Origin of the sequence: Curtobacterium sp. PhB142, from assembly GCF_004341255.1 — a bacterium.
GTDB lineage: Bacteria > Actinomycetota > Actinomycetes > Actinomycetales > Microbacteriaceae > Curtobacterium.
On sequence record NZ_SLUT01000003.1, the window covers coordinates 372605 to 486715 of the forward strand.

General features: G+C 70.7%; 112 protein-coding genes (2 of these 112 only partly in view). 58 read left to right on the forward strand and 54 right to left on the reverse strand.

The window, feature by feature from the left end; genetic code table 11:
* Together EDF31_RS08060 and EDF31_RS08065 are read right to left on the reverse strand one after the other, a co-directional pair.
* A protein-coding gene (locus EDF31_RS08060) for an aspartate/glutamate racemase family protein (RefSeq protein ID WP_131845767.1) crosses the window boundary here: on the reverse strand, positions 1–36 show its 5' portion. It extends 729 nt beyond the left edge of the window; the window shows 36 of its 765 coding nt (coding positions 1–36); its start codon is at positions 34–36; its stop codon lies beyond the left edge, outside the window.
* Between the two features lie 82 nt (positions 37–118).
* Entirely contained in the window at positions 119–1678 is a 1560-nt protein-coding gene (locus EDF31_RS08065) for an NCS1 family nucleobase:cation symporter-1 (RefSeq protein WP_131845768.1), read from the reverse strand.
* Positions 1679–1851: 173 nt separating this feature from the next.
* On the opposite strand from EDF31_RS08065, the gene EDF31_RS08070 reads away from it, so the two are divergent.
* Entirely contained in the window at positions 1852–2607 is a 756-nt protein-coding gene (locus EDF31_RS08070) for an SGNH/GDSL hydrolase family protein (RefSeq protein WP_207896135.1), read from the forward strand.
* Positions 2608–2724: 117 nt separating this feature from the next.
* Positions 2725–3312 carry a VOC family protein gene (locus tag EDF31_RS08075; RefSeq protein ID WP_131845769.1) on the forward strand — a complete coding sequence of 196 codons (588 nt, stop codon included), beginning with the start codon at positions 2725–2727 and terminating at the stop codon, positions 3310–3312.
* Between the two features lie 4 nt (positions 3313–3316).
* Here EDF31_RS08075 and EDF31_RS08080 read toward each other — a convergent pair whose 3' ends face one another.
* The 3 genes from EDF31_RS08080 to EDF31_RS08090 form a co-directional block, all read right to left on the reverse strand.
* Positions 3317–3820, reverse strand: a complete 504-nt coding sequence (locus tag EDF31_RS08080) for a GNAT family N-acetyltransferase (protein WP_131845770.1) — start codon at positions 3818–3820, stop codon at positions 3317–3319.
* 4 nt (positions 3821–3824) lie between these two features.
* A complete protein-coding gene (locus tag EDF31_RS08085) occupies positions 3825–5228 on the reverse strand; it encodes an LLM class flavin-dependent oxidoreductase (RefSeq protein ID WP_207896133.1) in 1404 nt (467 codons plus the stop codon).
* Positions 5229–5294: 66 nt separating this feature from the next.
* Positions 5295–5663, reverse strand: coding sequence for a VOC family protein (locus EDF31_RS08090; RefSeq protein ID WP_123292001.1), 369 nt, complete (start codon positions 5661–5663; stop codon positions 5295–5297).
* A gap of 61 nt (positions 5664–5724) precedes the next feature.
* On the opposite strand from EDF31_RS08090, the gene EDF31_RS08095 reads away from it, so the two are divergent.
* The 3 genes from EDF31_RS08095 to EDF31_RS08105 are packed head-to-tail and all read left to right on the forward strand — an operon-like array spanning position 5725 to position 7129.
* Positions 5725–6207, forward strand: a complete 483-nt coding sequence (locus tag EDF31_RS08095) for a MarR family transcriptional regulator (RefSeq protein ID WP_123938545.1) — start codon at positions 5725–5727, stop codon at positions 6205–6207.
* A 27-nt stretch (positions 6208–6234) separates the two neighbouring features.
* Entirely contained in the window at positions 6235–6501 is a 267-nt protein-coding gene (locus EDF31_RS08100; RefSeq protein ID WP_243649933.1) for a hypothetical protein, read from the forward strand.
* A gap of 52 nt (positions 6502–6553) precedes the next feature.
* Positions 6554–7129, forward strand: a complete 576-nt coding sequence (locus EDF31_RS08105; protein ID WP_165901366.1) for a DUF308 domain-containing protein — start codon at positions 6554–6556, stop codon at positions 7127–7129.
* A gap of 24 nt (positions 7130–7153) precedes the next feature.
* Here EDF31_RS08105 and EDF31_RS08110 read toward each other — a convergent pair whose 3' ends face one another.
* Entirely contained in the window at positions 7154–7723 is a 570-nt protein-coding gene (locus EDF31_RS08110) for a phosphoglycerate transporter (RefSeq protein WP_131845772.1), read from the reverse strand.
* 63 nt (positions 7724–7786) lie between these two features.
* Here EDF31_RS08110 and EDF31_RS08115 point away from each other — a divergent pair, with 63 nt between their 5' ends.
* Together EDF31_RS08115 and EDF31_RS19925 are read left to right on the forward strand one after the other, a co-directional pair.
* Positions 7787–8218: a GNAT family N-acetyltransferase gene (locus EDF31_RS08115; protein WP_207896132.1), complete on the forward strand. Its 432-nt coding sequence runs from the start codon at positions 7787–7789 to the stop codon at positions 8216–8218.
* A gap of 16 nt (positions 8219–8234) precedes the next feature.
* Complete coding sequence (locus EDF31_RS19925) at positions 8235–8387, forward strand: hypothetical protein (protein WP_165901367.1); 153 nt, start codon at positions 8235–8237, stop codon at positions 8385–8387.
* A 7-nt stretch (positions 8388–8394) separates the two neighbouring features.
* Here the strand turns inward: EDF31_RS19925 and EDF31_RS08120 are convergent, their stop codons facing one another.
* From EDF31_RS08120 to EDF31_RS08150, 7 genes are all read right to left on the reverse strand, one after another.
* Positions 8395–8862, reverse strand: coding sequence for a GNAT family N-acetyltransferase (locus EDF31_RS08120; protein ID WP_131845773.1), 468 nt, complete (start codon positions 8860–8862; stop codon positions 8395–8397).
* A 123-nt stretch (positions 8863–8985) separates the two neighbouring features.
* Positions 8986–9435, reverse strand: a complete 450-nt coding sequence (gene sufU / locus EDF31_RS08125) for a Fe-S cluster assembly sulfur transfer protein SufU (RefSeq protein WP_123338759.1) — start codon at positions 9433–9435, stop codon at positions 8986–8988.
* Positions 9432–10724, reverse strand: a complete 1293-nt coding sequence (locus tag EDF31_RS08130; RefSeq protein ID WP_131845865.1) for a SufS family cysteine desulfurase — start codon at positions 10722–10724, stop codon at positions 9432–9434. The genes sufU and EDF31_RS08130 overlap by 4 nt, the downstream gene beginning before the upstream one ends.
* Before the next feature lie 134 nt (positions 10725–10858).
* Complete coding sequence (locus EDF31_RS08135) at positions 10859–11071, reverse strand: antitoxin (RefSeq protein ID WP_123292323.1); 213 nt, start codon at positions 11069–11071, stop codon at positions 10859–10861.
* Between the two features lie 96 nt (positions 11072–11167).
* On the reverse strand, positions 11168–12451 hold the full coding sequence (locus tag EDF31_RS08140) for a chloride channel protein (RefSeq protein ID WP_123291995.1): 1284 nt from the start codon (positions 12449–12451) through the stop codon (positions 11168–11170).
* Between the two features lie 60 nt (positions 12452–12511).
* On the reverse strand, positions 12512–14626 hold the full coding sequence (locus EDF31_RS08145; protein ID WP_131845774.1) for an alpha-galactosidase: 2115 nt from the start codon (positions 14624–14626) through the stop codon (positions 12512–12514).
* Between the two features lie 14 nt (positions 14627–14640).
* On the reverse strand, positions 14641–15624 hold the full coding sequence (locus EDF31_RS08150; protein WP_243649934.1) for a magnesium and cobalt transport protein CorA: 984 nt from the start codon (positions 15622–15624) through the stop codon (positions 14641–14643).
* A 164-nt stretch (positions 15625–15788) separates the two neighbouring features.
* On the opposite strand from EDF31_RS08150, the gene EDF31_RS08155 reads away from it, so the two are divergent.
* Positions 15789–16589 (forward strand): tryptophan-rich sensory protein, encoded by an 801-nt coding sequence (locus tag EDF31_RS08155; RefSeq protein WP_123292320.1) that lies wholly within the window; start codon positions 15789–15791, stop codon positions 16587–16589.
* 193 nt (positions 16590–16782) lie between these two features.
* Here the strand turns inward: EDF31_RS08155 and ald are convergent, their stop codons facing one another.
* The 4 genes from ald to EDF31_RS08175 form a co-directional block, all read right to left on the reverse strand.
* Positions 16783–17883, reverse strand: coding sequence for an alanine dehydrogenase (gene ald, locus EDF31_RS08160; protein WP_131845775.1), 1101 nt, complete (start codon positions 17881–17883; stop codon positions 16783–16785).
* A 128-nt stretch (positions 17884–18011) separates the two neighbouring features.
* Positions 18012–19400 (reverse strand): FAD-linked oxidase C-terminal domain-containing protein, encoded by a 1389-nt coding sequence (locus EDF31_RS08165; protein WP_131845776.1) that lies wholly within the window; start codon positions 19398–19400, stop codon positions 18012–18014.
* Between the two features lie 54 nt (positions 19401–19454).
* The gene (locus EDF31_RS08170) at positions 19455–20414 is read right to left on the reverse strand and encodes an AraC family transcriptional regulator (protein ID WP_131845777.1); all 960 of its coding nucleotides are present in this window, start codon (positions 20412–20414) and stop codon (positions 19455–19457) included.
* Positions 20415–20463: 49 nt separating this feature from the next.
* Entirely contained in the window at positions 20464–21426 is a 963-nt protein-coding gene (locus tag EDF31_RS08175; RefSeq protein WP_165901120.1) for a sugar-binding domain-containing protein, read from the reverse strand.
* Positions 21427–21617: 191 nt separating this feature from the next.
* On the opposite strand from EDF31_RS08175, the gene EDF31_RS08180 reads away from it, so the two are divergent.
* The gene (locus EDF31_RS08180) at positions 21618–23378 is read left to right on the forward strand and encodes a glycerol-3-phosphate dehydrogenase/oxidase (protein WP_131845778.1); all 1761 of its coding nucleotides are present in this window, start codon (positions 21618–21620) and stop codon (positions 23376–23378) included.
* A gap of 83 nt (positions 23379–23461) precedes the next feature.
* Here the strand turns inward: EDF31_RS08180 and EDF31_RS08185 are convergent, their stop codons facing one another.
* Positions 23462–24118, reverse strand: coding sequence for a histidine phosphatase family protein (locus EDF31_RS08185; RefSeq protein ID WP_131845779.1), 657 nt, complete (start codon positions 24116–24118; stop codon positions 23462–23464).
* A gap of 28 nt (positions 24119–24146) precedes the next feature.
* Positions 24147–24269, reverse strand: a complete 123-nt coding sequence (gene ykgO, locus EDF31_RS08190) for a type B 50S ribosomal protein L36 (RefSeq protein WP_022905672.1) — start codon at positions 24267–24269, stop codon at positions 24147–24149.
* A 57-nt stretch (positions 24270–24326) separates the two neighbouring features.
* On the opposite strand from ykgO, the gene EDF31_RS08195 reads away from it, so the two are divergent.
* A complete protein-coding gene (locus EDF31_RS08195; protein ID WP_131845780.1) occupies positions 24327–25355 on the forward strand; it encodes a GTP-binding protein in 1029 nt (342 codons plus the stop codon).
* Between the two features lie 178 nt (positions 25356–25533).
* Here EDF31_RS08195 and EDF31_RS08200 read toward each other — a convergent pair whose 3' ends face one another.
* Positions 25534–27066: an MFS transporter gene (locus EDF31_RS08200; RefSeq protein WP_123338750.1), complete on the reverse strand. Its 1533-nt coding sequence runs from the start codon at positions 27064–27066 to the stop codon at positions 25534–25536.
* 210 nt (positions 27067–27276) lie between these two features.
* Between EDF31_RS08200 and EDF31_RS08205 the strand changes: the two genes are divergently transcribed.
* The gene (locus EDF31_RS08205; RefSeq protein ID WP_131845781.1) at positions 27277–27801 is read left to right on the forward strand and encodes a DinB family protein; all 525 of its coding nucleotides are present in this window, start codon (positions 27277–27279) and stop codon (positions 27799–27801) included.
* A 144-nt stretch (positions 27802–27945) separates the two neighbouring features.
* Here EDF31_RS08205 and EDF31_RS08210 read toward each other — a convergent pair whose 3' ends face one another.
* Entirely contained in the window at positions 27946–28908 is a 963-nt protein-coding gene (locus EDF31_RS08210; RefSeq protein ID WP_111084401.1) for a sugar-binding domain-containing protein, read from the reverse strand.
* A 25-nt stretch (positions 28909–28933) separates the two neighbouring features.
* A complete protein-coding gene (locus EDF31_RS08215; RefSeq protein ID WP_131845782.1) occupies positions 28934–29761 on the reverse strand; it encodes a GolD/DthD family dehydrogenase in 828 nt (275 codons plus the stop codon).
* 105 nt (positions 29762–29866) lie between these two features.
* Here EDF31_RS08215 and EDF31_RS08220 point away from each other — a divergent pair, with 105 nt between their 5' ends.
* Genes EDF31_RS08220 through EDF31_RS08235 form a run of 4 tightly spaced genes read left to right on the forward strand, consistent with a single transcriptional unit; the run spans position 29867 to position 34574 of the window.
* Complete coding sequence (locus tag EDF31_RS08220; protein ID WP_123672438.1) at positions 29867–30997, forward strand: zinc-binding dehydrogenase; 1131 nt, start codon at positions 29867–29869, stop codon at positions 30995–30997.
* Between the two features lie 27 nt (positions 30998–31024).
* Complete coding sequence (locus EDF31_RS08225; RefSeq protein WP_207896131.1) at positions 31025–32341, forward strand: MFS transporter; 1317 nt, start codon at positions 31025–31027, stop codon at positions 32339–32341.
* Positions 32342–32352: 11 nt separating this feature from the next.
* Positions 32353–34095 carry a dihydroxyacetone kinase family protein gene (locus EDF31_RS08230; protein WP_131845783.1) on the forward strand — a complete coding sequence of 581 codons (1743 nt, stop codon included), beginning with the start codon at positions 32353–32355 and terminating at the stop codon, positions 34093–34095.
* Positions 34092–34574, forward strand: a complete 483-nt coding sequence (locus EDF31_RS08235; RefSeq protein ID WP_131845784.1) for a ribose-5-phosphate isomerase — start codon at positions 34092–34094, stop codon at positions 34572–34574. The genes EDF31_RS08230 and EDF31_RS08235 overlap by 4 nt, the downstream gene beginning before the upstream one ends.
* A gap of 86 nt (positions 34575–34660) precedes the next feature.
* On the opposite strand, the gene EDF31_RS08240 is transcribed toward EDF31_RS08235, so the two are convergent.
* Positions 34661–36130, reverse strand: coding sequence for an FGGY family carbohydrate kinase (locus tag EDF31_RS08240; protein WP_131845785.1), 1470 nt, complete (start codon positions 36128–36130; stop codon positions 34661–34663).
* Positions 36131–36269: 139 nt separating this feature from the next.
* Between EDF31_RS08240 and EDF31_RS08245 the strand changes: the two genes are divergently transcribed.
* From EDF31_RS08245 to EDF31_RS08255, 3 genes are read left to right on the forward strand one after another with little or no spacing between them, the layout of a single operon-like run.
* Positions 36270–37346 carry a sigma-E factor regulatory protein RseB domain-containing protein gene (locus tag EDF31_RS08245; protein WP_165901368.1) on the forward strand — a complete coding sequence of 359 codons (1077 nt, stop codon included), beginning with the start codon at positions 36270–36272 and terminating at the stop codon, positions 37344–37346.
* Between the two features lie 38 nt (positions 37347–37384).
* On the forward strand, positions 37385–38347 hold the full coding sequence (locus EDF31_RS08250; RefSeq protein WP_131845787.1) for an ATP-binding cassette domain-containing protein: 963 nt from the start codon (positions 37385–37387) through the stop codon (positions 38345–38347).
* Complete coding sequence (locus EDF31_RS08255) at positions 38334–39206, forward strand: ABC transporter permease (RefSeq protein WP_185094234.1); 873 nt, start codon at positions 38334–38336, stop codon at positions 39204–39206. The genes EDF31_RS08250 and EDF31_RS08255 overlap by 14 nt, the downstream gene beginning before the upstream one ends.
* A gap of 38 nt (positions 39207–39244) precedes the next feature.
* Here EDF31_RS08255 and EDF31_RS08260 read toward each other — a convergent pair whose 3' ends face one another.
* From EDF31_RS08260 to EDF31_RS08280, 5 genes are all read right to left on the reverse strand, one after another.
* The gene (locus EDF31_RS08260) at positions 39245–40306 is read right to left on the reverse strand and encodes an NADP-dependent oxidoreductase (protein WP_131845788.1); all 1062 of its coding nucleotides are present in this window, start codon (positions 40304–40306) and stop codon (positions 39245–39247) included.
* A gap of 228 nt (positions 40307–40534) precedes the next feature.
* Positions 40535–41449: a metallophosphoesterase gene (locus tag EDF31_RS08265; protein WP_131845789.1), complete on the reverse strand. Its 915-nt coding sequence runs from the start codon at positions 41447–41449 to the stop codon at positions 40535–40537.
* A 171-nt stretch (positions 41450–41620) separates the two neighbouring features.
* Positions 41621–42052, reverse strand: a complete 432-nt coding sequence (locus tag EDF31_RS08270) for a DNA methylase (RefSeq protein ID WP_131845790.1) — start codon at positions 42050–42052, stop codon at positions 41621–41623.
* A gap of 29 nt (positions 42053–42081) precedes the next feature.
* Positions 42082–42420 (reverse strand): L-rhamnose mutarotase, encoded by a 339-nt coding sequence (locus EDF31_RS08275; RefSeq protein ID WP_131845791.1) that lies wholly within the window; start codon positions 42418–42420, stop codon positions 42082–42084.
* Positions 42417–43772 (reverse strand): MFS transporter, encoded by a 1356-nt coding sequence (locus EDF31_RS08280; RefSeq protein WP_207896129.1) that lies wholly within the window; start codon positions 43770–43772, stop codon positions 42417–42419. The genes EDF31_RS08275 and EDF31_RS08280 overlap by 4 nt, the downstream gene beginning before the upstream one ends.
* Before the next feature lie 411 nt (positions 43773–44183).
* Between EDF31_RS08280 and EDF31_RS08285 the strand changes: the two genes are divergently transcribed.
* The 11 genes from EDF31_RS08285 to EDF31_RS08335 all read left to right on the forward strand — a co-directional run bounded on the left by EDF31_RS08285 (position 44184) and on the right by EDF31_RS08335 (position 59902).
* The gene (locus EDF31_RS08285) at positions 44184–45194 is read left to right on the forward strand and encodes a LacI family DNA-binding transcriptional regulator (RefSeq protein WP_131845792.1); all 1011 of its coding nucleotides are present in this window, start codon (positions 44184–44186) and stop codon (positions 45192–45194) included.
* A gap of 47 nt (positions 45195–45241) precedes the next feature.
* Positions 45242–46327 carry a LacI family DNA-binding transcriptional regulator gene (locus EDF31_RS08290; protein ID WP_131845793.1) on the forward strand — a complete coding sequence of 362 codons (1086 nt, stop codon included), beginning with the start codon at positions 45242–45244 and terminating at the stop codon, positions 46325–46327.
* Between the two features lie 311 nt (positions 46328–46638).
* A complete protein-coding gene (locus EDF31_RS08295) occupies positions 46639–47988 on the forward strand; it encodes an ABC transporter substrate-binding protein (RefSeq protein WP_131845794.1) in 1350 nt (449 codons plus the stop codon).
* A gap of 4 nt (positions 47989–47992) precedes the next feature.
* Positions 47993–48928, forward strand: a complete 936-nt coding sequence (locus EDF31_RS08300; RefSeq protein WP_243649937.1) for a sugar ABC transporter permease — start codon at positions 47993–47995, stop codon at positions 48926–48928.
* Positions 48929–49017: 89 nt separating this feature from the next.
* On the forward strand, positions 49018–49821 hold the full coding sequence (locus EDF31_RS08305) for a carbohydrate ABC transporter permease (RefSeq protein WP_243648916.1): 804 nt from the start codon (positions 49018–49020) through the stop codon (positions 49819–49821).
* Positions 49822–49941: 120 nt separating this feature from the next.
* A complete protein-coding gene (locus tag EDF31_RS08310; RefSeq protein WP_131845795.1) occupies positions 49942–52248 on the forward strand; it encodes an alpha-L-rhamnosidase in 2307 nt (768 codons plus the stop codon).
* Positions 52249–52588: 340 nt separating this feature from the next.
* The gene (gene rhaI / locus EDF31_RS08315) at positions 52589–53761 is read left to right on the forward strand and encodes an L-rhamnose isomerase (protein ID WP_123938519.1); all 1173 of its coding nucleotides are present in this window, start codon (positions 52589–52591) and stop codon (positions 53759–53761) included.
* 4 nt (positions 53762–53765) lie between these two features.
* Complete coding sequence (locus EDF31_RS08320) at positions 53766–55850, forward strand: bifunctional aldolase/short-chain dehydrogenase (RefSeq protein WP_131845796.1); 2085 nt, start codon at positions 53766–53768, stop codon at positions 55848–55850.
* Positions 55851–55854: 4 nt separating this feature from the next.
* Positions 55855–57330, forward strand: coding sequence for a rhamnulokinase family protein (locus EDF31_RS08325; RefSeq protein WP_131845797.1), 1476 nt, complete (start codon positions 55855–55857; stop codon positions 57328–57330).
* Positions 57331–57458: 128 nt separating this feature from the next.
* Positions 57459–58652, forward strand: coding sequence for an alpha-hydroxy acid oxidase (locus tag EDF31_RS08330; protein ID WP_131845869.1), 1194 nt, complete (start codon positions 57459–57461; stop codon positions 58650–58652).
* 266 nt (positions 58653–58918) lie between these two features.
* Positions 58919–59902 (forward strand): glycoside hydrolase family 16 protein, encoded by a 984-nt coding sequence (locus EDF31_RS08335; protein WP_207896125.1) that lies wholly within the window; start codon positions 58919–58921, stop codon positions 59900–59902.
* A gap of 113 nt (positions 59903–60015) precedes the next feature.
* Here the strand turns inward: EDF31_RS08335 and EDF31_RS08340 are convergent, their stop codons facing one another.
* From EDF31_RS08340 to EDF31_RS08355, 4 genes are all read right to left on the reverse strand, one after another.
* The gene (locus tag EDF31_RS08340) at positions 60016–60264 is read right to left on the reverse strand and encodes a hypothetical protein (protein WP_243649938.1); all 249 of its coding nucleotides are present in this window, start codon (positions 60262–60264) and stop codon (positions 60016–60018) included.
* A gap of 62 nt (positions 60265–60326) precedes the next feature.
* On the reverse strand, positions 60327–60545 hold the full coding sequence (locus EDF31_RS08345) for a hypothetical protein (protein WP_131845798.1): 219 nt from the start codon (positions 60543–60545) through the stop codon (positions 60327–60329).
* Positions 60546–60718: 173 nt separating this feature from the next.
* The gene (locus tag EDF31_RS08350) at positions 60719–61333 is read right to left on the reverse strand and encodes a class I SAM-dependent methyltransferase (protein ID WP_131845799.1); all 615 of its coding nucleotides are present in this window, start codon (positions 61331–61333) and stop codon (positions 60719–60721) included.
* Entirely contained in the window at positions 61330–61866 is a 537-nt protein-coding gene (locus EDF31_RS08355; RefSeq protein WP_131845800.1) for a hypothetical protein, read from the reverse strand. The genes EDF31_RS08350 and EDF31_RS08355 overlap by 4 nt, the downstream gene beginning before the upstream one ends.
* Before the next feature lie 206 nt (positions 61867–62072).
* Here EDF31_RS08355 and EDF31_RS08360 point away from each other — a divergent pair, with 206 nt between their 5' ends.
* Positions 62073–62786, forward strand: coding sequence for a CoA pyrophosphatase (locus EDF31_RS08360; protein WP_131845801.1), 714 nt, complete (start codon positions 62073–62075; stop codon positions 62784–62786).
* On the opposite strand, the gene EDF31_RS08365 is transcribed toward EDF31_RS08360, so the two are convergent.
* On the reverse strand, positions 62692–63948 hold the full coding sequence (locus EDF31_RS08365; RefSeq protein ID WP_131845802.1) for an ROK family protein: 1257 nt from the start codon (positions 63946–63948) through the stop codon (positions 62692–62694). The genes EDF31_RS08360 and EDF31_RS08365 overlap by 95 nt on opposite strands.
* A gap of 132 nt (positions 63949–64080) precedes the next feature.
* On the opposite strand from EDF31_RS08365, the gene EDF31_RS08370 reads away from it, so the two are divergent.
* From EDF31_RS08370 to EDF31_RS08395, 6 genes are all read left to right on the forward strand, one after another.
* Complete coding sequence (locus EDF31_RS08370; protein WP_131845803.1) at positions 64081–65379, forward strand: extracellular solute-binding protein; 1299 nt, start codon at positions 64081–64083, stop codon at positions 65377–65379.
* Positions 65380–65390: 11 nt separating this feature from the next.
* Entirely contained in the window at positions 65391–66338 is a 948-nt protein-coding gene (locus EDF31_RS08375; RefSeq protein WP_131845804.1) for a sugar ABC transporter permease, read from the forward strand.
* The gene (locus tag EDF31_RS08380; protein ID WP_123291961.1) at positions 66338–67243 is read left to right on the forward strand and encodes a carbohydrate ABC transporter permease; all 906 of its coding nucleotides are present in this window, start codon (positions 66338–66340) and stop codon (positions 67241–67243) included. Before EDF31_RS08375 ends, EDF31_RS08380 begins: the two co-directional genes overlap by 1 nt.
* Before the next feature lie 68 nt (positions 67244–67311).
* A complete protein-coding gene (locus EDF31_RS08385; RefSeq protein ID WP_131845872.1) occupies positions 67312–68973 on the forward strand; it encodes a glycoside hydrolase family 13 protein in 1662 nt (553 codons plus the stop codon).
* Positions 68974–69179: 206 nt separating this feature from the next.
* On the forward strand, positions 69180–70106 hold the full coding sequence (locus EDF31_RS08390; protein WP_123338726.1) for an ATP-binding cassette domain-containing protein: 927 nt from the start codon (positions 69180–69182) through the stop codon (positions 70104–70106).
* Positions 70103–71326: an ABC transporter permease gene (locus EDF31_RS08395; protein ID WP_131845805.1), complete on the forward strand. Its 1224-nt coding sequence runs from the start codon at positions 70103–70105 to the stop codon at positions 71324–71326. Before EDF31_RS08390 ends, EDF31_RS08395 begins: the two co-directional genes overlap by 4 nt.
* Positions 71327–71380: 54 nt before the next feature.
* Here the strand turns inward: EDF31_RS08395 and EDF31_RS08400 are convergent, their stop codons facing one another.
* The 4 genes from EDF31_RS08400 to pnuC form a co-directional block, all read right to left on the reverse strand.
* The gene (locus tag EDF31_RS08400) at positions 71381–71701 is read right to left on the reverse strand and encodes a transcriptional regulator (protein ID WP_131845806.1); all 321 of its coding nucleotides are present in this window, start codon (positions 71699–71701) and stop codon (positions 71381–71383) included.
* Positions 71698–72003 (reverse strand): chemotaxis protein CheY, encoded by a 306-nt coding sequence (locus EDF31_RS08405; protein ID WP_243649940.1) that lies wholly within the window; start codon positions 72001–72003, stop codon positions 71698–71700. The genes EDF31_RS08400 and EDF31_RS08405 overlap by 4 nt, the downstream gene beginning before the upstream one ends.
* A gap of 193 nt (positions 72004–72196) precedes the next feature.
* Positions 72197–72919, reverse strand: a complete 723-nt coding sequence (locus EDF31_RS08410; RefSeq protein WP_131845807.1) for a hypothetical protein — start codon at positions 72917–72919, stop codon at positions 72197–72199.
* A 115-nt stretch (positions 72920–73034) separates the two neighbouring features.
* On the reverse strand, positions 73035–73700 hold the full coding sequence (gene pnuC, locus EDF31_RS08415) for a nicotinamide riboside transporter PnuC (protein ID WP_131845808.1): 666 nt from the start codon (positions 73698–73700) through the stop codon (positions 73035–73037).
* Between the two features lie 356 nt (positions 73701–74056).
* Between pnuC and EDF31_RS08420 the strand changes: the two genes are divergently transcribed.
* The 6 genes from EDF31_RS08420 (at position 74057) to EDF31_RS19930 (ending at position 77600) form a co-directional block, all read left to right on the forward strand.
* Entirely contained in the window at positions 74057–74611 is a 555-nt protein-coding gene (locus tag EDF31_RS08420; protein ID WP_123291956.1) for an alternate-type signal peptide domain-containing protein, read from the forward strand.
* Positions 74612–74763: 152 nt separating this feature from the next.
* The gene (locus tag EDF31_RS08425) at positions 74764–75360 is read left to right on the forward strand and encodes a TasA family protein (protein ID WP_131845809.1); all 597 of its coding nucleotides are present in this window, start codon (positions 74764–74766) and stop codon (positions 75358–75360) included.
* Positions 75357–76253 (forward strand): hypothetical protein, encoded by an 897-nt coding sequence (locus EDF31_RS08430; RefSeq protein WP_131845810.1) that lies wholly within the window; start codon positions 75357–75359, stop codon positions 76251–76253. The genes EDF31_RS08425 and EDF31_RS08430 overlap by 4 nt, the downstream gene beginning before the upstream one ends.
* Positions 76250–76903 (forward strand): signal peptidase I, encoded by a 654-nt coding sequence (locus EDF31_RS08435; protein WP_131845811.1) that lies wholly within the window; start codon positions 76250–76252, stop codon positions 76901–76903. Before EDF31_RS08430 ends, EDF31_RS08435 begins: the two co-directional genes overlap by 4 nt.
* 11 nt (positions 76904–76914) lie before the next feature.
* The gene (locus tag EDF31_RS08440) at positions 76915–77442 is read left to right on the forward strand and encodes a hypothetical protein (protein WP_131845812.1); all 528 of its coding nucleotides are present in this window, start codon (positions 76915–76917) and stop codon (positions 77440–77442) included.
* 17 nt (positions 77443–77459) lie between these two features.
* Positions 77460–77600, forward strand: coding sequence for a hypothetical protein (locus EDF31_RS19930; RefSeq protein ID WP_165901085.1), 141 nt, complete (start codon positions 77460–77462; stop codon positions 77598–77600).
* Here the strand turns inward: EDF31_RS19930 and EDF31_RS08445 are convergent.
* Positions 77594–78442: an ornithine carbamoyltransferase gene (locus EDF31_RS08445; RefSeq protein ID WP_131845813.1), complete on the reverse strand. Its 849-nt coding sequence runs from the start codon at positions 78440–78442 to the stop codon at positions 77594–77596. The genes EDF31_RS19930 and EDF31_RS08445 overlap by 7 nt on opposite strands.
* Positions 78443–78494: 52 nt before the next feature.
* Entirely contained in the window at positions 78495–79106 is a 612-nt protein-coding gene (locus EDF31_RS08450) for a hypothetical protein (protein ID WP_131845814.1), read from the reverse strand.
* Positions 79107–79177: 71 nt separating this feature from the next.
* On the opposite strand from EDF31_RS08450, the gene EDF31_RS08455 reads away from it, so the two are divergent.
* On the forward strand, positions 79178–79684 hold the full coding sequence (locus EDF31_RS08455; RefSeq protein ID WP_131845815.1) for a hypothetical protein: 507 nt from the start codon (positions 79178–79180) through the stop codon (positions 79682–79684).
* 6 nt (positions 79685–79690) lie between these two features.
* Here EDF31_RS08455 and EDF31_RS08460 read toward each other — a convergent pair whose 3' ends face one another.
* A complete protein-coding gene (locus tag EDF31_RS08460; RefSeq protein WP_131845816.1) occupies positions 79691–80368 on the reverse strand; it encodes a DUF402 domain-containing protein in 678 nt (225 codons plus the stop codon).
* A gap of 76 nt (positions 80369–80444) precedes the next feature.
* Here EDF31_RS08460 and EDF31_RS08465 point away from each other — a divergent pair, with 76 nt between their 5' ends.
* Genes EDF31_RS08465 through EDF31_RS08475 form a run of 3 tightly spaced genes read left to right on the forward strand, consistent with a single transcriptional unit; the run spans position 80445 to position 83119 of the window.
* Positions 80445–81455: an ATP-binding cassette domain-containing protein gene (locus EDF31_RS08465; protein ID WP_123938499.1), complete on the forward strand. Its 1011-nt coding sequence runs from the start codon at positions 80445–80447 to the stop codon at positions 81453–81455.
* A complete protein-coding gene (locus EDF31_RS08470; RefSeq protein WP_123938498.1) occupies positions 81445–82278 on the forward strand; it encodes an ABC-2 family transporter protein in 834 nt (277 codons plus the stop codon). Before EDF31_RS08465 ends, EDF31_RS08470 begins: the two co-directional genes overlap by 11 nt.
* A complete protein-coding gene (locus EDF31_RS08475) occupies positions 82271–83119 on the forward strand; it encodes an ABC-2 family transporter protein (RefSeq protein ID WP_123938497.1) in 849 nt (282 codons plus the stop codon). Before EDF31_RS08470 ends, EDF31_RS08475 begins: the two co-directional genes overlap by 8 nt.
* A gap of 56 nt (positions 83120–83175) precedes the next feature.
* Here the strand turns inward: EDF31_RS08475 and EDF31_RS08480 are convergent, their stop codons facing one another.
* Positions 83176–83355 carry a hypothetical protein gene (locus EDF31_RS08480; RefSeq protein ID WP_131845817.1) on the reverse strand — a complete coding sequence of 60 codons (180 nt, stop codon included), beginning with the start codon at positions 83353–83355 and terminating at the stop codon, positions 83176–83178.
* Between the two features lie 110 nt (positions 83356–83465).
* Positions 83466–85598, reverse strand: coding sequence for an acyltransferase family protein (locus EDF31_RS08485; protein ID WP_123291945.1), 2133 nt, complete (start codon positions 85596–85598; stop codon positions 83466–83468).
* A 135-nt stretch (positions 85599–85733) separates the two neighbouring features.
* Here EDF31_RS08485 and EDF31_RS08490 point away from each other — a divergent pair, with 135 nt between their 5' ends.
* From EDF31_RS08490 to EDF31_RS08515, 6 genes are all read left to right on the forward strand, one after another.
* Complete coding sequence (locus tag EDF31_RS08490) at positions 85734–86096, forward strand: hypothetical protein (RefSeq protein WP_123291944.1); 363 nt, start codon at positions 85734–85736, stop codon at positions 86094–86096.
* 38 nt (positions 86097–86134) lie between these two features.
* Entirely contained in the window at positions 86135–87610 is a 1476-nt protein-coding gene (locus EDF31_RS08495) for a cryptochrome/photolyase family protein (RefSeq protein WP_131845818.1), read from the forward strand.
* Between the two features lie 29 nt (positions 87611–87639).
* On the forward strand, positions 87640–88959 hold the full coding sequence (locus EDF31_RS08500; protein ID WP_131845819.1) for a GNAT family N-acetyltransferase: 1320 nt from the start codon (positions 87640–87642) through the stop codon (positions 88957–88959).
* The gene (locus EDF31_RS08505) at positions 88959–89285 is read left to right on the forward strand and encodes a MazG nucleotide pyrophosphohydrolase domain-containing protein (RefSeq protein ID WP_131845820.1); all 327 of its coding nucleotides are present in this window, start codon (positions 88959–88961) and stop codon (positions 89283–89285) included. The genes EDF31_RS08500 and EDF31_RS08505 overlap by 1 nt, the downstream gene beginning before the upstream one ends.
* A 107-nt stretch (positions 89286–89392) precedes the next feature.
* Positions 89393–89758 (forward strand): DUF2087 domain-containing protein, encoded by a 366-nt coding sequence (locus EDF31_RS08510; protein ID WP_131845821.1) that lies wholly within the window; start codon positions 89393–89395, stop codon positions 89756–89758.
* Between the two features lie 10 nt (positions 89759–89768).
* Complete coding sequence (locus tag EDF31_RS08515) at positions 89769–90746, forward strand: squalene cyclase (protein ID WP_131845822.1); 978 nt, start codon at positions 89769–89771, stop codon at positions 90744–90746.
* Position 90747: 1 nt separating this feature from the next.
* On the opposite strand, the gene EDF31_RS08520 is transcribed toward EDF31_RS08515, so the two are convergent.
* The 11 genes from EDF31_RS08520 to EDF31_RS08570 form a co-directional block, all read right to left on the reverse strand.
* On the reverse strand, positions 90748–91746 hold the full coding sequence (locus EDF31_RS08520; RefSeq protein WP_131845823.1) for an ABC transporter permease: 999 nt from the start codon (positions 91744–91746) through the stop codon (positions 90748–90750).
* The gene (locus EDF31_RS08525; protein WP_123291939.1) at positions 91743–92678 is read right to left on the reverse strand and encodes an ABC transporter permease; all 936 of its coding nucleotides are present in this window, start codon (positions 92676–92678) and stop codon (positions 91743–91745) included. Before EDF31_RS08525 ends, EDF31_RS08520 begins: the two co-directional genes overlap by 4 nt.
* Positions 92675–94417: an ABC transporter ATP-binding protein gene (locus EDF31_RS08530; protein WP_131845824.1), complete on the reverse strand. Its 1743-nt coding sequence runs from the start codon at positions 94415–94417 to the stop codon at positions 92675–92677. Before EDF31_RS08530 ends, EDF31_RS08525 begins: the two co-directional genes overlap by 4 nt.
* The gene (locus EDF31_RS08535) at positions 94414–96078 is read right to left on the reverse strand and encodes an ABC transporter substrate-binding protein (protein WP_165901369.1); all 1665 of its coding nucleotides are present in this window, start codon (positions 96076–96078) and stop codon (positions 94414–94416) included. The genes EDF31_RS08530 and EDF31_RS08535 overlap by 4 nt, the downstream gene beginning before the upstream one ends.
* A 217-nt stretch (positions 96079–96295) precedes the next feature.
* Entirely contained in the window at positions 96296–97237 is a 942-nt protein-coding gene (locus EDF31_RS19935; RefSeq protein ID WP_165901350.1) for a cation-transporting ATPase, read from the reverse strand.
* A 505-nt stretch (positions 97238–97742) separates the two neighbouring features.
* On the reverse strand, positions 97743–98207 hold the full coding sequence (locus tag EDF31_RS08545; RefSeq protein ID WP_123938488.1) for a DUF2510 domain-containing protein: 465 nt from the start codon (positions 98205–98207) through the stop codon (positions 97743–97745).
* 88 nt (positions 98208–98295) lie between these two features.
* Positions 98296–99561 carry a D-arabinono-1,4-lactone oxidase gene (locus EDF31_RS08550; RefSeq protein ID WP_279387363.1) on the reverse strand — a complete coding sequence of 422 codons (1266 nt, stop codon included), beginning with the start codon at positions 99559–99561 and terminating at the stop codon, positions 98296–98298.
* Between the two features lie 26 nt (positions 99562–99587).
* Positions 99588–101117 carry an L-arabinose isomerase gene (araA, locus tag EDF31_RS08555; protein WP_131845827.1) on the reverse strand — a complete coding sequence of 510 codons (1530 nt, stop codon included), beginning with the start codon at positions 101115–101117 and terminating at the stop codon, positions 99588–99590.
* Entirely contained in the window at positions 101114–101824 is a 711-nt protein-coding gene (locus EDF31_RS08560; protein WP_131845828.1) for an L-ribulose-5-phosphate 4-epimerase, read from the reverse strand. The genes araA and EDF31_RS08560 overlap by 4 nt, the downstream gene beginning before the upstream one ends.
* Entirely contained in the window at positions 101821–103551 is a 1731-nt protein-coding gene (locus EDF31_RS08565) for an FGGY-family carbohydrate kinase (protein WP_131845829.1), read from the reverse strand. Before EDF31_RS08565 ends, EDF31_RS08560 begins: the two co-directional genes overlap by 4 nt.
* 637 nt (positions 103552–104188) lie before the next feature.
* A complete protein-coding gene (locus EDF31_RS08570; RefSeq protein ID WP_131845830.1) occupies positions 104189–105202 on the reverse strand; it encodes a LacI family DNA-binding transcriptional regulator in 1014 nt (337 codons plus the stop codon).
* 173 nt (positions 105203–105375) lie between these two features.
* Here EDF31_RS08570 and EDF31_RS08575 point away from each other — a divergent pair, with 173 nt between their 5' ends.
* Genes EDF31_RS08575 through EDF31_RS08590 form a run of 4 tightly spaced genes read left to right on the forward strand, consistent with a single transcriptional unit; the run spans position 105376 to position 110678 of the window.
* On the forward strand, positions 105376–107373 hold the full coding sequence (locus EDF31_RS08575; protein WP_131845831.1) for a beta-L-arabinofuranosidase domain-containing protein: 1998 nt from the start codon (positions 105376–105378) through the stop codon (positions 107371–107373).
* Positions 107374–107377: 4 nt separating this feature from the next.
* Complete coding sequence (locus tag EDF31_RS08580) at positions 107378–108685, forward strand: sugar ABC transporter substrate-binding protein (protein WP_131845832.1); 1308 nt, start codon at positions 107378–107380, stop codon at positions 108683–108685.
* 58 nt (positions 108686–108743) lie between these two features.
* Positions 108744–109721 carry a sugar ABC transporter permease gene (locus EDF31_RS08585; RefSeq protein ID WP_131845833.1) on the forward strand — a complete coding sequence of 326 codons (978 nt, stop codon included), beginning with the start codon at positions 108744–108746 and terminating at the stop codon, positions 109719–109721.
* Between the two features lie 3 nt (positions 109722–109724).
* A complete protein-coding gene (locus tag EDF31_RS08590) occupies positions 109725–110678 on the forward strand; it encodes a carbohydrate ABC transporter permease (protein ID WP_123291928.1) in 954 nt (317 codons plus the stop codon).
* A gap of 309 nt (positions 110679–110987) precedes the next feature.
* Here the strand turns inward: EDF31_RS08590 and EDF31_RS08595 are convergent, their stop codons facing one another.
* Positions 110988–112037, reverse strand: coding sequence for a substrate-binding domain-containing protein (locus EDF31_RS08595; RefSeq protein ID WP_123291927.1), 1050 nt, complete (start codon positions 112035–112037; stop codon positions 110988–110990).
* Between the two features lie 181 nt (positions 112038–112218).
* Here EDF31_RS08595 and chvE point away from each other — a divergent pair, with 181 nt between their 5' ends.
* Together chvE and mmsA are read left to right on the forward strand one after the other, a co-directional pair.
* Complete coding sequence (gene chvE / locus EDF31_RS08600; protein WP_111086261.1) at positions 112219–113349, forward strand: multiple monosaccharide ABC transporter substrate-binding protein; 1131 nt, start codon at positions 112219–112221, stop codon at positions 113347–113349.
* A gap of 102 nt (positions 113350–113451) precedes the next feature.
* Positions 113452–114111 carry the beginning of a multiple monosaccharide ABC transporter ATP-binding protein gene (gene mmsA / locus EDF31_RS08605; protein ID WP_131845834.1) on the forward strand. It continues 891 nt past the right edge of the window, so the window shows 660 of its 1551 coding nt (coding positions 1–660); its start codon is at positions 113452–113454; its stop codon lies off the right edge, out of view.

The window sequence follows — 114111 nt, forward strand, 5'->3', positions numbered from 1 at the left end:
GGCGGTGGTGTTCGGGTTGACGACGCGGATGCGCATCGGGGTCCTTCCGGTGGTGCGGGCGGTGCGGGTGTCGCTGGTGGTACGGGTGTCGCTGGTGGTGCGGTGTCGCTGCGGCGTCTCAGGCTCGTCCGACGGCGGCGCCGTCGTCGACCGTCGGGTCGTCCGAGGCGAGCTCCGGCATGCTCGGCCGGACCCGCTCGAGGCCCCAGAAGACCACGAGTCCCAGGCCGCAGCCGATGAACCAGCTGTAGTTGTTCAGCCCGGGCAGGATCCCGAGCGCGGGCGGCAGGACCGCACTGGCGACCGAGACCACCCCGGTGACGACGAGGGTACCGATGGCGTTCGGGTTGAAGCCGCCGCGGTACCAGTACCGGGCCGAGGTGTCCTTCGTGTACATGTCGTCGACGGCGATGCGCTGCTTCCCGACGATGTAGTACCCGGCGATCAGGATGCCGAACAGCGGGCCGATCAGGGCGCCGAGCACCCCGAGCGTGTACAGGATGGCCTGGTCGTTGCCGTACCAGTTCCACGGGGTCAGCAGCACGGAGCCGACCGCGGCGATCATGCCGCCGGCTCGCCACGAGATCTTGCGCGGAGCGACGTTCGAGAAGTCGAACGCGGGGCTGATGAAGTTCGCGACGATGTTGATGCCGACCGTCGCCGTGACGAAGGTCAGGCCGCCGAGCAGGATCGCGAACGGGGCGCCGATCGCCTGCACGGTCTCGATCGGGTCGGTGATGAGCTTGCCGAACACCGGCACGGTCGCACTCGCGCACAGCACGGTGAGCACCGAGAAGAACAGGAAGTTGATCGGCAGGCCCCAGAAGTTGCCCCGCTTGACCGCCGCGAAGGACCTGCCGTAGCGCGAGAAGTCACCGAAGTTGAGCATCGGGCCGGAGAAGTAGCTGACCACCAGGGCGACCGCGGAGAGCATGACCGGGATCGACGCACCGAACGAGAGCGGCTCCCCCACCGACAGCGTGAACGAGATGTTGCCGATGCCGGCCTGGCTGACGAGGTAGATCGCCAGCCCGATCATCACGACGTACACCGCCGGGCCCGCCCAGTCGATGAACTTCTTGATGGCCTCCATGCCCATCCAGAACAGGGCCCCCTGCGCGACCCACAGGATCGCGTACGAGATCCACCCGAGCGCCGACAGCCCCAGGAACGAGTGGTCGAGCAGCCCGGCCGAGGCGGGGATGAACTTCAGGAAGATGATGTTGAGCGACTGCGCGGCGAGGAACGTCTGCACGCCGTACCAGGCCATCGCGATCAGCCCGCGGATGATCGCGGGCACGTTCGCCCCGAGCACCCCGAACACCGCACGGTTGATGACCGGGTAGGGCACGCCAGTGCGCTGCGACGGCTTGGCGACGAGGTTGGCGAAGACCTGCACGATCAGGATGCCGACCACCAGGGCGATGAGCACCTGCCAGCTCGCGATGCCCAGTGCGAAGAGCGACCCGGCGGTGACGTAGCCGCCGACCGAGTGCACGTCGGACATCCAGAAGGCGAAGAAGTTGTAGCTCGTCCAGCTCTGCTTGCGCAGCGGGGCGAGGTCCTCGTTCGTGAGCGCCGGGTCGTACCCGGGCTTGACGACGCCGGCACCAGCGGGTGCGGCGGTCGTGGTGGGGGCGTGGGGCGCTGCGACGGGTGTCACGAGATCGGTAGCCATGGCGTCCTCCGAGGGAGTGGGGTGGGGAGGCGGTGATCGCCTCCACCACAGAAGCTAGGGAGCCTCTTCGCGCCCGCCGTTTCCCTCGTGTAACGGTCGTGTGTCGTGGTCGCTGTCCTGAAACGCTCGTTCCACACCAGAACGTGCACAGACATGTGCAGGATGATGGCCGCATGCCCGACACCATCCGTTACGTCGCGATCGGCGACAGCTTCTCGGAGGGCATCGGCGACGCCGGCGCCGTACCGTTCCCCGGCTGGACCGGTCGACTCGCGAGCGGCATGGCCCGAGTGCACGACGCAGACGTCCGGTACGCCAACCTCGCGGTCCGCGGGCGCCTGCTCGCCGGGGTCCTCGGAGAGCAACTCGACGCGGCTCTCGCGCTCGACCCCACCCCGACGCTCATCACCTTCTGCGCCGGCGGCAACGACCTGCTGCGGCCACGGTTCGACGCCCACGCCCTCATCGCACCGCTCGAAGCGGCGGTCGACACGGTCCTGGGCCGCGGGGTCCGGCTGGCGCTGCTGAGCCCCGCCGACCCGAGCGCACGGCTCCCCCTCGGACGCCTCATCAACGCGCGCGGCGACGCCTGGGCGGACGCCCTCGCCGACCTCGCCGACCGGTACGACCTGCCCTTCGTCGACGTGTCCCGTGATCCGCACCTGCGCCGTGCCGAGTTCTGGTCCGACGACCGACTGCACATGAACGCGACCGGCCACCAGCGCGTCGCCGACCTCGCCCTGCACGCGATCGAGGACGGACCGGCACCGATCGCGCCGGCGTCCGAACAGACCGGCCGCACCCGACTCTCCGAGGAACTCCGCTACTACCGCGAGCACGTCCTGCCCTGGGTGCAGCGCCGCGTCACCCGGCGGTCCTCGGGCGACGGACGCTCGGCAACCTACCCGGCGTGGACCCCCGTCGACTGATCACGCACGATCGCGGCGGTTCTCCGCACGCGTCCCGCGCTCCGCTTGTCCTCCCCCGCGCGCAGCCGTTCTACTCGGGTGATCCACGTCCGAGCCGAACTCAGGGGAGACGGCACCATGCACACTGCGCCACGCCCATCCGGCACCACCGCGACACGTCCTGCGACCGTCACCACCCCGACGGGCACCCCCAGCACCGCACACGGCATCGACCACGTCGGCCTCACCGTGCCCGACATCGACCAGGCCACCGACTTCTTCGTCCTGGGACTCGACGCCGTCCCCCTGTACGACCGGTTCCTCCGGAGCGAACCGCTCCGCGGTGAACCCGACGTCCAGCGGCGCCTCGGCATCCCGACGACCATGGCCCAGGGCGCGCTGCGGATGCTCGCGCTGCCGAACGGTCCGGGGCTCGAGCTCTTCGAGTACCACGGCCCCGACCAGCGCCCGGCCGTCCGCGCGAGCGACCTCGGCTGGCAGCACGTGGCGTTCTACGTCGACGACATCGACCACGCGCTGTCGCACATCGAGACGGCGGGCGGCCAGCGGTACGCCGACCCGCGTGGCCTGGGCGGCAACGAGGGCGGGTTCGGCAACCGGTTCGTGTACGTCGGAACGCCGTGGGGATCGACGATCGAGCTGATCACCTACCCGACCCGGCAGTCGTACGAGGACCACGCCCCGCGACCGAAGTGGCGCGTCTGACGGTTCAGCGCGCCGGGGCCGTCGCGATGTACGTCCGCGTCGGCCCGCCCGTCAGGGCGTGCGGGAACTCGACCCCGTCCGCCCGGAACCCGCCGGCTTCGTAGAGCCGCAGCGCTCGCTCGTTGCCGGCGAGTGCGTGCAGGACCACCGCGGGGTGTCCCGCCGCCGACGCCGCGTCGACCGACGCGGCCAGGAGCGCACGCCCGACACCCCGCGCCTGCACGTCCGGGCGGACGGCGAGCAGCGACAGGTAGGCGGCGTCGGACGGGTCGGTCGACCGTCCGGACCCCGGCGCCGTCACGAGCGCGAAGCCGTCGACCGCACCGGCCGCTCCGGCAGCGACGAGCAGGGCGACCCGCGGCACGGCGAACTTCGACGCCGCGCGGGCTCGCACCGCGTCGGACTCCGGCACGCCGTCCCGTGCCGCGACCGCTGCGACCCACAGGTCGACACAGGCCGACACCTCGTCCCGGGCCGCTGGACGCACGGACACGGACGGTTCGATCACCCGGTCAGCCTACGACCGCGCTGCTGCCGATCCTGAACGACGCCCCACGGTGCTCGTCGGGCAGCCGGTCACCGCGGCCGTGCAGCTTGTGCCGCAGCGAACCGGGCTCGTAGCCGGTCGGGTACGCCCCGCGCGCCCGGAGTTCGGGGATGACGAACTCGATGACGTCCTCCCACGTGCCCGGCGTCACCGCGTACGCCAAGTTGAAGCCGTCGACGTCGGTGAGCTCCTGGATCTCCTGCAGGCGGTCGGCGATGGTCGCTCCCCCGCCGACGGCGACCGGCCCGAGTCCGCCGATCGCGGTGTGCCGGGCGAGGTCGCGGATCGTCCACGAGCTGCCGTCCTCGCCGGTCGCCGCCGCGATGTTGGCCGCAGCCGACTGGATCGCGTTCGACTCGACATCGCCGAGGGGCTCGTCGAGGTCCCACTGCGACAGGTCGACGCCCATCCAGCCGGAGTTGAGCACCAGCGCACCGAGCTCCGACGCGTACGACAGGTAGTCCTCGTACTTCGCCTGGGCCAGCTCGTCGGTGGCGTCAGTGATCACGGTGAGCAGTGTGTAGACGCGAGCGGCGTACCGGTCGCGACCAGCTGCCTCCAGGGCGTCACGGACCTTCGCGACGGTCGACGCGAGCTGCTCGACGGTCGGTGCGCCCACGAAGACGGCTTCGGCGTTCTCCGCTGCGAAGCGGATGCCGCGCGGCGACGCGCCCGCCTGGTAGATGACGGGCGATCGCTGCACCGACGGCTCGGACAGGTGGATGCCCGGCACGTCGAAGTGCTTGCCGTGGTGCTCGATCGCGTGCACCTTCGCCGGGTCGGTGAAGACGCCGGACGCGCGGTCGGCGACGACCGCGTCGTCCTCCCACGAGCCCTCCCACAGCTTGTAGAGGACCTCGAGGTACTCGTCGGCCACGTCGTAGCGGTCGTCGTGCGACAGCTGGTCGGTGTGGCCCATGTTCCGTGCGGCGCTCGGCAGGTAGCCGGTGACGACGTTCCAGCCGACGCGCCCCTTGGTCAGGTGGTCGAGCGTGGAGATCCGCCGGGCGAACGGGTACGGGTGCTCGTACGCTGTGCCCGCCGTGATCCCGAAGCCGAGGTGCTCGGTCACCGACGCCATCGCCGACACCAGCAGGATCGGGTCGTTGACCGGCACCTGCGAGCCCGTGCGGAGTGCGGCCTCGTTCGAGTCGCCGTACACGTCGTACGTGCCCAGCACGTCGGCGATGAAGATGCCGTCGAACGCCCCGCCCTCGAGCGTCTTCGCCAGGTCCGTCCAGTACGTCAGGTCGCGGTAGCCCCGCGATCGGTCGCGCGGGTGCCGCCACAGCCCGGAGGACTGGTGCGCGACGCAGTTCATGTCGAACGCGTTGAAGCGGATCTGCCGGGGCTCGCTGCTGCTGGTCACGCTTGGCGACGCTACGTGCGGGGTCTGCGTCCGTCATCCATCGTGACGAAGCGTGACGGCCGCAGCTCAGGCGCGGTCGTGGAGCGTGACCTGGTAGCCGTCCGGGTCGGCGAACGTGAACGTCCGGCCGAACGGGCCGTCGATCGGTGCCGACACGATCGTGTGGCCGTCGGCCACCAGGGCGTCGTGGATGGCCTGCACGTCGGTCGCGTGCAGCCAGATCGCCGCCCCGATGCCCGGCTGCGAGACCGCGTCGAGGTCGGTGCCGGGGACGACATCCCGCAGCGCGAAGGCGATCGGCGTCGTCTCGAAGACGACGGCGTGCGGCGGGCCGGCCTGGGAGCGGACGAGACCGAGGTACTGCTCGTAGAACGCCTGCGACGCCGCCAGGTCGCGGGTCTGCAGGGAGATGAAGTCGGGGCCGGTGACGGGCATGTGGTGCTCCTTCGGTTGTGTCAGTTTTCTGACACGGCACAACCTATGTCAGACTCCTGACATGAGTCAAGACGGCACCGACAGCAGCGACGTCATCGACCTCGAGACGTCCCTCGGGTACCTGCTCAAGGAAGCCGCGAGCGCGCTCCGCGCTGCGATGGAGGCCGTGCTGCGCCCGCTCGGCATGACGATGACGCACTACTCGTGCCTCGAACTCCTGGCGCAGCGGCCCGGGCTGTCGAACTCCGAGCTCGCACGCGGCGCCTTCGTCACGCGGCAGTCGATGAACGTGCTGCTGCAGGCCCTGGAACGGGACGGCTTCGTGACGCGGGCCACCGAGGCGCCGGTGGGCAAGGCGCTCCCGACGCGGTTGACGGCGAGCGGGCGGGCGAGCCTCGAGCTCGCGAGCGCGGCTGTCCGCGGCGTCGAGGTCCGGATGCTCGACGGGTTGTCGGGTGAGCAGCAGGTGGCGGCGCGGGGGGCGCTGCGCAGCATGGTGCGCTCACTCCGCCGCACCACCAACGACGAGGCCAGCACGGTCTGACGACGCGCTACCCTTCGACCGGTATTGATGTATCTCTCGAAGGGAACTGTCGTGCACGAGGACTTCACCGGCCTGTACCTGTCGAGCCTCTGGCTCAGCGTCGCGATGCTCGCCGGTGGGTACGCCCGGACCCGGAACCGATCGGCGTGGACCTGGTTCCTCCTGACGCTGCTGTTCGGCCCGCTCGCGGTGCTGCTGCTCGTCACGTGGCCAGCGCGCCCGCCGAGCCGGACTGACCCCGCGCGGACCGATGCGTCCGCATCGGCACCGGACACGGGCGGTTCCGAGGAGTAGCCCTGACGCAGAAGCGCGCAGGACCAGATCCTCTCAGGGAAGGGCGGACACCATGGCGCTGCAGGACGACGTCGTCACCGACGTCGGCGGGGATCGACGACTACGGACCGCGCTGCTGATCGTCGGCATCGTGGCGGTCCTCGTCGGTGTCGCCTCACTCGTGCTCCCGCACGCGACGCTGTTCGCGGTCGCGTGGGTGTTCGGCATTTACCTGCTGGTTTCCGGCCTGTCGATGATCGTCCGTGCGTTCACCCGCGGGATCGGCACCGGCCGCCGCATCGGCTTGGTCGTCCTCGGCGCGCTGATCCTCGCCGGTGGCATCGTGGCGCTCATCGCCCCGCCGGTCGGGGTGCGGTGGATCGCGTTCGTGATCGGCTTCGCCTGGCTGGTCGAGGGCATCACGCTGCTCTACGCCCCGACACCAACGAACCGTGCTCTGACGATCGGCGCCGCAATGCTCAGCATCGTCATCGGCGTGCTCGTCATCAACCTGCCGTCCATCGGGGCAGCGCTGGCCGTCGTCGCCATCGCGGGCTTCCTGATCCTGTTCGGCATCGTGCAGATCGCCCTCGGGGTCACCGTCGGACGCGCTGACCGATCCGCCGCGACCGCCGGCCGGGTGGCCTGACCACGGCCTCTGTGCGGGGGTTCGTCACCCGTCGAAGACGACGTCGGCAGCGTCCCTCGGGGCGAACTGCGCTTCGAAGTCGCGTTCGTTGGGGATCCACACGTCCCGCCACAGGTCGTCGTGGTCACGTCCGAGCCGGCGGTCGCGGGCCATGCCGCGACGAGCGGCGGTGTCGAGGTCCACGTCGCACCAGACCGCCACGTCGATGTGCGGCATCGCGTCGCGGTGGAAGAGGCCGATGAGGTCGACGACCACGACGTCCGTCGTCGGCAGTGGCTCCGCGGGACCGAGCGCCCGGACCGACCAGTCGAACCTCTGGAACGTGCTCGCTCGCCCCGTCCGGTGCGGTTCGAGGACGGACGACGTCAGACGCTCCCGATCGACACCGTCCCAGTGACCCGACCGCCGGTGGGACCGCTCCGGATCGAGGAAGTCGTCTCCACGGATCCGCACCGCGCCCGGCACCGTCCCGGCCAGACTGCGCGCCAGCGTGGACTTCCCGGAGCCGCAGTACCCCGAGATGCCGACGACGATGGGGTGCCCGGCCGAGGCGCGGCGTGCCGCCACGAGGTCGATGACACCGTGCTGATCCATCGGACCAGCGTACGAGCCGATCACCAGCACGGGATCGGCGCCGACGACTCCTAGGCTCGACGGGTGGACGTCACCCTGCGGAACAGCATCCCCGAGGACATCGAGTGGCTCGTGGAGCTGCGTGCGCAGGTCCTCCGTGCAGACCTGGAGCGTCTCGGCCGCTTCGACGCGGTCCGGGTCCGCGGGCGGATGCGTGATGCCTTCGCGCCCGAGCACACCCGGGTCGTCGTGGTCGACGGGTGTGATCGCGGCTCGATCACCGTGCGGCCGGACGCCGACACCCGGTGGATCGAGCACTTCTACCTCGCGCCGGACGTCCAGGGCCGAGGCGTGGGCTCGGTGGTGCTGCGGAGCGTCCTCGACGAACCACACGCCGGACCCGCGCGACTCAACGTCCTCCAGGGCAGCGCCGCGCGCCGGCTCTACGAACGGCACGGTTTCGTCGTGGACACCGAGGACGACGTCGACGTCTTCATGACGCATCGTCACGTCTGAACGATAGGTTCGACGCATGAGCCACGTCCTGCGATCCATCGGCCGGGTGATGCTGACCACGCTGCAGTACCTCGCCGCCGTACTGAGCGCCATCGGTTCCGGCGGTGCCACCGCCCCGGCCCAGCCACCCACCCGATCCACGAAGTCGCGGGACGAGTACCGCCCCTGAGCCGGGCCTACAGCACCTTCGCGTACCACCGGTCCGAGTACGGGTCGTCGTTGAACGGTGCCACCCGCACGAAGCCGAGCCGTTCGTAGAGCGCGCAGGCCTCGGCGAGCTGAGCCCGGGTGTCCAGTCGCAGGGACGCGATCCCCCGCGCACGACACTCCGCCTCGAGCCGGCGCAGCAGCGCCGACCCCACGCCCTGCCCACGGTGGCTCGGCAGCGTGAACACCTTGGTGAGCTCCGCCACGTCGTCGAGGAACCGGGCGCCGGCACACGCGATCGGCCGTCCACCGTCGGACGCCACCAAGAACACGCCGCTGTCGCCCTCCAGGTCGTCGTACGGCTCGTCGGCCAGTGCGAGATCGACCTCGGCAGGCGTCGCGTCGCGCCCGTACCAGCGCGAGGCCACCTCGGTCAGGTACGTCCGCACCATCAGGTCGGACTCCGCCCCTCCGGGGCGGCGCACCTCGACGATCACTGCTGTCCTCCGTTCGTCGCTCCGGACGCTCGAGACGCTCCCGGCGACGGACGGGAGGCGCGTGGCGGCCCCGCACCGGGCCTCCTGGCCGTCACGTCGTCGCGATCGCGAGCCGCACCCGGCTCAGCGGGACGCCGTCGCCTCACGCGCAGCGGCTTCCGCCGCGACCCAGGCGAGCATGCCGCACTTGACCCGCATGACGAACTTCGAGACGCCGTGGAAGGCGATGAGGTCCTCGAGGACGTCCTCGTCGGGCTCGCCGACGCCGCGGGAGCGCATCATCGTGCGGAACTCGTCGGTCAGTGCGAGGAGCTCCGGGACCGTGCGGCCCACGGCCATGTCGGTGAGGACCGATGCCGAGGCCATCGAGATCGAGCAGCCGTCGCCCTGCCAGGCGAGACCGGCGATGCGGTCGGTGCCCGGTTCGAGGCGGATGCGGACGGTGATCTCGTCGCCGCACGTGGGGTTGCGCTCGAAGTGCGAGGCGTCGGCGTCGGGCAGGTCACCGTCACCGTGCCGGGCCTTCGCGTGGTCGAGGATGACCTGCTGGTACAGGCTGTCGAGGGCGTTCACGCGGTCGCTCCGAAGTAGCCGCGGACCTCGCCGACTGCGGCGATGAAGCGGTCGACGTCGTGCTCGGTCGTGTAGACGTAGGTGCTCGCGCGGCTGGTGGCGACCAGGCCGAGGCGGCGGTGCAGGGGTTGGGCGCAGTGGTGCCCCGAGCGGACGGCGATGCCCTGCGCGTCGAGGTACTGCGAGACGTCGTGGGCGTGCACGCCGTCGACGTCGAACGACACCAGGCCCGATCGCGGCACGCCGACCGGCGGACCGACGACGCGGATGCCGGGGACGGCGGCCAGGCCGTCGAGCATGCGCCGGGCGAGGTGCTCCTCGTGCGCGCGGACACGCTCCATGCCGATGCCCTGCAGGTAGCGGACGGCCTCGGCCAGGGCGACGGCCTGCGACACGGGCTGCGTGCCGGCCTCGAACCGCTCGGGGGCCGGCATGAACTCCGACGTCTGCATGGTCACGGTGGTGATCATGGACCCGCCGGTGCGGAACGGGGGCAGCGCGTTCAACAGCTCGCTGCGGCCCCAGAGCACGCCGATACCGTTCGGACCGAGCATCTTGTGCCCGGAGAACGCGGCGAAGTCGACGCCGAGCCCCTGCACGTCGAGCGGCCGGTGCGGCGCGGACTGGCAGGCGTCGAGGACGACCAGTGCGCCGCGGGCGTGGGCGAGACCGACGATCTGCTCGACGGGGGCGACCATGCCGGTGACGTTCGAGACGTGCGCGAACGCGACCACCTTGGTGCGGTCGGTGATCAGGGCCGCGGCGTCCTCGGCGGTCCAGGTGCCGTCGTCGGCGACCGGGACCCAGCGGAGCGTCGCACCGGTCAGCGCGGCGAGTTCCTGCCACGGCACGAGGTTCGCGTGGTGCTCGGCCTCGGTTACCAGGATCTCGTCGCCCGGTCCGATGCGGAAGCGAGCGGCGTCGACCCCGCCGCGGCCACGGCTGGCGTTCGCGATGCCGTAGGCGACGAGGTTGAGGGCGTCGGTGGCGTTCGCGGTCCAGACGACCTCGCTCGGACCGGCAGCGCCGATGAAGTCGGCGACGGTGGCGCGGGCGTCCTCGTAGGCATCGGTGCTCAGGGCCGCGAGCGTGTGTGCGCCGCGGTGCACCGCGGCGTTGTCGTGCTCGAGGAACCGGCGCTCGGCGTCGAGTACCTGGGTCGGGCGTTCCGCCGTCGCCCCGGAGTCCAGGTACGCCAACGGTTGCCCGTTCACGTCCTGCGCGAGGATCGGGAAGTCCGACTTGATCGTCTCGACCTCGGCCTCGGTGAGCGGCTGGTTCGGCGCCACGACTGTCACGTCTCGTCCTCCTGGTGTTGCTGTCCGGAGCAACCCGTCAATGGTGGCCGTTGTTCCCGACGGCGTCCAGTCGGCACAGGAACGGCCCAGGACCACGCCGGGTCCCGGGCCGTCGCACGTTGGGCCTACTCGTTGCCGATCTTCTTGTCCGCAGCGTCGCGGGCACCGTCGATCTTGTCGTCGTACTTGCCGCCGGTGGCCTTCTTGACCGCGTCGGCGACGCCCCCGAGGACCTTGTCGCTGATGTCCTCGGCCTTCTCGCTCTTCAGGGCGTCCTGGACCTTGTTGTCCTTCAGGAAGTCCTGGGCCTTCTTCGTGATGTCGTCGAACCCCGCCATGGCCTGCTCCTCAGCTCGGTGCGGAGCCCGTCGCTCCGTCATGCCGCAGATCGTAGGCCGCAGAACCGTCGTCTGTCCCGGAACGTGACGAAGTGTTCACACCATCTGTGCGCTGCGTCGACGTGCCAGGACGTACCCGACCGCGACCGCCCCGGACACCGCGAGCAGCGACGGGATGAGGATGTCGGTGCCCTCCTGGGTGAACTCGACCACCAGGACGAGCGCCGTGAACGGGGCCCGCATCGTGGTCGCAAGGAACGCCGCGGCGCCGACGAACGCGAAGGCCGCCAGGCCCGGGCCGTCAGCCGGCCAGAGCAGGAGCCACGCGCCACCGAGGCCGCCGCCGATCGCCGAACCGATCGCGATCGAGGGCGTCAGGGTGCCGCCGACCGCGCCGGCACCGATCGTGGCCGACGTGGTGATCGTCCGGACGACGCCGAGCAGCAGGAGCAGCACGATCGGCGCCAGGCCGGCGACGGTGTCGTCGTCGAGCGAGGCGTTCATCGCGACGAGGCCCAGCGCCCGCCCGTTGCCGAGGATCTCGGGGAACGGCACCGCGATGAGCCCGACCATCGCGAACACCACCGGCAGCACGACGAGCAGGTGCCAGCCCTTGGGCGCGATGCCCTGCAGCCGGTTGGTGAGCTTCACGAAACCGACGCCCGCCAGGCCGAGGACCGGCCCGACGATGATCGCCCAGACGAGCAGCGACGGCGACATGTGCATCGCCGGCACGTGGTAGAGCACCTCGTCCGGGATCACGAGCCGGGCGACGAACGCGGCGACGGCACTCGTGGCGAACGCGGGCAGGGCCGTGGCGAAGCTGATCTCGCCGAGCAGGACCTCGACGGCGAACAGCGCACCACCGAGCGGGACGTCGTACACCGCGGCGAGACCCGCTGCCGCTCCGCAGGCGACCAGGATCTTCGTCTCGCGCGGGGTGAGACCGGCACGACGGGTGACGAGCTGGGAGAGCCAGGCGCCGACCTCGCGCGGGGCGACCTCCTTGCCGATCGAGGCGCCGAGACCGACCGCCAGGATCTGCACCCCGGCGTTCGCCAAGGTCGCGAGTGCGGGCATCCGCTTGCCGCCGACCGCCGCGGTGACCGACACGATCGGACGCCCCCAGCGCCGGAGCGCCCACCAGGCGAAGCCCGTCAGGACACCGGCGGCCACGAGGGCGAGGAACCGGTTCAGCGCCGACGGTGCGTCCGCCGCCTCGAGGTGCCCACCGAAGCCGTACCCGAAGGCCACGAACTGGATGAGCTGCAGCGCGAGCCACACGGCGATGCCGGCGATGCCGCCGGAGACGCCCACCAGGGCGGTGACGACGGCGAGCTTGAGCGCCCAGACGGGGGTCGCGTGTCCGGAGCGCGGCATGTCGAAAACCCTAGCGGCTCCGATCACCGGCACCGGGCCTCCCGGTCGTCCCACCTGCCGTCAGACGGCCGTCAGACGGAACGGGACCACGCAGTCGGCGGGCATGAGCGGCGGGTGCAGGCCGACCGTGCCGAGCACCCGACCGCTGAACACCCGGGCGCCGCTCCACCAGTCCGGCCGGACGACCCCGTGCCCGTCGCCGACCACGATCGGGTCGACGCGGTACGAGACGTCCGGGTCGAGGTCGCGGAAGGTGACCCGGCCGGTGCCGGACACCTCGGACCGCCCGATGCTCGCCAGGAAGAAGACGGCGTGCTGCCGGTCCGGCGTGACCGTGCCGTACACGAGCCGGGAGTCGTCGACCTCGTCCATCCGCACCAGGTCGCCGCCGTGCAGCAGCCCGCGCAGCTCCTTGTACAGCGCGATCCACTCCGCCAGCGACGCCGACTCCTCCGCCGTCGCCTCGGTGAGGTCCCACTCGATGCCCAGGTGCCCGACGAGCGCAGTGCCTGCCCGGAAGGCCAGGTCGTGGACGCGGCCCGTCGAGTGGTTCCTGCCGCTCGCGATGTGCGCGCCGAGGAGTTCCGGGGGCAGGAGCTGCTGCGTCCACCGGTGCATCTGCTGCCGCTCGAGGGGGTCGATGTCGTCGGACACCCAGACGCGGTCGGTGTGCTCGATCACGCCGAGGTCGACCCGTGCGCCACCCGACGCGCACGACTCGATCTCGAGCGACGGGAAGCGCTCCTTCAGGGTCGCCATCAGCCGGTACGTCGCCAGTGTCTGCTCGTGCACCGCCGCGCCGCCACCGGGGAACCCCGCCTCGACCAGGTCGCGGTTGTGGTCCCACTTGACGTACTCGATGCCGTACTCGCCGATGATCGCCGTCATCCGCTCGAGCACGTACTCGTACGCCTCGGGGATCGCCAGGTCGAGCACCTGCTGGTCGCGGGACCGCATCGGCAGTCGGCCGTCCGCCTGCATGATCCACTCCGGGTGGGCGCGGGCGAGGTCGCTGTCCTCGTTCACCATCTCGGGTTCGAACCACAGGCCGAACTCCATGCCGAGGGCCCGGACACGGTCCACGATCGGGCTCAGCCCGTCGGGCCAGACGTCCTCGTCGACGTACCAGTCGCCGAGCCCGAGGTGGTCGTTCCGGCGGCCGCGGAACCACCCGTCGTCGAGCACGTACCGCTCGACCCCGAGGGCCGCGGCGCGCTCCGCCAGGTCGGTCAGCCGGGCGAGGTCGTGGTCGAAGTACACGGCCTCCCAGACGTTGATCGTCATCGGCCGCGGCGTCGTCGGGTGCTGCGGCCGGCTCCGGAGCCACTGGTGGAAGCGTCGGGCCTGGTCGTCGAGCCCGTCACCGTGGGCGAACCACACCCACGGCCCCTCGTACGTCTCGCCCGTGCCGAGCCGGACCTCGCCCGGCAGCAGCAGTTCGCCGCCGCCGATCACCTGGCGCCCGGTCGACAGGCGTTCGGCGTGGTGCCGGTGGTTCCCGCTCCACCCGGTGTGCACGCCCCAGACCTGACCGCGGGCGAAGCCGAAGCCGGGCTCCCCCACCGTCAGGACGGTCGCGGCGTCGGCACCGGTCCGGCCCTTCCGGCTCTCACGCTGGTGGGTGCCGACGACCAGTTCACGGCGTTGCGGGGTGCGTTCCTTGCCCCATCGACCGGCGAAGTCCAGGACCTCGCGCGCACCGGACGGGATCGGCATCGCCACAGTCAGGTCGTCCACCGTGTAGACGCCGTCGGCGGTGTTCGTGACGGCAGCCCGGGCACGGACGAGTCCGGAGACGAGCACCTCGATCGTCAGCCGGACGGCGAGCCCCGCGGTCTCGTCGGCAGCTTCGGCCGTGACGGTCGTGTCGGTCACGTCGAGCGACCACACGGTGAACGCCGGCGACCAGTCGTGGCCGTCGCGGTGTCCGGCCAGGCCGGGTCGTCCGCTCCACCCGCGGTTCGGCTCGGGCAGCACGGCGACACGGACGGCGTCGTCCATCTCGTTCTGGGCCACGGGGGCGACGTCCGCGTCGGCGAGTGCGACGAGTGCGTCGTCGTCGAGTGGCCCGAGGGCTGCTCCCCAGTGCACCACCGCGGGCAGCGCGTGGTCACGGCAGTCGAGGACGAGGGAGACGCCCCCGGCGGTCAGGTGGACGAGGTCGGACGAGGTCACGGCCCCAGTCTTCCTCAGAACCAGCGCTTGACTTTGAACACGACCCACAGGATCGCGGCGAACAGGACCATCCCGACGATCGACAGCGGGTAGCCCCAGGTCCACGTCAGCTCGGGCATGTGCGTGAAGTTCATGCCGTAGATGGCGGCGATGAGCGTCGGGGCGAACAGGATCGCCGCCCAGCCGGAGATCCGCTTCGTGTCGTCGTTCTGCTTCTGCGCCGCGAGCGTCGAGTCGACCGTCAGGGCGTTCTGCAGCAGCTGCCGGAACGTGTCCAGCCGCTCCACCGTCCGGATCGCGTGGTCGAGGACGTCGCGGAACCGGCGCTGCATCTCGATCGGCAGGTGGTACTTCTCCGCGCCGCGGTGCAGGTTCTCGATGATGTGGATCAGCGGACGGGCGGCCCGCTGGAAGTCGACGACCTCGCCGAACAGCTCGTAGACGCGGCGGGAGACCCCGGCCTCGCCGGCGAACAGCTGGTCCTCGATCTGGTTGATGTCCTCTTCCAGGCCGTCGATCACCGGCACGTAGCCGTCGACGATCGTGTCCATCAACGCCCAGAGCTGCGCCTGCGGTCCGACCGTCACCAGGCCGGGCTTGCCGCTCATCCGCTGGAGCGCCCGCGGGACCGTGGCCCTGCCGCGAGGGTCGGCCTTCACCACGACGAGGAAGAAGTCCTCACCGACGAAGGCGTGCACCTCGCCGAACGCCACCTCTTCCTGCCCGTCGTTGTAGAGCGCGGGCTTGAGGACCACGAAGAGCGTCGAGCCGTACCGCTCGAGCTTCGGCCGCTGGTGCCCCTCGGCGGAGTCCTCGACCGCGAGCTCGTGCAGGCCGAGCGCGACCGCGACGTCGCCGAGCTCCTGCGTGTCCGGTTGGTACAGCACGATGCACGCGCTCGCGCCCTGCTCGTCGAGCATCCGGAAGGTGTCGTCCAGCGACGGACTCGCCATCGGGGCGATCCGGTCGACGTACACGGTGTTCATCTCGACGCTCACGCGACCACCGTACGCAGGTGACCGGCTTTCGGACGGGAGGCCCGTGGCGGGCCCGCCACGGGCCTCCAGTCCGCCGTCCCCCACAGGCTGAACGCACGCTGCGCGCCCGACAGGACCGCCCGCCTACGGTGCAGGTCATCAGCATGCTGACGAAGGGAACGGTCATGAAGAGGATCTGGAAGCGCATCGCGGTCGCCGTGAGTGCCGTCGTCGCGGTGGTCGGGGCGTTCGTCGGGTCCGGCGCCGCCGGCGGGACACCGATCCAGGACGCTGCCGGCGGAGCGCTGTCGGCGTCGTCGACCGCCATCGCACCGGACGGCCCGGCGTTCTCGATCTGGAGCGTCGTCTACGTCGGCCTCATCGCCTACGCCATCCGCCAGCTCTTCCGCACGTCGGACGATGACCGGCACGCGAAGCTGGCGGTGCCGGCGATCCTGTCGCTGCTGCTCAACGCGGCGTGGATACTGTCGGTGCAGTTCGGGTTCCTGTGGGCGAGCGAACCGATCATCGTGGCCCTGCTCGCGGTGCTGGTCTGGACGTTCACGATCCTGCGGCGGACGAAGCCCTCCGGCGTCGTCGAGGCGATCGTCACCGACGGTACGTTCGGGCTCTACCTCGGGTGGGTGTGCGTCGCGACGGCGGCGAACACGGCTGCGGTGCTGACGGCAGCGGGCTTCCGGGGCTTCGACCTCGGGCAGGACGTCTGGGGTGTGCTGGTCGCCGCGGTGGCCGGGCTCGTCGGGCTGCTGCTGGCGGTGTGGGGTCGGGGTCGCCTGGCGCCGATGCTCTCCCTGGCCTGGGGGCTGGCGTGGGTGGCGGTCGCGCGGCTCGACGGTCCGCTGGTGTCGACGCCGACCGCCGTGGCCGCGGTGGTCGCAGCCGCCGCGGTCGTGGTGGTGACGGTCGCCGTGCGGGCACGGGCGGGTTGGTCCGGCGCGCGTGGCCTGGCGGCGCGCACGGCCTGACAGCGGGCCGGGGCGGGGCGGGGCGGGGCGGGGCGGGGCGCCACGGTGCGTCGCGGTCTGTCCCGGTCTGTCCCGGTCTGTCCCGGCAAACCGACACTTCTCGCGGCGCCGATCCGGTCCGTGCCGCCAAAGCGACAGTCTGCCGCGGATGTTCCGCGGCAGACTGTCGCTTTGGCGTTCCGGGGCCCGGGGGCTACCGCGCGGACGCCACGAGCCCGTGCGCGGCCGCCACGGCCTCGTTCGTGACCTGGCCGGCGTGCACGTTCAGGCCGAGGGCGAGCGACGGGTCGGCGGCCAGCGCGGCCTCCCACCCGCGGTCGGCGATCGCGACGGCGTACGGCAGCGTCGCGTTCGTCAGCGAGATCGTGCTCGTGCGCGGGACGGCACCGGGCATGTTCGCCACGCAGTAGTACACGGTGTCGTGCACCGCGAACGTCGGGTCGTCGTGGGTGGTCGGGTGCGAGCCCTCGAAGCAGCCGCCCTGGTCGATCGCGATGTCGACGAGCACTGATCCCGGCCGCATGTCCGCGACCATGGCGTCGGTGACGAGCTTCGGCGCGGACGCCCCGGGGATGAGCACGGAACCGATCACCAGGTCGGCGTCCCGCAGGGCTTCCGCGATGGCGTGCGCCGACGACCGCAGCGTGGTGATCCGCCCGTCGAACCGGGCGTCGAGCGCGCGCAGGCGGGGCAGGCTGATGTCGAAGACCGTGACGTCGGCCCCCATGCCGAGCGCCATCGTCGCCGCGTGCTCGCCCGCGACCCCACCGCCGATCACGACGACACGACCCTTCGGCGTGCCGGGCACCCCACCGAGCAACAGCCCGCGTCCGCCGTTCGTGCGCATCAGGTTGTAGGCGCCGACCTGGGCGGACAGCCGCCCGGCGACCTCGGACATCGGCGACAGCAGGGGCAGCGAGCGGTCCGGCAGCTGCACGGTCTCGTAGGCGATCGCGGTGGCTCCGGAGTCGATGAGTGCATCGGTCAGCGGGCGGTCGGCCGCCAGGTGCAGGTACGTGAAGAGCACCTGGCCCGGACGGATGAGCGGGTACTCGGACGCCACCGGCTCCTTGACCTTCAGGATCAGCTCGGCGCGCGCCCAGACCTCGTCCGCGGTGTCGACGATCTCGGCGCCCGCGGTGCGGTACTCGTCGTCGGGGAACGCCGACCCGGTGCCGGCGCCGGCCTGCACCAGGACCTGGTGGCCGTGCAGCGCCAGCTCCGCGACACCCGCTGGGGTGGCCGCCACGCGGTACTCGTTGTTCTTGATCTCGGTGGGGACGCCGATGCGCATCGCAGACTCCTTCGTGGGTGGTGCTCTCGTCCACACCATTCAGCGCCGGATTCGTTGCGGTGACGTTACGGCCGAAGATCCGGACGACGCACGGCGCATCCGTGCGATGAGATTCGGCGATCAGCCGCTCAGAAGACCTTGCCCGGGTTCAGGATGCCTGCCGGGTCGAACACCCGTCGGATCCCCCGCTGCAGCTCGAGCACGTCGTCGCCGAGCTCGTCACCGATCCACCGACGCTTCAACACCCCCACGCCGTGCTCGCCGGTCAGGGTGCCCCCCAGCTCGATCGCGGCACGGAACATCGCGTCGGCGGCGTCCCAGACGTGAGCCGGCACCTCGTCGCCGTCGAAGACGAAGTTCGGGTGCAGGTTGCCGTCGCCGGCGTGCGCCACGGTCGGGATCGGGACACCGTGTTCGCGACCGATCTCCTCCACGCGGGCGAACATCTCGGCGAGCCGGCTGCGCGGCACGGCGACGTCCTCGATGAGCACCCGGCCTCGCGACTCCATCGCGGCGTGGAAGGACCGGCGGATCGTCAGCAAGCGCTCGCGTTCCGCCGCCGACCCGGCCAGGTGCACGGTCCCTCCCTCGGCCTGGAGGCGCGGCACGGCTCCCAGCGCGGCCTCGGTCGCGCCCGGGCCGTCGAACTCCACGAGCAGGAAGACCCCGCCCGCCGCGGTGCTCCCCACCGTCTCGACGATCACCTCGGATCCGAGGTACGCCGCGATCCCCTCGAGGGCGAGGGCGTCCAGCAGCTCGACCGTCGACGGCCGGTCCGCTCCCGCCACGACGGCCGCTGCCGCGGCGGCGGCCTGCTGCACGGTCGGGTAGACGGCCCCGAGGGTCGCGGGCTCCCCCGCCGGGATCGGGACGAGTCGGACCGTCGCGCCGACGATGACACCGAGCGTGCCCTCGGACCCGACGAGCAACGCCGTCAGGTCGAGGCCGGTCACCCCCTTGACGGTGCGGTGGCCGGTCGACACGAGCCGGCCGTCCGCCAGCACGACGTCGAGTCCGAGCACGGCCTCGCGCGTGACGCCGTACTTCACGCACCGCAGACCACCGGCATTCGTGGCGATGTTGCCGCCGACGCTCGCGATCGCCGCGCTCGCCGGATCCGGTGCGAAGCGCAGCCCGTGCTCGGCGACGGCGGCGTTCAGCGCACCGTTGAGCACCCCGGGTTCGACGACGGCGAGTTCGTCCTCGACGGACACCTCGACGATGCGGTCCATCCGCGCGACGCTGAGCACCACCGTGCCCTCGGTGCCGTTCGCGCCACCCGCCAGACCGGTGCCGGCGCCGCGTGGGACGACGGGGACGCCCAGGGCCGAGCAGGTCCGGAGCGTCGCCTGCACGTGTTCGACGGTGCGGGCCTCGACGACGGCGACCGGACCGCCGGGTGCGATCCAGCCGGACTTGTCGGTCCGCGCGGCGTCGAGCACGCCCGGTTCGGTCCGGACGACGGTGCCGTCGGGGTCCTGCAGTGCGGAACGGAGCGCGGTGACGACGGTGTCCATGTCGTCACGCTACCGCCGCCGGGTGGACTCCCCGGCTCGGTGCCCCCACGGCGGTCAGCGCGTGCGGAGCGACTCGCTCGGCAGCTCGCCGAAGCGGGCACGGTACGTCGCCGAGAACCGCCCGAGGTGCCCGAAGCCCCACGACCGGGCGATCTCGGCGACCGAGGTCTCGTCGCGCGCACCCCCGAGCAGGTCCGCCCGCGCACCGTCGAGCCGCACCTCGCGCAGCAGGTCGCCGGGCGTCTGGTCGAGGTGCCGTCGCAGGGACTGCTGCAGCCCGCGCGGGCTGAGCCCCGCCGCCGCGGCGATCTCCGGTGTGCCGATGGGTTCGCGGGCGTGCTCGTGCACGAAGTCGAGCGCCCGGCGGACGCGGCCGTGCTCCGGACCGCCGCCGGCCACGGTCGAGCGCCAGCGATCGCGCTGCGGGAACGCACGGATCGCAGCGGTCGCGAAGGCCTCGGCGATGTCGCGCTGCGCGATCGGGTCGAGGTCGTGGTCGACGTCGAGCCACGTCGACGAGTGCGTCCGGACCACGTCCTGCCACGCGGCCGTGCCTGCAGCCGTCGGGCGCTGCATCGGCTCGAAGGCGAAGTCGTCCTCGCCGACGATCGCCCGGACGAAGTCGCGGTCCAGGTGCACGAGGTTCAGCGCGATGTCGCGGTGGTGCAGGGAGTACGGCTCGGCGAACGGCAGCACGACGGGCACGCCGGCTTCGAGCGCCCAGGTCTCGCCGCCGCAGGTGATCCGGCTGGAGCCGCTCCGCATCCAGGCCACCAGGAACTCGTCGTCGACCTGGCTCTCGCTGCGCAGGTCGACCATGAACCGCGACGACCGCAGCGACATCCGGTCGTCGCCGACGCCGGCGAAGTCCCAGTGCGCGGTGGGGCGGGTGCGCCGGACCACGGGTGCCCGGAAGTCGTAGTCGCGCCCGAAGAAGGCGAGCGCCTGGTCGACGTCCGTGCCGACCACGCGACGGGAGTACCGGCCGCCCGGTCGGTCCATCGAGATCACCATGGCCGAGAACGTACCCGGCACCCCCGACAGAACCGGGTCACATCCTGACTCAGGGCTGCAGGATCGCCTGCCCGACGCTCTCGTCCAGGATCAGGTCCGTGACGAGCCCGGACGCCAGCGCACCCCGCAACGACGCGGCCTTCGACCGGCCCGCGACGACGCAGACCCGACGCGGAGCGCGCTTGATGGTGTCCAGGTCCGGCCCGCCGGCGCGTGCGTTCACGCCGATGTCCCGCCACGACCCGTCGGCCCGGTAGAACACGGTCGAGACGTCCCCGACGACCTGGGCCTTCGTCAGCTCGTCGCGGTCCGCGGGGTCGAGGTAGCCGCCGGAGTACACGTGCGACGGCACCGGGGCCTGCGGGGCGCCCACACCGAACACGACCAGGTCCATCCGCTCGTGCAGGTCGAGCACGCGGCGGATCGAGCGCTCACGGAACAGCGCCTCCTTCGTGGCGGGGTCGTCGAAGAACGCAGGCACAGGGAACTGCTGCACGAACGCACCGTAGGCCTCGCCGAACCGCCGCAGGATCTCCGAGGCGTAGACGATGCCCGTGGTCCGGGTGTTCGCGGCGCCGTTGATCTGCACGATGGTCGACCCGTGCGTGGTCTTCGGCACGAGGTACCGGCTGACCGCGCTCACCGTCGAGCCCCACGAGATCCCGATCACCATGTTCGATTCGACGTACTGCGTCAGGATCCGGGCGGCGGACAGGGCGACCCGTTCCAGCCGGTCGACGTCGCTCGTGTGGTCCGGCACCGGGACGACGTGCGCGTGCACGCCGAACCGCGAGCGGATGCTGCGGCTCAGCGCGGCCGCCTGGTCCAGGGGTGAGCGGATCTGGATGTCGACGAGACCGGTGTCCCTGGCGTACTTCAACAGGCGCGACACCGAGGACCGCGAGGTCGCGAGTTCGTCCGCGATGGCGTCCATCGTCAGGTCCTGCAGGTAGTACAGGTGGGCGGCGCGCAGCGCCTGCTGCGTGCGCATGGGCTGAGCCGCATCGCTCATGGTGCTCCGATCTGTCGAACGCAACCATGCACGGACGTGCAGGGCCTCTGCAACCCCTGTCGTGCCTCCCGGCCCCCGGATCGGAGCGCACGACACGTGTGCTGCACGTTCGTGCACGCAAGTTGCCCGACCTCCCAAAGCGGCGCACGATCGATCCTGACCACGAGAACCGACGAAGGAAGCGACGAACCATGTCGAAGAAGACACAGCCCCGGAACACGGTGACCGCCCTCACCGAGCGCCCGAACGCGCAGGTCCTCGTCGTCGGCGGCGGCATCAACGGCATCGCCACGTTCCGCGACCTCGCGCTGCAGGGCGTCGACGTCGCCCTGGTCGAGCGCGGCGACTACGCCTCCGGTGCGTCCGCCGCGTCGAGCCACATGATCCACGGCGGCATCCGCTACCTCGAGAACGGCGAGTTCCGCCTGGTGCGCGAGAGCGTCCAGGAGCGCAACGGCCTCATCCGCATCGCCCCGCACTACGTCAAGCCGCTGCAGACCACGATGCCGATCTTCTCGACGTTCTCCGGCATCATGAACGCCCCACTGCGCATGCTGACGCACAAGCAGCGTTCCACCAAGGAGCGCGGCGCGATGCTCATCAAGATCGGCATGACGATCTACGACTCCTTCTCGCGCGATGGCGGCTCCGTCCCGAAGCACGTCTTCCGCACCAAGAAGGCCGCGCTCGAGGACATGCCCGCCCTCAACAAGGACCTGAAGTACACGGGCACCTACTACGACGCGAGCGTGCACGAGCCCGAGCGCCTGGCCCTCGACGTCCTCAAGGACGGCATCGCCGCCGGCACCGGGACCGGCTCCGCCGCGACCGCCCGCGCGACGAACTACGTCGAGGCAGCCGGCACCCGCGACGGCGGCGTGCTGCTGCGCGACCGCGAGACCGGCGAGGAGTTCGTGTTCACCGCCGAGGTCGTCATCAACGCGTCCGGCCCCTGGACCGACCTGACGAACGAGGCGTTCGGCGGCGAGACGAAGTTCATGGGCGGTACGAAGGGCTCGCACATCGTCGTCCAGAACGACGAGCTGCTCGAGGCCACCAAGGGACGCGAGCTGTTCTTCGAGAACGACGACGGACGCATCGTCCTCATCTACCCGCTCAAGGGCCGGGTCCTCATCGGCACGACCGACATCGACGCCGACCCGTCGAAGCCGGTCACGACCACCGACGAGGAGATCGACTACTTCTTCGGGCTCGTGAAGCACGTGTTCCCGCAGATCGACGTCACCCGCGACCACATCGTCTACAGCTACTCCGGCATCCGCCCGCTCCCCCGCCACGAGGACACCGCCCCCGGCTTCGTGTCGCGTGACTACCGGATCGTGGACACCCAGATCGCCGGGCTGCCGAAGTCGACCGTGCTGTCGCTCGTCGGCGGCAAGTGGACGACGTTCCGCGCCCTCGCCGCGCACCTGTCGACCGAGGCCACCACGAAGCTCGGGATGACCCGCAAGGTCGACACCACCGGCATGGCGATCGGCGGTGGCAAGGAGTTCCCGACCACCGACGCGCAGCGCGCCCTGTGGATCACCTCGCACCGTGACGGTCTGGACGAGTCCCTGGTCGAAGGCCTGCTGGAGCGCTACGGCACCCGTGCCGCCGAGGTCGTGGACGTCCTGACCGACGGCCCGGTCGAGGCGCTCGAGTCCGACCCGTCGCTCACCCGCGCCGAGGTCGCGTACTTCGCCGAGCACGAGCAGGCCGTCCACCTGGTCGACGTGGTGCTGCGCCGCACGAACCTTGCGTTCGTCGGCGGTGTCACGATCGATCTGCTCGACGAGCTGGCCGACGTGCTCGCCGGGGCGCTCGACTGGACGCCCGAGGAGCGCGCGGACGAGGTCCAGCGCACGCTCGACGTGCTGCGCGAGGCGCACCGCGTGATCGTGCCGCTGACGTCCGCAACGGCACAGGCGTCGGCGTCGCAGCTCGCGTAGTCGACGCGACCACCTACGGACGGGAGGCCCGGTACCAGCTGGTACCGGGCCTCCCGTCCGTCATGGGGTTGCGTTCTCGTGCGTCAGTAGCGCTCGCCGGTCGGGTCCAGCGCGGTCCGGTCGATGAGCTGCTCGCCGCCGACGGGCTCGCCCTCCCAGTCGACCAGGCGCCAGCCGTCGGCGAAGGACCCCTCGAGCTCGACGATGCCGGTGTTCTCGAGGTGCCGCTTCGTGCCGAAGTGGTCCGGGGTGTTCTGCGCGGCCGCGCTGGCCCACGTGCGGATCGCTGCCCCGTGGCTGACGGCCGCTGCGACCTGCACGCCCGAGGCCTCGATCTGCCGCACGGCGTCGTCGTACCGCTCGAAGAAGTCGAACCCGCTCTCCGCACCCGGCATCCGCGTGCTGCGGTCGCCGTGGGACCAGCCGTGCACCGTCGAGATGTACAGCTGCACGGACACCGTGTCGCTCTTGCCCTGGGTGTCCCCGGCCTCGATCTCACGCAGACCGGGCAGCACGACGGGCTCGAGTCCGAGCGACGCCGCCAGGGGTGCCGCCGTGATCTGCGTCCGGACCATGGTGGAGGCGAAGAGCCGCTCGATCCCCCGGTCGGCCAGGGCTGCCGGCAGGGCGTCCGCCTGCTGCTGGCCGAGCTCGGTCAGTCCGGGTCCGGGCACCACGGCGTCGAGGACACCGTTCACGTTCGCGGGGGTCTGGCCGTGGCGGATGAGCAGCAGTCGCATGGATCCACCCTACGGACCACCGCCGACGTCAGCCCTGGCGGGTGTTCCAGCGGGGGTTCTGCTTGTTGATGACGTAGACCCGGCCGCGGCGCCGGACGACCTGCGAGCCGGGGATCTTCTTCAGTGCCTTGAGCGAGTTGCGGACCTTCATGGTTCTCCTCCGTCGGCGCCCTCTTGTTGAGAACGGTTTTCAGGTAGGATACCCGACATGCGTGCTGCTGCCATCACCCTCGTCACCGCCCTCCACGAGGTCGACGCCGACCGCGTCGCCGCCCGGATCACCACGGGGCACCGGATGCACGTCGACGGGAGCGCGTTCGCCGCGGCCCGTGCCGTCGCCGAGCGTGCCGACCACCTCGACCGTGCCTGCGGCCCCGATGCCGACCACGGCCTCGTCGTCACGCTGCAGCCCGGCTCCGACGCCCGCGCCGTGGGCATGATGCTCGCGAACGCCGCCCGGAGCGAGACCGGTGACGACCGGGTGCTCCGGCACGTGGTCGGGGTACTGCGCGCCGACGACGTCGCCCACCTGCTGTGGTCCGACGTCGACGACGCGTTCGTGGCCGCCGACCGGGTGGCGTCCCTCGTCGAGTACGCGACCGTCATCGCGCTCGACCGTCTCGCGCCACTGTCCCTGCGCCGCCGTCGCGCACTGGTCGCACTGCTGCACCGGCTCGCACCGCAGGCCGTGATCGTGGCGCTGCCCGCGCTCCGGACCGCGCGCGACCTGCCCGCCTCGAACGGTGGAGCCGCTCGGGTCCTTGCCTCGGGCGCCGGGTGGATGCGCGCTCTGTCGAGCGGCGCCGACACCGGCCGGGACGCCCGCGACGACCTGGTCGCGATGCGCTACCGGGAGCCGCTGCCGTTCCACCCCGGGCGACTGGCCACCGTGATCGAGCGGGACCTGGCCGCCGGTAGCTCGGGCCGGGTGCTCCGCTCGAAGGGGTTCTTCCGGCTGGCGTCACGCCCGGACCACGTCGGCTCGTGGTCGAGCTTCGGGGCGATGCTCGCGCTCGACCCCACCGCGAACCCGTCGTGGGACGCCGACGCCCCGATCGGGCAGGCGCTGTGGTTCGTCGGCGAGCGGCTCGACGTGCGGGCGATCGAACGGGCCCTCGACGGGGCGCTGCTCACGCCGCCGGAGCTGCTGGCCGGGCCGGATCTGTGGCGCGGGTGGGCGGACCCGTTCCCCGTGTGGCCGGCGGTGGACCCGGCGTCGGAGCACCGGCACGAGTGAGGCGGGAGCGGCTGCTCCGACTCCGACTCCGAACGACATCCGCGACGTCGTGCGACGACCACGATGTCGTTCCCGCCCCCGTGCAACAGCCCGCGCGTGCAACGAACGACGAGGCCGATGTCGTACGACATCGACCTCGTCGTTCCGAGTCGAGCGACCCGCGAGCGCCCCCCCAGGGTCAGCGCGCCGGCACGGCCTCGGCCTCGGCAGCGTCGCCCGCGGCCCGGGCGGCAGCGTCCTGCGCGGCGAACGGCAGGTCCCCCAGGTCCAGGTTCGGGTTCGTGTCCTGCGTGAGCACGAGCTCCTTCGCCTCGGCCTCGGTCTCCACCGCCGGCATCGAACCCGGCAGCGGACGGCGCGAGGACTCCTTCATGCAGAAGACGCCGATCGCACCGACCACGCTCATCGCCATCAGGAAGTACGCCGGGGCGAGCTCGTCCCCGGTCACGGTCAGCAGCGCCTGCACGATCAGGGGCGTGGTCCCACCGAAGACCGCGATGGCGATGTTGTAGGCGAAGCCCATGCCGCCGTACCGCGTCGAGGTCGGGAACAGCGCCGGCAGCGACGCCGCCTGGTTCGACACCCACAGCGCGGTCATCAGTGCGAGCAGCCCGAGTCCGGCCAGCGTGGACCACTGCGCACCGTGCCCGATCAGCATGAACGCCGGCACGACGAGCACCACCGTCGTCGCGGCACCGATCCACATCACGACGCGTCGACCGAGCTTGTCGGACAGCTTGCCGGTGAGCGGGAGCATGACCGCCAGGAGCAGGAGCACCGGGATCGTCAGCAGTGTGCCGTCGAGCGGCGAGTACCCGAGCGAGTCGGTCAGGTAGGTCGGCATGTACGAGGTCAGGGCGTACCCGACGGTGTTCGACGCCGCGACGAGCATGATCGCGATGACGATCGGCCGCCAGTGGTCTCGGACCATCACGAGCACGTTCGCGGGACGCTCCCCGTCGAAGGACGCGCGGGTCTCGGACGCGGCCTCCTGCGCGGCCTGGGTCGCCTGGAACACCGGCGACTCCTCGATGCGCAGACGGAACCAGATCGCGACGACGCCGATCACACCGGCCGCCAGGAACGGGAAGCGCCAGCCGTAGGCGACCATCGCGTCCTCGCCGAGGGTGATCTGCAGCACCGAGACCACGGTCGCTCCGAGCGCGAAGCCCAGGTAGCTGCCGAAGTCCAGGATGCTCGCGAAGAACCCGCGGCGACGGTCCGGGGCGTACTCGGTCACGAAGGTCGTCGCACCGGCGTACTCACCGCCGGTGGAGAACCCCTGCGCCAGCTTCAGCACGACCAGCACGATCGGTGCGAACACCCCGATCGTCGCGTAGGCGGGCAGCGCTCCGATGAGGAACGTCGACGCCGCCATCATGATGAGCGTCGTCGCGAGCACCTTCTGGCGCCCGATGCGGTCGCCGAGACGGCCGAAGACGATGCCGCCGAGCGGACGGGCAATGTACGTCGCAGCGAAGACACCGAGGCTGAACAGGATCTGCACGGCGGGCTCGGCGGTCGGCAGGAAGACCTTCCCCATCGTGACCGCCAGGTAGCCGTAGACGCCGACGTCGTACCACTCCATCGTGTTGCCGACGACCATGCCGCTCACCGCGCGGCGCATCATGCTCTTGTCGACCACGGTGACGTCGCTCTCGCGCAGACGTCGGTGCGGCCGGGTCGGGGTATGGCTGGGATCGGAGCCCATGTCTCTCCTCGAGGATCGTGACGAGCCGGCAGGGACCGGCTCGGGCCGGTGGAGACCGGCTAAGGAACAGCGAGCGACGTTACCGAGCGACCGAAATGTCATTGGCCGGTGATTCCCAGGCAGCGGCGTGTCACCCGAACGGGGGGAGGGCCCGATCCGCATGCGCCTGCGGATCCGGAACGCTGAGTAACGAGGACATAACATCGGCGCATGGCGATCGAACCCGAGACGAAGAGCTGGACCTGGGTCATCGAGGGCACCTGCCCCGAGTGCAGCTACGACGGCACCACGGTGTCGATCCGCGACGTGCCGGGGATCATCGACGCGAACACGACCGCGTGGCCGACCGAACTCGGCCGGGATGACGTGCGCGAGCGTCCCGACGACCACACCTGGTCGGCACTCGAGTACGGCGCCCACGTGCGCGACGTGCACCGGAAGATGACCGAGCGGCTCGCCCTGATTCTCGCCGAGGACGCCCCGACGTTCCCGAACTGGGACCAGGACGCCACCGCGGTCCAGGACCAGTACGGCGAGCAGGACCCGGCCGTCGTCGTCCGGGAGCTCGGCGAGGCCGCACACCGGGCAGCGCGGGCGTTCGACGAGGTCCGTGACGACCAGCTCCAGCGCACGGGGCTGCGGTCGGACGGCAGCACCTTCACCGTCGCGAGCCTCGCGACGTACTACGCGCACGACCCCGTCCACCACCTGTGGGACGTGCGGCGCACGCACTAGGTTCGGGCGTACCTGCCCGAATCGGGCGTACCTGCCGGAATCGGGCGTACCTGCCACGAAGAAACGACCAGGTATGCCCGAAAGCGCCTTCCATCGCGCCCGTTCTGGGAAGGAACGCGCGCCTGCACGCGCCGAGCAGACCGTTCAGGCGAGCGCGTCGAGCAGGGCGCGGGCCGTCGCGGCGTCCGACACCAGCTCGTTGACGAGCCCTCCGCGCACGGCGCCGACGATGCTGCCGACCTTGGCGCTCCCGACGGCGACGCCGACGGCGTGCGGCACACCGGACAGGACCTCGCGTGAGGTCCGGACCATCCGGTCGCTGCCGGGGAACTCGATGGGCGAGCCGTCCGCGGCGTAGAAGTTGAGGCAGACGTCACCGGCGGCGTGGTCGAACGCGGCGTCCTCGACGGGGACGCCCCGCGCCAGGGCGTCGCGCGTCGGGGTCGGCGCCCCGATGCCGAGGATCGCACCCTTCGCCCGGCCCCAGAGCCCGACGACGTGCTGGAAGGCCGGGTCCTCGTCGAGCGAGGACCGCATCGCGGGCGACGGCAGCGCCTGGGCGAACAGGAAGGCGGGGATCGCTCCGGAGTGCTCCGCAGCGGTCCGGGTGATCTCGTTCGTCTGGAACCACGGCATCGGGTCGGCCTGGCCGCCCACCGTCGGGACGAGCTGCACGCCGGGCAGGCTCGGCATGCCGGCGTGTGCGACGTCGTACACCGTGCGGCCCGACGACATCAGGACGGCGTCGCCGGGGACGAGTCCCATGCCCTCGACCGCAGCGGCCAGGGGCGCGGCGAGGTCGGCGCCGAGCGTGGCGGTGTGCGTGACGGCGGCCAGGTGCACCGCTCGGATGCCGAGCACGACCTGCAGCCGTTCGGCGAGCGCGACGGTCTCGTCCTGGAACGGATCGACGACCTCGATGCGGACGAGTCCGGCCTTGCGCGCCTCGGCCACGAGCCGCGACACCGTCGGACGCGAGACACCGAGGCGCGAGGCGATCTCGACCTGGGTGGCGTCCTCGAGGTAGTACATCCGCGCCGCCTGGTACACGGTGTCGAGCGGGAACCGGGTCCGGGCACCCTCGGCGGCAGGGTTCTCGGCGGACATGCGCCGATCGTATCCCCGGCACACCTCAGCGGATCGTGAACCCGCCGTCCACCCGGAGGTCGGCGCCGTTCACCATCGCGCTCGACTCCCCCGCCAGGAACAGCACCGCGGCGGCGATCTCGTCCGGGGTGGCGAAGCGGCCGGTGGGGATCTCGTCCTGGTGCCGGATGCCGTTCTCGTTCGCCCACGCGGCACGGCCGAGGTCGGTGAGCACGACGGTCGGCGACACGGTGTTGACGGTGACGCCGCGACCGCCCCACTCGAGCGCGAGCACACGGGTGAGTCCGATGACGCCCGCCTTCGAGGCGCAGTAGGCGGCGTGCCCGTCGATGCCGACGTGCGCGGCCTGTGAGGCGATGTTCACCACGCGCCCGTACCCGGCGGCGAGCATGTGCCGACCGACGGCCTGGGCGACGCGGAAGGTGCCGGTCAGGTTGACGTCGATCGTCCTCGACCAGGTCTCGGCGGACAGTTCGTCCGCCGGAGCGAGGGCGGCAATCCCGGCGCAGTTGACGAGCACGTCGATGCGGCCGAACTGTGCGACGACGTCGGCGACGGTGCGCGCCACGGACGTCTCGTCCGTCACGTCACAGCCGAACCCGGCATGGAGGCCCGCAGCCGGCAGGTCGGCCGCCGGCAGGTCGGCCGCTGCCGTCGTGGCGCCGTCCGCACGGACGTCGACGATCGCGACCCGCGCACCCCGTGCGGCGAGTGCCCGGGCGATCGCGTTCCCGATGCCGGAGGCGCCGCCGGTCACCACTGCGGTGCGGCCGGTGAAGTCGTTCGTCAGGTCGACGGTGCCCGGGCCCGGGCGCAGGGCTGCGGCGAAGTCGGTGGTGGTGCTGGTCGTCATGTTCGCTCCTTTGCGTCGGGTCGAACCTAACAGAAATTGTGTTCTGGACAAACGTTCTGCGAGGTGTACAGTCGTCGCCGAAGCCATCCAACGAAGGAGCAGCGCATGTCGACGACGACCGAGAACGCGGCCACGACCGCCACCACGACCATCCCCACGACGATGCGAGCCGTCGTCGTCCACGGCCCGGGCGACTACCGGCTCGAGGAACGCCCCGTGCCGACGCCTGGCCCCGGCGAGCTCCTGCTCCGCACCGACGCCGTCGGCATCTGCGCGAGCGACCTGAAGTGCTACCACGGCGCCGCGAAGTTCTGGGGTGACGAGAACCGCGCCGCCTGGGCCGAGACGGACCGCATCCCCGGGCACGAGTTCGTCGGCACGATCGTCTCCGGCGACGACGACACCCTGGCGAAGCGGAAGGTCTCGCTCGGGGACCGCATCGCGTGCGAGCAGATCGTGCCGTGCTGGGAGTGCCGCTACTGCCTCGAAGGCGCGTACTGGATGTGCAACGTCCACGACATGTTCGGCTTCAAGGGCTACGACGGCGCGATGGCCGAGTACGTGCTCGTCCCCGCCAAGGCCCTGACCCACCCCGTGTCGAGCGCCCTGCCCGGTCAGGTCGCCGCGTTCGCCGAGCCGCTGTCCTGCGCGTTCCACGCCGTCGAGCGGGGCGACATCAAGTTCGGCGACACCGTCGTGATCGCCGGCGCCGGACCGATCGGCCTCTCCGCGATCGCCGGTGCCCGACAGAAGAACCCGCTCCGGATCATCGCCCTCGACGTGGTCGAGGCGAAGCTCGAGCTGGCCCGCAAGGTCGGCGCGGACCTGACGATCAACATCGCCGAGGACGACGCCGTCGCCCGGGTCAAGGAACTGACCGACGGGTACGGCGCCGACGTCTACATCGAGGCGACCGGCCACCCGTCCGCGGTCCCCCAGGGCCTCAACTTGCTGCGCAAGCTCGGCACCTTCGTCGAGTACTCGGTGTTCAAGGACGCCGTCTCCGTCGACTGGTCGATCATCTCGGACGACAAGGAGCTCGACGTCCGGGGCGCCCACCTCGGCCCGCACACCTGGCCGGCGGCGATCAAGCTGCTCGAGGCCGAGACCCTGCCGATGTCGGAGATCTGCACGCACCAGTTCCCGCTCGAGCGGTTCCAAGAGGCCCTCGACCTGGTCGGCGACTCCGCCGGCGCGAGCGTCAAGGTCTCGATCCTCCCGTCCCTGCAGGCCTGAGCCCGCCGACCCCTGGAGTCAGCAAGCATGTCAACGACGACACAGCGCGCCACCGGTGCGCCCACGACCCCTCGCGCCGAGGGCCGCCTCGACCGGATGGGGATCCCCCGCCCGCTCGCCCTCGGGTTCGTCGCCGTCCTGGTCTTCATGACCGGGAACGGCGTCGAGTCGAACTTCATCACCCCGCACATGGTCGCGGTCCTCGGCAGTCCCGAGGCCACCGTCGCGACGATCGTGACCTTCTACAGCCTCGCCGCCCTGATCGGCAGCTACGTCTCCGGCGCCCTCTCCGACCTGATCGGGCCGCGCCGGGTGATGATCCTCGGGTTCGCCGTCTGGGTCGTCTTCGAGGTGCTGTTCCTGCTCGCGCTGAACGTCGGCAGCGTGCCGTTCGCGGCCGTCGCCTACGCCGTCCGGGGCTTCGGCTACCCGCTCTTCGCCTTCGCGTTCCTGGTCTGGGTGAACATCACCACCCCGGTCGAGCGGAACGGTTCGGCGGTCGGCTGGTTCTACGTCGCCTTCACGGGTGGCCTGCCGACGCTCGGTTCCCTCTTCGCGATCGGCGCCATCCCGGTGTTCGGCGGCGGCACGATCGGTGAGACCGGCGCGATGGTCGCCTCGATCGGCCTCGTCGTGATCGGGTTCCTCATCATGCTGTTCGGCGTCCGGCTGCCGAACGGGTTCTCCCGCATCGCCCCGGCCGGTGAGAGCGCCTGGCAGGTGCTGACGAGCGGCATCCGCCTGACCGTCACCCGGCCGAAGATCCTGATGGGTTTCCTGGTCCGCCTGATCAACACCGCGCCCGAGTTCGGCATGTTCGTCGTCCTGCCCGCCGTGATCGCGAACGAGCGCGGGTGGGGCCAGAGCCGCTGGCTGCTCATGACCGTGTGCGTCTACGCGACGAACATCCTGGTCAACGCCCTGTTCGGCTGGGTCGGCGACAAGATCGGCTGGCAGCGCACCGTCAAGTGGTTCGGCATCGTCGGGTCCGCCCTCGGCCTCATCGCCTGGTGGTACGTCCCACAGCTCGTCCCCGCCGGGTCGGACTGGGGCTACGTGCTCTCCGTCGTCGCCGGCTGCGTGTTCGGCTGCCTGCTCGCCGGCTTCGTGCCGATGGGCGCGATCATGCCGGCGCTCGCCCCCGAGCACAAGGGCGCCGCGATGGCGATGTACACGACGGCGGCCGGCGGCGCGGCGTTCCTCGGCACCGGTGTGGTCGCCGCGGTCTTCGCGCTCGGCGGTGGCGGTCAGGCCGCGACCTGGACGTTCGTCGGCCTGTACGCCTGCGCGTTCGTGATGATCCACTTCCTCAAGGTGCCGCAGGGCACCCGCACCTCCCACTGAAGGACTCCAGCATGACCACGATCCACGACGCCCCCGACGAGTTCGCCGAGGACCAGCTCGCCGGCTGGCTCGCGCTCTACGCCGACCGCGTCCGCGGCGTCCACGGCGGCGTCGTCACCCTGCCCACCGAGGGCGCAGAACCCCAGGTCGCGGTGGTCGTCGGCGGCGGCTCCGGCCACTACCCCGCGTTCTGCGGGATCGTCGGCCCGGGGTTCGCCACCGGCGCCGTCGTCGGCAACGTCTTCACCTCGCCGTCCACGGCGCAGGTGTACTCGGTCGCCAAGGCGGCCGACCAGGGGAAGGGCGTCGTGCTGTCGTTCGGCAACTACGCCGGTGACACGATGAACTTCGGGCTCGCCGCCGAGCGGCTGCGTGCCGAGGGCATCGACACCCGGATCGTCGTGGTCACGGACGACATCGCGAGCGCCGACGAGGAGTCGAAGCGCCGTGGCATCGCCGGGGACTTCTCGGTCTTCAAGGCGATGGGTGCCGCAGCCGCCGCGGGCGCGGACCTCGACGAGGTCGAGCGCCTCGGCAACGCCAGCAACGCCGCCACCCGCACGATCGGTGTCGCGTTCTCCGGGTGCACCATGCCCGGCGCCACCGAGCCGCTCTTCACCGTGCCCGAGGGCCACCTCGGACTCGGGCTCGGCATCCACGGCGAGCCCGGCATCGAGGACGTCCCACTGCTCCGCGCCACCGAACTCGCGGCGATGCTCGTCGAACGGCTGCTCGCCGACCGACCGGCGAACGCGGGTACCCGGGTCGCCCCGATCCTCAACGGCCTCGGCGACACGAAGTACGAGGAACTGTTCCTGCTCTGGGGCCGCGTGCTCCCGCTGCTGCAGGACGCTGGCCTCGAGATCGTCGAACCCGAGGTCGGCGAACTCGTCACGAGCCTCGACATGGGCGGCTGCTCGCTGACCCTGCAGTGGCTCGACGACGAGCTCGATCCCCTGTGGCGCGCCGACACCTACACGCCGGCCTACCGCAAGGCGGCGGCGCCGATCGCAGCGTTGCTGCCGGCCGACGCCGTGGACGACGCCGAGGACGAGGCGACGGCCGTGCCGGACGCGAGTGATGCCTCCCGGCAGGCCGCGCAGACGGCACGCGACGCGATCGAGGCGATCGACGCGCTCCTGCGGGAGCACGAGGAGGAGCTCGGCCGCATCGACGCCGTCGCCGGCGACGGCGACCACGGACGCGGCATGGTCAAGGGGATCGGCGCGGCTCGGAAGGCAGTCGACCGGGTCGGCCAGGAGGCAGGGGTCGCCTTCGTCCTCGGACGCGCCGGTGACGCGTGGGCCGAGTTCGCGGGCGGCACCTCGGGAGTCCTGTGGGGTGCGGCACTCGAGGCCTTCGGACGGTCGCTGCGCGACGACCGCTCCGCGTACGAGGCGTCCGACGTCGTGGATGCCGCACAGGCCTTCGCCGACTCGATCGTCCACCTGGGCGGGGCGTCCCGCGGGGACAAGACGCTGCTCGACGCACTGCTGCCGTTCGTGGATGCACTGCGGACCTCGGTGACGGCTGGCTCCTCGCTCACCGACGCGTGGCAGGCTGCAGCGGAAGTCGCTCGTGACGAGGCCGACAAGACAGCCGACCTCACGCCGAAGGTCGGGCGTGCCCGGCCGCTGGCGGAGAAGAGCCTGGGGACACCCGACGCGGGTGCCACCTCGATGGGGATGATCCTCACGCGGGTCGGCGAGGTCCTCGCTGCCCGTGCGAACGAACTGGAAGGAACACACGCATGACGTACCGTCTCGTGATCGGCTCGGACGATGCCGGGTTCGACTACAAGGAGATCATCAAGCAGGACCTGCAGGCCGACCCGCGGGTGGCGTCGGTCGTCGACGTCGGCGTCGACGCGGACGGGCACACCGCCTACCCGCACGTGGCCGTCGATGCTGCACGACTCGTCGCGTCGGGTGAAGCCGACCGCGCGATCCTGATCTGCGGCACCGGACTCGGTGTCGCGATCGCGGCGAACAAGGTCCCGGGCATCCGGGCCGTCACCGCGCACGACTCGTTCTCGGTCGAGCGTTCGGTCCTGTCGAACGACGCCCAGGTCCTCTGCATGGGCCAGCGGGTCGTCGGCGTCGAGGTCGCCCGCCGGATGGCGAAGGAGTGGTTGGGCTACGAGTTCGACCGAACGAGCGCGAGCGCCTCGAAGGTCGCTGCGATCTGCGAGTACGACGGCAGCGCGCCGGCCGGCGTCGACGCTTCGGCGTAGGCGCGGCGGCACTCCCGCGGAACCAGGTTCCGGACACAGCACCGTGCATCTGCGCGGTGCTGTGTCCGTTGCGCGGTGTCGAACGGTCAGCTGCGCGCGGCCAAGCGGTGCACGACGGCCTTCGTCGCCTCGTAGAGCTCGCGGTAGTCGCGGTACCCGGGCTCGTAGGCGGCCGTCGCGACGGGGTCCGGCTCGATGACGGTGGCCGGCGGGTTCCACTGCCGGATGTCGACGTCGGCCACGAGCGCTGCCGCCAAGAACGCCGACCCGTACGACGCTCCCACGGTCACCGACGGCACCGTCTGCCGCAGCCCGGTCACGTCGCTCACGATCGTCGGCCAGAGCCGTCCGAGCAACCCGCCGCCCGCCCCCACGAGCTCGCGGACCTCGACCCCGGCCGCACGCAGCACCTCGATGTTGTGCCGGACCGCGTAGGCCGTCGCCTCGAGCGTCGCCCGGTAGATGTCCCCACGCGTGTGCCGCACAGTCAGCCCGGCGATCACCCCGCGCGCGTCCGGATCGGCGATGGGCGTCCGCTCCCCAGCGAAGTACGGCAGCATCAGCAGCCCGTTCGCGCCGATCCCGGCGCACCGAGCCTCTTCGAGCATCGTCGGCCACTCGCCGTCGACCAGCCGACGCAGCCAGTCGGTGATCGCCCCGGAGGTCGCCATCCCACCCGACACGCTCGGCTGTCCCGGGTGCGTCCCGACCGTCGTCCACATGCCCGGCACCGGCGTCGGCTCGGCGGTCGGCGCGATCATGAACATCGTGGTGCCGTACTGCAGGAACATCCGGCCCGGCACCGACTCGCCGACGCTCACGCCCTCCGCCCACGCGTCGATGGTGCCGGCCGTCACGGGGATACCGACCGGGAGGCCCGTGGCCGCGGCCGCCTCGCGCGTCACCACGCCCGCCTGGTCGCCGGACCACAGCAGCCGCGGCAGGGGCAGGCCGGGAGCGAGCTGCTCGCACCACTCGGTGATCCACGTGTTCTCGTGGACGTCGTAGAGCGGCGTGGTCTGGCTGGCCGAGTGGTGGTCGAGGACGTACTCCCCCGTCAGCAGCTCCACCACGCGGGACGCCGGCATCGTGAACCGGACCGCCCGCTCCCAGACGTCGGGCTCGTGCCGGGCGACCCACGCGAGCTTCGCCCCGGCGGCCTGGGTGCTCAGCGCAGAGCCGCAACGGGCGCGGATCGCGTCCTCGCCCCCGAGCTCCGCCGTGACCTCGTCGAGCAGGTCGGCCGTCCGGGTGTCGACGCCGTACAGGACCGCCGGGCGCAGCGGATCACCCGCGTCGTCGGTCAGCAGGACGCAGGGGCCGATGCCGCTCACGCCCACGGCTTGCACGTCGGCATCGGGGACGAGCGCGAGGAGCTCGTGCGTCAACGTCGTGAACTCGTCCCACCACACGGCCGCGTCCATCTCGACCAGTCCCTGGGCCGGACGGTCGACGTCGTGTCGGCGGCTCACCTCGGCGATCACGGTGCCGTCGAACCGGGCCAGCAGCGCCTTCGTGCTCGACGTCCCGATGTCCAGACCGAGCACCGCCCGCATGCCGCCTCCTTCGCCGCCACGCGACCGCCGTCGGTCGCGTCCCGAGTCTACGAACGATCGCGATCCGTCGACGCCCAGCGTCCTGTCGGGGGCCGGACGTACCGTACTCACGACTCCGATGCTCCACGAGGGGAACCCGATGAAGAAGTCAGCCTGGCTGCCAGCAGTCATCGCGCCGGTGGTCGTCGCCGGCGCCGTCGCCGCCCCGATGATCGCGAACGCGGCGAACGACCCGATCGCGGGGACGAACCCGACCGCGGCCGACGTCATCGCCAGCATCGCGAAGTCCTCGGACGCGCAGTACTCCGGCAAGCTCTCGCAGTCGAGCGACCTCGGACTCCCCGAACTGCCGACCGGTTCCGGCGGCTCCTCGCTCGAGGGCGACGCCTCGGACGTGCTCGGGCTGCTCACCTCGTCGCACACCGCCCGCGTGTACGTCGACGGCGCCGACAAGCAGCGCGTGCAGTTGACGCAGCAGCTCGCCGAGCAGGACGTGGTCCGCAACGGGTCCGAGGTCTGGACCTGGGACTCGAAGGAGCGCACGGCCACGCACGTGACCCTGCCCTCCGACACCGCGAAGGACCCGCAGGACGGCGCCACCACGCCGACCGACATCGCCGAGCAGGCCATCGACGCCATCACCCCCAGCACCACGGTCTCGAAGCCGACCGAAGTCAGCGTCGCGGGTCACGACGCCTGGCAGATCACGCTGACGCCGAAGTCCTCCGACACCCTGGTCGGCACCGTCCGACTGGCGGTCGACCAGCAGACCGGGCTCCCGCTGCGCGCGACGATCCAGGCCGCCGGGCAGGACGACCCCGCGGTACAGGTCGGGTTCACGAGCCTCGACTACGGCGCACCGGCCGCACGGCTCTTCGACTTCACGCCCCCGTCGAACGCGAAGGTCACCGAGAAGGACCTGTCCGACGCCGAGCACGGTGCGCACGCGAAGGGCGACCACGCCCGCGGCGCGCACGAAGGTGACGAGCCGACCTTGACGGGCGAGGGCTGGGGCACGATCGCCGAGCTCCCCGCCGGCACGGTGGACCAGTCGTCCCTCGGTGACGAGGCGTCGGGCCTGCTCGGCCAGCTCACGAAGGCCGTCGACGGCGGCCGTGCCGTCCAGACCTCGCTCGTGTCGGTCTACCTGACCGACGACGGCCGGGTCCTCGCCGGCGCCGTGCCGGTGTCGTCGCTGGTCGCCGCCGCGAAGTGAGCGCACCGGAACCCGCGCACACGACGGAACCGGCCGCCGTGGACGCGACCCGTCCGTCCACGGGCACCGAGCTCGCGATCCGCACCACGGGCCTCCAGAAGGTCTTCCGCAAGCAGCGCGCCGTCGACGGCATCGACCTGTCGGTGCCGCGCGGCGCGGTGTTCGGGTTCCTCGGGCCGAACGGCTCCGGCAAGACGACGACGATCCGGATGCTGCTCGGGCTGTCGAGCGCGACCGGCGGCACGATCGAGGTGCTCGGCCAGTCGATGCCGAAGGCGCTCCACCAGGTGCTGCCGCGCGTCGGTGCCCTGGTCGAGGGTCCGGCCTTCTACCCGTACCTGTCCGGGCGCGCGAACCTGCAGCGCTTCGACGCGGCCGACCCCACGTCGGACCCGCGCACCCGCGGGGCCCGCGTGGCCAGCGCCCTCCACCGAGTCGGCCTGACGCACGCGGCGGACAAGAAGGCGCACGCGTACTCGCTCGGCATGAAGCAGCGACTGGGCCTGGCGAACGCCCTGCTCTCCCCGCGGGACCTGCTGGTGCTCGACGAACCGACGAACGGGCTCGACCCGCAGGGCACGCGCGAGGTCCGCAACCTCATCCGGTCCCTGGCGGACGACGGCACGACGGTGTTCGTGTCGAGCCACCTGCTCGCCGAGATCGAGCAGGTCTGCACCCACGCGGCGGTGATGCGCACTGGCAAGCTCGTCGCGCAGGGCGAACTCGACGAACTGCGGTCCGCCGGAGCACGCACCGTGACCGTCCGCACGCCCGACGTCGGGCAGGCCGGCAGCGTGCTGAGCCGGCTCGGGCTCGTCCCCCGGCACGACGGCGGCGCGGACGTCCTGGTCGCCGACCTGCCGCACGAGCTGCTGCCCGAGACCATCACCGCCGAACTCGTCCGCGCCGACGTCCGCGTCCGTGGGCTGACGGTGGGCGGCGGCACGCTCGAGGACCTGTTCGTCGCGCTCACCGGAGAGGGCTTCGATGTCGCTGCCTGACACTGCCCGTGCACTGCCCGATGCCGATGCCGAGGCCCCGCGCCGCCAGCGTCCCTTCGCCCTGCTCGGCTCCGAACTCGCGCTGGTGTTCCGACGTCGCCGCACCTGGGCGATGCTCGGGGCGCTCGCGCTCGTCCCCGTCCTGATCGCGGTCGCCGTGAAGCTGACGACCGACGGCGACGACGGCGGCCCGGCGTTCCTCGGCGACATCACCAACAACGGCCTGTTCGTGGCGTTCACCGCGTTGACGGTGTCGATCCCGCTGTTCCTGCCCCTCACGGTGGGCGTCGTCGCGGGCGACACCGTCGCGGGCGAGGCCAGCCACGGCACCATCCGCTACTTGCTCGTCGCACCGACCGGCCGCGTCCGGTTCATCCTGGTCAAGTTCGCCGGCGCGGTCGCGTTCTGCCTGGCAGCGACGCTGCTCGTGGTGCTCGTCGGTGCGGCGATCGGTGCCGTGCTGTTCCCGATCGGTCCGGTCACCCTGCTGTCCGGCACCCAGGTCGGCGGAGCGTCGTACGCCGGTCGGGCACTGCTCCTCGCCCTCTACGTGGCGATGTCGATGCTCGGACTCGTGGCGATCGGCATGTTCGCGTCGACGCTGACGAACGTGCCGGTCGGGGCGATGGCCGCGACGGTGGTGCTGGCCGGGGCCTCCCAGGTCCTCGACCAGCTCCCCCAGCTCGACTGGCTGCACCCGTACCTGTTCTCGCACCAGTGGCTGGGGTTCGGCGACCTGCTCCGCGACCCGATCTCGTTCGACTCGTTCGGGTCGAACGCACTGCTGCAGCTCGGCTACGTCGTCGTGTTCGGCGCGCTGGCGTACAGCCGGTTCGCCTCGAAGGACATCCTGAGCTGAGCCCGACCGTCGGGCCCGACCGCCGGGCCCGGCCGCCGTCAGCTCGCCGGACTCGCTGAGCCGCCCGCCATCGTCTCCGTCTCCGAGCCGCGCGCATCCGCGTAGCGGTCCCGCAGGTCGCGGGCCTTCTCGGAGCGGTACCAGTCGAGCCGGGCCCCGGTCTCGACGGTCTGCATGCCGATGACGACCTTGCCGCGCGACTTCATCTCGGCGAGGTCCTCGTACGCCTCGACGATGTACTCGAACGGGTAGAAGCCCGAGATGAGCACCTGGAAGCGACGTTCCTGCAGGGCCTTCGCCAACGTGGTCAGGAGTTCCCGGGTCTCCTCGTCCTCTGCCGGGGCGCGCAGGAACCGCAGCTCGATGTCGCGCCGTTCCTCCGAGGACACGAAGCGCTCGTCCCTGACCCCGAGGCGTTCGGCCAGGTGCTCGGCGTCGCTCTCCCCGTGGTTGTCGATGAAGGCGGTGATCGGCCGGCCGTCCGCGATCGCTCGGATGCGGTCTTCCTCGCCCTCGCCGTACACGACCGGCAGCGTGCCGATCTGCCGCAGGTAGTCGTGGTTGCGCGCACTGCCGAGGGTGATCACGGTCGCACCGGCGTCGTGCGCCAGCTGGCTCTCGATGTGGCCGACACCGCCCGCAGCAGCGGTGATGACGACGGTGTCGTCCGGTCCGAGGCGGAGCGATCGCACCACCGACACCGCCGTGCACCCGGCCAGGTACAGGCCACCGGCGACCTCCCACCCGACGTACTCGGGCTTCTTGATGACGGCACCACGCGGCACCGCGATCCAGTTCGCGTGCGAGCCGCCCTGGGGTGCGTGCCCCATGACCTCGTCACCGACCCGCAGGTCCTTCACGCCGTCGCCCCGCGCCCGGACGATGCCGGCGAAGTCGACGCCCTGCCGTGCCGGGAACTCGAGCTCGATGTGGTCCCGGAGCTTCCCCTCGCGCAGGAAGCGCTCGATGTGGTTCAGCCCGGCGGCGACGATCTCGACGACGATCTCGCCGGGGCCGGCCGTCGGCTTCTCCTGGGGGACGAGCTCGACCACGCTGAAGTCGCCGTACCGGTCGTACTGGACTGCCTTGCCGTTCCGCATGGGTGCTCCTTCGCTGGCGTTTGCCTCCGGCCTACTCGGTTTCCCCGCGTGCAGCCCGAGCAGGCGGGGTACCGGCCGTGGGCGGTACCGACGAGCGGACGGGAGGCCCGTGGCGGCGCCGCCACGGGCCTCCCGTCCGTCGGTCGCGCACGTCCAGTACGCCTCGCGCGGCCGGTGCGCGTCGCGCGCTCACTGCACGCCAGCCGCTCGGTGCTTTCCGGCTGCCGCTCAGTGCTTGCCGGCTGCCGCGATGACGGACACGACGGTCTCGGCGTCGAGGTGGAACGCGAGCGGGTCGGCGTCGGGGCGTGGGACGCGCAGCGGCGTCGACCAGACGGAGCCGTCCTCGGCGACGTCGACGACGAGGGCGCCGCTGTCGGCGTACGCGGATTCCTCGTCGTAGGCGCCGGTCACGTCCGTGTCGTTCGCGACCCCGGGGGCGACGAGGACCAGGACGCCGGCCAGCGATCCGGCGAAGTGGTGGTGGTAGTGCCCGCCCAGGACCACGCGCACGTCGGAACCCCGGATCACGTCGGCGAGCGCCCCGGGGTTCTGCAGCCGGAGCGCCTCGTGCAGCTCGGTCGGGGCGGGCAGGGGCGGGTGGTGCAGGACGACGACCGTGCCGTGCGGGGCGTGGTCCCCGGCGAGCGCGGTGCGGAGCCGTTCGAGGCTGGCGTCGCTGAGCTCGCCGTAGCCGGCACCCGGCACGCTCGTGTCGACCGTGACGATCCTCCGGCCGGCGACGAGCGACTGCCCCCACACCGGCACGGTCGGCGGGTGGTACTCCATCGTGTGCATGACGGGGCGGCCGCCCTCGCCGAGGACGTGGCCGTTGGACAGCACCTGGCGGAAGCCCTCGCGCAGGTCGTGGTTGCCCGGGACCGCGACGAGGGCGGCTCCGTGGCGTTCGGCCCATCCGCCGACCCGCTCGAGGACGGCTGCGTAGGACTCGGGGCTGCCGTCCTCGGACACGTCGCCCGAGATGACGACGAGGCCGATGCCGGGCACTCCGTCGACGCGGGCGAGCACGCTGTCCAGCGCTGCTGTGGTGTCGACTGCCCCCTGGTGCAGGGCGCCGTCGCCGGTCAGGTGGGTGTCGGAGAGGTGGAGGACGCGGAGGGTTCCTGCTGCGGGCGGCTGCATGGGGTCCACGGTAGCCACGGGGGCGATGGGCGGGCTGGGCGGTTCGTCGGCGCTGGTTCGACGTGACGAGGGCGGGGCCCTTCGCGAGCGCTTCGTGAGCAGAAATGGTCGGGTCGGGGCGTCAGACTCGACCGTTTCTGCTCACGAAGTCATCCGGGCACGCACCGGCGCTCAGTCCGGCAGCACCGCGTCCGGGATGTCCCGCAGGAAGATCTCGATCGTCTTCGGACCGATCCCCTTGAGCGCGCCGAGTCGGTCGCGCAGGTCCTTCCGCGACGCCGCGGTCTTCACCAGGTGCGACACGGAGCCCTCGTCGGCGTCGAGCGTGTGCATCGTCTCGTGCAGGGCATCGGTCATCTGGTAGTCGAACCGCGCGTAGCCGCCCTCGTCCAGAACCCTCCGCAGCTGCTCGCGTCCGGCGCCCGCGAACTTCCCCGGGCTGGTGAACCCGTGGTCGATGAGGACGCGGTAGGTCGCCGCCGCCTGCTCCTGCCGGATGGGCCGGCCGAAGAGCATGCTCGCGAGGAACCACCGGTAGAGCTGTTGGGGCTTGCCGTCGGACAGGTCGATCCCGAGGTCCGCGGCGTGGGTCACGTCGGCCATGGACCGGACGCTACCCGCTCCCCCGCTCCTCACTCGGCGGCGGCCAGCTGGTCCTCCAGGTTGAACACCTCGGGCAGCACCCGCGCGGTCTGGTCCGCCCGACCCGCGGCACCGTCGAACAGGTCCTGCATGTGCGCCTCCCATGCGCTCGCGACCCCGGAGGCCGCGAGCGACGCGTCGGCATCGGCCACCGAGTCGGTCTCGTAGTAGCCGATCAGCAGGCCGTCGTCGTCGAGGAACAGGGAGTAGTTCCGCCGCCCCGCCGTGGCGATCGCCCGGAGCATCGCCGGCCAGACCGCAGCGTGCCGCTCGCGGTAGGCGTCCAGGTGCTCGGCCTGCACCTGCAGTCGGAAGCAGACGCGGGTCACCGGTCGGCCTCGGCGCGGCGAAGCCGTTCGGCGTCCTGCACGGCGCGCTCGTCGGCGGTGCGCACGGTACCGGTGACGGTGGTCACGGTGCCGTACCGCTCGGCCTCGATCGCCTCGAGCGTCTTGCCCTGCGTGCGCGGCGCCCAGATGGTGCCGACCAGGAACGACATCGCGAGGAGCCCCAGGATGAGTCCACCGAGTGCACGGAGCCCGATGTCGGACAGCAGCAGCGGGAACCAGATGCTCAGCAGACCGACCATGACCCGAGCGGCGAGGAAGAGCACGCCCTGCGCACTGGCCCGGTACCGGGTGGCGAAGAGCTCGCTCGTCCAGAGGCCGTAGAACGCCTGGGCGCCGATGCCCGACGAGATGCCCCACGCCACGGCGAAGAACAGCAGCGTGCCGAGGTTCGCCGGTGCGTAGATCAGGACGGCCCAGGCGACGATCGCCAGCGCCGCGCCGAGGGCGAACAGCAACCGTCGACTGACCCGGTCGCCGTAGCGCATGAAGCCGAAGTAGGTCGCGGCGACGGTGCAGCCCCACACCAGGATCTGCAGGCCGTACTGCTCGGTCACGCTCGTGACCCCGGTGGCCGAGTACACCCGCGGCTGGAAGATGCCGGCCTGCCCGGCGACGGTGTTCCAGAGCGCGTAGACGCCGAACAGGAACAGCATCGCGGTCAGGTTCCGGCGCCGGCTGAACAGCTGGGTGATCCCGTGGAAGAAGTTCGCGGTGCCGGTCGCGGCGCGCTCGTCCTTCCAGATCGCCGACTCCGGCAGCCCGCGGCGAAGCCACCAGACGACGGCGGCGACGACGAACAGGTGCGCGAAGATGAGCCGGCTGCCGAGCAGTCCGAGGGGTGCGGCGGCGATGGCCAACGCGAAGCCGACCATCGGGCCGATCGACCAGGCGAGCTGCGCGGTGCCGACGTGGGCCGCACGCTTGTCCGCCGGTGCCTGCTCGGCGATGTAGGTCCAGCTCGCCGGCACCCCGGCGCCGACCGCGATGCCGGTCAGGATGAAGCCGACCAACAGCATGCCGTAGCTGCCGGCGAAGACCGCGAGCAGGATGCCGAGCATGTAGAGCAGCAGGTCGTAGGTGTAGATGAACTTCCGGCCGTAGCGGTCGCACAGCGGTCCGCCGATGATGGCGCCGGCGGCGGCGCCGAACGCGTTCGCCGACAGGCTCGCCAGCAGACCGACCTCGAGGTCGCCGACGTGGAACTGCGCCTGCCAAAGGCTGAGGCTCGTGGCGATCGCGATGATCGACCCCGACTCGATGTAGTTCGACATGGCGACCGAGACGGTCGCCTTCCAGCCCGTGGTGCTCCGGGCTCCGATTCGGACCGCCATTGGTCCTCCGTTCGCGTGTTCGTCAGTGAATCGTTTCAACGGGACAGCGAGACGATAGTGCGCCCCGGCGGGCCTTGGCAAGTCCGTGCTGTGCGCGTCCGCGTGCGGCGCGCCCGCGTCCGCACGGTGCGCGGTCGCTCACTCGGTGCGAGGTTGCCCGCTCCGTGCGGCGCTGCAAGCGCGCACCGAGCGGCCAACCTCGCACGTGGCGGCGCAGCACGCACGGTGCGACGCCGGAGCTGAGCACGCACGGGGCGCGGCCGCACCCACAATCTCGCACCGTGCGGTGGACCTGCCCACCCACCGGACGGGAGGCCCGGGCCCAGCCCGCACCGCGCCTCCCGTCCGCCGTTTTCCACAGATCACGGCGCGCACCACCCGGAAGCGCAGGTGCGATGCCAGGATGGCCACATGGCGGTCAGTGTGCGAGAGGTGGCAGCGCTCGCCGGCGTGTCCCTGGGGACGGTGTCGAACGTCCTGAACCGTCCCGACAAGGTGGCCCCGACCACCGTCGACCGGGTGCAGTCCGCCATCGCCGCGCTCGGGTTCGTCCGCAACGACTCCGCGCGGCAACTCCGGGCGGGCCGCAGCTCCACCGTCGGCCTGATCGTGCTCGACGGCGGCAACCCGTTCTTCACCGACGTCGCCCGCGGCGCCGAAGACGCTGCGATGGACAAGGGGCTGGCGGTCCTCATCGGCAACTCCGACGAGTCCACCGACCGCGAACGCACCTACGTCGACCTGTTCGAGGAACGCCGGGTCGCGGGTCTGCTCATCTCCCCCGCCGGTGACGACCTGTCCCGACTCGCCCGTCTGCGCGACCAGGGCACCGCGGTGGTGCTCGTCGACCGCCGCGCCGACGACGAGCACTTCGCCTCGGTCTCCGTCGACGACGTCGCGGGCGGCCGCATCGCGGTCGAGCACCTCGCTGCCACCGGGCGGACGCGCATCGCGTTCGTCGGCGGCCCGTCCAGCATCCGCCAGGTGGCCGACCGGCACGCCGGGGCACTGTCGGCGGCTCGGGCAGCGGGCATCGAGCTCGAGGTCCTGCCGACCGCGTCACTGTCGGTGCTCGAAGGACGTCGCATCGGCGAAGAACTCCAGGCACGCCCCCGCGGTGAACGGCCGGACGCGGTGTTCGCGGCGAACGACCTGCTCGCGGTCGGCCTCGAACAGGCGTTCATCATGCGCGGCACGATCGCAGTGCCGGACGAGATCGCGATCGTGGGCTACGACGACATCGCCTTCGCCGAGGCAGCCGTCGTCCCGTTGACCTCGGTGCGCCAGCCTGCACAGGACCTCGGGCGCCAGGCGATCGAGCTGTTGACGAAGCAGGTCGAGCTCGGGCAGGGCATCGACCTCGAGCACGTCGAGTTCACGCCGGAGCTGGTGGTCCGGCAGTCCTCCGTCGCCGACGCGTAGCCGGGCCCCAGCGCGGAGCGACCGCCGCTGCGGCCTACGATCGGAGCATGGTGCATGTCCCCCGGCGTGACGGCCCGCCGAGCGTGCACCACGTCGCCGCTCGCGCGGGCGTCTCGCTCGCGACGGTCTCGAACGTCCTGAACCACCCCGAGCGGGTGGCCGACTCCACCGCCGCACGCGTGCACGACGCGATCGCCGAACTCGGGTACACGCCGAACCGCAACGCCCGGGTGCTCGCATCCGGCAGCAGCCGTTCGATCGGACTCGTCGTGATGTCGCTCCGGAACTCGCTGTTCAGCGACATGGTGAACGGGGCGCAGCTCGCGGCCCGGAAGCGGGGGTTCACGCTCCTGATCGCGAGCAGCGAGGACGACCTGCAGGCGCAGGGCGAACACCTCGCGTACCTCGAGAGCGCTCGGGTGTCCGGCATCCTGCTCGCCTCGATGACCGAGTCGCGCGACCAGGTCGAACTCACCCGCCGGCACGGTCGTCCGGTCGTCTACGTCAACTTCGCGCCGACGACGGTCGATGCCTGCTCCGTCGTCGTCGACAACGAACAGGCGGGGTTCCTCGCCGCCGAGCACCTGATCGCCCGCGGGTGCCGACGCATCGGCTTCGTGAGCGCCCGCGCCGAGCTGCAGCCGGTCGCGCTCCGCCGCGCCGGCGTGCTCCGGGCGATCGCGGGCCACCCGGGGGTGGAACTCGTCGACATCGACGCCGGTGACATCGACCCGCCCGGCGGCACGCACGCCGGATCCCGGATCGCCGCGATGCCGGCGGACGAACGCCCCGACGGCGTCCTGGGCGTCACGGACCTGCTCGCGATGGCGGTCGTCTCGGAGCTCCGAGCTGCCGGCATCCGCGTGCCGGAGGACATCCCGGTGTCGGGGTGCGACCACAACTCGGTGGCGTGGGGCGGCGCCGTGCCGCTGACCTCGGTCACGATGCACGGTGCGGAGATGGGCGCGGCCGCCGTCGAGCTCCTGCTCGAGGAGCTCACCGATCCGATGCACGTCCACCGCGCGGTCGTGCTCGGCAGTGAGCTCGTCCCCCGCGAGAGCACGCTCGGCCGCGCCGGTGCAGCAGCCGCGCGCACGGCGCCACCGAGCGACCCGCGCCGCACCGAGGCCTGAGCGCCCGAAAGCGACAGTCCCGCGGCTCGGGACACCGTCTGGCCCGGCAACGCGACAGATCCACGCGAACAGTTCGCGGCACACTGTCGCTTTCGCGGGTGGGGTGGGGTGGGGCGGGTGGGGCGGACCGCGCGCACCAGGCATGCGCGTTCCCGTAACGAAATCGGCACAGCGATTGACACGCTTCAATCCACGTGATTCCATCCTGATTGAAACGTTCTAAACAGCAGCAACCGGAGCCCACGACGACGCGGGATCCGGGTCCGTTTCACCCGGGGTACCCCGCCCCGGGCCTTACGAGGAGGTAAGGAATGTCAGCTCGTTCCCTGACCACGAGGACGCTCACCAAGCGCGCCGTCGTCAAACGGCTCGTCGCCATCGGCGGCGCCACGGTCCTGATCGGCGGGCTCGCGGCGTGTTCGTCCGGCGGTTCCGCCGACGAAGGCGGCGGCAAGGTGCAGATCACCTACCAGGCCGACAACTCACCCGCGACCGCAGCCACCGCGAAGCCGCTCATCGAGGCGTTCGAGAAGGCCAACCCCGACATCACGGTCAAGTTCGACACCCGCCCGCAGGGCACCGACGGCGACAACCTGGTGAAGACCCAGCTGTCGACCGGCGAGATGGCCGACGTCTTCAACTACAACTCCGGTTCGCTCATGCAGGCCCTCAACCCGGACAACACCCTGGTGGACCTGTCCGACGAGAGCTGGACGAAGGACGTCGACGAGCAGTTCACCAAGGTCGTCAGCACCGACAAGGGCGTCTACGGCGCTCCCTTCGGCACGAGCTTCGGCGGCGGCGTCATGTACAACAAGAAGGTCTACGCCGACCTCGGACTCAGCGTCCCCACCACGTGGGACGAGTTCATCAGCAACAGCGAGAAGATCAAGGACGCCGGCAAGGTCGCCCCGATCATCCAGACGTACGGCGACACCTGGACCAGCCAGCTGTTCGTGCTCGGCGACTTCGCCAACATCACGGCGCAGGACAAGGACTGGGCGGACAACTACACCGCGAACAAGGAGTCCTACGCCAAGGACCCCGCACTCGCCGGCTTCGACCACCTCGCCGAGGGCAAGGACAAGGACCTCTACAACGAGGACTACGCCTCGGCCACGCAGGCGAACGGCCTGAAGATGCTCGCCGACGGCACCGGAGCGCAGTACCCGATGCTGACGAACGCGATCTCGACCCTGCAGCAGGACAGCCCCGACGCGGTCGCGGACATCGGAGCGTTCGCGCTGCCGGCCGAGGACGCCGACGACACGAACCTGACCATCTGGGAGCCGAACGGCCTGTACATCCCGAAGACCACCGAGGGCGACGAGCTCGCCGCCGCGAAGAAGTTCATCGCCTTCGCGAACTCGGCCGACGGCTGCAAGGTGCAGAACGACACCGGAACGCCCGGTGGCCCGTACGTCATCTCGACCTGCTCGCTGCCGGACGACGTGCCCCCGATGATCGACGACCTGCAGAAGTACCTGGACGACGGCAAGGCGAGCCCGGCGCTCGAGTTCCTGTCCCCGATCAAGGGCCCGAACCTCGAGAAGATCTGCGTGCAGGTCGGCTCCGGCATCACCAACGCGGCCAAGGGTGCTGACCAGTACGACGACGACGTCGTCCAGCAGGCCCAGCAGCTCGGCATCAAGGGCTGGTGACACGGTGACCGCGACACTCACGACGGCACTCGAGCCGGCGAAGACCCGAGCGGGTTCCGGCGGGACCGGTCCCGCGCGCAAGCGGATGCGCTCGTTCTACCCCGCGTGGTTCTTCATCCCCGCGATCGCGCTGTACGTCGTGTTCTTCGCGGTCCCCACCTTCGCCGGGTTCTACTTCTCCCTCACCCGCTGGACGCTGTTCGACCAGACCTTCATCGGTTTCGACAACTTCGTCCGGTTCTTCCAGGACCCGCAGCTCGTCTCCGGGTTCGTGCACACGTTCCAGTACGGCTTCGTGACGAGCGCGGCGAAGGTGGTCATCGGACTCGCCCTCGCCCTGCTCCTCACGTCGCCCGTGCTGGGGCGCGGCTACCTGCGGGCGGTCGTGTTCTTCCCGGTGCTCGTGTCGACGATCGGCATCGGCATCACGTTCAAGGCGCTGATGGACCCGTTCCACGGGATCATCAACGGCGTCCTCGGCTCGGTCGGCCTCCCCACTCCGGGGTGGCTGACCGACCCGGCCCTCGCCCTGTGGAGCGTCGCCGCGGTGGACGTCTGGAAGGGCGTCGGCATCGCGACGCTCATCTTCATCGCCGGCATCGTGGCGATCCCGCAGGAGTACTTCGAGGCCGCACGGGTCGACGGCGCGAGCGCGTGGTCGATCTTCCGGAACATCACCCTGCCGCTGTCGCGTCCCGCGATGGGCACCGTCATCATCCTGTCGCTGATCGGCGGGCTGCGGTCCTTCGACCTCATCTGGGCGATGACCGGCGGTGGGCCAGGGTTCACCAGTGACGTCATCGCGAGCGTCATCTACAAGCAGTACCAGGCCGGGTTCTACGGCCTGTCGACCGCCGGCAACGTGGTCCTGTTCGTGGTCGTCACGGCGATCATGGTCCCGATCTCGTGGCTCCTCAACCGCAAGGAGGCGGACCTGTGACCGCCGTCACCAGCCCCCGCCGGACCGCCGGCCGTGCGCCGACGCCGGCGAGCCGGAACCGCCACCCGGGCCGGGCCCGCCGGTGGGTCATCGGCTCGATCGCCATCGTCGTCAGCTTCGTGGTGTTCCTGGTGCCGTTCGTCTTCGTCCTGCTGCAGGCCATGAAGAACCCGGCCGAGGCGAACCAGCTCGGCTTCAGCCTGCCGACCGAGTGGCAGCTCTGGCAGAACCTGCAGGCCGTGTTCGGATCCGGTGACGGCGTGATCGTCCGCGCGTTCCTGAACAGTGCGGTCCTGACCGTGGGCAGCGTGATCGTGATGGTCGTGTTCTCCGCGATGGTCGGGTACGTGCTGCAGCGTCGTCCGAGCAAGTGGAACGGCGTGATCAACTTCTTCGTCCTGGCGGGCCTGATCGTCCCGCCCGCGATCGTCCCGACGATCTGGGTGCTGCAGGGGCTCAACCTGTTCAAGACCATGGGCGGGATGATCCTCATCGAGGCGACCTTCGGCCTGTCGTTCTGCATCCTGCTCTTCCGGGCGTTCGTGGCGACGATCCCGAAGGAGCTCGACGAGGCCGCCGTCCTCGACGGCGCCGGACCGATCCGTCTGTTCTTCGGCGTCGTGCTGCCGCTGCTCAAGCCGGTCATCATCACGGTCGTGCTCGTGCAGTCCGTCACGGTGTTCAACGACTTCACGAACCCGCTGTACTTCCTGCCCGGGTCCGAGAACGCCACGGTGCAGCAGACGCTCTACTCGTTCCAGAGCCAGTCGGTCAGCCAGCTCAACCTGCTGTTCACCGACGTCCTGCTCATCACGATCCCGCCGCTGATCCTGTACATCTTCTTCAACCGCCAGATCGTCGCCGGCATGACCAGCGGCGCCGTCAAGGGCTGACGCCCGACCCCGGCCTGGAGGCGCGACCCGCCTCCGCCGCACCGCCCACCCGGGCGGGCGGCCGGGCCCCGGACCCCCGCACCGGTCGACGACGACCGGTCGCGCGAAAGGACACACCACATGACCGCCTGGACAGCACCGTTCATCACGAGCGACGCCGACCTCGGGAGCGCACCGATCCTGCGCCGTGAGTTCACCCTCGACGACGGCCACGGCGCCGTCACCGGAGCGACCCTCGACGTCAGCGCCCTCGGCGTCGTCGAGGCGTGGCTCGGTGGCGAACGCGTCTCCGACCACCTGCTCGAACCGGGGTGGACGAGCTACGAGTGGCGCATCCGCGTCGTCTCGCACGACGTCACGGCGCACCTGACCGAGACGGCCGCGGGCAGTGCCGCCGTGCTGGCACTCGTGCTCGGCAAGGGCTGGGCCGCCGGCCGGCTCGCCTGGGGTGGTGGCGGCGGCTGGTACGCCGACGAGCCCGCCGGGTTCGCCGAACTCCGCATCACCTTCGCCGACGGCCACGAACAGCTCGTCGCCACCGACACGGACTGGCAGGCGCTGTCCAGCGCGATCACCGCCGATCAGCTGTACGACGGCGAGGACATCGACGCCCGACTCCGCGACGGCTCCTTCCTGACGCCCGGCGAGGTCACCACACCGAGCGTCGACGGCCACGAGGGACGCACCAGCGCCGTGCGCACCGTCGACATCGGCGAGCGCGAACTCGTCGCCGACACCGTGCCGCCGGTCCGACCCCTCGCCGAGATCGCCCCCGTCGAGGTCTGGACGAGCCCGTCCGGCGCGACGCTGATCGACTTCGGGGTCAACCTGGTGGGCTGGCTCCGCGTGGTCGCCTCTGGGCCCGCGGGCACGGTGCTGACCCTCAAGCACGCCGAGGTGCTCGAACACGACGAGCTCGGCACCCGCCCGCTGCGCACCGCGAAGGCGACGGACCACTTCACCCTGAGCGGCAGCGAGGACCACTTCGAGCCCCGCTTCACCTTCCACGGCTTCCGGTACGCCCAGGTCGACGGGTGGACCGGCACGCTCGACGAACTCCGCGCGGCCGTCACCGCGGTGCAGGTCGGCTCCGACCTGACCCGGACGGGCACGTTCGAGTCCAGCCACGAGCTGCTCAACACGTTCCACGACAACGTCGTCCGGGGCATGCAGGGCAACTTCCTGAGCGTCCCGACCGACTGCCCGCAGCGTGACGAGCGCCTCGGCTGGACGGGCGACATCGCGGCGTTCGCGCCGACGGCGTCCTACCTGTTCGACACCCGCGCGTTCCTGGGCGACTGGCTCCGCGACGTGTGGCTCGAGCAGCAGCACGCCGACGGTGTCATCCCGTTCGTGGTGCCGGACGTGCTCAAGTACTCCCCCGCCGAGGACTTCGGCACCCCCGACGCCACCGCCATCTGGTCGGACGCCGGCGTCTGGGTGCCGTGGACCCTGTACCAGGCCTACGGCGACACCGCGGTGCTCGAGGAGCAGCTCGACTCGATGACGGCGCACCTCCGCCGCATCAAGGGCCACCTGTCACCCGAGGGCCTGTGGGACACCGTCTTCCAGTTCGGCGACTGGCTCGACCCGGATGCCCCGCCGGAGGACGCCGCCAAGGCGAAGGCCGACCCGGGCGTCGTCGCGACGGCGTGCGCGTACCGCAGCGCGACCCTCGTGGCGCAGACGGCGCGGTTGACGGGCCACGAGGCGGAGGCGACGGAAGCCGAAGAGCTCGCCACGGGCCTCCAGGCCGCGTTCCGTCAGCACTACGTGACCGACGGCCGCATCCGGAGCGACTGCACCACCGTGTACGCGCTCGCGATCGTGTTCGGCATCCTCGACGAGGACGACGAGCGCCGTGCGGGCGACCGCCTGGCGGAGCTGGCCGAGCAGTCCGGGTACCGGATCTCGACGGGCTTCGCGGGTACGCCGTTCATCACCGACGCGCTGACGCAGACCGGACACCTCGACGACGCGTACCGGCTGCTGCTGCAGACGGAGTGCCCGTCGTGGCTGTACCCGGTGACGATGGGTGCGACGACGGTCTGGGAGCGTTGGGACTCGATGCTGCCGGACGGCACGATCAACCCGGGTGAGATGACCTCGTTCAACCACTACGCACTCGGTGCCGTGGCGGACTGGATGCACCGGGTGGTGGGCGGCCTGTCGGCGCTCGAACCGGGGTACGCCTCCGTGCTCATCGCGCCGCAACCGGGCGGCGGCCTGACGTGGGCGTCGACGTCGCTCGACTCCGTGCACGGGCACATCGTGGTGCGGTGGGAGCTCGTCGACGGCGAGCTGCTCGTCCGTGCACAGGTGCCGGAGGGCGTCACCGCGGTGGTGCGCCTGCCGGGTGCTGCGGAGCAGCGGCTCGGCGCCGGGTCGCACGAGCTGCGCGCGCCGGCTGCTGTGCCGGCGGCGTAGCGGGGGGAGCGGACGGTGGGCTGGTCACGGTGGGTGCGCGGGACGCCTGACGGCGCTCGCCCGGCGTCGCGCCCCCGGGCGGTCTTCGCGCCCCGACTCTTCGGGGCGCGAAGACCGCAACGGGGCGCGCAGCCCGCGCCCGTCCCGCATCGCGCCCCCGTGCGCGCATCGCGCCCGCGCCCGTCCCGCATCGCGCCCCCGTGCGGTCATCGCGCCCCGACTCTCCGGGGCGCGAAGACCGCAACGGAGTGCGCGACGCAACACACCCCACACGGTTGCGGCAGCCCGCCGCGACCCGTACTGTATGAAACGATTCAATCGCACACGAGGAAGTGACACGATGACATCGACCCCGACCTTCACCGGCATCGCCGACCAGCTCGCACGACAGCAGATCGAGCTGCCCAGCTGGGCCTTCGGCAACTCCGGCACCCGCTTCAAGGTGTTCAGCACGCCCGGCACCCCGCGCGACCCGTACGAGAAGATCGCCGACGCCGCCCAGGTGCACCAGTACACGGGCCTCGCACCGACCGTGGCACTGCACATCCCGTGGGACCTCGTCGACGACTTCAGCGACCTCAAGCGGCACGCCGAAGAGCACGGGGTGTCGCTCGGCACCGTGAACTCGAACACGTTCCAGGACGACGACTACAAGTTCGGTGCCCTGACCCACGTCGACGAGACGATCCGGCAGAAGGCGATCGACCACCACCTGCGCTGCATCGACGTGATGGACGCCACCGGCAGCCGCGACCTCAAGATCTGGCTCGCCGAGGGGTCGAACTACCCCGGGCAGGAGGACATGCGCTCCCGCCAGGACCGCCTGCACGAGTCGCTCAGCACGATCTACGACCGCCTCGGTGCCGATCAGCGCCTGGTGCTCGAGTACAAGTTCTTCGAGCCGTCGTTCTACCACACCGACGTGCCGGACTGGGGCACGAGCTACGTGCAGACGGCCGCGCTCGGCGACAAGGCGATGGTCTGCCTCGACACCGGCCACCACGCCCCCGGCACGAACATCGAGTTCATCGTGATGCAGCTCCTGCGCCTCGGCAAGCTCGGCAGCTTCGACTTCAACTCGCGGTTCTACGCCGACGACGACCTGATCGTGGGCGCAGCGGACCCGTTCCAGCTGTTCCGCATCCTGGTCGAGGTCATCCGCGGCGGTGGCTACGACAACCACGACGTCGCGTTCATGCTCGACCAGTGCCACAACATCGAGGACAAGATCCCCGGTCAGATCCGCTCCGTGCTCAACGTGCAGGAGATGACGGCCCGGGCGCTGCTCCTCGACCGCGTGGCCCTGACCGCAGCACAGGAGGCGCACGACGTCCTCGGCGCGAACGAGGTCTTCATGGACGCGTACCAGACCGACGTCCGAGCAGACCTCGCGGCCTGGCGCGAGTCCCGCGGCCTGCCGGCGAACCCGATGCGCGCGTACCTGGACTCCGGGTACCAGCAGTCGATCGCCGAGGACCGCGTCGGCGGCGTCCAGGCCGGTTGGGGCGCGTAGACACATGGCACACACACTGGAGGCTCGGGTGGACCCCGCAACGCACGGCACCGACGCAGACACCACGATCAGTGCGCTCATCGCGCGCTCGAACGCGCTCGGCTCGGATCCGCGGATCACGAACTACGCCGGCGGGAACACCTCGGCGAAGGGCACCGACACCGACCCGGTCACGGGCGAGCCGGTGGAGCTGCTCTGGGTGAAGGGCTCCGGGGGCGACCTCGGCACCCTCACCCCGGCGGGCCTCGCAGTCCTGCGCGTCGACCGCGTCCGTGCACTCCAGGCGGTCTACCCCGGCGTCGAGCGCGAGGACGAGATGGTCGCCGCGTTCGACTACACGCTGCACGGCAAGGGTGGTGCCGCCCCGTCCATCGACACGGCGATGCACGCCCTGGTCGACGCCGCACACGTCGACCACCTGCACCCGGACGCCGGCATCGCGATCGCCACGGCGGCGGACGGTCCGGCCCTGACGGCGACGATCTTCGGCGACAAGGTGGTGTGGGTGCCGTGGCGCCGACCGGGGTTCCAGCTCGGGCTCGACATCGCCGCGATCAAGCGGGACAACCCCCAGGCGATCGGGACGGTCCTGGGCGGCCACGGCATCACGGCCTGGGGTGACACGAGCGACGAGGCCGAGGCGAACTCGCGCTGGATCATCGACACCGCCGAGCAGTACATCGCGGAGCACGGGAAGGCCGACCCGTTCGGAGAGCCCCGAGCAGGCTTCGAGGCGCTGCCGACCGACGAACGCCACGCACGCGCCGCCGCCCTCGCCCCGACCATCCGCGGCATCGCCGGCCACGACAAGCCGGTGGTGGGGCACTTCACCGACAGCGACGTCGTCCTCGACTTCCTGGCGGCCTCGCGCGCCGAGGAGCTCGCCGCGCTCGGCACCAGCTGCCCGGACCACTTCCTGCGCACCAAGGTCAAGCCGCTCATCCTCGACCTGCCGGCCACGGCCACCGTCGAGGAGCAGAGCACCCGCCTGCACGAACTCCACGAGCAGTACCGCGCGGACTACCAGGCGTACTACGACCGCCACGCCGACGCGACGAGCCCCGCCATCCGCGGTGCCGATCCGCTCATCGTGCTGGTCCCCGGCGTCGGGATGTTCTCGTACGGCAAGGACGCCCAGACCGCCCGCGTCGCCGGCGAGTTCTACGTCAACGCGATCAACGTCATGCGCGGCGCCGAGTCGCTCAGCACCTACGCCCCCATCGACGAGGCCGAGAAGTTCCGGATCGAGTACTGGGCCCTCGAAGAGGCGAAGCTGCAGCGCATGCCCGCCCCCAAGAAGCTCGCCACTCGCATCGCCCTGGTCACCGGCGCCGCGAGCGGCATCGGCAAGGCGATCGCGAAGCGCCTGGCCGCCGAGGGCGCCGCGGTCGTCATCGCCGACCTCGACCTGGCGAAGGCGCAGGCAGCCGCCGCCGAGATCGGGAACACCGACCAGGCGATCGGCGTCGCGGCGAACGTCACCGACGCCGCCGCGATCGACCAGGCGGTCCAGCAGACACTCCTGCACTTCGGCGGCCTCGACCTCGTCGTCAACAACGCGGGGCTGTCGCTCAGCAAGAGCCTGCTCGACACCACCGAACAGGACTGGGACCTGCAGCACGACGTCATGGCGAAGGGCTCGTTCCTGGTGTCCAAGGCAGCGGCGAAGGTCCTCATCGAGCAGGGCCTCGGCGGCGACATCGTCTACATCTCGTCGAAGAACTCGGTGTTCGCCGGCCCGAACAACATCGCCTACTCGGCGACGAAGGCCGACCAGGCGCACCAGGTCCGACTCCTCGCGGCCGAACTCGGCGAGCACGGCGTCCGCGTCAACGGGATCAACCCCGACGGCGTCGTCCGCGGCTCGGGGATCTTCGCGAGCGGCTGGGGTGCGAACCGCGCGAAGACCTACGGCATCGAGGAACAGGACCTCGGCGCGTTCTACGCCCAGCGCACGATCCTCAAGCGCGAGGTCGTGCCCGAGAACGTCGCGAACGCCGTCTACGCCATCTGCACCGACGACTTCTCGCACACGACCGGACTGCACGTGCCCGTCGACGCCGGTGTCGCCGCGGCGTTCCTGAGGTAGTCACATGACGAACAGCGGCACCGTCGCCGCCGTCGACCTCGGGGCGACGAGCGGCCGCGTGATCCTCGGCCACGTCGACACCGCCGGCGTCCGGATGGAGCACGTCGCCCGGTTCCCGAACGGTCCCGTCACCCTGCACGAGCACGATCGCGAGGCCCTGCACTGGGACGTCGTGGAGCTGTACCGGCAGGTGACCGACGGCCTCCGTGAGGCGTTCGCCGCGCACCCCGAGATCGTCAGCATCGGCATCGACTCGTGGGCGGTCGACTACGGACTGCTCCGCGACGGCCGGCTGCTCGGACTGCCCTCCCACTACCGCGACGAGCGGCACGAGGGCGGCGTCGAGGCAGTGCACGAGCGGCTGGACGCAGCCGAGCTGTACGCCCGGAGCGGTCTGCAGCACCTGCCCTTCAACACGGTGTTCCAGTTCGCCGCCGACCCGTCCCTGCAGCTCGCGCAGCGCGCGCTGCTCATCCCCGACCTGCTCGGCTACTGGCTCACCGGTGTCGAGGCGGCCGAGCGCACCAACGCGTCGACGACCGGGGCACTGAACGCGACCACCCGCGGGTGGGATCCGGCGCTGCGGGCTGCTGCGGGCCTCCCGGCGGGCCTCCTGCCCACCCTGCGCGACCCGGGCGACCGACTCGGGCCCCTGCTGCCCGCCGTCGCCGACCTGGTCGGCGGCACCGCGCCCGTCACGCTGGTCGGCTCGCACGACACGGCCTCGGCCGTCGTCGCGGTCCCCGCGACCGAACCGGACTTCGCGTACATCTCGTCGGGCACCTGGTCGCTCGTCGGCGTCGAGCTCGACGCACCCGTCCTGTCGGACGCGGCGCGCGACGCGAACTGCACCAACGAGGGCGGGGTCGACGGCCGCGTCCGCTTCCTCAAGAACGTGTCCGGACTGTGGTTGCTGTCCGAGAGCGTCCGCACCTGGGAGCGTGGTGGCGCTTCGCTCGACCTGGAGGCCCTGCTCGCCTCCGCCGCGGCCGTCACCGCCCCGGTCCCCGTCTTCGACCCCGCGGACGAGTCGTTCACGGCCCCTGGCGACATGCCCGCGCGCATCGCCGCGTGGTGCGGCGCGCACGGGCTGAGCGCGCCCGCGTCGCGGGCGGAGTTCGTGCGGTCGATCCTCGAGTCGCTGGCCACCGCGTACGCGGACACCCTCACGACGATCGGTGCCATCACGGGCAAAGACATCCGACAGGTGCACATCGTCGGTGGCGGATCGCAGAACCGGCTGCTCTGCCAGCTGACGGCCGACCGCACCGGGTTGCCCGTCCTGGCCGGGCCTGTCGAGGCGACAGCGCTCGGCAACATCCTCGTGCAGGCGCGGGCCGCCGGACTCGGTGGCCTGGGTGGAGCGTCGCTCGAGGCCCTGCGCGCGACGATCGCCCGCACCGTCGAGCCCGTCCGGTACACCCCTCGGGCCGATCACACCTCCCCACAATCCACTCCGAGACGTAGGATGTCTGTATGACCTCGATCGACGACCAGCACCGAGTCGACCCCGCGACCGGGGCTCCGGCAGCGACCCCCGGGGCACCGTCGGCCCGGCGGACCCCGATCAAGCGGCAGCTGCCGACCGTGCGTGACCTCGCACCGCTCATGCAGTTCAAGAAGCCTTCGCTGCCCGGTCGGCGTCAGCGCCTCGAACAGGCCCTGACGATCTGGGACCTGCGCGACATCGCCGCCCGCCGCACGCCGAAGGCCGCGTTCGACTACACCGAGGGCGCCGCCGAGGCCGAGATCTCGCTCGCGCGCGCCCGCCAGGCGTTCGAGGACATCGAGTTCACGCCCGCGATCCTGCGCGATGTGTCGTCCGTGGACACCTCGCGCTCGGTGTTGGGTGCGCCGGTCGCGTACCCGTTCGGCATCGCTCCCACCGGGTTCACGCGCATGATGCAGACCGAGGGCGAGCGTGCCGGGGCCCGGGCAGCCGGACGCGCGGGCATCCCGTTCGCGCTCTCCACCATGGGCACCACGGCCATCGAGGACGTCCGTGACGCCAACCCGAACGGCCGCAACTGGTTCCAGCTGTACATGTGGAAGGACCGCGAGAAGTCGATGGCGCTGGTCTCCCGCGCCGAGAAGGCCGGGTTCGACACACTGCTCGTCACCGTGGACGTGCCCGTCGCCGGCGCGCGACTGCGGGACAAGCGCAACGGCTTCTCGATCCCGCCGCAGCTCAGCGCGCGGACCGTGCTGAACGCCATCCCGCGGCCGTGGTGGTGGTTCGACTTCCTGACCACCGAACCGCTGGCGTTCGCGTCGCTCGACCGGTGGTCCGGCACCGTCGGGGAGCTCCTCGACCACATGTTCGACCCGACCGTCACCTACGAGGACCTCGCCTGGATCCGCGACCAGTGGAAGGGCAAGGTCGTCGTCAAGGGCGTGCAGTCCCTGGCCGATGCGCGTCGCCTGGCGGACATGGGCGTCGACGGGATCACGCTGTCGAACCACGGCGGACGCCAGCTCGACCGGGCACCCGTGCCGTTCCACCTACTGCCCTCCGTGGTGAAGGAGATCGGCATGGACACCGAGGTGCACCTCGACACCGGCATCATGTCGGGCGCGGACATCGTCGCTGCCGTGGCGCTCGGTGCGAAGTTCACGATGGTCGGCCGGGCATACCTGTACGGGCTGATGGCGGGCGGCGAGGCCGGCGTCGACCGGATGATCCAGATCCTGTCGGAGCAGATCGAGCGCACGATGCGGCTGCTCGGGGTCACGTCGCTCGACGAGCTCGAGCCCGGGCACGTGACGCAGCTGCAGCGGTTGCAGCCAGTGCCGCGCGGCTGAGGCGGCAGGCTGCGGGCCAGCCGCCGTTCACCGCGCGTTCGGGTGCCGATTCGGGCGATTACCCCCGAACGGGGCACAAATGATGCAAGATGTCCGTGGACGCGTCACCGAACCCCTCGGCATCCTGCCCCCTGGCGCGCCGTCCCCTCCCCGCATCCTGCGCCCGAGCACCACGAGGAGCCCGACATCTCGACCCGAAGCACGTGCACGCCCATGCGCGGCACGACCCCCGCGACCACCACGCCCACCACCGAACGGCACACCCGATGAGCCGCCGTCGCGCGATCCTGGCGGCAGCGACCGCCGGTTGCCTGGCACTCGGAGTCCCCACCGCCTCCGCCGCCTCCGCTGACAGCTGGTGGGGCTGGGGCGGACACCGCCACGGGCAGCACGCCCCGGTGACCCCCACGCCCACCCCCTCGGACACTGCGACCCCGGCCCCGTCCGACGACGAGGAGTCGGACACGACGCCGACGGAGACGCCCGCGCCGACCGCCGAGGCCGCGCCGATCGAGGACACCACCCCGACCGCAGAACCCGAGGCGGCTGCGCCCACCGACGACGCCGAAGCCGCGGAGTCGGAAGCCGACGACGCGGCCGAACCGCAGAACGAGGTCGCCGACACCTCCGCTGCGCCGGCCGCCTCGTTCGTCGAGGACTTCACCACCGACGCCGTCACCGGCCTCGTCTCACGGCTCTACCCGCAGTCGTGGCAGCCCTACCCCGACGGCACCTCCGGCATCTACGCGCCGAGCAAGACCGTCTCGGTGCACGACGGCGTCATGGACGTCGCCCTCGGCACCGGAGCGGGCGCGGCCGGCACGTTCGGCTCCTCCGCCGGAGCCTGGGACCACGTCGGCGGCTCGTTCTCCGTCCGCGCCAAGGCGACCGGTGGCGACGGCAACGGCGCGGCGTTCATGCTGTGGCCGACGTCGGGCACCTGGTCCGACGGCGAGATCGACTTCCCCGAGGGCAACTTCGAGGACAGCCCCTCGGCCTTCCACCACTCGATGACCCCGGGCAAGGAAGCCGACCGCGTCCAGATCGGCACCGGTGTCTCGTGGCGCGACTGGCACACCTACACGGTGGACTGGGTGCCCGGACAGTCGGTCACCTACAGCGTCGACGGCAAGGTCCTCGACACGATCACCCACGACGTGCCGACGACCCCGCACCGCTTCATGTTCCAGGTCGGCAACTGGGGCGACCAGGGCAACCTGCTCATCGACTGGGTCTCCACCACGGAGTGAGCGTTCGGCCCACTGAGTGAGCAGAAGACGTCGGGTCCCCACCAGGGACCCGACGTCTTCTGCTCACTGGGACCGCGCTCGCAGGGTGACCGACAGGCCGACGGAGGCCGACTTCAGTCCTCGGCCTGGTAACGAACTGCGCCATCGGTGGACCGGTACGGGATCGAGAAGCTCGAGCAGATCACGCCGTTCTCGTAGTCGTCCTTGACCGTGTCCATGAAGGCGTACGCCTCGTCGTCCGTGGCGAAGACGCCGAGGACCGTGTTGTCCGGTGACTCGTCGTGTTGGACGATCCAGACCTCCCCGCCGGCGAAGGGCTTCGGGCGTCGGAAGAAGCGTGGCCCCGGGCTCCGTCTACTCACGATGGAGATTGTAGGTGCGAGCTGTTCGCCAGTCGATCCGGTACCGGGCACTCCTCCGGTCCTCAGCGCCTGAGGAACTCGGCGACGAGCGTGGCAGCTGCGATGACGCCTCCGAGAACAAAGCCACAGTCGGCGAATCGTGTGAGTTCCGGAGTGAACTGGCGTCCCCAGAACTCCCCTTGCACTTTCCGCGCGAAGCGGGCGATCGGCTTCGGGAAGAGGATGAGGATACAGCCCCATGTAACGCCGATCACCGCCAGCCCGACCAAGAACACGCCCATCTCGCTGAGCGTAGTGCGGTCGCGCAGCGCAAGCGATGGGAGCAGTCCCTGAACCCAAGATCGGCTTGCGGGACACCTTGTACAACCGCCGGGATCATGAGTGGGTACCGCGCCCTGGTTTCAGACGATTCGCCTGGTCGAGCGGATTCCGAATCCGTCCCGTCACCCGTGCGTCAGCGCGGGCGCCGCCACGTGATCACGTACCGCCACAGCGGGTGTCGGCGGTACTCGGACCCCATCAGGACTGCATCCGCGGTGTGTTGGACCTGGGCGTACGAGTGCGGTGGTGGCCAGCACGTCGGCGCGGAGTGCTCCCAGTAGCCGCGCCGCCATGAGAACCAACGATGCTGCGCGACACCAGCCACCCCGAGCACGTGATCACGCAGCCGGGTGGGCTTTGCGAGTCCGACGACCACCAGGGTGCCGCCTGGCGCCGTGAGGTTTGCGAGGCGAGCGAGCCCGGCTGACAGGTCCGGCAGGTGGTGCACCGTCGCGACCGAGGCCACCACGTCGAACTGCTGACCGAAGTCGTGTCTCATCACGTCACCGCGCAGCCACTGGATCCCGGTGTCGGCGTTCGCGGCGCGGGCGGCGCGCAGGACGTCCGCATCCAGGTCGATCGCCGTGACGTCGAACCCCGCGTCGTGCAGGTCACGGGCGAGCAGACCGTTGCCGGTCCCGACGTCCAGGGCGGTGTGCGCGCCCTCCGGCACGGCATCGAGCACCCGGGCGTGGAAGTGCGTGTTGTGGTTCCAGCGCCGCTCCGGACTCGGGACGTGCCGGGTCACGGGCTGCTGGACTGCGGGACGGTCCAGCTCCCGCGCAGGGTGGTCAGCAGGTGGTCGATGTTCCGCAGTGCTCGTCGGGTCTCCCAGACGGAGTACGCGCACATCCCCACGAACAGCACCAGGATCGCCCACCAGAACGGACTGACCGTCAGGGCTGCCCAGACCGAGAAGGCCGCGAAGACGACGACCATGATCGGCACGATGACCCGGTTGTTGCGGTAGCGCTTGCGCGTCGACTCGAGTTCGCGGGTCCACACGACGTGGTCGACGTCGTCCGGCAGCTCGCCGGTGCGAACGGCGCGTTGGATGGCGGCCGCGGTCTCCGTTCCGCCAGCTCGACGCCGGCGGTAGGCGATGAGGAAGCCGAAGAAGATCGTCATGAGGACCGCGTAGAAGAGCGACGCGATCGCGCGAGCAGCCAGTTCGCCGCCGTCGGGGTTCGAGGCGAAGCCGATGACGAAGTAAAACCCGCCCACGAGCACGAACACGATGGGCAGCAGGGCCGGCAGCGGGAGTCGTCGGAAGCGGTCCACGGTGTGTCCTCCACGATTGTTCGAGTGGTTCTCGGTTCCTCCACCATGCCGACGGTGTCCGGGAGCCGACTGAACGTCCCGGACTGCGCTGGGTGGAGCCGATCAGGGCCTCTCCGGCAACTTCGTGAGCAGAAATGGTCGAGTGTCGATTCGGGACTCGACCATTTCTGCTCACGAAGCAGGGGCACGCCTAGGGTGGGCGGGTGATGGACGACGGGCGTGCACGAGCAGCACTGGCGAAGGTCGCGGCGACCGGGTGGGGTGACGCCGAGCCGCCCGTCGAACCCGGCGGGACGACCTCGCCGCGGCACGCCGCCGTCCTGATGCTCTTCGGCGCACTCGACCGCACCCCCAGCGACCGCCCCGCCGTCGCCGCCGACGTCCCGCGTGACCTCGACGTCCTGTTGCTCGCTCGCGCCACGACCCTGCGCGCACACCCGGGCGAGGTCGCGTTCCCCGGCGGGCGGATCGATCCGGGCGACACCGACGCGGTCGCCGCCGCCCTCCGTGAAGCACGCGAGGAGACCGGGCTCGACCCGACGGGCGTCGAGGTCCTCGGCACGCTGCCCGCGGTGCCACTGGCGTTCTCGAACCACCTGGTCCGCCCGGTGCTGGGCTGGTGGCGCGAGCCGTCCCCGATCCGGGTCGTCGACGAGCGCGAGTCGGCCGCGGTCTTCCGGGTGCCGGTGGCGGACCTGCTCGACCCGGCGAACCGCGGGGTCACAGTGATCCGACGCGGTGGTCAGGAGTGGCGCGGGCCGGGCTTCACGGTCGATGCGGAGGACAGCGAGCACCCCGCCGACGGCGGTCACCTGGTGTGGGGGTTCACCGCGATGCTGCTGGATGCGCTGTTCGACCGGCTCGGGTGGACCGAGGACTGGGACCGGACGCGGGAGCTTCCCCTCGACCGTCGGCACTGACGACAGCAGGGTCGACCAGCGGGAACGACAGCGGATCAGCACGGACGGCGTCCACCGCGTGGGCGACTGCCCCGATGACGACGACGTCGCCACCGAGCGTGGACGCCACCAGGTCGGGCACGGGGTCGAAGTGCCAGCCGTCGAGCAGCGCACGCGCCCGGTCGATGACGGCGACCGCAGGCTGGGCGATCGCACCGGCGACCACCACGCGGTCGATGTCGAGCAGGCTCGCGAGCAGGACGCAGACACGGGCCAGCCGGTCGCCGAGGCGGTCGACGATCGCCAGCGCCACGGCGTCGCCGTCCTGCGCCGCTCGGAACACGGCGGAGGCGCCGTCGTCCACGGCGAGCGGGCTGCCCGGCCGCACGTCGCCCGCCGCGACGGCCTCGGCGACCAGCGTCCGCGCCGTCGCGCCGATGCCGTCCGACGACCCGACGCCCTGGACGATGTCGAGCACGCGCATCTCCCCTGCACCGCCGTGGGCACCACGCAGCAGCACACCGTCGACCACGAGGCCGCTGCCGAACCGCTCGCCGGAGAGCAGTGCGGCGAACGACGCATCGCCCGACGACGGCCGCTCGGCGAGCGCGGCGAGGTTCGCGTCGTTCTCGACGACGACGCGACCGTGCGGGACGGCGTCGGCGAAGCCCGGGTTCATCCGGTCCCAGAAGCCGCCGTCATCCGGCGATGCGCCGCCGGCGTCGACCGGCGCGGGGATGCCGACGACGGTGACCAGGATGCGGGAGCGGTCGACACCGGCGGCGGCGAGCGCGTCGTTCACGGTGTCGGCGAGGACCGCGAGCCGGACGGGGACCTCGAGCCCCGACTCGCCGAGCGCCCCCTCGGCACGACCGAGCACGGTGCCGCGCAGGTCGGCGACGAAGGCGGTGACCCGGTGTTGCCCGGCGTCCACCCCGACGACGACCCCGGCGGCGGTGTCGAGTTCGTAGCGCCGGGCGGGCCGCCCGATCCGGTACTCCCCGGCGGCACGGGCGTCGTCGAGCTCGTGGAGCCAGCCGAGCCGGACGAGTTCCTCGCACGCGGCCAGGACGGTCGAGCGGGTCAGGCCGGTGGCGTCGATGGCCTCGGTCGCGGTGAAGGCGCCGGCGTCGAAGGCGTGCGCGAGCAGTGTCTCGGCGCTCGTTCGGCGGGGTGGCGGCATGCCGTGACCTTATCGCGCCACGAGTTCCTTGCGTAATTAGATTTTGTCGCTAGATTTAGTCTCGCGGTCGACATCGGAGCCGATCGCAGGACGGAACGGCAGGGCTGCCGGGTCCGGACGGACGGAGACGACGTGCAACCACACGCCACGACCAGGACGGCAGCATCGGTGAGCCGACGCTCGTTCCTGCTCGGAGCCGGCGGCATCGCCAGCGGGCTCGCGCTCGCGGGGTGCGCCCCGATCGGGTCCTCGAGCGCCAAGCCGGAGACCATCACGTTCTACGTGTCGAAGCCCGAGGTCATCGGCTACTTCGACGGCGTCATCGCGCAGTTCCACGACAGCCAGTCGAAGGTGCGGGTCGTCCGCGACTCGACCTCGAGCATGTCCGCGAACTTCGTCCGGAACCGTCCGCCGGACCTCGGGTGCTGGAACTACAACTTCTCGGTCGTGCCGTTCGTCGAGCACGGGGCACTGACGGACCTGTCCGACCTGCCCCAGACCGACACGATCAACCCCGACCTGTGGCCGCTCATGGAGCAGACCGCCGACTACCCGGGCCGCAAGAGCGCCCTGCCGTACTCGGTGACCGCCGCCTCGGTGATCTACAACAAGGCGCTCTTCGCCGAGCAGGGGCTCGAGGTCCCGACGACCTGGAGCGAGTTCGCCGACCTCTGCGAGCGCCTGACGAAGGCCGGGATCGCCCCGATCTACGGCACGTTCAAGGATAACTGGACGATCGCGCAGGGCATGTTCGACTACACGATCGGCGGCGCGATCGACACCCCGAAGACGTTCGACGCGCTGCGACGCGAGGGCACGAAGGTCGGCAAGGACTCGGCGGTGTCGTTCGAGAAGGACCTGCGGACGCCGATGGAACGCATGACCCAGCTGCGGGCGTGGCACCAGGACGGTGCCGCCAGCCGTGGGTACGGCGACGGCAACCTCGCCTTCGCGCAGGGCAAGGCCGCGATGTACCTGCAGGGACCGTGGGCCCTGGGCGAGATCGCGAAGACGAACAAGGACATGGACCTCGGCACCTTCCCGCTTCCCGTCACCGACGACGCCGCGGACAACAAGGTGCGGGTGAACGTGGACCTGGCGCTCTGGATCCCGGAGGCGTCGCGCAAGCAGGAGGCGGCTCGCGAGTTCCTGTCGTTCCTGATGCAGTCGAAGGTCAACGACAAGTACAACGCCGACAACAACGGCTTCGGTGTCCGGAAGGACGCTCCCCCGGCGTCGAACCCGGCGCTGACCGGCATGCAGTCGTACTACGACGACGCCGCCTTCTACCTCGGTGCGTCGCAGCTCATCCCCGCCGAGATCCCGGTCGCGAACTACGCGCAGTCGATCGCCTTCGGCGGCGACCCGCAGCGCCAGCTCCGCACCCTCGACGCCGACTGGGCGCGCCTCGCGCTCCGCACGGCCGCGTAAGGAGACGTCCCATGGCAACCACGACCACCGAAGCCATCACGACGGCGGACCGCCGCCGACGGGGCGGAGCCGCACCGGGCCTCCAGTCCGTCACCCACAAGCGGAAGCGGATCGAACCGCTCTTCCTCGCCTTCCTGCTCCCCACCCTGCTGCTCTTCACGCTCGCCATCACGCTGCCGGCCGTGATGGGCATCGTGCTGAGCTTCACGAACTCCGTCGGGTTCGGTGAGTTCCGCTTCATCGGGCTCAAGAACTACGTCGCGGTGTTCTCCGACCCCGCGATCCTGCAGGCGTACCTGTTCACCCTCGGGTTCTCGCTCGTCACCGTGATCGTCGTGAACGCCGTCGCGTTCCTGCTCGCCATCGCCCTGACCTCGAAGATCCGCGGCAAGATAGCCCTCCGCGCGGTGTTCGTGCTGCCGATGGTGATCTCGGGCATCGTCATCGCGTACGTGTTCTCGTTCCTGTTCGCGAACAGCCTGCCGGCCCTGGCCAGCGCGATCGGCTTCGGGCCGCTCGAGCAGAGCATCCTGGCGAACCCCGACCTGGCGTGGGTCGCGATCGTGATCGTCACCGCGTGGCAGGCGATCCCGTCGACCCTCCTCATCTACATCGCCGGGGTGCTGTCCATCCCCGGCGAGGTCTACGAGGCAGCTGCCCTCGACGGCGCGAGCGCGTGGCGGCAGCTGATCTCGATCACCGCACCGCTGACGGCCGGCTACATCCTGATCAACCTGGTGATCGGGTTCAAGAACTTCCTGAACTCGTACGACATCATCGTCGGCCTGACCGACGGTGGCCCCGGTACCTCGACCACGAGCGTCGCGATGTCGATCTTCAAGGGCTTCAACGGCGGCGACTACGCCTACCAGATGGCCAACGCCACGATCTTCTTCATCATCGCGGTCGTCATCGCCGTGATCCAGCTGCGGGCGACCCGCGGGAAGGCAGCGCTCTGATGACCATCCAGACACCCCTCCGTCCGGGGACGACGAAGACGGGCAGCATCAGATCGGTCGACGCCGACCGGACCGCCGGCCGCCGCGGCGGCAACGCCAACTGGCCCGTCACCGTCGTCCTCGTGCTCTGCGCGCTCTCGATCCTGGTACCGCTCTACGTCACCCTGACGATGGCGTTCAAGACGACCGGCCAGGCCGTCGACGGCAACGCGTTCTCGCTGCCGGCACCGTTCAGCGTCGACGGCTTCGTGCAGGCGTGGGAGCTCACCGACTTCCCGCGGGCGTTCGGCGTCTCGGTGCTCGTCGCCGCGATCACCGTCGTCGGCACGATCCTGCTCGCATCGTTCACGGCGTTCGCGATCGCCCGGAACTGGGACCGTCGGCTGTTCCGCTGGTCGTTCTTCTACCTGCTCGCCGCCATGTTCCTGCCGTTCCCGGTGCTCGCGCTGTCGCAGGTGAAGCTCACCGGCCTCGCGCACCTGGACAACCCGTTCGGCGTCGCGCTGCTGCACGTCATGTTCCAGCTGTCGTTCAGCGTGCTGCTCTTCACCGCGTTCCTGCGGTCGATCCCGGCCGAGCTCGAGGAGAGCGCCCGCATCGACGGCGCGAGCACCGGCCAGGTGTTCTGGCGGCTCGTGTTCCCGCTGCTGGCACCGATGAGCGCCACCGTCGGCATCTTCGCGTTCCTGGCGTCGTGGAACGACTTCGTGATGCCGTCGCTGATCACCTCGGACCCGGCGTTGCAGACCCTGCCGGTGCTGCAGCAGATGTTCCAGACCCAGTTCAGCAACAACTACAACGTCTCGTTCGCCTCGTACCTGATGGCGATGGCCCCGGCGATCATCGTCTACCTCGTCACGCAGCGATGGGTGATGGCCGGTGTGACCCAGGGCGCCATCAAGTGAGCACGACGACCGACCCGGCCGGTACGACCGAACCGACCGACACCGCCACGAACCACGAAAGGCCCGTCGTGACCGACACCCTCGCCCAGCCCGCCACCACCAGCGCCGACGAGACCTGGTGGCGCCAGGCGAGCGTCTACCAGATCTACCCCCGCTCCTTCGCGGACGCGAACGGCGACGGCATCGGCGACCTGCCCGGCATCACCGAGCGCGTGCCGTACCTGGCGTCGCTCGGTGTCGAGGCCGTCTGGCTCAGCCCGTTCTACCCGTCCGCCCTCGCCGACGGCGGCTACGACGTCGACGACTACCGCGACGTCGACCCGAAGCTCGGCACGCTCGACGACTTCGACGGGATGGTCGAGGCGCTGCACGCCGCCGGCATCCGGGTGATCGTCGACGTGGTGCCGAACCACACGAGCGACCGGCACGAGTGGTTCCGCGAGGCGCTCGCCGCGCCGAAGGGCTCCCCCGCCCGCGACCGCTACGTCTTCCGCGACGGCACCGGGCCGTCCGGCGAACAGGCTCCGGCCGACTGGATCTCGATCTTCGGCGGCCCGGCGTGGACCGCGGTCGGCGACGGCCAGTGGTACCTGCACTCCTTCGCCAAGGAGCAGCCCGACCTGAACTGGGCGAACCGCGAGGTCCGCGACGACTTCCTGCACACCCTGCGCTTCTGGTCGGACCGTGGCGTCGACGGCTTCCGCATCGACGTCGCCCACGGGCTCGCGAAGGACCTGCCCTCCGGCGCCCTGCCGACCTGGGCGGAGCTCGCCGAGATCCCGAAGGACGGCTCGCACCCGCTGTGGGACCGCGATGACGTGCACGAGATCTACGCCGAGTGGCGGACCGTGTTCAACGAGTACACCCCCGCCCGCACCGCGGTCGCCGAGGCCTGGGTCGCCGCCGACCGCCGCGCCCGGTACGCCAGCGCCGACGGTCTGGGGCAGGCGTTCAACTTCGACCTGCTCGAGGCCGACTTCGACGCCGGTTCGTTCAAGGAGATCATCGAGTTCAACCTCGGCCTGGCCGAGCAGTCCGGCTCGTCGACCACGTGGGTGTTCTCGAACCACGACGTCGTCCGGCACGCCACCCGCTACGCGCTGCCGGCGCGGAACGGCTCCCCCGACAAGCAGGGCGGCGCGTGGCTGCTCGCCGGTGGGTCGCAGGACGCGCTGGACCGCTCGCTCGGGCTGCGCCGCGCGCAGGCGGCGACCCTGCTCGAGCTCGCACTGCCCGGCTCCGCCTACCTGTACCAGGGCGAGGAGCTCGGTCTGCACGAGGTCGGCGACATCCCCGACGCCGACCGCCAGGACCCCGCGTTCTTCCGGAACCCGGGCGTCGACGTCGGCCGCGACGGCTGCCGTGTCCCGATCCCGTGGACCCGGTCCGGCCCGTCGTTCGGCTTCGGCGACGGCTCCGCGCACCTGCCGCAGCCGGCGTGGTTCGCGAACGCCAGCGTCGAGGCCGAGGACACCGACCCCGACTCGACCCTGAACCTGTACCGGAAGGCCCTCGGGCTGCGCGGGCAGCTGCAGTCCGAGGAGCACCTGGAGTGGCTCGAGACCGGCCGCGACGACGTGCTCGCGTTCCGACGCCCGAACGGGTGGACGAGCGTGACGGTGTTCGGTGACGAGCCCTACGAACTCCCCGCCGGCGAGCTGCTGCTCGCCTCGGCACCGGTGGCAGACGGTGCCCTCACGGGCGTGGGGACGGCCTGGTTGCGTTCCTGACGCAGGGTGCGCGTCGTGGACGCGACCAGGTGACGGACGGGCGCGCCCCGCTCGGCGGCAATGCGAAGCATTGCGCGGGGCGCGCCGACCGAGCTTGCGAGGGAGGACGGTGCAGGCAGGCACCGTGCCTCCCGTCCGCCGTGGGGTCAGCATCTCGGGCCGCGACCGGCATCCGAGACGTCAGCCGGTCCCGGTAGGGTCGCCGCATGAGCGGGGCGACCATCAGCGTGCAGGACTTTGTCATGCGGTTCGGGGACCGGAACGTGGTCGACGGACTGTCGTTCGACGTCGCCGCCGGCGAGACGTTCGGCCTGCTCGGCAGCAACGGCTCCGGCAAGACCACGACGATCCGTGCCCTGCTCGGCATCACCACCCCGACCGCGGGCACCCTGACCATCGACGGCCAGCCGTATCGGCCCGCCACCGGTGGCATCGGGTACCTGCCCGAAGAGCGCGGGCTCTACCGCAAGGAATCCGTCATCGACGTGATGTCCTACTTCGGACGGCTCCGCGGGCTCCGAGGTCCAGAGGCGACGGCCTGGAGCATGGACTACCTGGCACGCGTGGGCCTGGCCGACCGCGCCAAGCTCCGCGTCGACAAGCTCTCCGGCGGGCAGCAGCAGAAGGTGCAGCTCGGCATCACGATCATGGACCGGCCGCGGCTGCTCATCCTCGACGAACCCACGAAGGGCCTCGACCCCGTGAACCGACGGCTGCTGCTCGACCTGGTCGACGAACGGAAGGCCGACGGCGCGACCGTCATCCTCGTGACCCACCACATGGACGAGGTCGAGCGGCTCTGCGACCGGATCCTGCTGCTGAAGGACGGCACCGCCGCCGCCTACGGGTCGATCCCCGACGTGCAGGACGCCTTCGGCGGCGCCGTCGCCCGGGTCGGCCTCGACGGACCGGTCCCCCGCTCGCCGCTGTACAAGCTCGCGCGGCACGAGGGCCACGTCGCTTACCTCGTGCCGACGTCCGCCGCCGCACCAGACGGTGCCGACATCCTCGCCGCGCTCGTGGCGGACGGTGTCCGCGTCACGGCGTTCGAGATGCGTCGGATCCCGCTCGACGAGATCTTCGTGCAGGTCTACGGCCACGACGCGCTCGCCGCCGCGGGGGCAGCAGCGTGAGCCGCCTCGGCACCGTCATCCGGTTCGAGTTCGTCCGCGCGGTCAAGAAGCCCGCGTTCTGGATCGGCACGCTCGCGCTGCCGGTCGTCATCGTCATCGTGTCCCTGCTCGTCGGCATCGGACAGGCAGCCGGCACCGACTCGGTCGTCTCGGGCTCGTCGGCCACGAAGACCCCGTTCCGCTACGTCGACCACTCCGGGCTGGTGTCCGAGTCCGTCGCGGCGAAGTGGGGCGGGTCGCCGTCCACCGACGCCGACGCCGACCGCGCCGCCGTGCGTTCCGGGGACCTCGACGCCTTCATCTCGTTCCCGTCCTCCCCCTCGACCTCGCCGATCACCGTCGACGCCGCCGACCGCGGCCTGTTCGCGAACGGTGGCTACTCGTCGCTCGCCGAACGGGTGCTCGAGCAGAGCGTCGCCGCGACCGTCGACGACCCCGAGACCGTCGAGCTCCTGCGTTCCCCACCGGCCACCGACGTCACGACCTACGCCGACGGGCAGGTCGCGCCGGGTTGGCTGTCGATCGTTCCGCCGTTCCTGTACGTCGCCGCCTTCTTCGGACTCGTCATCCTGCTCGCGGCACGCATGGTGACCGTCGTGGTCGAGGAGAAGGAGAACCGCATCTCCGAGATGATCCTGACCGCCGTCACCGCCGGCGACCTGATCCGCGGCAAGGTGATCGCGATGCTGCTCGTCGGGTTCGTGCAGGTCGGGGTGTTCGTCATCCCGGGGCTGGTCGGGATGCTCGCCGTCCTGCCACTCGTCGCCTCGCAGCTCGGCGGGCTGACGATCGACCCGTGGAGGATGCTCGTCGGTGCCCTGCTGCTCGTCGGCGGCGTGCTGTTGGCGTCCGGGTTGTTCGTCGCCGTCGGTGCCGCGGTGCCGTCGATCAAGGACGCCTCGGCGCTGCAGTCGGCGGCGATCTTCGCCCTGATCATCCCGCTCTACGCGGCGTTCTTCGTGATGACCACCCCGTCGTCGCCCGTCGCCGCGTTCTTCACGTACTTCCCGACGTTCACGCCCGTCACCGCCATGGTGCGGAACGCCGTCGGCTCGCTGAGCGTCACCGAGTCGGTGGTCTGCATCGTCGAGGTGTTCGTCGCCGCCGGCCTGCTGCTCTGGTTCGCCGAGTACCTGTTCCGGCACTCGGTCGCGCAGTACGGGTCGAAGGTGACGCTGCGACAGATCGCGTCGTGGCGGCGGCGGTCGGTCTCCCGCTGAGCACGGGTCGGTCGGTCACTGCCGGGCCGAGCCGTCGGTCTGTGCGTTGCCCGCTCAGGCGATCGGCGAAGACCCGGCGATCCGTCGCAGGGCGTCGAGGTGGGCGGCCCAGACGGCACGGCCCCGTGCAGTGAGCGTCAACGAGGTCCTCGGCGTCTTGCCGACGAAGCCCTTGCCAACCGTGACGTAGCCGGCGTCCTCGAGTGACGACATCTGCTTGCTCAACACCGAGTCGCTGACCTCGACGGCGTCACGGACCTCGCGGAAGCCGAGCGTGCCCGCCCGAGCGAGCGCCGCGACGACCGAGAACCGCACCGGGTGCAGCAGCAGGTCGTCGAGCTCGTGCCGGGGGTGCGTCTGGTCGACGGCGGTCACGATCGCGACTCCCAGGCAGCACAGGCGAGGGACACGACCAGGATGAGCCCGGACGTGATGCCCGACCAGAGGACCGAGCCGTGAACCCACCCGACCACGGCGATCGCGCCGACGTAGGTCACGGCCCAGCTCGCGATGTACACGGTCCAACGTCGGCTGCGGGCGAATGCGGACCGCCCGCGGATCCCGATCATGAAGAACACGAGCAGTGCGAACAGAGCGGCCAGCGTCCCGACGTAGACCGCAGCGAAGGCGTCTCCGGTGGTGAGCCCCATGCCGAGCGTGCCGAGTGCAGTGGCCACCCCGAGCGCGGTGATGAAGGTGATTTACGGCCACCGGACCGCGTCGTGTGCCCGCCGGGTGACCCTGTCGGCGTGGTCGAGCAGTCGGGCGGCCTCCGCCGGTCCGGGTCGTGCTGTGATGTGTTCCATGGTGTCCCCTCTCGTTGACACCATTCTTGCAAGCACTTTCCGATTCGGCAAGCGCTTGCTGGATTCACATGTGGTTCTCGTGCGGTTGCCGCTCCGCCTGCTGCTGGTGACGCTGCGCCTGCTGGTGGGGCAATGCCTGCTGCTGTTCGCGCGTTCCGCGCTCGGGGACGTCGGCGTCGAGGTCCCACGACGGCAGCTCGTGCTGCTTCCAGCCCTGTCGGAGCGTCCGGACCGACCGGTCGAACTCCACCATGACGTCGATGTGCGGCCGGACGAGCATCTGGATCTGCAGTCCCTCGTACACCGCGAGCAGCTGCGTGGCCGCCTGGTACGCCGGGATCGCCGACTCCTCGGCGCCGTTGTCGAAGTCGCGCTGCAGACCGTTGCTGAGCTGCTCGACGTACTCGTCGAAACGCTTGCGGAACAGCTCGGCGAAGCCGGACTCCGAGCTCGCGACGGTGATCACCCCCGCGAGGACGCGGACGAGCCCCGGGTCGGCGACGTCCTCGGCCAGGGTCAGCCGGACGTGGTCGATCGTGCACGCCGGCGGGGTCTTCCGACGGGTGCCCCGCAGCTGCGTCCACCGGTCGTACGTCACCAGCAGCAGCGCTTCCCACGCGGGGAACAACCGCTCCACGGTCTCGAGCGGGATGCCCGCGACCTCGGCCACCACCGAGGCGTCGACCGCGTCGAAGGAGTGCAGCCGGTAGGCGCGGATCGCTCCGCGGACGGTGCGCTCGGCGAGGGACTCATCGTCCTCGACGCGTTCGCCGTGCAGGGGTTCCATCCGACCATCCCATCGTGTGCGGTACCCCATTGTCTCGTCCCAGACCGGGGGCCGTCACATCCACGCCGGGTCGGCGTGGACCGGCTCGGCGTGGGCGGGCCGTTCAGCCGGGTCGTCAGCCGACGGTGACGGGGGTCGCCGGGGGCTTCACCCGCTGCTTCGCCCAGACGAAGAACCCGGTCAGCGTGAAGACGCCGTAGAAGACGTACATGAGACCCGACGCGTAGTACCCGGCCGAGAACAGGAGCGGGACACCGACCAGGTCGACCGCGACCCAGATGAGCCAGAACTCGACCCAGCCCTTCGCCATGCCGTAGGTGGCGAGCAGTGAGCCGACGAAGATCCACGCGTCACTCCACACCGGCTCGTACGACCCGAGGGCGCGGAACACCGGGGTGAGCAGGGCGGTCCCGCCGACCATGCCGACGACCAGCAGGACGCGGGTCCGCCACGACGCCCAGTGCGGTTCGATCACGGTGGACGTGACGTCGGGCCGGTGGGTCCAGCGGTACCAGCCGTAGATGCTCACGATGATGAACATCACCTGGCGGCCGGCCTGGCCGAGCAGGTTGACGGGGTTCGGGGTGTCGAACAATGCGCCCATGAAGACGGTGAACAGGAGCGCGTTGCCGACCAGCCCGACGGGCCAGGCCCAGACCTTGCGGCGCATCCCGCCGAGCGCACTGAGCAGCCCGAAGACGTTGCCGATCACCTCGCGCCAGAGCACCGTCTGGTCGCCGATGACGATCTGCGCGTCGAACAGCCAGCGCACGATGCCCATGGGCCCTCCTCGTTTCCGGTCGGTGCAACGGTCGGGGGACGTCCGGCATTCCGGTGATGATCGGGGTACAAACATGTCCTCCACAGGGTGGACAAAAATCACCCCCGTTTTGGGTCCATGCGAAAGCATGTTCCTACTTGTCCGCACTTTGGGGGACGAGTACCGTCGTCACCAGAGCGAGTCCAGCCCGCCCGAGCAGCAGATCTGCGCTCCGGAGCCCGGCGACCGCTCTCGGCAAAGGTCAGCCGCGACCCCTCACCCGCGAGGTCGATGACACCGTCCCACCGGCACGACGACCCGAATCACGAGCCGGTGGAATCCAGTGCGCCCCGAACGCACAGAACGGACCCGCCACCATGCACAAGATCGTCACCGGCGCCATCGCCGGCGCAGCCGGCATCGCCCTCCTCCTCGGTGGAGCAGGCACCTTCGCCCTCTGGAACGCCAGTGCCTCCAGCGCCGCGTCCTCGGTGAGCTCCGGCACGCTGACCCTCAGCGCGAACAACGACGGCGCCTGGACGGACATCACGAACGGCCGCTCGACCGCGATCAACCCCACCACCGCCCTGATGGTGCCGGGCAACACGTTCCAGTTCACGCAGACGCTGAACATCGGTGCGACCGGCCAGGACCTCAAGGCGAACCTGACCTACGCCAGCCAGTCGATCACCGGTGACTCCGCACTCCTCGCCGCGACGCAGAAGACCCTCGCCGTGACGTCCTCGAGCGCCACCGTCGTGCAGTCCACGTCGAACGCGAACACCTTCGTCGTCTCGCCGTCGGCGTCGACCTCGACCGTCAAGGTCGTCTTCACGATCACGCTGCCGTCCTCGGCGACGACCGGGCAGAACGGGTCGATCAACGTCGGCGCCCTGGCCTTCACGCTCACCCAGACCGCGATCGGTTCCTGATCCACCGATCGCACTGACGCGGGCCACGACCGGCCCCTGATCCGCCGGTCGTGGCCCGTGCTGGGCCCTTGTGGCCCGGCTGGGCCCTTGTGGCCCGGCTGGGCCCCTTGTGGTCCGCACCAGCAGAGGCTCACGAGCACCAGGGGACGCACATGACCGGGACACCGAGGACGACGGGCCGCCACCGCGCAGCACGACGCCACCGGTGGGTCCTGCCCGTCGCGCTCGCCCTGGTCGTCGCGGTCGCCACGGCGCTCCTCGGCGTCGGCGGGACCTACGCCCTCTGGAACGGCACCGCCAGCACCGCTGCCACCACCGTCAAGTCCGCGACGGCGACGATCACCGTCGGCACCCTTTCGACGATGAACACCACCGTCCTCGCACTGGGGACCGGCGTCACCGGCACCTTCGCCGTGAAGAACACCGGTTCGATCCCGCTGTCGATGCGCGTCGCCACGACGTCCACGAAGGTCGCCTCCGCAACGAACGCCTCGTCGGCGGCCGTGCTCGGCGAACTGACGCTCCGGTTGACCAACGTGTCATCGGCTGCGACCTGCACCGCCGGGCTGTCCGGCGCGAGCGGCCGTCTCGCCGCCTTCGACACCGGCAGCAGCTCGTTCACGCTGCAGCCCGGTGCGAGCTCCGTCGGCTGTGTCGAGCTGGTCCTCGACGCAGACGCACCGCAGAGCGTCTCCGGCGCCGTCACCGACTTCACCCTCACCGTCACCGGAACGCAGGTCTCCGCATGAACCGCCGACTCCGACTCGTCGTCGCCGTGCTGCTCACCGCCGTGTTCGTCGGCGGCGGATCGAGCGCCGCCTGGGCACTGTGGAGCGCGTCCGGCACCACGGCCTCGAGCGTCGCGATCGGCAAGGTCTCCGCCTCGATCACCGGCACGAGCGCGTTGACCACCACCTTCTCGTCAACGGTGACGTCGGTCACGAAGCCGATCACGCTCACCGACTCGGGCACGATCGCCGGCACCGCGACGACCACCGTGTCCGTCGTCTCCGGCAGCTCGACCGCGCTCGCGCAGGCGGTCACCGTCGTCGCGTGGCCCGTCGCCTCGACCGCGGCGTGCACGACGAACACCGCCGTCGGCAGCGGATCGGTCACGGGTACCTGGGCGTCGCTGCCGAGCATGACGTCCAAGCTCGCCGCCGGGGCCTCCGCCATCTGGTGCACCCGCAGCACGCTCAAGTCCTCGGCGCCGGCATCCGCCACGGCCACCGTGAACGTCAACCTCACCGTGGCAAGCGGCAGCTGGACCTCGGGCGTCGTGCAGGGCGGGTTCACCCTGACCACCCCGGCGACGGCCGCGGACACCGGTCCCGCACTGGTCTGCACGGACCACGACGGCTGGTACGTCGAGGTGCGCTGGGACGCCGCGAACCGACCGAAGGACACCTGGTACGGCGCCTTCGTCGGCACCACCGCGGTCGGCCAGAAGGCGCAGGACTACTCGGCGTTCATCACCATCGCCCCGAACGACATCCCGGCGAGCGCCGGCACCTCCGGCACGCTCCCCGTCACCGTCAAGGTGCTCGACAGCGCCGGCAACCCGACCTCGACCGTCGCCGGCAGCGGCCCGGTCACGCTCTTCACGCAGAACAACGGCGCGGCGATCCGGTGCGGCGCATGACCCGCGCAACCGCCCGTCTCGGACGTGCCGAGCGCTCCGGCGCGCGTGCGGTCGTGCACGCCGTCGTCCTCGGCGTGAGCACCGGGCTGCTCCTGCTCGTCGCGGCCCTCGCCGTCGTGCTCATCGTGGTGCCCAAGGCCACCGGGTCGATGCCGCTGACGGTCCTGACCGAGTCGATGGAGCCGACGCTGCCCCCGGGCACGCTGCTCGTCGTCCGTCCCACCGCCGTCGACGACATCGAGGTGGGGGACGTCGTCACCTACCAGATCGTCTCCGGCCAGCCGGCCGTCATCAGCCACCGCGTGGTCTCGGTGTCCTCGGCGTCGAACGGCGAACGCACGTTCGTCCTCAAGGGCGACAACAACGCGGAGGCCGACCCGCACCCCGTCACCGCCGCACAGATCCGGGGCGTGGTCTGGTACAGCATCCCCGAGGTCGGTGTCGTCAACCAGCTCGTCAACGGCTCGCGGAGCTGGCTCATCCCGACCGTCGCCGGGGTCCTGCTGGCGTACGGCGGTGTGATGATCACCATCGGGACCGTCACGGCCGCCCGCCGGCGACGATCGACAGCTGGGCACGGGCGACGTGCGACGGCCGGTCACGGGCGCCGCAGGGCGTCGCACCGGGGCTCGGGGCAGGCCCCGGTCTAGGCTCGGTGGACGTGACCGACGGAGTGCAGCGAGCGAGGGAACTGCTCGACGACGCCGCACGACGGCTCCGTTCCGCCGGAGTGCCGGACGAGGCGCTTGGCGAGTACGCGCAGCCGAAGGCGGTGCTCGGCATCCGCCGCGAAGCGACCATGCGGCCCCTTGGTCGCGTGTGGCGGGTCGGTGCGCTGCTGATCGGGTCGTCGCTCGAGTCCGGCGGTCGGGTCTGGGCCACCGGGGCGATCACCCGGGTCACCGATCCGGGCCGGGCACAGTTCCAGTCGGTCTCCGCCGAGGTCCGTCGGGCCTACCGCGCTGCTGCGGCGAAGGGACACTTCGCGGCCGGCGACACCGTCAACCACGGCGCAACGGCGATCGCGTTGGACGGAACGCTCGTCGGCTCGACCGGGGTGCTCTTCGTCGAGGACGACGTGCCGCTCGTCCTCTGGTCACCGGCTGCCGGCTCCGCCGTCCCGCTCGCCGACTACCTGGCCGACCGCGTCGGGTTGCTCGTCGAACCGCCCCGGGGTGCGACCGACTGACCCGCTATCGTGACGGCATGGACGGACAGCAGCCGCGCGAACGACGCAACCCCTGGTGGGCGGTGCTGCTCGTCTTCATGTTCGGGGGCGTGCTGTCGCTGGTCGCCGGTCGGATGCTGCCCTGGCAGGACCAGGACCGGCAGGACCCCGACTACTGACGGCTGGCGGAGCCGCCCGACGGTCCGAGACCGAGGCAGAACGCCATCACTGCTTGCTGCACCGGGAGCAGTGCGGCCTTGAACCCGTGCCCGACGAACGCGGGGTGTTCCACGGCATCGGCGCTGACCTCACGGCCACGCACGAACGGCGGACACGGGTCGAAGCGGGCTCCCGTCGGCGCGAGGTCGAGGAGCGCCGCGGTGATCCGGTACGACTCGAGGGCGTCGGCGTGCGCTCCGGGGCCGTCCGTCAGGATCACGTCCGCTGACCGCACGGCAGTCTCGAGGTCGTCGGTCCATGCAGCGCCCGGCGTTGCGAGGCCGGCCGGGCAGCATTGGACCAGGTCGAGTCGCAGGACTCGAGCAGCTTCCTGCCATGCTCTGGCGATGTTGCCGTCCGCCCCGACGAAGAGGAAGCGGAGCGACGAGACCTCCCCACGCTGCTGCAGTGCGTAGAGGTCGGAGAGGACCTCGCACGGGTGGTTCTCGTCGGTCATGGCGTTCACGACAGGCAACGCATGCGCGGCAGCCAGTCCCTCGATGACGGCGAGGTCACGGTGACGCACCACGATGATGTCGACCCAGTTGTCGAGGTACCGGGCGACGTCTGCCAGCGCCTCTGGCTTGTCGAGCGTCGTGTCCGGGAACACGATCGGATCGAGCCCCATCAGCGAAGCACCTTGCTCGAACGTCACCCTGGTTCGCAGACTGGTCGGCGGGAAGAACATGGCTGCCGACCCCGCCGTCACCGGTCCCCGGCCGTGCTGGTACGCGTCAGCAAGCTCGAAGACCGCATGGACGTCGGACGGAGACCAGTCATCGAGCTTGGCGAGAGAACGCATCCCACCACCGTAGGGACTGTCCGGAACAGCGTGTGCTTGGAGGGTGTCAGCCTCAGCCGAACTCGTCCAATCGATACGCCACCGATGCGCCGCTGAGGAAGACCACCCGGGCGCCAACGCCGACATCGGCTTGGATGCGCGCCGCCGTCCGGAGCCCGACGGCGCGGGTCTCGGCATCACCGAACGGCGTCCCGACTCGTTCGGTGAGGGCACGCCAGTGCACGATCGCCTTGGCGGTGCCATCACCAGTACCCGCGGCGCGTGCCGACCGGACGTCCCGCTCCCCGTCACGCACGAACTCGACATCGGTTCCGGGTCGTGCACTCGGCAGCACGACGGCAGTACCTGCCTCGGCCACCGTGTCGATGCCGGCGCCAGCTCCGCACCAGACATGAGCGTCGTCACCGAGCTCGAGTTGCACACGGCTCGCGAGCACGAACGCTTCGACGCGATGAGCGTCACGGACCGCTCCGGAAGGCCAGTCGAAGTCGGGCTCGCCGAGGGAGTCGAAGACGTCGTTCCACGCCCTGAGGTCGTCGCGCAGCGGCCTGCTCAGCCCGAGAGCTCCCGCATCAACGCTCCCGATGCACTCGCGCGACCCGCGGTACCAGAGCGGGGAGTCGTCGACCATGTACTCGGCCATCACGAGGACGATCGCGCTCACCACTCGCCCAGCGTACGACGCCAGAACGGGAGGGTGCGGGCTCGGGAGGCGTGCACGACACTGTGATCGACATGATTGCCTCGTCTGTGCACGACCACCTTCGCCGCCGCCGATGGAGCAGCATCATCGGGCTGACGCTCGTGGTCGTGGTGTCGCTCACCGCCTGCTCCGGGCATGCGACGCCGGTTGACGACGTCGAGGTCGCTTCCGCCTGGATGGAGAACGTCCAGGATCGGTGGGCGGACCAGCCCGGCGAACTCGGCGCTGGTGCCGGGACCAACGACGCGTCGAGTCGGCTGTCCCTGGGCGTCGCAGACGGCGGCGAGCGCGCACACGTCCGCGTGTCCCTCGCCTGCCAGGGACACGGAACCGTCCGCATGGCCGTCTGGGGCGGTCGCATCGCCGACGGCGCAGACACCGGCAGGGAGCTCGCGGCGCGCTCGGTCCGGTGCGGCCACGACGAAGACCTCTACGTCGTGACGTCGGCCGACTCGATCACCATCGGGCCGACGGCAGGTGACTCGGCCGTCAGCTGGTACGCCGCCGCCTACGCGGACCTCGCAGCGCAGACGCACTGAGCGGAGCTAGCGGACGGCATCCCACCCTGCGGGCACCTGCGGGGCGGACCAGTTCGGGTCCGGCACCCACCGCGACCAGTCGGTCTCGAACGGGAACGAGCCCGCGTGCACGGCCGCGGCGGCATCCTCGCCGGTGCGTTCGATCATCGCGCGGTCCGCTTCCGTGACCAGGCCCTCGTCCCTGTAGAACGCGAGTTCGTCTTCGTCCTTGTACCGAACCGACCAGCGGCCCGCATCGTCTCGGGTCGCGATGACGTCGAGGGTCCAGTCCTGGCTGTCGAAGCCGACGGACGTACGCACCCACGGCAGCTCGAGGTTGATGTACCAGTCCGGCAGCCACTGCGTCCCGTCGTGCCAGCGCCACACCGACCACGCTGCGCCCTTCGGGTGCACGCGGACCACGGTCGCTCCGAACCAGCTGTCCTCGACGTAGGAGCCGTCCCAGTCCGAGGGGAGGACGAGCCGCGCGTTCGGTCCGCTCCCGGTACCGGCCCGGCGACGGACCGCGGAACCGAGCGGACTCGCGACCACCGCGACGTCGTCGTCATCGACGAGGACTCGACCCGCGACGGCGAAGGCGACGGCTCGACCGTGCGAACCGAGCGCGTGCAGACTGCGGAGGACCACGGATTCACCGGCGCGGAACGGTTCGCTCCGCACGTCGTTCGCAACATCGTCGTGCATCCGGTGATGCTCTCACAGCGGCGTCGGGCGATGTCGGTTCCTCGCCACTGGGGGCTTTCTTCGATACGTTGGACGAATGTCGCTCATCGTCGCCGACAGTCTGGTCAAGGAGTTCTCACGCCCCGTCCGGGTGCAGGGTGCGTTCTCGGGTGTGCGGAACCTGTTCACCACGAAGACGATCACGAACCGGGCCGTTGACGGCGTCTCGCTGTCGATCGAGCCGGGCGAGATCGTGGGCTACCTCGGCCCGAACGGCGCCGGGAAGTCGACGACGATCAAGATGCTGACAGGTGTGCTCGTCCCCACGAGTGGCGAGGTCCGAGTGAACGGTGTCGTGCCGTGGAAGGACCGTTCGGCGAACGCACGCACCATCGGTGCGGTGTTCGGGCAACGCACGCAGTTGTGGTTCGACCTGCCGCTCCGAGACTCGTTCGACGTCCTCGCGAAGCTCTACGGCGTCGCCCCGTCGGCGTACAGACGCACGCTCGACGAGTTCGTGGACCTGCTCGACCTCGGGTCCTTCATCGACCGGCCGGTCCGGACGCTCTCCCTCGGACAGCGGATGCGTGGGGACCTCGTCGCGGCGATGCTGCACGAGCCGCCGGTGCTGTACCTCGACGAGCCGACCGTCGGGCTCGACGTGGTCGCCAAGGCACGCATCCGCGAATTCGTCCGGGAGCGCAACCGCACCGCTGGCACGACGGTCATGCTGACCACCCACGACATCGGTGACGTGGAGCAGTTGTGCCGTCGTGTGGTGATCATCGACGACGGTCGGATCCTGTTCGACGGCGACATCGACGCGCTCCGCCGGGCGTACCTGCCACACCGAACCCTGCGCGTCGAACTGTCCGGGCCGGAGCCGCGCGATTGGTGGGTCGAGGGCGTCGAGCGAGCAGGGACGCACGAGCACGGTGATGCGCACCTCCTCGACCTCCGGTACGACCCGACCGAGGTGTCCACCTCGACCGCGATCGCCCGGACCACGGCCGCGCTGCCGATCGCGGACCTCACGGTCCACGAGCCGGAACTCGAGGACGTGATCACCGAGATCTACACGGCACGCTCGGTGCGCCGTGTCGGCTGACGTCCTGGAGGCCCGCGACCGGCCCGCCGGCCCGCTCGCGGTCCGCCTCGCGTTGGTCGGGCAAGGGCTGCGCTCCGTCCTTGTCTTCCGCGCCGATGTCCTCGTCGGCACGGTGAGCACGGTGATGCGGGTCGTCCTCGTGATGCTCGTGTGGAACGCGGTCTACGGCGACCGCACCTCGGTGAGCGGCGTCGACCGTGCCGACGCCGTCGGGTACGCGGTCCTCGGCGCCCTGTTCGCCGTCGTGTTCCAGCCGTGGCAGTTCTCGTCGCTGAACCGACGGGTGCGCGACGGCAATGTGGTGTTCGACATCATGCGGCCGGTCGGGCTGATCACGCAGACCGTCGCCGCGCAGCTCGGCAGCTCCCTCGCCAACGTGCCGAAGGCGATCGTCGGGCTCGCCCTGGCGCTGCTGCTCGGAGCGGTTCCCGCTCCGAGCACCTGGTGGCAGACCCTCGTGTTCGTGCTCAGCGCCGTCCTCGGTCTGGTCATCGCGATCCAGTGCAACCTCATCGTCGGGCTGACCGCGTTCTGGACCACCGACGTCGGCGGCGCCTACATGATCTACAGCATGGCGGCGGCGTTCTGCTCAGGCTCGCTCATCCCGCTGTGGTTCATGCCGGACGGCCTCGCCGCGGTGCTCCGTGTGCTGCCGTTCAGTGCGCAGATCTTCACCCCGCTCTCGATCTGGTTCGACCGGACGCCGGGCTGGAACGTCCTCGGTGAGCTCGCCCTGCAGGCCGGTTGGATCGTCGCGCTCGCGTTCGCCGCCCACCTGGTGTGGTTGCGCGCCCTGCGGAGGACGGTGATCAACGGTGGCTGACATCGGACGCACGGTCGCCCCGGGGACCGCCACCGAGCCTCCCGGCTGGTTCCGCCAGTGGCGGATCCTGCTCGCCGCGGCGTTCCGGCAGTCCCTCATCTACAAGGGCAACCTGATCCTGATGATGGCGGGCAGTGCGGCCCTGCAAGGGACGCAGCTGCTGTTCATCGGCGTCCTGCTCGACCGGTTCGGCGTCATCGCCGGCTGGTCGACGGCGCAGATCGCTTTCCTGTACGGGCTGCGGCTCACTGCACACGGCGTCGGGACGGTGTTCTTCGGACAGCACCTGGCGACCGACATGGTGATCCGCGAGGGCGAGTACGACCGCTTCCTGCTCCGCCCCGTACCACCGCTGATCCAGCTGCTGACCAGGTGGTTCAACCTGGGCACCCTCGGCGACCTGGTGCTCGGGCTTGGGATCCTCGTGGCCGCCATCACGCTCGCGCCGATCGACTGGACGCCCTGGCTGGTCGCACTCACCGTGGCGGCCGCGATCGGTGGCGGTCTGCTCGAGGCCGGGCTGCAGATCGGTCTCGCAGGGCTGTCGTTCCGGCTGGGATCCACCCGTGACCTCAAGGTCAGCGTCGACAACACGCTCACCGACTTCGGGGCCTACCCGCTTCCCGTGTTCGGTCCCGCGGGCGTCTTCGCGCTGACGTTCGCGCTGCCGCTGGCGTTCATCGCGTACCTGCCTGCGACCGTCGTGCTCGGCAAGACCGACGAGCTGCTGGTCCCGACGTGGCTCGCTGACATCGCACCCATGGCCGGGCCGCTGATGCTCGCATTCGGATGGTGGTTCTTCATGCGGCAGTCCCGGCACTACACGAGCCCCGGGGCCTGACGCCCCTTGTAGCCGGGGACGTCCTCCTTCGCTTCGCTCGCTCGCCTGCGAGAGCCTCAGAAGTACATGCGCCCCCGCGCGATGTCGGACTCAGCCTGCCGAAGGGCTTCAGCGACTTCGGGGTCGCTCCCCTCGTACCGCGCCGCCCGAGAGCCGAAGTTGGTGTACCGGTGCATGACGAACCACAGCACGAGGAGCACAGCCAGGACCACGCCGGTTCCGATCCACCACCACATGCGGGCAGCGTAGGTGCGACCGATCGCGGGTGCAACCATTGCGAAGCGCCGTTGACGCTCAGGGGCAAGCCGTCGGCAAGAACGGGGGCTTCCTCCGCCGGCGGTTCCGATCAAGATCGCATCGCCGTCAACGCGGCGTCGATCTCGTCGCCGAGGTACGGCGCGAGTGTCGTCGCGAACGTGTTCGTCAGGTGTGTCTGGTCGCGGTAGACGAGTACGCCGCCGATCACGGCGGGGCAGACCGTGTCGGTGCAGTACGAGTCCGTGAGGTCGACGAGACGGGCAGCGCCGTGCACGCGGTCGACGGCCTCCGCGGATCCGTCGAACCGTGCGAGGGCGTCGGCACGCGAAGAGTCGCAGGCTGGGGTGGTCGGTCCCGACATCTGACCGACGCACGCAACGACATCGGGGCGTGCTGCAGGGTTGTCGCGGAGCGCGATGATCGGGATACCGGCTTCGGCGGCGGCGCTCCATCCTGTGACGAGTCCGTCGACGACCGTCTGCTCGTCCGTGCTCCCCTCCGGCACCACGACCGGGCCGTTACCGCTCGAGTGCGTCACGATCACGCCGTCCAGGTCGGGGTGTGACCGGAGGTGGTCCATGGCGTTCTGCTTCCAGCCGGTGCACGCGTTGACCTGGCGTCTGGACCCCGCCTGCTGCTCGGCAGTCGTCAGGTAGCAGCTCTGGTGACCGGCGACGTCGATGCGCCAGTTGCGCTGCTCCGCGATCCGCGCGTAGGCGTCCACCAGCACGTTGTTGTGCGAGTCACCGATCGCGATGAGGTGCTTCGAGTACCCGGTGGTCGGACCGAGGGAACACACTCGGAACGTGCTCGAGTCGTTCGACCAGCAGGCTGATCGGTTGGCGTCGTCGGCGACCGCGTTCGCTGCGGACGGCACGCGGACGTCGGCGAGGGCTGGGTTCACGCACGGGTCGGCCGAAGCGATCTCCGCCGCGGCTCCGAAGCACGCGACGTTGCCGGAGCCGAGGCGCTCCGCCAGCAGCGCTGTCCGGACCTGCTGGACGTGGAGGGCCGTGAGCGAGGTCGCGCCCAGCGCCACCACGACCAGGGTGCTCAGCACCCCGTAGACCGCAACCCGGCGGGGTCGGAGGCGCCGGACGCGCGCGGAGAACCGGAGCGGCTCCTCGACGAGCAGGGTGGTGGCCGCGCCGAGGGTCAGCGCACCGACGACGATCACGACCTTGTCCAGCGTGGTCGCTTCGTGGCGCGTGACGATCGGCAGGAGGACGATCGCGGGCCAGTGCCAGAGGTAGACGGCGTACGAGATCCGACCGGTGAAACGGACAGGGGCGACATGACCGACCAACTCGAGTCCCGAATGCGAACCGAGAAGCACGACCAGCGTCGCGGACACGACCGGCAGCACCGCCGCGATGCCCGGGAACGGCGTCGCAGCGGTGATGGCGAACAGCGAGACGACCAGCCCGCCGGCACCGACCCAGGCAACGATCGCCCGGGTCGTCCGCGTCCCACTCGACCGCGGCACGCCCAGGGGAATCGTCGCGGCGAGTCCGCCGAGTGCGAACTCCCACGCTCGCGTCGCCGTCGAGAAGTAGGCAATCCCGGACGCGGTCCCGGTCTGCACGATGCTCCACGTCAGCGAGAGCACCACGACGACGCCGAGCACGACGCGGGTCACGACGACCGGGTCGGCTTGTGCTCGGCGTGCGCGGTGCGCGAACCACAGGACCCCGAGCAGCAGCAGGGGCAGCGCGATGTAGAACTGCTCCTCGACCGACAGTGACCAGAAATGCTGGAACGGGGACGCGCCGTTGCCCTCGGCGAGGTAGTCCACCGAATCGGCCGCGAGCTGCCAGTTCTGGACGTAGACGGCCGAGGCGATGAGCTCCCGGCCGTACTGCCCCCAGAGCGCGCTCGGCACCCAGAGGAGGACCGCGACCCCAGTGGCGACGAGCGTGAGGAAGGCGCCGGGGAGCAGTCGTTTCGCACGACGAGCCCAGAACCCGGCGAGAGCGATCCGGCCGGTCGCGGAGACCTCGCGGAGCAGGTGCCCGGTGATCAGGAAGCCCGAGATCACGAAGAAGACATCGACACCGATGAAACCGCCGGGAAGCCTCGTCGGCCACAGGTGGTACAGCAGCACGGCGAGGACCGCGAACGCGCGGAGCCCCTGCACGTCCCACCGCGTGCTGTCCGCCGCAATGCCACGGCCTGTACGGCGCCCTCGCCGAGTCCGCGACGCCACGGTGATCCCAGCCATCACGAGGAGTCTACGAGCTCACACCCGCACATCGGGCTCCGCTTGTGGCAGATGCCGCAGAGCGGAACTGTCGCGCGACCGGGCTCGTCCCCATCGCCGACGGCACTGAGCCCCGACAGAACCTAATCTTGTCGGATGCTCTCCCGACGCGACGCCGCCGTTCGACTCGACATCACCCTCGAGATGGCGACCCACCACGGAATCCCCTCGCGTCTCAGCGAAGCCGAACTCGACGCGATCGAACAGGATCCGCCCGCGTGGCTCGTGCAGTCCCGAGCGAACCGCACGGGTGCCAAGAAGGTCTGGGTCCGCCTCGAGTGCGTCGTCTGCGCGTTCGCCGAAGAAGCGCGGCCGAAGAAGTGGTGGCCGGAGTGGGACTACCTGATGTGCGACTACCACGAGCCGTACCAGGCGCCGGAACCGACCGCGGGGCTCACCCGGCGTGAGGTCGAGGGCATCGGCAGCCGGTTCATCGCCCTCGTCGACGAGCGTCCCTGACTGACAAGCCCACCCCGCCCCTTGGATACGGTCCACCCATGCCCACCGAACGTCGTCGCCTGGTCCTCCCCGGGCAGTACGGGCCCCTGTTCGACGACGGCGGCCCGGCCCTCGTCGTCGAGGCACGCGAGTTCTTCACCGCCCGCCCCGTCCACCGGGCGAAGGCCCACCTCTGGCTGAGCGCCCTGCGCCACCGCGTCCGCGAACTCGGTGACCGTGCCGAGCACGTCCAGGTCGACACCCTCCGCGAAGCGCTGACGGGCCGCGACGACCTCGAGGCGATCGACCCGCCGTTCCGTACCCTCCGCGCGCAGATCCGGCACTGGGGCCGGGACACCGTGATCCTGCCGAGCCGCGGTTTCGTCACCGACGAGGACGAGTTCGCGGAGTGGGCGGCCCAGGGCACGGGTCGGTTCCGCATGGAGGACCACTACGAGCGTGTCCGGCGCCGCGAGGGCTGGTTGCTGCGCGACGGCAAGCCGATCGGCGGGAGGTTCAGCCTCGACGACCAGAACCGCGAGCCGCCGCCGAAGGGTGCGACGACCCTCGGGCTGCCGGAGCCGTGGTGGCCGGACGAGGACGACATCGACGACCAGGTGCGGCACGACCTGGACCGGTGGGAGCGGGACGGCACGGCCCGGTTCGTCGGCCGCGACGACACCCGTCGGTTCGCGGTGACGGCGGACGAGGCCCAGCGTGCGCTCGACGACTTCGTCGCGGTGCGCCTCGGCGACTTCGGGCCGTTCGAGGACGCCACGTTGACGAACGACTGGACGATGGCGCACTCGCTCCTCAGCGTGCCGATGAACCTCGGGGTGCTCGATCCGCGGCAGGCGATCGACGCCGCCCTCGAAGCACACCGCACCGAGGCCGCCCCGCTCGCCAGCGTCGAGGGCTTCGTCCGCCAGGTCGCTGGATGGCGCGACTACGTCTGGCACCTCTACTGGTGGTTCGGCGACGACTACGGCGCATCGGAGAACGCCCTCGGCGCGCACGGACGGCTGCCCGACTGGTGGCGGGAGCTCGACGCTTCCGAGGTCGACGCCGTCTGCGTGCGGACCGCGATCGAGGGCCTGCACGACCACGGCTGGCTGCACCACATCCAGCGCCTCATGGTGCTCGGCAACTGGGCACTGCAGCGCGGCTACGACCCGGTGCACCTGACCGAGTGGTTCACCGACGTGTTCGTCGACGGCACCGACTGGGTGATGCCGGCGAACATCATCGGCATGTCCCAGCACGCCGACGGCGGGATGGTCGCCACGAAGCCGTACACGTCGGGCGGTCGCTACATCGACCGGATGTCGGACCACTGCGGGGGCTGCCGGTTCGACCCGACGAAGCGGGTCGGCGACGACGCGTGCCCGTTCACGGCCGGGTACTGGGCGTTCCTGTCGCGCGTCGAACCGGCGCTCCGCGACAACCACCGGATGGCTCGCCCGCTGCAGCAGATGCGGTCGCTGGCGGACCTCGACGAGGTCGTCGCGCAGGAGGCCCGTCGCACCTTGCCGTGACGTCACCCGGTCCCGATAGGGTCGTGAGCGTGAGCAACGAGGCATTCGACGACCGCTACGAGCTGCGCGAGTTCGCGCCCGGGACGGATGACGAGGGGGCACCGAACGCCGAGACCGGATCGTGGATGCAGGCCGTCGGCCTTGGCTTCCACGAAGCCGATCCGGACGCCGAAGGTGCAGCGCGCATGGCGTCCCACTTCATCGCCGACGAGGAGACCTTCCTGGGCGTCTACGTCCGGAAGCCCTTCCCCGGTTCCGTCGACGAGACCTGGCCCGCAGGCACCTTCACGTGGTTCCGCAAGGCGCTGAGCTGGGGCGACGGGTCGTCCGTCGACACGCAGGCCATCTCCGCGGTCACGGTCCGGCCCACGGAGCGTCGCCGCGGCATCCTGCGCCGGATGATGACGCACGCGCTCGAGCGCGGTGTCGCCGAGGGCTACGCCGTGGCGTCCCTGACCGCGTCCGAAGGCACGATCTACCGCCGCTTCGGCTTCGGCAGCGCGATCCGCGAGCGCGCGGTGCGCGTGCGTCGCGAACGCGCACTCCCCCTCCTCGCCCCGACGTCGGGCTCGGTGTCCGTCGTCACGCCGCAGTGGCTCGCCGACGGCCCCGGCAAGACGGTCTTCGAGCGCTTCCACACCCGCACGCCCGGCTCGATGGTCCGCAACGCGGGCACCTGGCCGGTGGTCTTCGGACTGCTCGGCAACGACGGCCAGAAGGCGAAGGACGTCCGTGCGGCGGTGCACCGTGCCGACGGCACCGACGAGATCGACGGCTACGTCACCTGGCGCGTCAAGGAGGACCGGGGTTCCGACACCGCACTCGAGATCGTCGACCTGGTCTACGCGAACGACCAGGCCTACACGGCGCTGTGGGAGTTCCTGCTGTCGATCGACCTGAACGACGTCGTGAAGTACAACCGCTCGCGGCTCGACGACCCGATCGTCGCGGCCCTCGGCGACAACCGTGCGTACGACGTCGACCACGAAGAGGACCACGTCTGGCTGCGCGTCCTCGACGTGGCCGCGGTGCTCGAGTCGCGGCCGTTCGCCGTCGACGGCTCGCTGACCCTCGCGGTCACCGATGCGCTCGGCCACACGACCGGTACGTACCGGCTGGACGTCCAGGAGGCCCGTGGCAGCGTCACGCGCATCGCCGACGACGCCGACGCGGCCGGTTCCGACGTCCAGCTCGACGTGGCAGAGCTCGGTGCGCTGCTCATCGGGTCGGTCTCGCCCGTCACCCTGGCGGCCGCCGGCCTGGTCCGCGCTGCGGACCCCGCGTCGGTCGAGCTGCTGCGCGCGATGCTCCTGCCCCCGCGGACCCCGCACGGCATCACCTACTTCTGATGGACGTCCAGGACCTGAGCGACGAGGTCGAGGCCGTCTCCGCGTTCTACGCCGAGCGGCACGGCATCGACCGCACCGACGAGTGGTTCGTCCTGAAGCTCGGCGAAGAGGTGGGTGAACTCACGCAGGCGTTCCTCGCGCGCTCGGGTCAGGCTCGGCGCAAGGGCCGCACGGACGACGAGATCGAGCAGGGTTTCCGGGACGAGATCGCGGACGTCCTCGCGCAGGTCCTGCTCATCGCGCGGCACTTCGACGTCCCGCTCGATGCCGCTGTTCGTGAGAAGTGGGCGAAGTGGCACCCCGATCGGCTGGCGGCGGAAGGTTGAGCAGGGCCACGGAGCCGCTGGCACGTGCACGGCAGGTGGTGTCGGCGGTGGCGAGCCGGACACTGCGCCCAGCGCTCGTCGATCGCGTTCAGCTCGACGAGCGGACCATGTCCGCGGTCAGCGCGTTCGACTGGCTGGATGCGGACGGACCCGATGTGGCGCTGCTCGGCCGTACAGCGCAGGATCTGCAGCGTCTGCAGGCGCCGGCCGCGCTCCTGGAGTTCGACCGGATCCACCGGATGCCCGTGAAGGACGACGAGCGGCTCCCGCTGTCGACGCGCATCGTCGAGTTGGTGTTCGAGCGACTCGGATCGTCACGCCCCGTCACCGAGGCGGTACTGAACGCCGCCATCGCGATGTTCTGCGAGGACGTCGCGATCGTCCGACGTGACGCCGTCGACCTCGGTGTGGTCGATCGGACCGACGACGGCTCGTCCTACCGGTACGTGGCGGCGGGCTTCCGCACGGCGTAGCCTCCGCGCCATGAACGACGACGCGGTGGTCGAGTGGCTGCTCGACTCGGACCCGGCGATCCGGTGGCAGGTCGAGCGTGATCTGGTCGGTGCGCCGCCGTCCGTGTGGCAGCAGACCCGGGCGCGGGTCGCGACCGAGGGTCTCGGGGCGGCGATGCTCGCGCACCAGGACCCCGACGGGCAGTGGGCCGGCGGCGCGTACTTCCCGGCGGACTTCGACTTCGACGGTCCCGAGGCGGACGAGCCCGGGCAGCCCTACACGGCGACGACCTGGTCGCTGAACGCCCTGCGCGACTGGGGGCTCGACGCCGCGGTCCTCGGGGACACGGCTGCTCGGCTCGCGACGAACAGCCGCTGGGAGTACGAGGACCTGCCCTACTGGAGCGGCGAGGTCGACTGCTGCATCAACGCCTTCACCCTGGCGAACGGCGCCTGGCTCGGTGCCGACGTCGGGCAGCTGGCGGAGTGGTTCCTCGACCACCAGCTGGACGACGGTGGCTGGAACTGCGAGTGGATCGAGGGGTCGACGGTGTCGTCGTTCCACTCGACCCTCAACGTGATCGAGGGGCTCCTGCAGCACGAGCAGCTGACCGGCGGCACCCACCCCCGCGCGGCGGAACTCCGAGCGGCTCGACTCCGCGGCACCGAGTACCTGCTCGAACGGCGACTGCTGTTCCGGAAGCACGACGGCGAGCTCGTCGGGCCGTGGGCGACCCGGTTCGCGTACCCGCTGCGGTGGATCTACTCGGCGCTGCGGGTCACCGATCACCTGCGGGTTGCTGCGCTGCAGGACGGCACCGCGCCGGACGCCCGGGCAGCCCAGGCGATCGAGGTCGTCCGAGCCGCCCGGAACGACGACGGGACGTGGACCCAGGGGACGCGGCCACCGGGTCGGCAGTGGTTCGAGGTCGACGTCCCCGAGGGCGAGCCGTCGAAGTGGCTCACGCTGTGCGGCACCCGCGTGCTGCGCTGGTGGGACGCCGGCTGAGCTACGCCCGGCGCCGCACCCGCGGGTCGACGAACGCGTAGACCACGTCGACGATCACGTTCGCAGTGACGATCAGCAGCGCCGAGAACAACGTGAAGCCGACGACGACCTGCAGGTCGAGGGTGTGCACGGCGTCGATGAGCAGCGCGCCGAGGCCCTGCATCGAGAACACCTTCTCGGTGATGACCGCACCGCCGAGCAGCGACCCGAGGTCGAGCCCGAACAGCGTCACCACCGGCAGGATCGCGGTGCGCAGTCCGTGCCGCACGACGACCTGTCGCTCGCGCAGGCCCTTGGCTCGAGCGGTCCGGACGAAGTCCTGCGACATCGACTCGAGCATCTCGCCGCGGGTCAGGCGCGCGTAGATCGCGGCGCTGATGAACGCGAGCACGCACCACGGCAGGATCAGGTGGGTGAACCAGCCGACGGGGTCGTCGGTGAACGCGACGTACCCGCTCGTCGGCAGGATGCCGAGCACGAACCCGAACAGCAGGATGCCGAGCAACCCGATCAGGTAGGCCGGCGACGAGACCCCGGCGACCGCGACGGTCATCACGGCCCGGTCGACGAACGTGCCGCGACGGAGCGCCGAGACGGCTCCGCCGAACACCCCGGCGACGAGCCAGAGCACGGCGGCACCGACGGCGATCGACGCGGTGACGGGCAGGCGGGACAGGATCAGGTCGGTGACGCTCTCGTGCAGCTGGAACGAGTACCCGAAGCACGGTGCGGCGCAGGTGATCACGGACGCGCCGCTGCCGAACGTGCGGCCGGTGAAGATCCCCGCCAGGTAGGCGCCGAACTGCACCAGCCACGGCTTGTCGGTGCCCAGGAACGCCTGCACCTCGCGCAGCCGGTCCGGCGTGCAGGGCTTGTCGCAGATCGCCCGCGCGGGGTTCGTCGGCAGCAGCATGAACAGGGCGTAGGTGATCGCGGCGACGACGAGCAGCACGACGGCTGCACCGAGGACGCGGATCGCGATGAAGCGGAAGGTGCTCATCGGCGTGCTCCTCTCGGGTCGAGGGCGTCACGCAGCGCGTCGCCGAGCACGTTGAACGCGAGGGTGATGAGGAACAGTGCCACTCCGGGGAACACGAGGTACATCGGGTCGGTCTGCACCCAACCGACGGCGTCGCCGATGCTGCGGCCCCACGAGGGCGTCGGCGGGGTCACGCCGACCGCCAGGAACGACAGCGCGGCTTCGGCGCCGATCATCGACGGGATCGAGATCGTCGCGTAGACGGTGATCGTCGCCGCCAGGTTCGGCAGCAGCTGGGTGCGGATGACGTGCCACCGGCCAGCGCCCATCGCCGTGGAGGCGACGACGTAGTTCCGACTGACGAGCGACAGTGTCTGGCCGCGGACCACGCGGGCGACGGACGGCCAGCCGAAGAACCCGATGACGAGCACGACCAGGACGGGCTTCGGGAACGACGTCGGCACGATCGCGGTCAGGGCGATCATGAAGACGAGCGACGGGAAGCCGAAGATCACGTCGACCACGCGGGAGAGCACGCGGTCGTACCAGCCGCCGAAGAAGCCGGTGGTGACGCCGACGAGCACCCCGATGACGATCGACAGGAAGGTCGCGGCGAGCCCGATGCCGAGCGACGTCCGGGCACCGTACGTCACGATCGCGAACAGGTCGCGACCGGTCAGCGGCTCGACGCCGAACCAGTGCTCGGCGCTGATCCCCCCGCCGAAGCCCTTCGGCGCCCCGAACGAGTTGAGCGCGTCGATGTCGTACCCGTAGGGATCCTGCCCGGTGACGGCACTGATGAGCGGCGCCGCGACGGCGACCACGAGGAACACGACGATGACGACCGCCGAGGTCACGGCCCAGCGGTCCTGCCGGATGCGGCGCACCACGGCGCGGAAGCCGGTGGTGCGTCCGGACGAGGCCACGGGGCGCTCGACGACGTTGGCGGTCACGAGGACACTCCTTCCCAGGCGCGCCAGGCTTCGCGGCGGGCCGCCTGTCGCACGGGATCGGCGACGGGCGCCGCTGCGAGCAGCATGCGCGTGTAGTCCTGCTGCGGGTCGTCGAGCACGGCGTCCGTGGTCCCCCGCTCGACCACGCGACCGTCGTGCAGGACGACGACCTCGTCAGCGAGCTGCCGGACGACCGCGAGGTCGTGGCTGATGAGGAGCATGCCGAACCCGAACTCGTCCTGCAGCTGCGCGAGCAGGTCGAGCACGGCCGCCTGCACGGTCACATCGAGTGCCGAGGTGGGCTCGTCGGCGATGACGAGCGCCGGACGGAGCGCCAAGGCCCGCGCGACGGCGACGCGCTGGCGCTGCCCGCCGGAGAGCTGGTGCGGGAACCGCTCGGCCCACGACGGGTCGAGCTGCACGGCGGTCAGCAGTTCACGGACGCGTTCCGCACGATCGGCCGCCGAGGCCGTCCCGTGCACGAGCAACGGCTCGGCGATGCTCCAGCCGATGGTCTGCCGTGGGTTGAGCGACGACGCCGGGTCCTGGAAGACGATGCCGACGCGGCTGCGGAGCTCGCGGAGCCGTCGGCCTCTGGCGGTCCGCAGGTCGCTGCCGTCGACCTCGACCGAGCCCTCGACGACGGGCACGAGGCCCGCCAGCGCACGTCCGATGGTCGACTTGCCGGACCCCGACTCCCCCACCAGCCCGACGGTCTCGCCGGCCCGCAGGTCCAGGTCGATGCCCGACACGGTCGGTCCGCCGCGGCGCGAGTACCGCACGGCGACGTCGCGCAGCTGCGCGACCGGCAGCCGGGAGGCGCGACTCGCCTCCGTGAGACTCGCTTCGGTCGGACCGAGACTCGCGTTCGACGACACGGCGTGCGTCCCGGGGGCCGCGTCCTGTCGTCCAGGCCGAGTCTCGGGGCCCGCAGCCGGCGTGGCGGACGTGGGACGGGCCTCCAGGCTGGGGACGGCGGCGAGGAGCTCGCGCGTGTAGTCGGCGGACGGGTGCGCGAAGACCTCGGCCACCGTGCCGTGCTCGACGGGGTCGCCGCGGCGCATCACCAGGAGCTCGTCCGCGACGTCCGCCACCACACCCATGTCGTGCGTGATCAGCAGGACGGCCAAGGAGCGCTCGCGACCGAGTCGGCGGAGCAGGTCGAGGATCCCGGCCTGCACCGTGACGTCCAGGGCGGTCGTCGGCTCGTCGGCGATCAGCGCGACCGGGTCCCCGGCCAGGGCCATCGCGATCATGGCGCGCTGCAGCTGCCCGCCGGACAGTTCGTGCGGGTACGCCTTGCGGATCCGCTCGGGGTCGGTGAGGCCTGCGGCACGCAGCAGCTCGTCGACGCGCGCGGAGACCGCTGCACGATCCAGGTCCGTCGGGTGCGCCCGGATCGCCTCGGCGACCTGCGTGCCGATGGACAGCACCGGCGTGAACGAGTTCATCGGTTCCTGGAACACGACGCCGATGCCGGCGCCGCGAACGGCACGGAGCGTGTCGTCGGAGGCGCCGACGAGTTCCTCGCCGCGGAACCGGACGCTGCCGGAGACCCGCGCTTCGGGCGGCAGCAGACCGAGCACGCTCATGGCGCTGACGGACTTGCCGGAGCCGGACTCGCCCACGAGCGCGAGCACGCGTCCGGGGGTCAGGGTGAAGGAGACGTCACGGACGACGGGCTCCGCGTCGCCGAACGCGACGCGGAGCCCCTCGACCTCGAGCAGCGGCGAACTCACTTCGCGAGCGAGACCTTGAGGTAGTTCGGGTACGCCGGGAAGTCCGCGATCTGGAAGTTCTGCACGTTCGAACCGGCCAGGAACGACTGCTTCGCGTAGGTCAGCGGGACGATCGGCGCGTCGGCCATGATCTTCTTGTCCGCTTCGACCCACAGCTTCTGCGCGTCCTGCTGGTCGACGGTGGCGCTGGCCTTCTTGATCAGGGCGTCCACGTCGGGGTTGCTGTACTTCGAGACGTTGTAGCCGCCGCCACCGATCTGCGACGAGTCGTAGAGCGGCTGGATGTTGGCGTTCGCGCTCGGGAAGTCCGGCTGCCAGCTGAACAGCGCCAGGTCGAAGTCGGTGCCGTCGGTCGTCGCGGTGTAGAACGAGTCCGCGTCGAGCGGCTTCAGCGTGACGGTGATGCCGGCGCGCTTGAGGCCGGACTGCAGCGCCTGCGCCTGGGCGAGGTAGGTCGGGTCGTTCTGGGTCGCCAGGGTCAGCTTGAGGTCGGACACGCCCGCGTCCTTGAGGAGCTGCTTCGCCTTCGCGACGTCACCGTTCGCGCCGGGCTTGTACAGGTCGTAGTCCTCGCGGCCCGCGATGCCCGGCGTGATCAGGGTCGTGGCGTACGAACCGGCGAGCGCGCCGCCCGCAGCGATCCGGTACGACTTCTTGTCGACGGCGTACTGCAGGGCCTGACGGACCTTGAGGTCCTTGAGCGATCCCTTCTGGGTGTTGATCGCCATGTAGTTGATCGGGCCGGCCTTCGACGTGGCGAGGCGGTCCTGGGCGGCGGGGTTGCTCCGCACCTGGTTCAGCTCGGCTGCGCCGAGGTAGCTCGCGCCGAAAGAGTCCTTCGCGTCACCGTTGTCGGCGATCAGCGTCTGCGTGACGGTCGACGGATCCTGGCTCTCCTTGAACACGACCTTCGACGGGCCGGCGGTGCGGACGTCGTCGGTCTTCGCGCTCCACTCCTTGTTCCGGACGAGGGTGATCTGCGAGCCCTGGGTGTTCGACTGCACCTGGTACGGCCCGGACGCGACCGGCTTGCTGTCGTACGCACCCGTGTCCGTGCCGTCGCCGTCGGGAACCGGAGCGAACGCCGGCATCGACACGAGCCACGGCCAGTCGCCGTACGCGGCGTTGAGCTTGAAGACGATGGTCGAGTCGTCAGGCGTCTCGATACTGTCGAGGGTCTTGCCGTCGAACGGGCCCTTGTAGTCCTCGCCACCGACCAGGAGCGACTTGTGGTAGCTCAGGCCACCGGTCAGGGTCGGCGCGAACGAGCGCTCGATGCCCCACTTGATGTCCTTCGTGGTGATCGGCGTGCCGTCCTGGAACTTCAGCCCGTCCTTCAGGTGGTACGTCCAGGTCTTGCCGCCGTCGCTCGAGTCGCCGGTGTTCGTCGCCAGGTCCGGCACCACCTTGGCGGCCTTGCCGGGCTCGACGTCCCACGCCGTCAGCCGGCGGAGCACCAGACCCAAGGTGGTGATGTTCAGGTTCTGGCTCGTCGCCGGGTCGAGGTGCACCGCGGTGGCCGTCGTCAGGATGTTGAGCGTGCCGCCCTTGGCCGTGCCGTCACCGTCGTCGGACGAGCTCCCACCCGAGCAGCCGGTCAGGACCAGGGCTGCTGCTGCGGCGACGGCCGCGGTGATCGTCAGGCGGTTCGGGCGTCTCATGACGGTGGTGCTCCTCGTGGGAAGGGTGGTGGCGACCGTGCTGCAGCCGCTGTGGTTGCACGGACCGGGTCGCCGGGCGGCGTCCATCCTGACACCGCGGCGGTCGCCCGTCCGAATCACACGTGCGACAGACGTCGCACGACGAAACAATCCAAGTGCCGCGCGACGTCCGTCTATTCCCGATGGATCTGCACCGAGTCCACCCGAGGGGCGTGGGTCAGCGGTCGAACAGGCCCCCGAGGAAGTCGTTGCCCAGGTTCGAGGCCTGCTCGCCGAGGCCCGACGCCTGCTCACCGAGGCCGCCGAGGAGCTGCTCACCCTCGCCCGCGATCCCCTCGAAGCCGCCGCCGAGGTCGGCCCCGAGGTCGGCCAGTCCGAGGTCGCCGATGCCGGAGGCGATGCCGTCGAAGTCGACGCCGAGGTTCGCGGCCTCGGCCAGCACGGGCCCGGCGGCGGCGCTCAGCACCGCTCCCCCGGCGACCGCGACACCGATGCCGCCGAGCGCCATCGCGCCGGCGCCGACCGCGGCACCGCCGGCGAAGGCGCCACCACGCCCGCGGCCGTTGCCGTTGCCGTTGCCGTTGCTCGAGCCGCCGAGGACGCGGCGGATCAGGCCCGGACGGCGGACCTCGCCGCGGGTCATCGCGCGCGCCATGCCGCCCGCCGAGTCGTCGCGCAGGTGCTCGTGCGGCGGGAGTTCGGAGTTCAGGCGGTTGCGCACCTGCTGCCGCTGCGCCGGGGTGAGGCGGGCGAAGGCGTCGTGGTGGACCTGCTCGAGCTGGTCCGGTGACGAGGTGCGGAGCAGGTAGTCGTACTTCGCCAGGGCGACCTTGTCCGAGTCGGCCGGGCCGTGCTGCTGCGGCTGGCCGTACTGCTGCTGGGGCGCCTGCCCGTACTGCTGCTGGCCGTGCTGCTGCGGCTGGCCGTACTGCTGCTGGGGCCGCTGCTGCGGCTGGCCGTACTGCTGCTGCGGCCGCTGCTGCTGGCTCCGGTCGTCGCCCGTCAGCCGGTCCGCTGCACCGCGGACGACGTCACGCCAGTCGGTCCCGCCAGCGCGCTGCGCTCCGTTGCCGGGCGCACCGTCCCCCTGCCCACGCTTCTGGAGCTGCTTGTCGATGACCTTCGAGGCCATGCCGAGGATGCGGTTGAAGTTCGCCATCCCCCGACCTTTGTGGATGCACATGTGCGCTCCCAGCGACGAACCGGCGGGTCGCCCGCACATCCGGCGGGAAACCGCTGTGAGCAACGACCGGAATGTCACCGGACAGTTCGTCGTAGGCTTGACCCGGTCGCGCCACCGCCGGAGCGCGATCCGGGCGAAAGCACGAAGCCCGGGACTGCGACAACAGTTCCGGGCTTCGATTTGCCTTCCGAGTGGAAAGCCAAGGGATGAACCAACCATCCCGAGTCCAACGCTCGGAACCGATGGTAGCCGAGCACGCTCGGCGACGCATCCCTTGGTCGAAGCTCCTCGTGTCAGCCGGCGACGACACCAGGAGGTCACCGATGTCGAACGACACCGATGATCGGTCCAGGCGTCGGGTGCCCTGGCTGGGGATCGCGAGCTTGCTCGTGACCGTGGTCAGGCTCCTGATCGACCTGTCCCGCAGGGACTGAGGACCCGGGTGTCCCGCATCGCGCTCAACGGTGCGGGACACCTGTCGTCACGCGAGCAGCTGTGCCGCTCGCACGACGAAGGCAGCCGACGCCGCCAACCCGAGGATGACCGCTGCGAGTGATACTCCGAACCCGGTGATCCGTTGCCCGGTGAGCTGCCCGGCGCGTGCCAGACCGATCGCGCCGAAGACGATCCCCAGGATCCCGGGGATCGCGAACACGTTGACGATGAACCCGAGCAGCGCGAGGACCAGCCCGGCGTACCCGAACGGATTCGCTGCACGGGTCGCCCGGTCCTTGGCGATCCGGGCCTTCCGCCCTCGGAGCGGTTGCTCGGTGACGGCCGCGCGGTACTCCGACGGCGCGGGCGGACGCGGTGCCGGCTCCCACTGTGGCGCGGGGACAGCTACAGCAGGTTGGGGTGCGAGTGCTCCCCAACGTGCTCCGTCCCACCACCGTGTGCGGTTCGAGTCTTGCGGGTCCGGGTACCACCCGGCGATCGGCAGCGTCACTGTGCTCCCCTCCGTTGCCTCCGAGGAGGCTACGGAACCGGTGTCGTCACGCGCACGCCCCAGTCGTGGTGCCACGCGGCACGCCCCGTCAGGACAGGACGCGCGCCAGGTACGCGTTGCGGAACCGGCCCGTGGGGTCGACATCGCGGGCGACCGCAGCGAAGTCCGACAGCCGCGGGTACGCCTCGTGCAGGCGCTCGACGCTCACGCCGGACACCTTGCCCCAGTGCGGCCGCGGGTCGAAGGGCGCGAGCGCTTCCTCGATCCGCGTCACCGCGGCCGCCACGGCTGCGGCGTCCCGGCGGAACGTGAAGTGGATGCCGACCGACTGCCGACCGGACGACGGCGCGAGCCAGGCGGTGTCGGGCGCGATCGTACGGATCTCGGCGGCGATGAGGATCGGCGCGAACACCGACTCGAGCGGACGGAGGGCCTCGAGCGCGGACACTGCCGACGCTGCCGGGATCAAGTACTCGGCCTGGATCTCGGCACCGGTCGACGGCGTGAACGAGGACCGGAAGTGCGGCAGCCGCTCGGCCCATGGCCCGGGGACGCCGCCCTGCTCGGTGACGCCGGCGGGGTCGTTCTCCCCCGGGTGCACGGGGCCGGTGGCGGGCCGCGCTCCGAGGGCGATGAGGTCGACGGTGGGCGAGGGCTCGTCCACGCGGTGCTTCACCCAGACCTGCCGGGCACCGCGGTCGTCGAACGAGGTGAACATCGACACCGAGTAGGCGTCGGACATGACCTGGTCGAAGTGCTCGGAGACGGCGTCCCACGGCAGGTCGAGGTGCACCGTCGTGGCGACCTCGAACGTCGGCTCGATCGCGAGCTCCACCGTGGTGACGACGCCGAGCGCACCGATGGCGACCCGGTGGGCGTCGAGGGCCCCGTCCGGCGAGGACGCATCGACGTGCTCGATCGCGCCGGAAGCGCGGACGACGTCGAGCCCGACCACCGCCTGCGCGAGCGACGGGTTGCGGACGCCGGAGCCGTGCGTGCCAGTGGCGACGGCCCCGGCCGTGGAGATGTGCGGCAGGGACGCGAGGTTCCCGAGTGCCCAGCCACGGGCCTCCAGACCGGCCGCGACCTGACTGTGCGTCATGCCGGCGGCGACGCGGACCACGCGCCGCGACGTGTCGATGTCGAGCACCGGTGGCAGGTCCTGCAACGACACCTGCACGGCGTCGGTGTCGGCGATCGTGTTGAAGGAGTGCCGTGAGCCGAGCGCCGTCAGGCGCGGGGTCGACGCGACCAGTTCCTGCAACGCGGCCACCGACGTCGGACGCGCCAGACCGGACGCCCGGTAGGTGACGTTGCCCGCCCAGTTCGTCCGCGTGCGCTGCTCTGCGATCACGTCGCTCATCGTACGGTCCGCGTCCCTCAGAAGCCGCGGTCGAGACGGTGCCACGTCTGCTGGAGACGCAGCTCGTCGCGGAAGCCGCGGGCGGTGGTGTGCTCGTCGATGACCAGGAACTCGGTGCCGACCATGGTCGCCAGGTCCTCGACCACCTGCAGACCGACGGCCGTCGTCATCACGGTGTGGTGGGCGGCGCCCGCGGTGAGCCAGGCCTCGGCGGCGACGGGGAACGACGGGCGCGGCTCCCAGACGGCACGGCCGACAGGGAGCTTCGGCAGGGCCTCGGTCGGCGGCACGACGTCGACGACGTTCGCGGTCAGGCGGAAGCCGTCGCGGGTGTCGGAGAGCGCGACCACCACGGCCTCGCCGGAGTCGGCGGTGAAGACCAGGCGGACCGGGTCGTCCTTGCCGCCGATGCCGAGCGGGTGGATCTCCAGCGTCGGCTTCGTGGTGGTGAGCGTGGGCGAGACCTCGAGCATGTGGGCACCGAGGATCTTCTCGGCACCCGGGGTGAGGTCGTAGGTGTAGTCCTCCATCAGGCTCGCACCACCGGGCAGTCCGGCGCCGGCGACGTTCATCGCACGGACCAGGACGGCCGTCTTCCAGTCGCCCTCGGCGCCGAAGCCGTAGCCGTCCGCCATCAGGCGCTGGACCGCGAGGCCGGGCAGCTGCTTGAGCGTGCCGAGGTCCTCGAAGTTGGTCGTGAAGGCGGCGGAGCCGTTCTGCGCCAGCAGGGTGCGGAGGCCGATCTCGATGGCGGCGCCGTCGCGGAGCGCCGCGTGTCGTTCGCCGCCGGCGCTGCGGAGTGACGGGTCCACGTCGTAGTCGCGCTCGTAGGTCGCCACGAGCGCGTCGATCTCTTGGTCCGACGCGGCGGACACGGCCGCTGCCAGCTCGTTCACCGCCCAGGTGTTCACCTGCACGCCGAGCTCGATCTCGGCCTCGGTCTTGTCGCCCTCGGTGACGGCGACGTAGCGCATGTTGTCGCCGAAGCGGGTGAGCTTCAGCTCACGGACGGCTGCGGCACCGGCTGCGGCACGGGTCCAGTTCGACACCCGCTGCTGCACCCGGGGGTCCGAGACGTGCCCGACGGCGGTGGCGTGCCGGACACCGAGGCGTGCCAGGGCGTAGCCGAACTCACGGTCGCCGTGCGCGGCCTGGTTGAGGTTCATGAAGTCGAAGTCGATGTCCGCCCACGGCAGCGTGACGTTCGCCTGCGTGTGCAGGTGCATCAGCGGCTTCGTCAGCGCCTGCAGGCCGCCGATCCACATCTTCGCGGGGCTGAAGGTGTGCATCCAGGTGGTGACGCCGATGACCTTGTCGTCGGCGCTGGCCTCGATCAGGGCGCGCCGGATGCCGTCGGCGCCCTTCAGGACCGGCTTCCAGACGAGCTTGATCGGCAGGGCGCCGGCCAGTTCGGCGTGCACGGCCTTGCTCTGCTCCTCGACCTGGCGCAGCGTCTCCTCGCCGTACAGCCCCTGGGAGCCGGTGAGGAACCAGACCTCGTAGCCGTCGAGCGTGGCCTGGGGGTCGACGGTGGTCTCCTGCGTCATTGCATGGCTCCTTCGGGGTTCTGTCCGTAGACGTTCTGGTAGCGATCGAAGAGTCGATCGATGTCTGCTTGCGCGATCGGGACCACGTCCCCGCCCTGCTTCGCGATGTGCACGGTGCGGGCGACGTCCTCGCACATCACGGCGGCCTTGACGGCGTCCTTCGCGTCCTTGCCGATCGTGAAGACGCCGTGGTTCTGCATGAGGACCGCGCGGGATCGGTGGCCGGTCAGCGTCTCGACGATGCCGTGGCCGATGGAGTCGTCACCGATGATCGCGAACGGCCCGACGGGGATCGGCCCGCCGAACTCGTCGGCCATCGCGGTGATCACGCACGGGATGGGTTCCGCTCGTGCGGCCCATGCCGTCGCGTACGTCGAGTGGGTGTGCACGACACCGCCGACCTCGGGCATGTTCCGGTAGACGTGGGCGTGCGCGGCGGTGTCGGAGGACGGGCCGTGCGCGTTGCCCCAACCGTCGGCCGGCTCGCCGTCGAGGGTGCAGACGACCTGGTTCTCGGGGGTCAGGTCGTCGCTCGAGACGCCGCTCGGCTTGATGACGAACAGGTCGGTGCCGGGCACGCGCTCGGAGACGTTGCCGCCGGTCCAGATCACCAGGCCGTAGCGGACGAGTTCGCCGTGCAGGCGGGCGACGCGTTCCCGGGTGGTCGCGACGGCCCGCTGGGTGTCGGGGTCGGTTGCGCTGGTCATCTGGTCACTTCCTGCTCTGCCGGGAGGCGCGGCTCGGCTCCCGCCGTCCCCTCGCCTCGGGTCGTGGTCGCGTCGGCGCCGGGGGCGGTTGCCGCACCGGTTCCGGTCGCGTCTGGTCGGGTCGCCGCTGCCGCCACGGCCTGGACGGGCAGGGCAGCGCGGTACCGGCCGAGGTACGTCTGGAAGCCGTCGACGTCGCGGGGCTCGGGTTCGGCGACGTGCACGGCGTCGCCGCCGAAGACGGTGTCCGACAGGAAGTCGGCGAGCTGTTGGTCGGTGTGCTCGAGGTAGGCGGCCAGGACGGCGATGCCCCACGCTCCGCCCTCGCCCGCGGTCTCCTCGAGGGCGATCGGCACCCGCAGTGCCGCGGCGAGCAGTCGCTGCGGGGCACCCGGCGTGCGGAAGAGCCCGCCGTGTGCAGTCATCCGGTCGACCTGCACCTGCTCGCCGTGCAGCACGTCCATGCCGATCGCCAGGGTGGCGAACGCGCCGTGCACCTCGGAGCGGACCAGGTTGCCCAGGGTGAAGCGGGCGTCGGGGGTGCGGAGCAGCAGGGGCCGGCCGTCCTCGACGTGGGTGACGGGTTCACCGGCCAGGTAGTTGAACGAGAGCAGGCCGCCGGCGTCGGGGTCGGTGCTGTCCGCGATCGATTCGGTGAGCAGTGTCGCGTAGACGGTGTCGACGTCGAGGGGCTGCCCGGCCGCTTCGGCGAACCGTCCGAAGACCTTCGCCCAGCTCGCGATCTCGCTCGCGCCGTTGTTGCAGTGCACCATCGCCACGGCGTCGCCCGCCGGGGTGGTCACGACGTCGAGTTCCTCGTGCGGGGTGCTGAGCGGGTGCTCGAGGACCACCATCGCGAAGATGCTCGTGCCGACGCTGACGTTGCCGGTGCGGGGTGCGACGGCGTTCGTCGCGACCATGCCGGTGCCGGCGTCACCCTCGGGCGGGCAGAGCGGCGCGCCGGGTTCGAGCGTGCCGGTGGGATCGAGCCACGCGGCGCCCTCGGCGGTCAGCTCACCGGCTTCGGCGCCGGCGACGAGGACCTCGGGCAGCAGGGACCGCAGGTCCGGCACACCGATCAGGTCCTGCGCGGTGGCGAGCATGGCATGGTCGAAGTCCTTCGCGCCCGGGTCTCCCGGGCCGCTGTCGACGGGTCCGCCCTCGATCGGGAACACACCAGAGGCATCCCCGACGCCGAGCACGTTGCGTCCGGTGAGTCGTCGGTGCACGTAGCCCGCGAGCGTCGTGATGCCCGCGACCTCGGCCACGTGCGTCTCCTCGTCGAGGACCGCCTGGTACAGGTGTGCGATCGACCAGCGGAGTGGCACGTTGAAGGCCAGTGCCTCGCTGAGCTGTTCGGCTGCGGGCCCGGTCGAGGTGTTCCGCCAGGTCCGGAACGGCACGAGCAGGTCGCCCGCGGCGTCGAACGCCAGGTAGCCGTGCATCATCGCGCTCACGCCGACCGCGCGGAACGTGGTCGGACGCACGCCGAACTGCGCTTCGACGTCGGCGACGAGCGCGGCGTACGCGGCTCGGAGACCGGTCTCGACGGCGTCGAGCGAGTAGGTCCAGCGGCCGTCGACGAACTCGTTCTCCCACTCGTGGGAGCCGGCGGCGATGGGGACGAGGTCCTCGTCCACCAGGCATGCCTTGATGCGGGTGGAGCCGAGCTCGATCCCGAGTGTCGTGCGGCCGTTCGCGACCTGCTGGGTGGGGTCGTCGCCCATGCGTTCCTCCAGAACTCCGTCGTCCTCCGTGAGCGCTCACATCCTGGCACGTGAGCGCTCACTCTCGCAACGTCCGGGCGCGCCGCCCGCTCGGCTGCCCCACCAGTCGAGACACCCCGCTCAGTTCTCCCGGCCGGTCACGAACTGTCGTCCGGAGCAACTACAGCCGACCGTTCCTGACCGGTCGACGTCCTACGCACGACAGGTCGTGACCGCGCGACGAACGAGGGCGACGACAACGTGCGACCCATCGGCGCCCCACACCCGCGCACGTCCCGACCACCCAGCGCCCCGCACTCGCGCACGTCCCGACCACCCACCGCCCCGCACTCGCGCGTGTCCTGACCACCCGCTGCCCTGCACCCGCGCATGTCCTGACCACCCGCCGCCCTGCACCCGCGCATGCCGGCTCGCCGGACCGTGCCACTCCGAACGGCCGCGCCCGGTGCGGTCACGACACCCCGCTGCCTCCCCGCGGCGCGGTCACGAACTGTCAGCTGGAGGCACCCCGGGCGCCGGTTCGTGACCACTCGGGCATGGAGGACGGGGTGTCGTGACCGCTCAGTGCAGACCGCAACGCGAACCGCAACGCGAACCGGACCCGGCACCGGCATCGGCGCGCCGGACCACGACCGCCCTACGCGCCGGCGGTGCTCTCGCGGATCACGAGGGACGGGGTGACCGTCGCCGAGGCCGCCGCACCACCGTCGATCAGGCCGAGCAACGCCTGCCCGGCCACGCGCCCGAGCTCCTCGAGCCGCAGGTCCACCGTCGTCAGTGGCGGCCTCGAGGCGAGCGCCATCACGTCCCAGTCGTCGTACCCGGCGACGGCGACGTCCCCGGGGACCGATCGCCCGAGCTCCCGGAGCCGATCGCACACGCCACGGGCGATCTGGTCGCTGCCGCACACGATCGCGTCGACGTCGGGAGACTGCCGCGCGAGCACGTCGACGGCCTGGCGCCCCCACCGCTCCGACCACTCGCCGAACAGTGGCGGGGTCACCAGCTTCGAACCGAGCACCGACGTCGCGCCGGACACACGACGCACCGCCGACTGGTGGCGCGCCGGCCCGGTCACGATGGCGACCCGTGAGCGCCCGAGCGTCAGCACGTGCGAGGCGACGAGCGCGGACCCGGCCGAGTCGTCGAGGGTGATCGACACGTCGTCGGCCGAGGTCGACGGGGTGAACGCGTACACGACCGGGATCGCCACGTCGATCGGCGGTCGCGGGTCGGCGGACCGTCCGGTCACGATGATGCCGTCGACGCCGCGGGCTGCGAGGGAGCGGAGGTAGTGGGCCTCGCGGACGTGGTCGTCGCGGGTGTCGCAGAGCAGGACCGCCATCTGCCCGGCGGACAGGGCGTCCTCGGCGCCGAGGAGCACCGGGATCGAGAACCGACCGAAGGAGTCGGTGGTGATCATGCCGACCGTGTAGGTCCGGCCGGAGGACAGCGCGCGGGCCCGGGCGTCGCCGACGAACCCGAGCTTCTCGGCGGCGTCCTTGACCCGTGCCCGGGTGGAGTCGCGGAGCTGTCCGGTGCCGTTGAGCGCCTTCGACGCCGTGCCGATCGACACCCCGGCGAGCGCGGCGACGTCGGTGATCCGGACGGGCTGCGTGCTGCGGTCGGCACCGGTGCGCTCAAGGGTCACGGCAAGTTCCTTTCCGGATCGCGGGACGTGACGATGAGCATACGCAGAAAAACGCCCAGAACTCTTGCGCACCCCAGGTCGGTGTCGTACTGTCCACCGCAGAAACCGTTTTCCGAAACGCTGCACCAACGGCGGACACCGGGACGGTCCCAGTCACATCGCAAGGAGGCGACATGACCACCACGCTCGCGACCGACAGCCGTGCGCACACCGCGACCCCGGTCCTCCCGACCGCCGACGCGCACCTCACGCTCCGGCCCCTGCCGACGGGCGACGCCCGGATAACCGGCGGCTTCTGGGCACTCCGGCAGGAGCGCAACGGCCGTGACGCGGTCCGCGGCGGGTACGCCCTGCTCGAGACCGCCGGCAACTTCCGGAACCTGCGCATCGCCGCCGGGCTCGAGGAGGGCGAGGCCACCGGCCCGATCTTCATGGACTCGGACGTGACGAAGTGGCTCGAGGCGGTGGCGTGGGAGTACGGCCGCGCCCCGTCCGAGGACCTGCTCGAACTGCAGCGCGAGGTCACCGCCCTGTACGCCCAGGCGCAGGCCGACGACGGCTACCTCGACTCCGTGCAGCAGATCCGGGGGAAGGGCGAGCGGTACACGGACCTCAAGTGGAGCCACGAGATGTACTGCGCCGGCCACCTGTACCAGGCGGCCGTGGCGCAGCACCGTGCGACGGGCGACACCGGCCTGCTCGAGGTCGCGATCAAGAACGCCGACCACCTGGTCCGCACGTTCGGCGACGGGACCGCACCGGACGCCACGCCGAAGACCCGCGACGTCGACGGTCACCCCGTCGTCGAGATGGGCCTCGTCGAGCTGTACCGCGAGACCGGCAACCGCGAGTACCTCGACCTGGCGCACTGGTTCGTCGACGCCCGCGGCACGGGCATCATCGAGCGCGCCGGCGGCGAGCCGACGTACTTCTCCGACCGGGTGCCGAGCCGACAGGCCACGACCGTCGAGGGCCACGCCGTCCGCGCCGTGTACCTGGCAGCCGGCGCCGTCGACGTCGCGATCGAGACCGGCGACACCGAGCTGCTGGCCGCGAGCGAGACGCAGTTCGCGGACATGATGGCGACGAAGGCGTTCATCACCGGCGGCCTCGGGGCGCGCTGGGACTGGGAGGCGTTCGGCGACCCCTACGAGCTGCCGACCGACCGCGGCTACGCCGAGACCTGCGCGGCCATCGGCGGCGTGCAGTGGGCGTGGCGCCTGCTGCTCGCCACCGGCAAGCCGGTCTACGCCGACGCGAGCGAGCGCCTGCTGTACAACGCGTTCCTGGCCGGCGTGAGCCTGGCGGGCACCGAGTACTTCTACGTGAACCCCCTGCAACAGCGGGACCACGCACACCAGGACGAGAACCGCTCCCCCGCTCACGGGCGCCGCGGCTGGTTCGACTGCGCCTGTTGCCCGCCGAACATCATGCGCACGTTCGCGAGCCTGGACGGCTACCTGGCGACCGCGACCGACGGCGGCCTGCAGATCCACCAGTACGCGACGGCGGACCTCGGGCCGGTGTCGGTCGAGACCGGCTACCCGCACGACGGCCGCGTGGTCGTCACGGTCACCGAGGACGGCCCGCTCGCCCTCGGCTTACGGATCCCGGTCTGGTCGGACACGACGACGGTGCAGGGACCGGACGGTACGGCGCACCCGGAGCCGGGCACGCTGCACGTCGTCGACCGGCACTGGAGCGCCGGGGACACCGTCGAGCTCGTCTTCGACACGACGCCGCACCGGTACGTGGCTGACACCCGCATCGACGCCTCACGCGGTCAGGTCGCCATCGAGCGCGGCCCCCTCGTGTACGCCGTGGAGCAGGCGGACCAGCAGGGCTTCACGGTCGACGACCTGACGGTCGACGCGGTCGCACCGATCACCGAGGAACGTCGCGACGACCTGCTCGACGGCATCGTCACGCTGCGCGTGCCCGGACACGCCCCGGCCGGACACGAGCAGGCATCGTGGCCGTACCAGCGGCTGGACGCGACCCGGTCTGGAGGAGCGGATCACGCCGTGGACGCGACCAGCGTCGACGACGCGGCCGGCTCGCAGGGCGCCACCACGGACCTCCCGGCCGTCACCGCGACCGCGGTTCCCTACTACGCCTGGGCGAACCGGGGCGCGGCGCCGATGCGCGTGTGGCTCCCGCTGGCGCGGTGACGTGATGGACCGCAGAGCGTTCCTGGTCGGCGGTGTCGCCGGCGGCGCAGCACTCGCCCTGGCAGGGTGCTCCGGCACCCTGCCCAAGGTCGACGCGAAGGTGGCGAGCTTCGGGATGGACGCGACCGGCACCGTGCACGTCTGGTGCCGGTCCGCGACCCAGGCCGGACTGACCTCGGCCGTGGCCGGGTTCAACAAGGCGAACCCGAAGCTGCAGGTCGAGCTGACCCCGGTGCCGGACGGTCAGTACGTGACGAAGCTCGCGACGGCCATCCGCGGTGGTGAACCGCCGGACGTCGTGGACATCGACGACATCAACTCGCAGCTGTTCATCTTCCGCGAGGCGTTCGCCGACCTGACCGACGTGGTGAAGGGCCTCGACTACTTCGACGCGATCTCACCGGGCCACCTGCGACTGCTCGAGTACCGCGACCGGTACTACGGGCTGCCCTACCTGGCGGACAACTCGCAGCTGTTCGTCAACACCGAGCTGTTCGACCGGGCCGGGCTCGACGTCGAGGAGTCGACGAAGGACCTCTCCACGCTGCTCGACGCGGCGAAGGCCATCCGGAAGCTCGACGACGACGTCTACGGGTGGTCGATCTCCGGCAACGCCGCCGGCATCATCGGCTTCGTCACGCAGCCGCACGTCTGGGCGACCGGTGTCGACATGATGTCCGGCGAGGTCGGCTCCCAGACGGCGAACATCACCGGCAATGAGGCACTGGAGCGGATGCTCGAGTTCTACCGACAGCTCTGGAAGGACGGCGCGCTGTCGAAGGCGACCTACTCGGACGCCGGCACCACCTGGGGCGCGGACTTCCGGGCCGGCAAGGTGGGGATCTTCCCGACCTCGTACGGCGCCACCGTGCCCGCGGCCACCAAGGCCATGCGGGCGAAGATGCAGACGGTGCTCATCCCGTCGTGGGACGGCCAGCGGTCGTTCTTCGACGGCGGCGACAACATGTGCATCCCGAACGGGGCGGCGAACCCGTCCGGCGGCTGGGCGTTCATGCAGTACGCGAACGGCCTGCAGCAACAGCAGGCGCTGCCCGACGGCGGGTACTTCCCCACCCGCTCCGACGCCGCGACGCCCGAGTACCGGAAGCGGTTCCCACTGGCATTCGGCCCGCTCGACGCCATCGACAAGGGCTACGCGCCGCAGACCCTGGCGTACAACCTGCTCAACAACCAGCCGTCGTCACCGTACTTCGCGATGTTCCGCGAGGCCGTGTTCGGCTCGGGCACCGCTGCCGCGATGAAGACGGCGCAGGCGGACTACACCCGCATCCTCGACCAGGTCCAGGCCTGACCGTCGCTCGCTCGCCTGTTCGCTCGTTCGTTCGCTCGTTGCACAGAGAGGTGCAGACATGACCACCATCTCCAACCGACGGACCGGCGCCGGCCGCCCGACCGTCGGCCGCGGCGCCGGCCGCCCGGGCCGCTCGGGCCGCTCGGGCCGCTCGGGTCCGTCCCGCGGGTCGCTCACGCACCCGCCGCGCGCCGGCGCCGTGCTCGTCACCCCGGCGATCGTCTTCGTCGCGGTGTTCGTCCTCGCCCCGCTCGTGTTCGCGCTCTACATCTCGTTCACGAACTGGCCCCTGATCGGCCCGTACCGGTTCATCGGGCTGCAGAACTACCTGACGCTGTTCCAGGACCCGACGTTCGTGCACGCCATCGGGTACACGCTGCTGTACACCGCGATCGTGACGGTGCCGATCCTGGTGCTCGGCTACTTCCTGGCCGTGCTCATCCGGGCACGGCGACGGGGCAGCACCCTGCTGCGGACGGTGTTCTTCCTGCCGTACGTCGTCGGCCTGACCACGCTGTCGTTCATGCTCGTGCTCGAGGCGCAGCCGAACTCCGGAGCCGTCAACATGGTGCTCCGCTGGCTCGGCATCACCGACGGCAGCACCGCCTGGCTCGTCAACGGCCCCCTCGCCACGCTGCTCATCTGCGTGCTCGTGGTCTGGGCGGTGTCCGGCCTGACGATGGTGCTCCTGATGTCGGCCATGCAGGGCATCCCCGACGAGGTGTACGAGTCGGCGCAGCTCGAGGGCGCGTCCTGGTGGCAGACCGAACGGCTCATCACCCTGCCGATGATCCGGTCGACCATCGCCCTCAGCGCCATCATCTCGGTGATCGGCTCGCTGCTCGCGTTCAACCAGTTCTACATCCTGACCCAGGGCGGGCCGGGGACCGAGACCACGACGATCGTCAACGCGATCTACAACCGTGGCTTCGTCAACCTGCAGCTCGGCGCCGCGACCGCCGAGTCGATCGCCCTGGTCGTCGTCATCGCCGCCGTCACGGTGTTCCAGTTCTGGGCACTGCGAGAGAAGGACTGAGCCATGAGCACCACGACCTCCCGTGCCGGACTCGCGGCGCCGGACCTGTCCACCCGCACGCTGACCACCACCGGCGACGGACGCCGCCGGCGCCACCACCAGGGCAGCGTCCGGCACCCCCGCGACACCGCTGTCAAGCGCACCCTGTACGTGATCGCCGGCGTCGGGTCGGTGCTCGTCTTCGGTGTCCCGCTGCTGTGGTCGATCCTGCGGGCCTTCCAGTCCGAGGCCGTCATCACGCAGGCCGCCGACCCCGCGACCTTCTTCCAGCTCGGCTGGCAGAACTTCGCGGCCGTCTTCAGCTCGTCGTCGCACCTGCTGACCGGCGTGTTCAACTCGTTGATCGTGTCGATCGCCACGGCGGTGCTGACCGCGGTGATCGCGACGATGGCCGGGTACGGGTTCGCCCGCTTCCGGTTCCGCGGGTCGGGCATCGTGTTCGGTCTGGTGCTGCTGACGATGATGGTGCCGTTCCAGGCGATCCTCACCCCGCTGTACCTCGAGATGAACGCCATGAAACTCACGAACTCGCTGCTCGGGCTCGTGCTGTTCTACACGACGGTGAACCTGCCGTTCGGGGTGTTCGTGATGCGGAACGCGTTCGAGTCGATCCCGACCGAGCTCGAGGACTCGGCGTTCGTCGACGGGGCCTCACGCTTCCGGGTCGTCGTGTCGGTGCTGCGCCCGCTCCTGCTGCCCGGGGCCGCGACCGCTGCGCTGTACGCGTTCCTGGCGTCGTGGACCGAGTTCCTCGGGGCGCTGACGTTCCTGACGAAGGACTCGCTCTACACGCTGCCGGTGGCGCTGCTCAACTTGCAGACCGGGGCGTACGGGCAGGTGTCGTACGGCAACCTCGTCGCCGGGTCGGTGGTGGCGATGATCCCGTGCATCGCGCTGTACGTCGGACTGCAGCGGTTCTACGTCGCAGGCCTGTCGTCGGGCGCGCTGAAGGGCTGACGGTCGGGTCGGCCCGGCGGGTGCGAGGAAGGCACGGCCCGGCACCGTGCGCGGTTGTCCGGCGGGTGCGAGGTAGGCACGGCCTCGCACCGTGCGCGGTTGTCCGGCGGGTGCGAGGCGGGCACGCCCCCGCACCGTGCGTACCTGTCCGGCCGGTGCGAGGTTGCTCGCTCGGTGAGGGGCTGTAGCGCCGCACCGAGCGACCAACCTCGCACCGGATGGGCAAGGCGGCACGGTGCGCCGCTGCCCCGCGCACGGCAGAACGTCGCCCCGGCCGGAGAACCCCGCACCGCGCGAGCTACGCGCGAGCTACGCCGACCGGCGCACCACGAGCTCGGGGGCCAGCAGCGTCTCGTCGCGCGGCTCGCCCTCGACCAGGGCCCGCACGGTGTCGAGCACCCGCTCCCCCATCGCCCGGAAGTCCTGCCGCACCGTGGTCAGCGGCGGGGTGAAGTGCGCGGCCTCGGGGACGTCGTCGAACCCGACCACCGCGATGTCGTCGGGCACGCGCAGGCCCTCGTCGGCGAAGGCGTGGAGCACCCCGAGCGCCATCTGGTCGTTGCCGGCGAACACCGCGTCGACGGCCGTCACGTCGATGTGCCGTGCAGCCGCGAACCCGCTCCCCGGGGTCCAGTCGCCGTCGAGCACGACGGGCTCGAGGCCGGCGTCCTGCATGATCCGGACGTACGTGGCACGGCGCACCTCGGACTCCTGCGACACCGGTGGTCCGGCGATGTGCACGATCCGCCGGTACCCGCGCCCGAACAGGTGTTCCATCACGAGCGACGTCCCGGCGGCCTGGTCGATCGCGACCGCGGCAACGGTCGACGCCGCGGGGGTCCGCACGGCGTCGCGCTGCACGGCGTTCGACACGACGACCGGCACGGTGACCGGCACGGTGAGCGATCCGAGGGCGTCGAGCACCCGGTTGTCCGCGGCGACGAGCACGATCGCGGCGACGTCCTGCGCGAGCAGCGTCGTGAGTGCACCGGACAGGTCGGACGGCGTCGGGTCCTCGGGCAGGGTGGAGAGCAGCACGTGGTACCCGGCCGACCGGGCCGCACGTTCGAAACCGATCGCGGTGCTCGACGGACCGTACAGCGCGTCGCCGGCAGTGATGATGCCGAGCGCGCGGCTCCGCCCCCCGGCGAGTGCGCGGGCGGCGGCGCGGGGCCGGTAGCCGAGGTCGTGGACAGCGTCGGTGACCTGCGTGCGGAAGGCGTCGCGGACCGTCGGGTCGCCGTTGATGACGCGCGAGACGGTCTGGTGGGAGACGCCCGCGCGCTCGGCGACGTCGAAGATCGTCGGAGCCTTCCGGCGTTTGCCGCCCGTGCCCCCTGGGGCGGTCGTGGTCGTCACGAGGCCCACCGTACCGCGCAGTCCGGCCCGCGCGGCAAGATCGCGAAACGGTCACGCCGAGTTGACACCCCGTTACGAAAGCCCCAGTATGTGAGCGCTCACACGAGCACATCCCTCGGGGCACAGCAGCCCCGGCACCTGAGCGCGTCGAGGACGACGCGAGAGGAACAGAGGTACTTCGATGACGAAGCGCAGAATCATCGCGGGCGTTGCAGCCCTCGGCATCGCGATCGCACTCGCCGGCTGCTCGGCCGGTGGCCGCGCGTCCACCGACGGCGGCGGCAGCAGCAACGACAACAAGGGCGCCCTCGTCGGCGTCGCCATGCCGACCAAGGTGTCGGAACGGTGGATCAAGGACGGCGACGCCGTCAAGAGCGACCTCGAGAAGGCCGGCTACAAGGTCGACCTCGAGTACGGCGACAACAAGGTCCAGCAGCAGGCCCAGCAGGTCAGCAACATGATCACGAAGGGCGCGAAGGTCCTCATCATCGCGTCGATCGACGGCGGAGCCCTCTCCGACCAGCTCGACGCCGCCGCCAAGGCCGGCATCAAGGTGATCTCCTACGACCGCCTGCTGACGGGCAACAAGAACGTCGACTACTACGTGTCGTTCGACAACGAGAAGGTCGGCGTCGACCAGGCGACGAGCCTGCTCACCGGCCTCGGCGTCCTCGACGACAAGGGCGAGAAGACCGGCGAGAAGGGCCCGTTCAACATCGAGGTCTTCGCCGGCTCGCTCGACGACAACAACGCCAGCTTCTTCTTCAACGGCGCCATGAAGACCCTCAAGCCGTACCTCGAAGACGGCACGCTGAAGATCCAGTCGGGTCAGGACCAGCTCTCGCAGGCCGCCACGCAGCAGTGGGATCCGGCGACCGCCAAGGCCCGCATGCAGAACCTCGTCGCGAAGTCGTACTCGGGCGGCACCACGCTCGACGGCGTGCTCTCGCCGTACGACGGCATCTCGATCGGCATCATCTCGGCGCTGCAGGGTGCCGGCTACGGCACCAGCGACCGTCCGCTGCCGATCGTGACGGGCCAGGACGCCGAGGCGGCCTCGGTCAAGTCGATCATCGCCGGTCAGCAGTACTCGACCATCTACAAGGACACCCGCAAGCTCGCCAAGCAGTCGGTCACCATGGCCGAGGACCTGCTCACCGGTGACAAGCCCGAGGTCAACGACACGAAGAGCTACGACAACAAGGTCAAGGTCGTCCCGACCTTCCTGTTCCAGCCGACGGTCGTCACCAAGGACAACTACAAGGAAGTCCTCGTCGACTCGGGCTACTACACCGAAGCCGACCTGAAGTAGTCGCAACCCACCTGTCGGACGGGAGGCACGGGTCGACCCCGCCCCGTGCCTCCCGTCCGCCCCATCCGCGCGCCACGGCGCGCACCACGGAAGGCGGTCGACGTGACGGACACGATCCTCGAGATGCGTGACATCACCAAGACGTTCCCCGGCGTGAAGGCCCTGCAGGGCGTCTCGATCGAGGTCGAGCGTGGACAGGTCCACGCCATCTGCGGCGAGAACGGCGCCGGCAAGTCGACCCTCATGAAGGTGTTGTCGGGCGTCTACCCGCACGGCTCCTTCGAGGGCGAGATCCTGCTCGACGGCGCACCTGTCTCGTTCGCGAACATCAACGACTCCGAAGCCGCTGGCGTCGTCATCATCCACCAGGAGCTCGCGCTGAGCCCGTTCCTGTCGATCGCCGAGAACATCTTCCTCGGCAACGAGCGGTCCAAGGGCGGCTTCATCGACTGGAACAAGACGAACCTGGCAGCTGCCGAACTCCTGCAGCGCGTCGGTCTCAAGGACAACCCGGTCACGAAGATCGTGGACATCGGTGTCGGCAAGCAGCAGCTCGTCGAGATCGCGAAGGCACTGTCGAAGAAGGTCAAGCTCCTCATCCTCGACGAGCCCACCGCTGCCCTGAACGACGACGACTCCGCGCACCTGCTCGAGCTCATCCGCTCGCTGCAGGCCGAGGGCATGACGGCGATCATCATCAGCCACAAGCTCAACGAGATCAAGGCGATCGCCGACAAGGTCACGATCATCCGCGACGGCAAG

Excerpts from the sequence above, each read along its gene's own strand:
- EDF31_RS08065 (WP_131845768.1), bottom strand. The coding sequence starts at position 1,678 with ATGGCTACCGATCTCGTGACACCCGTCGCAGCGCCCCACGCCCCCACC.
- EDF31_RS08070 (WP_207896135.1), top strand. The coding sequence starts at position 1,852 with ATGCCCGACACCATCCGTTACGTCGCGATCGGCGACAGCTTCTCGGAG.
- EDF31_RS08075 (WP_131845769.1), top strand. The coding sequence starts at position 2,725 with ATGCACACTGCGCCACGCCCATCCGGCACCACCGCGACACGTCCTGCG.
- EDF31_RS08090 (WP_123292001.1), bottom strand. The coding sequence starts at position 5,663 with ATGCCCGTCACCGGCCCCGACTTCATCTCCCTGCAGACCCGCGACCTG.
- EDF31_RS08095 (WP_123938545.1), top strand. The coding sequence starts at position 5,725 with ATGAGTCAAGACGGCACCGACAGCAGCGACGTCATCGACCTCGAGACG.
- EDF31_RS08100 (WP_243649933.1), top strand. The coding sequence starts at position 6,235 with ATGTATCTCTCGAAGGGAACTGTCGTGCACGAGGACTTCACCGGCCTG.
- EDF31_RS08105 (WP_165901366.1), top strand. The coding sequence starts at position 6,554 with ATGGCGCTGCAGGACGACGTCGTCACCGACGTCGGCGGGGATCGACGA.
- EDF31_RS08110 (WP_131845772.1), bottom strand. The coding sequence starts at position 7,723 with ATGGATCAGCACGGTGTCATCGACCTCGTGGCGGCACGCCGCGCCTCG.
- EDF31_RS19925 (WP_165901367.1), top strand. The coding sequence starts at position 8,235 with ATGAGCCACGTCCTGCGATCCATCGGCCGGGTGATGCTGACCACGCTG.
- EDF31_RS08135 (WP_123292323.1), bottom strand. The coding sequence starts at position 11,071 with ATGGCGGGGTTCGACGACATCACGAAGAAGGCCCAGGACTTCCTGAAG.
- EDF31_RS08140 (WP_123291995.1), bottom strand. The coding sequence starts at position 12,451 with ATGCCGCGCTCCGGACACGCGACCCCCGTCTGGGCGCTCAAGCTCGCC.
- EDF31_RS08155 (WP_123292320.1), top strand. The coding sequence starts at position 15,789 with ATGAAGAGGATCTGGAAGCGCATCGCGGTCGCCGTGAGTGCCGTCGTC.
- ald (WP_131845775.1), bottom strand. The coding sequence starts at position 17,883 with ATGCGCATCGGCGTCCCCACCGAGATCAAGAACAACGAGTACCGCGTG.
- EDF31_RS08165 (WP_131845776.1), bottom strand. The coding sequence starts at position 19,400 with ATGGACACCGTCGTCACCGCGCTCCGTTCCGCACTGCAGGACCCCGAC.
- EDF31_RS08170 (WP_131845777.1), bottom strand. The coding sequence starts at position 20,414 with ATGGTGATCTCGATGGACCGACCGGGCGGCCGGTACTCCCGTCGCGTG.
- EDF31_RS08175 (WP_165901120.1), bottom strand. The coding sequence starts at position 21,426 with ATGAGCGATGCGGCTCAGCCCATGCGCACGCAGCAGGCGCTGCGCGCC.
- EDF31_RS08180 (WP_131845778.1), top strand. The coding sequence starts at position 21,618 with ATGTCGAAGAAGACACAGCCCCGGAACACGGTGACCGCCCTCACCGAG.
- EDF31_RS08185 (WP_131845779.1), bottom strand. The coding sequence starts at position 24,118 with ATGCGACTGCTGCTCATCCGCCACGGCCAGACCCCCGCGAACGTGAAC.
- ykgO (WP_022905672.1), bottom strand. The coding sequence starts at position 24,269 with ATGAAGGTCCGCAACTCGCTCAAGGCACTGAAGAAGATCCCCGGCTCG.
- EDF31_RS08195 (WP_131845780.1), top strand. The coding sequence starts at position 24,327 with ATGCGTGCTGCTGCCATCACCCTCGTCACCGCCCTCCACGAGGTCGAC.
- EDF31_RS08200 (WP_123338750.1), bottom strand. The coding sequence starts at position 27,066 with ATGGGCTCCGATCCCAGCCATACCCCGACCCGGCCGCACCGACGTCTG.
- EDF31_RS08205 (WP_131845781.1), top strand. The coding sequence starts at position 27,277 with ATGGCGATCGAACCCGAGACGAAGAGCTGGACCTGGGTCATCGAGGGC.
- EDF31_RS08210 (WP_111084401.1), bottom strand. The coding sequence starts at position 28,908 with ATGTCCGCCGAGAACCCTGCCGCCGAGGGTGCCCGGACCCGGTTCCCG.
- EDF31_RS08215 (WP_131845782.1), bottom strand. The coding sequence starts at position 29,761 with ATGACGACCAGCACCACCACCGACTTCGCCGCAGCCCTGCGCCCGGGC.
- EDF31_RS08220 (WP_123672438.1), top strand. The coding sequence starts at position 29,867 with ATGTCGACGACGACCGAGAACGCGGCCACGACCGCCACCACGACCATC.
- EDF31_RS08225 (WP_207896131.1), top strand. The coding sequence starts at position 31,025 with ATGTCAACGACGACACAGCGCGCCACCGGTGCGCCCACGACCCCTCGC.
- EDF31_RS08230 (WP_131845783.1), top strand. The coding sequence starts at position 32,353 with ATGACCACGATCCACGACGCCCCCGACGAGTTCGCCGAGGACCAGCTC.
- EDF31_RS08235 (WP_131845784.1), top strand. The coding sequence starts at position 34,092 with ATGACGTACCGTCTCGTGATCGGCTCGGACGATGCCGGGTTCGACTAC.
- EDF31_RS08240 (WP_131845785.1), bottom strand. The coding sequence starts at position 36,130 with ATGCGGGCGGTGCTCGGTCTGGACATCGGGACGTCGAGCACGAAGGCG.
- EDF31_RS08245 (WP_165901368.1), top strand. The coding sequence starts at position 36,270 with ATGAAGAAGTCAGCCTGGCTGCCAGCAGTCATCGCGCCGGTGGTCGTC.
- EDF31_RS08255 (WP_185094234.1), top strand. The coding sequence starts at position 38,334 with ATGTCGCTGCCTGACACTGCCCGTGCACTGCCCGATGCCGATGCCGAG.
- EDF31_RS08260 (WP_131845788.1), bottom strand. The coding sequence starts at position 40,306 with ATGCGGAACGGCAAGGCAGTCCAGTACGACCGGTACGGCGACTTCAGC.
- EDF31_RS08265 (WP_131845789.1), bottom strand. The coding sequence starts at position 41,449 with ATGCAGCCGCCCGCAGCAGGAACCCTCCGCGTCCTCCACCTCTCCGAC.
- EDF31_RS08270 (WP_131845790.1), bottom strand. The coding sequence starts at position 42,052 with ATGGCCGACGTGACCCACGCCGCGGACCTCGGGATCGACCTGTCCGAC.
- EDF31_RS08280 (WP_207896129.1), bottom strand. The coding sequence starts at position 43,772 with ATGGCGGTCCGAATCGGAGCCCGGAGCACCACGGGCTGGAAGGCGACC.
- EDF31_RS08285 (WP_131845792.1), top strand. The coding sequence starts at position 44,184 with ATGGCGGTCAGTGTGCGAGAGGTGGCAGCGCTCGCCGGCGTGTCCCTG.
- EDF31_RS08290 (WP_131845793.1), top strand. The coding sequence starts at position 45,242 with ATGGTGCATGTCCCCCGGCGTGACGGCCCGCCGAGCGTGCACCACGTC.
- EDF31_RS08295 (WP_131845794.1), top strand. The coding sequence starts at position 46,639 with ATGTCAGCTCGTTCCCTGACCACGAGGACGCTCACCAAGCGCGCCGTC.
- EDF31_RS08310 (WP_131845795.1), top strand. The coding sequence starts at position 49,942 with ATGACCGCCTGGACAGCACCGTTCATCACGAGCGACGCCGACCTCGGG.
- rhaI (WP_123938519.1), top strand. The coding sequence starts at position 52,589 with ATGACATCGACCCCGACCTTCACCGGCATCGCCGACCAGCTCGCACGA.
- EDF31_RS08320 (WP_131845796.1), top strand. The coding sequence starts at position 53,766 with ATGGCACACACACTGGAGGCTCGGGTGGACCCCGCAACGCACGGCACC.
- EDF31_RS08325 (WP_131845797.1), top strand. The coding sequence starts at position 55,855 with ATGACGAACAGCGGCACCGTCGCCGCCGTCGACCTCGGGGCGACGAGC.
- EDF31_RS08330 (WP_131845869.1), top strand. The coding sequence starts at position 57,459 with ATGCAGTTCAAGAAGCCTTCGCTGCCCGGTCGGCGTCAGCGCCTCGAA.
- EDF31_RS08335 (WP_207896125.1), top strand. The coding sequence starts at position 58,919 with ATGAGCCGCCGTCGCGCGATCCTGGCGGCAGCGACCGCCGGTTGCCTG.
- EDF31_RS08345 (WP_131845798.1), bottom strand. The coding sequence starts at position 60,545 with ATGGGCGTGTTCTTGGTCGGGCTGGCGGTGATCGGCGTTACATGGGGC.
- EDF31_RS08360 (WP_131845801.1), top strand. The coding sequence starts at position 62,073 with ATGGACGACGGGCGTGCACGAGCAGCACTGGCGAAGGTCGCGGCGACC.
- EDF31_RS08365 (WP_131845802.1), bottom strand. The coding sequence starts at position 63,948 with ATGCCGCCACCCCGCCGAACGAGCGCCGAGACACTGCTCGCGCACGCC.
- EDF31_RS08375 (WP_131845804.1), top strand. The coding sequence starts at position 65,391 with ATGGCAACCACGACCACCGAAGCCATCACGACGGCGGACCGCCGCCGA.
- EDF31_RS08380 (WP_123291961.1), top strand. The coding sequence starts at position 66,338 with ATGACCATCCAGACACCCCTCCGTCCGGGGACGACGAAGACGGGCAGC.
- EDF31_RS08390 (WP_123338726.1), top strand. The coding sequence starts at position 69,180 with ATGAGCGGGGCGACCATCAGCGTGCAGGACTTTGTCATGCGGTTCGGG.
- EDF31_RS08410 (WP_131845807.1), bottom strand. The coding sequence starts at position 72,919 with ATGGAACCCCTGCACGGCGAACGCGTCGAGGACGATGAGTCCCTCGCC.
- pnuC (WP_131845808.1), bottom strand. The coding sequence starts at position 73,700 with ATGGGCATCGTGCGCTGGCTGTTCGACGCGCAGATCGTCATCGGCGAC.
- EDF31_RS08420 (WP_123291956.1), top strand. The coding sequence starts at position 74,057 with ATGCACAAGATCGTCACCGGCGCCATCGCCGGCGCAGCCGGCATCGCC.
- EDF31_RS08425 (WP_131845809.1), top strand. The coding sequence starts at position 74,764 with ATGACCGGGACACCGAGGACGACGGGCCGCCACCGCGCAGCACGACGC.
- EDF31_RS08430 (WP_131845810.1), top strand. The coding sequence starts at position 75,357 with ATGAACCGCCGACTCCGACTCGTCGTCGCCGTGCTGCTCACCGCCGTG.
- EDF31_RS08435 (WP_131845811.1), top strand. The coding sequence starts at position 76,250 with ATGACCCGCGCAACCGCCCGTCTCGGACGTGCCGAGCGCTCCGGCGCG.
- EDF31_RS19930 (WP_165901085.1), top strand. The coding sequence starts at position 77,460 with ATGGACGGACAGCAGCCGCGCGAACGACGCAACCCCTGGTGGGCGGTG.
- EDF31_RS08445 (WP_131845813.1), bottom strand. The coding sequence starts at position 78,442 with ATGCGTTCTCTCGCCAAGCTCGATGACTGGTCTCCGTCCGACGTCCAT.
- EDF31_RS08455 (WP_131845815.1), top strand. The coding sequence starts at position 79,178 with ATGATTGCCTCGTCTGTGCACGACCACCTTCGCCGCCGCCGATGGAGC.
- EDF31_RS08460 (WP_131845816.1), bottom strand. The coding sequence starts at position 80,368 with ATGCACGACGATGTTGCGAACGACGTGCGGAGCGAACCGTTCCGCGCC.
- EDF31_RS08465 (WP_123938499.1), top strand. The coding sequence starts at position 80,445 with ATGTCGCTCATCGTCGCCGACAGTCTGGTCAAGGAGTTCTCACGCCCC.
- EDF31_RS08480 (WP_131845817.1), bottom strand. The coding sequence starts at position 83,355 with ATGTGGTGGTGGATCGGAACCGGCGTGGTCCTGGCTGTGCTCCTCGTG.
- EDF31_RS08485 (WP_123291945.1), bottom strand. The coding sequence starts at position 85,598 with ATGGCTGGGATCACCGTGGCGTCGCGGACTCGGCGAGGGCGCCGTACA.
- EDF31_RS08490 (WP_123291944.1), top strand. The coding sequence starts at position 85,734 with ATGCTCTCCCGACGCGACGCCGCCGTTCGACTCGACATCACCCTCGAG.
- EDF31_RS08495 (WP_131845818.1), top strand. The coding sequence starts at position 86,135 with ATGCCCACCGAACGTCGTCGCCTGGTCCTCCCCGGGCAGTACGGGCCC.
- EDF31_RS08505 (WP_131845820.1), top strand. The coding sequence starts at position 88,959 with ATGGACGTCCAGGACCTGAGCGACGAGGTCGAGGCCGTCTCCGCGTTC.
- EDF31_RS08510 (WP_131845821.1), top strand. The coding sequence starts at position 89,393 with ATGTCCGCGGTCAGCGCGTTCGACTGGCTGGATGCGGACGGACCCGAT.
- EDF31_RS08515 (WP_131845822.1), top strand. The coding sequence starts at position 89,769 with ATGAACGACGACGCGGTGGTCGAGTGGCTGCTCGACTCGGACCCGGCG.
- EDF31_RS08520 (WP_131845823.1), bottom strand. The coding sequence starts at position 91,746 with ATGAGCACCTTCCGCTTCATCGCGATCCGCGTCCTCGGTGCAGCCGTC.
- EDF31_RS08535 (WP_165901369.1), bottom strand. The coding sequence starts at position 96,078 with ATGAGACGCCCGAACCGCCTGACGATCACCGCGGCCGTCGCCGCAGCA.
- EDF31_RS19935 (WP_165901350.1), bottom strand. The coding sequence starts at position 97,237 with ATGGCGAACTTCAACCGCATCCTCGGCATGGCCTCGAAGGTCATCGAC.
- araA (WP_131845827.1), bottom strand. The coding sequence starts at position 101,117 with ATGACGCAGGAGACCACCGTCGACCCCCAGGCCACGCTCGACGGCTAC.
- EDF31_RS08560 (WP_131845828.1), bottom strand. The coding sequence starts at position 101,824 with ATGACCAGCGCAACCGACCCCGACACCCAGCGGGCCGTCGCGACCACC.
- EDF31_RS08565 (WP_131845829.1), bottom strand. The coding sequence starts at position 103,551 with ATGGGCGACGACCCCACCCAGCAGGTCGCGAACGGCCGCACGACACTC.
- EDF31_RS08575 (WP_131845831.1), top strand. The coding sequence starts at position 105,376 with ATGACCACCACGCTCGCGACCGACAGCCGTGCGCACACCGCGACCCCG.
- EDF31_RS08580 (WP_131845832.1), top strand. The coding sequence starts at position 107,378 with ATGGACCGCAGAGCGTTCCTGGTCGGCGGTGTCGCCGGCGGCGCAGCA.
- EDF31_RS08585 (WP_131845833.1), top strand. The coding sequence starts at position 108,744 with ATGACCACCATCTCCAACCGACGGACCGGCGCCGGCCGCCCGACCGTC.
- EDF31_RS08590 (WP_123291928.1), top strand. The coding sequence starts at position 109,725 with ATGAGCACCACGACCTCCCGTGCCGGACTCGCGGCGCCGGACCTGTCC.
- chvE (WP_111086261.1), top strand. The coding sequence starts at position 112,219 with ATGACGAAGCGCAGAATCATCGCGGGCGTTGCAGCCCTCGGCATCGCG.